The following is a 108,199-nucleotide window of genomic DNA, read 5'->3' as shown; positions in this document are numbered from 1 at the left end:
CCCAGGCCAAGAAATTCTACGAAGTCCACGCCGAGCGTCCGTTCTACGGCGAGCTGGTCGGCCAGATGATCGCCGAGCCGGTCGTTGTCCAGGTTCTGGAAGCCGAAGGCGCCGTCGCCAAATACCGCGACGTCATGGGCGCCACCAACCCGAAGGACGCTGCCGAGGGCACGATCCGCAAGCTGTTCGCCCTGTCGATCGGCGAGAACTCGGTCCACGGTTCGGATAGCGAAGAGAACGCCGCGATCGAGATCGCCCAGTTCTTCACGGACGCCGACATCGTCGGCTAAACGCTTGAAATAAAAGCTCGCTCAAGCAGCAAGCGACCGCGAGCCTGTCCTGCGGCCGATCGGAGATCGGACCGGGGGACGAGCGATAGCGAGCCTTCAGGAAAGCCCCGCGTCCGGAACCGGACGCGGGGCTTTTCGTTTGGTCTCCACGGCATCCCCCCGGGCCGACACAGGAGATTTCACCATGAAGACGATCATCAAGATGGCCCCGCTGGTCGGCGCCATGGCCCTGCTGGCCGCCTGCGGCACGACGATGGAACAGCGCGCCGCGACGGGCGCGATCGGCGGCGCGCTCGCCGGCCAGGCCATCGGCGGCGACACCGGCTCGACCGTGGCCGGCGCCGCGATCGGCGGCGTGGCCGGCGCAGCGACCACGCCGCGTCGTCCGCGCTAAGCGCGACGCACCACGAACGGGCTCAAGCCGCGCGCGACCGCGTCGCGAGCGATCGCCCACTAAAAAGAAGAAAGGCCCCGGATCGCTCCGGGGCCTTTTCACAACTACCAGATCCGGGCCCGGGCTTCGGGGGCCAGATACTGTTCGTCGCCGGGCTCCACGCCGAAGGCGGCGTACCAGGCGTCGATGTTCCGGGGCGGGACGGCCGCGCGGTACATGGCGGGGGCGTGGGGGTCGGTCGTGACCTGCTGGCGCAGATAGGCGTCGCGGCTGTTGGTCCGCCACACCTGGGCCCAGCCCAGGAAGACGCGCTGATCGCCGGTCAGGCCGTTGATCACCGGGGCCGGCTGGCCGTTCAGCGACATGCGGTAGGCGTCCAGCGCCATCAGCAGACCGCCCAGGTCGGCGATGTTCTCGCCCATGGTCAGGTCGCCGTTGACGGTGGCGCCTTCCACAGGCGACAGGGCCGAGTATTGCGCGCCCAGGACCGCGGCCCGCTCCTCGAACTTCCTCGCGTCCTCGGCGGTCCACCAGTCACGCAGCACGCCGTCGCCGTCGGTCTTGCGCCCCTGGTCGTCGAAGCCGTGGGTGATCTCGTGGCCGATGACGGCGCCGATACCGCCGTAGTTGACCGCCGGATCGGCGCGCGGATCGAAGAAGGGCGCCTGCAGGATGGCGGCCGGGAAGACGATCTCGTTGCGCGGCGGGTTGTAGTAGGCGTTCACGGTCTGGGGGGTCATGCCCCATTCCAGCGGGTTCACGGGGCGATCCAGCTTGGAGAGGGCGAACTCCCACTCGAAGGCCGACGAGCGTTCGACGTTGCCGTACAGATCGCCGGCCACGAGGTTCAGCCCGTCATAGGAGCGCCATTCGTCCGGATAGCCGATCTTCACCCCGAAGCGGCTCATCTTGTAGAGGGCCTGTTCCTTGGTCTCCGGGCTCATCCAGTCGAGGTTCTGGATGCGGACGGTCATGGCGGCCCGCAGGTTGGCGACCAGCTCCTCCATCTGGGCCTTGGACTCGGCCGGGAAGTGGCGGGCGACGTATTCGCGGCCCAGGGATTCACCCAGCGAACCCTCGACCAGGGTCACGCCGCGCTTCCAGCGGGGCTGGATCTCCTGCTGACCGCTGAGGGTCTTGCCGAAGAACTCGAACCGGGCCTGGACGAACGGGTCGGACAGATAGGGGGCGGCCTGGTCGATGACGTGGAAGGCTTCCCACGACTGCAGGGTCGAGATCGGGGTCTCGGCGAAGACGCGGGCCATGCCGGGGAAGGCGGTGTTGTTGGCGGCGATCAGGGTGCGGTCGGCGCCGAGGCCCGCGGCGGTCGCCCATGCGGCCCAGTCGAAGCCGGGAGCGGCCGTGTTCAGTTCGGCCACGGTCATCGGGTTGTAGAGCTTGTCGATCTGGCGGTTCTCGACCTGGGTCCAGTGTTCCCGGGCGATCGCGGTCTCGAAGGCCAGGATGGCGTCGGCGGCGGCGGCCGGCTCGGGCCAGCCGGCCAGGGTCAGGGCCTGTTCGATGTAGACGCGATAGGCGGCCTTCTGGGTCGCGAACCGGTCTTCCAGATAGTAGTCGCGGTCAGGCATGCCGATGCCGCCCTGAACGACATAGGCCGAGGTGCGATCCGGGGTGCGCAGGTCCTCGAAGGCCTGAACGCCGAAGATGCTGGCGCCGAAGCCATACTGGGTGCGGCCCATCAGGGTCGCCAGCTTCTCGCGGGTGTCGGCGGCGCGGACCTCGGCCAGATCGGCCTGGAGCGGCGAGGCGCCGAGGGCGTTGACGGCGGCTTCGTCCAGGAAGGCGGAATACATGGAGCCGATGCGGGTCGCGTCTGCGCTGGCGCCCGGGTTGGCGGCGCTTTCGTCGATGATGGTGCGCAGATTGGCGTCCGAACGGTCCCGCAGAACCGTGAACATGCCGTAGGAGGCCTTGTCGGCCGGGATCGGCGTGTTGGCCAGATAGGTTCCGCTGGCGTAGCGGTTGAAGTCTTCACCGGGCCGGATCGAGGTGTCCATGCCGTTCAGGTCGAAGCCGAAGACGCCGATCTCGGCCTGATCCTCGGACGGGATCTCGACGGGCAGGGGCGCGGTCTGGGCCAGAACCGGCGAGGCGAACATGAGGGCGGCGCCGGCGGCGCACGCCATGAGGCGGAGTCTGGACATGAAGGATCCCTGTCTGAATTTCGCGGACACTGACTCCGGCGCGGCCGGTTGTCGCGGGCAAAGCGCGATGATTACGAAGTTATAATCCGGGCCCGGCAGAAGTCGGCCAGCGCGCGCGGGTAGAGGGCGTGCTCGGCCTGCAGGACGCGCTGGGCCAAGGTCGCGGGCGTGTCGTCGGCGACGACCGGCACGGCCTGTTGGGCGATGACAGGGCCTTCATCCACCCCCTCGGTGACCAGATGGACCGTGCAGCCGGCCTCGGCGTCGCCGGCCGCCAGGGCGCGGGCGTGGGTGTCGAGACCGGGATATTTCGGCAGCAGACTGGGGTGGATGTTCAGCATCCGGCCGTCCCAGGCGCCCACGAGGAAGGGCGTGAGCAGGCGCATATAGCCGGCCAGGGCGATGACATCGGCGCCTACAGTCTTCAGTTCCGCCTGAATCGCGGCCTCGTGGGCGGCCCGGTCCTTGCCGAAAGGCCTGTGATCCACGGCGGCGGTGGCGACGCCCTTGGAACGCGCGACCGCGAGGCCGCCCGCCGCCGGGTCGTTGGACAAGACCAGAACCACCTCATAAGGCGCACCGGCCGCCTGACCCGCGTCGATCAGGGCCGCCATGTTGGATCCGGCGCCGGAGATCAGCACGGCCACCCGGACGCGGGCCCCGGTCTGGCTCATCGGGCGGGAGGCGGCGGCGGGTCGCCGACCGACACGAAGGCGCCGGCCGGGCCGGGATAGACGACCGGGCTCTCGAACCCGTCGTCGGAAATCGCCGAGACGCCGAAGAAATAGTCGTCGATCGGGATGCCGGCGAGCACGAGCGACGTCGCCGTTCCGGCCGAGCGGTTGAAGGTCCACTGGGGCGCCGTCGTCGATCGCCACCAGACGCGATAGCCCGCCGCGCCCGGAACCGCCGACCAGCGCAGGGTGGTGTCCGGCTTGACCGCGCCTTCGATGGTGACGTCAGCAGGGACCATGGGGGCGGAGGCGAGCGCCGCCATGGTGGCGATGTTCAGCCGCGCGACCTGGGCCAGGTAGTCGAAGTCCACGCCCTCGATCGTGTCACCGTATTCGACGCCGTTCTCGGTGCGCAGGTCCTGGTGCTGGCGGTCGTAGTTCTCGGCGCCCTCGGAGATGCGCACGGCGGGGAAGCCGGCGCGCAGCATCTCGACCTGATCTCCGCCGCGTCCGAAGCGATCGGTGCGATAGATCATGTCGACGTCGAAGTTCGCCAGATAGCGATCGGCGATGCCGTCGACGTAGCGGGCCAGATTGCGCGAGGATGAGTCGACCTCGCCGCCGTTGTAGCGACGGCGATCCGCTTGCAGCGCCGTCTCCACCGTCTTGGTGCCCTCGGAGAAGACGCGGACGCGGGTGGTGTCGCGGACGCCCGACTGGCCTTCCGAGTTGCCGACGATGTCGTTGTTCAGATTGGCCTCGACGACCCAGCCCTGGGCCTTGGCATAATCCGCCAGGATCTTGCCGCCCAGCAGACCCTGCTCCTCGCCCGAAAGGACGGCATAGACCAGGGTGGCGTCGAACGTGTGTTTGGACAGGACGCGCGCGGCCTCCAGCACGGCCGCAACGCCCGAGGCGTCGTCATTGGCGCCCGGCGCGTCGGCGGTGAAGTTCATCACGTCGGTGACGCGGCTGTCGATGTGGCCGGAGATGATGATGACCCGGTTGGGGTCGCCCGTCCCACGCTGGATGGCGACCACATTGACCACCTCGGTCGGGGTCGGGACGCGGGCGCCGGTCACGGTGTCAGCCGGCAGGGCGATTTCGAGGCAGGTCCCGCACTCGGCAGAGATGCGGCGGAACTCGCGCTCGGTCCAGCGACGGGCGGCGCCGATTCCGCGCGTCTCGGATCGGGTTTCGGACATGGTGTGGCGGGTGCCGAAGCTGACAAGCGCTGTGATGTCGGCATGCATCCGGTCGGCCTCCACCCGGGAGACGACGGTGTGCAGCAGCGGCTGTTCGATGGCGGCGGGTGTCTGGGCCTGGGCCGTGAAGGGGACGGCTGCCAGCAGGGCGGCGAGGGCGATCAAGCGCATGCGGAACTCCAGATTCGAGGCAAACTAACCGCATCCCTCTCCCGCCGGGAGAAAGAAGTTAGACCAGTTGCCCGCAGACGAACGCCGCTTCACCGGCTTCCAGCAATCCCGCCAGCACGTCTTCGGCATTCTCCGGCGCGACGATCAGGATGAAGCCGATGCCGCAGTTGAAGGTCCGGCGCATCTCGTGGTCCGAGATGCCGCCCGTCTCGGCCAGCCACTGGAACACAGGCGGCAGAGGCCAGGCGTTCCAGTCGAACTCGGCCGACAGGCCCTCGGCGATGCAGCGGGGCGGGTTCTCGATCAGACCGCCGCCGGTGATGTGCGCCCCCCCCTTGACCAGGCCAGCCTTCATCAGCGGCAGGACCGACTTCACATAGATGCGGGTCGGTTCCATCAGCGCCTGGGCCAGCGAGCGGTCCTTCGCGAACGGCGCGTCGTCCGACCAGGCCAGGCCCGAACGGTCCACGACCTTGCGGATCAGCGAATAGCCGTTGGAGTGCGGGCCCGACGACGCCAGGCCGATGATCAGGTCGCCGGTGTTCTGCAGATCCAGCCGGGGCAGGGCGTGGCCGCGCTCGACGGCGCCCAGCGAGAAGCCGGCCAGGTCGTAGTCGCCGCCCGAGTACATGCCCGGCATCTCGGCCGTCTCGCCGCCGACAAGAGCCGCGCCCGCCTGACGGCAGCCCTCAGCGATTCCCGACACCACCCGACGCGCCGCGTCGATCTCCAGCTTTCCGGTGGCGTAATAGTCGAGGAACAGCAGGGGCTCGGCGCCCTGGGCGAGCAGGTCGTTCACGCACATGGCGACCAGGTCGATGCCGACGCCGTCATGACGGCCCGTCTCGATGGCGATCTTCAGCTTGGTGCCGACGCCGTCGGTCGTGGAGACGATCAGCGGATCCACGAACCCCGCCGCCTTCAGGTCGAACAGGGCGCCGAATCCGCCCAGAGAGGGCTCGGAACCGGGGCGCGCGGTCGACTTCGCGAGGGGCTTGATATGCTCGATCAGCATGTCGCCGGCATCGATGTCCACGCCTGCATCGGCATAGGTCAGGCCGTTCGGCAGCGGATTATTCGTGTCGCTCATCGCTCACAGGCCTGGAATCGGTGCTGAAATATGGTCGCGGCTCTTGCCACGACGGCGTCGGGCGGGGCTATAGCATTTCAATGACGCCGATCACCACCAATGACGCACTGGTTCAGTTCTGTGCCGCCGTCGCCGAAGCTCCGTTTATCGCTGTGGACACCGAGTTCATGCGCGAGACGACCTACTGGCCCAAGCTGTGCCTTATCCAGGCCGCCACGCCGGAGCACGAGGCCATCATCGATCCGCAGGCTGAGGGCCTGGATCTGGAGCCCTTCCTGGACATCCTGCGCGATCCGAAGATCGTGAAGGTCTTCCACGCCGCGCGTCAGGACACGGAAATCTTCGTCAAGCTGGGCGCCATGCCCAAGCCGATGTTCGACACCCAGGTCGCGGCCATGGCCGCCGGGTTCGGCGATCAGGTCGCCTATGACGGTCTGGTTCGCCAGATGCTGCGTATCGATCTCGACAAGGGAAGCCGGTTCACCGACTGGTCGCGCCGTCCGCTGTCGGACGCCCAACTGACCTATGCCATCGGCGACGTGACCCATCTGGCGGCGCTGTATCCGAAGCTGCGCGACCGGCTGAACAAGGACGGCCGCCTCGACTGGGTGACGCAGGAGATGGAGGATCTGGTCGATCCGGCCCTCTACGACACCGATCCTGAAAAGGCGTGGAAGCGGCTGAAGCCCAAGAAGTACAACGCGAAATACCTCGCCGCCTTCAAGGCGACGGCGGTTTGGCGCGAGCGAGCGGCCCAGGACCGCGACCAGCCGCGCGGCCGCATCCTGAAAGACGAGGCGATTGACGAGATCGCGACCCAGGCCCCGATGGATGTCGAGGCCTTCAACCGCCTGCGTTCCGTGCCCAAGGGATTTGGCGGTTCGCGTCTCGGCCTTGAGCTGACCGAGGAACTGAAGCGCGTCATGGCGGACCCGGAGGCGCACGCGCCCAAGCTGGATCGTCCGGCCCACAACCAGCCCGCGCCGCCGTCGGTGGTCGAACTGCTGAAGGTGCTGCTGAAGGCCAAGAGCGACAATGCGGGCGTGGCGTCCAAGCTGATCGCCAACGTCGCCGACCTCGAACGCATCGCCATTGACGACAACGCCCCGGTCGAGGCGCTTATCGGATGGCGGCGTCAGCTGTTCGGCGAGGACGCCCTGAAGCTCAAGCGCGGCGAGATCGCCCTGGTCCTTAACGGCGCCCGCGTCGAGGTCGTCGAGATCGAGTAGTCGTTACGGCTGGGCCGCCGGCTGCCACAGCTCGATGGGGTTGCCCTCGGGGTCGTGGATGCGGGCGAACTGGCCGACTTCCGGCATTGCGTCCCACTCCGGCTTGGTGATCACTTCGATCCCGGCGGCGGCGAGACTGGCCTTCAACCCGTCCAGATCGTCGACCCGCAGGTTCATCATCCATGACTTGTCGGCCGCGAAATAGTCGGTGTCGGCCTTGAACGGCGAGAAGACGGTCGGCCCCGCCTGCTGGGGCCAGACGAACACACCCTCTGGCGCGCCGACGCCGAGGTGTTCCAGATACCAGGCCGCCAGGGCCTTTGGGTCTCTGGAGCGGAAAAAGAACCCGCCGATGCCGGTGACAGCCATGATCGCCTCCCTGTTCGGACGCACGATGGGCCGGGCCGCGTCAGATTTCCAGCTTGAGCCCCATCGCCTCGGCCAGAGCCTTGGCGCGGCGCCGCGTCTGCTCGCCCAGCAGGACGTCGGCATAGCCTGAGGACGCGGCAAGTTTCAGCACGCCGTTCTTCACGGTGACCGAGGCGTTGGCCAGCAACTGGGGCGAACGTCCGGACAGGTCGCAGCCCAGTCGCATGGCCAGGCCCAGAGCCCGGGCGCTGGCGCGGGCGTCGTCGCTCAGAAGCCGGTCGACGACGGCGGGGGCGGGGGTGGAGGCTCCACCGCCGTAGCGGCCGTTCAGGGCGCAGGCCAGCCAGACCCGCTCGGGATGGGTCTGGCCCGGGATCGGCGCGCGCAGGACCTGGTCGAACACCAGCTCGAGCCGGTGATCGGGGTGCAATCGGGCGCCCAGATCGGCCAAGCGGCAGGCGGCGGCGGCGAGCACGGCGTCGCGCTCCGGGCTGAACGCCTGGGGCAGGGCCGCGATGACATCGCCGAGCCAGGCGTTGAGCGCGGCGGGCATGGCCGGCGAGATGCCCTGACGTGCGCCCAGTGCGGCGGTCCCGGCGATCAGCGGGTCGGCGGGCGCCTCGTCCTGATCGAGAGTCTCGTACAGCAGGCCCTCGCGCAGGCCCCAGGCCGAGAAGGTGATGGTCTTCAGCCCCAGGGTGTCGATCAGCCCCTCCAGCACCAGGGCGGCATAGGGCAGGGTTTCGGCGCGCCTTTTGGACACGCCGGGCAGCCGGTCCAGCGACGCCTTCGACTGCTGCGCCACCAGCCGCGCGACGCCGCGCGCATCCTCGGCGCTCATCGCATACTGGTGGACGATACGGAGCGGATAGTCGCTCATCTCCATGTGCAACTGGGCCAACGACCGCCAGCCGCCGCCTACGGCGTGGAGTTCACTGGCGGAGAACCGCTTCGCCGCCGGTTTCAGCCGTTCCGCGATTGTGGCGCGCAGCCGTCCGGCGTCGAACCCTCCGGGATCCGCCAGGCTGAACGGCCCGAGCGGCAGGGTGACGCCTGACGACGCCGTTCCATCCCCGACCCTGATGAGTTCCAGGCTCGACCCGCCCATGTCGGCGGCGACGCCGGTCGAACGGGGCTCCCCGGCCAGAACGCCCAGCGCGGCATATTTGGCCTCTTCCTCGCCGGTCAGGACACGGACGCGCAGGCCGGTCGTGGCGGCGACGCGGTCGCAGAAGTCCGGACCGTCACGGGCTTCGCGCACGGCGGCGGTGGCGGCGACAAAGGTATAGGCCGGTCGCACGCCCTCCAGTACGGCCGCGAACCGGCGAAGGGCGATCATCGCCATCTCGACGCCCGCAGGCGACAGCTTGCCGGTTTCGGGCAGATCGCGGCCCAGCCCGGCCAGGACCTTTTCGTTGAACACGGTCCAGATGGCTCGGCCTTCCAGCCGGTACAGCACCATGCGGACGGAGTTCGAGCCGATGTCGATGACCGCCGCCTCGCGCGGCGTCGCATAGAATTCGCTCACTTACCGGGCCGATCGTAACGCAGCGCTTCCGGCCGGGTCTTCACCTTGCGGCCCCGGCCCGACAGGCTGGGGTTGGTCATGAAATATTTGTGCGCCGAGAAGGGGCGCGCCGGATCGGCCGGCGTGACCCGGGTGTAGCCGCCTTCGGCGCCCAGCACCCAGCTCTGGGCGTCGTCCTTCAGGTTGGCGACCATGATCTGGTCCAGCACCTGGTCGTGGACGGTGACGTTGGTGATCGGGGTCATGATCTCGACCCGGCGGTCGAGGTTGCGGGTCATCCAGTCGGCCGAGGAGATGAAGACCTTCGCCTTGTCGTGCGGCAACTCCTTGCCGTTGGCGAAGCAGATGATCCGGCTGTGCTCCAGGAAGCGGCCGACGATTGACTTGACCCGGATATTCTCCGACAGGCCCGGCACGCCGGGCCGCAGGCAACAGATGCCGCGCACGACCAGTTCGATTCGCACGCCCCACTGGCTGGCCCGGTACAGGGCGTCGATGATCTCCGGATCGACCAGGGCGTTCAGCTTGACCCAGATGGCCGCCGGCTTGCCCTTGGCCGCCGCCGACATCTCCTTGCCGATCAGCTCGATCAGGGTCGACTTCATGTTCAGGGGTGAGACGACCAGCGCCTCCAGATCTTCGGGCTGGGCGTAGCCGGTGATGTAGTTGAACACCCGCGAGGCATCGCGCGCCAGGACCGGGTCCGAGCTGAAGAGGCTGAGGTCGGTGTAAATCCTGGCCGTGATCGGGTGATAGTTGCCCGTGCCGAAGTGGCAGTAGGTTTTCAGTCCGTCGCCCTCGCGGCGCACGACGACACTGAGTTTGGCGTGGGTCTTGTACTCGACGAAGCCGAAGACGACGTGGACGCCGGCGCGCTCCATGGCGCGGGCCCAGCGCAGGTTGGCCTCCTCGTCGAACCGGGCCTTGATTTCGACCAGGGCGACGACGTTCTTGCCGTTTTCGGCCGCCTCGATCAGGGCCGCGACGATCGGGCTGTCCTTGGAGGTGCGGTAGAGGGTCTGTTTGATGGCGATGACGTTGGGATCGCGCGCCGCCTGACGCAGGAACTGCACCACCACGTCGAAGCTCTCGAACGGGTGGTGGATCAGGATGTCCTTCTCGCGCACCGAGGCGAAGACATCGCCGCCCTGATCGCGAACCCGCTCCGGGTAGCGGGGTTCGTAGCCGGGGAATTTCAGGTCGGGATGGCCCGAGGGGATCAGTTCGCCCAGCTGGGCCAGGCCCAGCATGCCGTCGACCAGAACCACATCCTGGGGCGAGGCCTCCAGTTCGCCGACGATGAACTCGCGCAGATCGTCGGGCATGGACGCCTCGATCTTGACCCGCACCACCGATCCCAGGCGACGCTGTTTCAGGGCCTCCTCGAACTCGAGGACCAGGTCCTCGGCCTCTTCCTCGATCTCGATGTCCGAATCGCGGATCAGACGCAGCACGCCCTTCTCCAGAACCTCGTGGCCCGGGAACAGGTGCTCGATGAAGAGCAGCAGCACGGTTTCCAGGGTGACGAACCGTCGCCGCCCCTTCACCGAGCGTCCGTCGCCCGGCAGCTCCCAGAAGCGCCGCACCTGGGTTGGGACCGGCACCAGCGCATAGAGGGTCTTGTTGTCCCGCTCGCGCCGCAGCTTCAGGGCCAGGGAGAAGCCCAGGTTCGGCAGGAAGGGAAAGGGATGCGCCGGGTCGATGGCCAGGGGCGTCAGAACGGCGAACAGCTGGCTGAGGAACTCGGGCTCCAGCCTGTCCTTGTCGGTCCTGGTGATCCTGGTCGACTTGACGACCTCGATGCCCGCCGTGGTCAGCTCATTGCGCAACTGCCGCCAGCGCTTCTGCTGTTCGGCCATCAGCTCGCCGGCGGCGACGTTGACCTTCTCCAGCTGTTCGGCCGCGGTCAGGCCATCTGCGGACAGCACCCGCACCCGCTCGCGAACCTGACCCTTCAGCCCCGCAACCCGGGTCATGAAGAACTCGTCGAGGTTATTGGCCGAGATCGACAGGAACCGCAGCCGTTCCAGCAAGGGGTGGCTGGGGTTGGCGGCTTCTTCCAGCACACGGGCGTTGAACGCCAGCCAGCTGATCTCGCGGTTGAAGAACCGTGCAGGCGAGGCCATCAGGTCCTCGTCCAGATGCAACTGGGGCGCACGGGAGGAGGGGACTTCCTCTCCCCGGGTGGCGTCGGCGATGGCGGCGTCGGACATGGGCCGGTTGTGGGGCGCGATTGTTACGGCTGCAACCCTGATCCGCCGTCATCTTCGGGCGCGTCGTCGAACAGATCGTTGCTGGCCCCCAGAACCTGCCGGGCGAGGGCCCGATTGACAGGCCGATGCTCGGCGTCGAGGCGTTCAACGACGGTGGCGGCGGCGGCGGCCGAACGATCGATACGGCGAACCAGATAGTCGATCACCCCGTCGCCCGGCGCGATGCTGCGCTCGGCGAACCGGGCGGCGAGAATGGCGGACAGGACCGTGTCGTCGGGCGCCTCCATTGCGATCACCCGCACCGCGTCGAGCCGCGAGCGCAGGTCAGGCACGGCGACCTGCCAGCGCCGTGGCGACGGACGCGACACCAGCAGAAGGGCGCCGCCATCCTGCTGGGCCAGGTTGATCAGGTGGAACAGGGTCTCGTCATCGGCCTCCTGGGCGATGTCGAGCAGGACGGGCCGACCTTCCAGCTCCAGCGGATCGGCCAGGGCGGCCTCGGCCCCGTTCAGGGGAATGGCGCCGACCCGTTCGGCCCAGACCGCGGCCAGATGGCTCTTGCCGCATCCGGCGGGGCCGCAGATGGCCATGACCTGGCCCGCGCTGTCCGGCCAGGCGGCCAGGGCGTCGACAGCATAGGCGTTGGAGGCCGAGCGCACGAAGGATGCCGCGCCCTGCGGCCCTTCCCGGGTCAGGGGCAGCCTGAGCTGTTCGCGAAGGGGACGGCGCGCCGACATGGGGTCACCATAGCAGATCGGCCGGATTGTCCTGATACGGGATTATGATGCGACGTGGACAGACGATGCGGCCCTGTGGACCGCTGCGACCGCGTTTGACGTCGCACAACTAAAGTCATGTGACGCGGAAATGGCCGTCAGGTCCCGCCGGGCGGCCTTCCTGGATCGCGACCGCGCCTTGGCGTCGTGTCGGGCTAGACTACCGGAGCGTCCGGCGAAGAGGCGTTCGCGCCTGACGATCCGGACTCGCCGGACTCGGCGGACTGTGTTTTCGAGTCCGCCGCCACGGCCCGATCCGGCCGCCGACCTTGACTTTCCGGGGCGCGGATGCGCCTTACGCCGCTTCCAATTCCTGCCGTTTCCCGGCCGATTCAGACGATTTTCCCCCCGATGTCCGACATGCACGCCTATCGCTCCCACACCTGCGGCGCCCTCCGGTCGTCTGACGCGGGCTCCAAAGTGCGTCTGTCCGGCTGGGTTCACCGCAAGCGCGACCACGGCGGCCTGCTGTTCATCGACCTGCGCGACCACTACGGCCTGACCCAGCTGGTCTTCCACCCGGAGACCCCGGGCTTCGAGGCCGTCGAGCGCCTGCGCGCCGAGAGCGTCATCCGCGTGGACGGCGACGTCATCGCCCGCGATGCCTCGGTCGTGAACGCGACCCTGCCGACCGGCGAGATCGAATTGCGCGTCTCGGGCGTCGAGGTCCTGTCCGAAGCCGCCGAACTGCCGCTGCCGGTCTTCGGCGAGCCCGAATACCCCGAGGAAATCCGCCTCAAGCACCGCTATCTCGATCTGCGCCGCGAGACCCTGCACAAGAACATCGTGCTGCGCAGCCGCGTGATCTCCTCGATCCGCCAGCGCATGGTCGGTCAGGGCTTCCTCGAGTACCAGACGCCGATTCTGACGGCCTCCAGCCCCGAAGGCGCGCGCGACTTCCTCGTGCCGTCGCGGCTGCACCCGGGCAAGTTCTACGCCCTGCCGCAGGCCCCGCAGCAGTTCAAGCAGCTGCTCATGGTCTCGGGCTTTGACCGTTACTTCCAGATCGCGCCCTGCTTCCGCGACGAGGACCTGCGCGCCGACCGGTCGCTGGAGTTCTACCAGCTCGACGTCGAGATGAGCTTCGTCACGCAAGAGGATGTTTTCGCCGCCATCGAGCCGGTCATGCACGGCGTGTTCGAGGAGTTCGCCGACGGCAAGCCCGTTTCACCGATCTCCGGGACGCACACCTTCACCAACGACTTCGGCCAGACGCTGGAACACGCCGGCTTCGAGCGCCTGACCTACGAACAGTCGATGAGGTGGTACGGCACCGACAAGCCGGACACCCGCAACCCGATCAAGATGCAGGACGTCTCGGAGCATTTCCGCGACGGCGGCTTCGGCCTGTTCAACAAGATCCTCGGCGCTGACGCCAAGAATGCGGTGTGGGCCATCCCGGCCCCGACCGGAGGCTCCCGCGCCTTCTGCGACCGCATGAACGCCTGGGCCCAGGGCGAGGGCCAGCCGGGTCTCGGCTACATCTTCTGGTCCGACGATAACAACGCCTGGGGCGGCCCGATCGCCAAGAACCTGGGCGAGGCCACCGACGCGCTGATGACTTCGCTGGGTCTCGGCAAGGGCGACGCCGCCTTCTTCGCCGCGGGTCTGCCGTCGGTCTTCGCCAAGTTCGCGGGGCTCGCCCGCACCCGCGTCGCTACCGAGCTGAAGCTGGTCGAGGAGGAGCAGTTCAAGTTCTGCTGGATCGTCGACTTCCCGATGTTCGAATGGTCCGAGGAAGAGAAGAAGGTCGACTTCTCGCACAACCCCTTCTCGATGCCGCAGGGCGGGCTGGAGGCTCTGGAAACCCAGGACCCGCTGACCATTCGCGCCTATCAGTACGACATCGTCTGCAACGGCTATGAGCTGTGCTCGGGCGCGATCCGGAACCACAAGGCCGAGATCATGCTCAAGGCCTTCGAGATCGCCGGCTACGACGCCTCGGTGGTCGAGGAGCAGTTCGGAGGCATGCTCAACGCCTTCCGCTACGGCGCGCCGCCGCACGGCGGTCTGGCTCCGGGCATCGACCGTATCGTCATGCTGCTGGCCAACCAGGTCGCGATCCGCGAGGTCATCGCCTTCCCGCTGAACCAGCAAGGACAGGATCTGCTGATGAGTGCGCCGGCCGATGCGCTGGATCGTCAGTACAAGGAGCTGCACATCCGCCAGGCGCTTCCGCTGAAGTAGCGGCGGGAAGGCCGGCCGTCGCGATCAGTGGCGGTCGGCGCTGGCGAAGTCGCGGCGCGGTGACGGCGGGGCCGGCGGCGCGGGAGGGGCCGGGGGCGAAGGCATCCGGATCATGACCCGCGAACTGCAGGTGCGGACGCTCAGGCCGCGCGGCAGACGGGTCGAGGAATCGCCGCAGGCCTGAGAGATCTGGGTCTGGGCCAAGCCCCTGGCGCCCGACAGGTCCGCGCCCCGGATATCCGTCCGGCGTAGCGAGGCGCCGGTGAAAACGGCGCGCCCGAAAGCGGCGCGCGACAGGTAGGCTCCGTCCAGCTGGGCGTTGGTGAAGTTGGCCCCCGCGAAATCGCCGCCGGCCATATTGGCCGCGTTCAATTCGGCGTTGGCGAAGGAGGCGCCGCCCGCGCTGACGTTGGCCAGGGTCGTGCCGAACAGCTCGGCGTTCGACAGATTGGCGCCCGCAAGGACCGCGCCGTTCATATTGGCGCCCAACAGTTCCGCGCCTGAAAGGTTGGCCCGGCTGAGGTCGGCCCGGCTGAAGACAGCGCCCTGGGCCTCGACCCCGTTCATGTTCACGTCGCGAAACGCCGCGCCGGTGAAGTTCGATCCCACGATTTCGGCGCCGGTCATGTTGGCGCGGGTGAAATCGCTGCCCGAGAAGTTGGAGCCGACCAGCTCGGCGCCCCGCAGGTCCGCGCCGACCAGGGTCGCGCTGAGGAAGCTGGCGCCTGTGAAGGTCGCGCCGGCCAGGTTGCGGCCTGACAGTTCGCAGCGGTTGCAAGACCCGCCCAGCGAGATCATCCGCGTCACGTCGCGATCCTGGATCGACAGGCTGACCTCGGCCGCGGCCGGAGCCGCGAGCGCCGAGAGGCCGGCGAACAGCGCGAGCGCGGGCAGGGCGACGGACAGGCGGCGGGAAAGAGTCATGGTCTGCTTCACGCCCCCTAGATGATACCTGATCACCGCAAACCCTACTTAAATCGCGGTAAGGATGGAGGTCTTCAGCAGGCGGGAATGCGCAGGCTTCCGGGCAAGGTCGTCGCGGCGTCGCCACAGGCCCGGTTGAGCTGGCTCTGGGTCAGGCCCGTCGCGCGCGCCAGCTGGGCTCCGGAGAAGTTGGTCCCGGTCAGGGTCGCGCCCGAAAAGCTGGAGCCTTCCAGATAGGCGCCGACGAAGCTGGCGTTGGTCAGGTCGGCGCGGTTGAAGTTCGAACTGGAGAAGACGCCGCCGTAGGCCTCGACGTCGCGCAGGTCGGCGCTCGAAAACCGCGTGCGGTTCATGGTCGCCAGGCTGAGATCGGCCTGGCGCAGCCGCGAGCCGCTGAGGTTCAGGCCGCGCGCATCGAGCCCCGAGAAGTCGCCCTGGAACAGGTTGCAGCCCGAACAGCTGGCGCCGCTTCGAACGCGGGCGATCTGGCCGGCGTTCTGGGCCAGTGCAGGTGCGGCGACAAGCGCGAGGGCGGTGGCGGCGAGGATCAGGCGTTTCAAGGCGGTCGTGCTCCGAAGCCGGCGAGCCGGCGGCAGTCGGTCCCTGGTTAGCTCACAGGTGCTTACGATCTGCTGAACCGCGATCAGTCGGTTGTGACGACCCGGGCAAGCATGGCGCGATAGCCCTCAGACAGGGGTTCGGACCTGCCTTCCAGCGCGCGCACGTAGGTCAGCGAGACCTCCGTCAGAAGTTCGCCGTCGCGCAGGATGTCGACGCGAAGCTCATAGCTGGAGCGTCCGATCCGGGGCACAGACACCTGGATGTGCAGGAGGTCGTCGAACCGGGCCGAAGCGCGAAAGCTGGCGCGCGCATCGACCACGTAACTCTGGCCCATGTCCGGGTAGTCGCCGGTCATTACCCCGGCGGCGCGGAAGAACTCGGTTGCGGCCACGTCGGCATAGACGAAATAGTTGGGGTTGAAGACGACGCCCTGGGCATCGACCTCGCCCCAGCGAACGCGGAGAGGGCAACTGAAGCTCGCCACCAGGCGCTACCCGCGCATCTGGGGCGCGATCCCGCAGGTGTCGCAGATCCAGGCCCCTCCGCGTTGCTGAAGCGTGAAGTCGCCGCAGGCGGGGCAGGTTTCGGCCTCCCTCGGGTCGCCGCTGACGGCGGGCGCTTCCGCCTTCTTGCCGAACGGCAGGACCACGAGGTTGTCGGGCGCGTGGCCCCGGGCGAATCCCTTGGAGATGAAGCGGGCGGCGGGGACCAGCTCGTCAGCCTTGCCTGAACCCAGGCCGTCGGCGTCCAGCGGCTCGGCATCGGCATTGGCCAGTTCGTGACGGTCCAGATAGGACACGCCCAGCTCGCGGAAGATGTAGTCCAGGATCGAGGTCGCCGAGCCGATGGAATCGTTGCCGGTGACCCGCCCCGCCGGCTCGAACCGGGTCAGCAGGAAGGCATCCACGAACTCGTCCAGCGGCACGCCGTATTGCAGGCCGATGGAGATCGCGATGGCGAAGTTGTTCATCAGGCTGCGGAAGGCGGCGCCTTCCTTGTGCATGTCGATGAAGATTTCGCCGAGTTCGCCGTCCTCGTACTCGCCGGTGTGGATATAGACCTTGTGGCCCCCGACGGCGGCCTTCTGGATATAGCCCTTGCGGCGATCCGGCAGCTTGCGGCGGGTACGCACACGCTCGATGACGCGTTCGACGACGCGCTCGGTCGTCGCGGGCCGGGGCTGGGGCGCGGGCTCCGGCGCGCGCCGGGCGGGCTCGAAGTCCGGAAGGTGAAGCAGGGGCTGGTTTGAGGCCTGACGGCGCGACAGGCGGATGGCACGACGACCTTCCGACGCGGCCTGGGTCAGCATCGCCATGGCTGAGCCGATCCCCGCCCGGCTGGGCAGTTCGACCGAGGTCATGTCCGCAACGTCGCTGAACGGTTCGGCGGCGCGCGTCAGGGCGGCCGAGGCAAGGTCAAGGCCGGCGAGAATGGTCTTCAGCCGCAACGGCGCGCTCGGCCAGGCGGACAGATCCCGGTGGCCGAACACATGTTCCGTCGCGGCGGCGATCTGTTCCGGGGTGGCCAGCAGGGCCATCAGACCGCTGTGGTCCACGGTCTCCTGATCGAAACCGAGGACGTCGCGTATGAACCCGGCTTCCAGGACTGGCGGGGCGAAGGCCTCATCCAGCCGTTCGACATGGGCCAGAGCCGTCTCGACCTGGTCAAGCTCCACCTCGGTAAAGCCCTTCGCCGCGAGGTCGGCATGGCCGAGGGCGGGCGAGTCGATCAGCGTGCGGCGGCCCAGCAGCCAGCGTTCGGCGCCTTCGACATCGCCGCCCTGGGCGGTGATCGCTGCGGCCAGCGTCGGGTGCAGACGGCGCACCATGTCGCCGTCCCGGGTCTGGAAGACTTCGATACCGGACAGCGCAGCGACGCCCAGGCGCAGATCCCGCTCCGCGTCCGTCGCCAGGGTCGCGATCAGGCACTGTCGGCGACCGGAAGCGCTCGCTGCGGCGTGCGCCTGGGCGGTTCGCAGTGCGGCAGCCCGCCCGAGCTCGCTCGTCAGGTCGGCGAGGCGGGCCTCGCGCGCCGCCAGGGCGGTCAGAACGGCTTCGGCTGCGACGGGCCAGTCGGCTGCCGGACGCAGCGTCGCGGCCAGTTCGCTCGACGCGAGGGAAGCCGCCGCGGCGAACAGGCCGGATGCGGCGGCGAATTCGGTCTCATTGATCCCCCCGTCGGCCTCGGCGACCAGCCAGTCGAGCCCGCTTTCCAGCGTCAGAACGACGGGACGCACCGCATGACGCCGGCGCGCCAGACGTCCGTCCGGTGCGAAGCCGCAGGCGACCTCGATCTCCAGCGCGGTCGTCCAAAGCCGGGCGAGGGCGTCGAGGGCCTCGATCATATCGGGCAGGGTGGCGGCCACGGCCGGGAGGGCGATGGCGCAGCCCGGGGCGATGGCCAGATCCGCGGCGGCCTCTGCATCCCGCACGGAGAAGGCCACGACCAGGTCGTCGGCCAGGCAGCCATCGGCGGCGGCCCGGAGCGGGGCGTCCATCGGCGAGGCGGGATCAGCGACGGCGACGACCCGCGTCTGCTTCAAGGGCTCCGGTTCCGGGGAGGAGAACACCCGCCCGGCGATGGCATCCAGGATTGCCGTGTCGTCAGCGCCGGCCCGGCGAGCGGCGAGGGCGGCGCGGCCGAGAGCGGGGTTGGCGGCGGGGTCGGCGCACACCGCGGTCGGGCCGTCGCAGCGCCGGACCGCGTCAGTCACCGCGCGCAGGGTCCGGGTAACGCCGGACAGGGCATGGGCGGTCACACGCGCCGTGCGTCGCCGCGCCGTGTCGCTTTCGAATCGGGCGCGAACTCCTGCGTCGCCGAGGTCGAAGACGGTCGCATTGCGGGTGGGGCCGGGCTGGTCTTCGGCCGCGGGCGGCGTCCGGGCGCCTTCCAGCAGGACCGAAGACGGCGCGGCGAGACCCAGAAGAACGCTGGCGACCAGTTCCGAGGCGAAGGTCTCGGCGTCCGACGCGGACGGGAACACTCCGGTCGAACGGCCCCAGGCCGCGAGGCGCGCGGACCAGCGATCCAGAGCTCCGTCGAGAACGGGCGGTCCGGCGGATGAGGTGCGGGACGGCGCGCCCTCCAGGCGAGGCCAGTCGTCGGGCGACTGGTCATGCCAGTCCAGCCAGGCCTCGACCCGCGCGTCGCTCCAGCCGGCGGGGGCCATGACCCGGATGACGCGGTCGGCCCGCTCGATCTCGCGCGCTTCGCACACGACGGAGGCCGCAAGGTCGGTCAGGAAGGGGGTGAAGCGCATTCGCAGGCCCGGACAGGATCGTTTCGTCAGCCTAGGGCGCTCCGCGCCATCGCCGCAATAGATGTAGCGGTCTGAAGGCGGGTTACCCCCAAGATGTTGCTGGAGACGATTTGGGCTGGACGCTGGACGCGGAGGCGGCCGGTTTCTATGATCGGGTGAGTGGATCGGGCCTCCTGCCGATCCGAATCTGGACTGGAATCGCCTCGTGCTCGGCAGAATCTTCGGTTGGACGTCCGGCGCGACGATCGGCACCCTCTTCACCATCGCCAAGCGCGGCGAACTGATCGGGACCGACGAGAACGGCAACCGCTATTACCAGTCGCGCGACAACGTCAGCTATGACGGCCGCAAGCGGCGCTGGGTCGTCTATGAGGGCTATGCTGAGGCGTCGAAGGTGACGCCGGACTGGCACGGCTGGCTGCACTACACCTTCGATGAACCGCCGACCGAGGCGCCGCTGCCGCGCCGTCGCTGGGAACTGGATCACCGCCCGAATATGACGGGCACGCCGCTGGCCTGGCATCCGCAGGGCTCGCTGCTGGAGGAGGGGGTTCGACCCGCCGCAACAGGCGACTACGAGGCCTGGAAGCCCGAATGAACCGCACACGCATCCTGCTGATCGGCACGGCGGTCGTCGGACTGGCCGTGTCAGGCGGCGTGGTCGCCGGCGGCTGGCAGAACGCTCCGGCACAGGACGCGACCCCTGCTGCCGATCCCATCGGCGACGTTCTGAGGGCCGATCCGACGCAGGAAGCGGCTCCGGCTGCCGATCCGGCGCCTGCCGTGCCCATCGCCATCACGCCTCCGCCCCCGGTCGAGATCGCCACGGCCGCCCTCGAAGAGGACAAGGCGGGCGATCCGGCCGATGACGAGAATGCGGAAGACAAGGACGACGAGGATGAGGGCGAGTCCGAGGAGGACAAGGCCAAGCGTCTCGCCGCCGACACGCCGGTCCCGCGCCAGCGTCGCCGGGTCGCCATCATTGAGGCGATCGACAAGATCACCGCAGAAAGCATGCGGTTCGAGGTCGAGGTGGGCGGACGCCCGGTGCGCTTCAATCAGTCGCTGATCTTCACCGCCCGCGCGTGCGAGGTCTCGGCCGAGAACGAACTGGTCGAGGACGCCATCGCCTATATCGACGTGACGCTTCAGCCCAAGGCGGTGGGCGCTGCCCCGCGCCAGATCTTCCGGGGCTGGATGTTCTCGTCAACCCCGGCGCTCAGCGGGCTGCAGCACCCGATCTATGACGCTTGGGTCGTGGCCTGCAAGGCGTAGGTCACAGCCTCCGCGCCTGACAACGGGCGGGCGAGGGCTGTCGGATCGGGTATCACCGGCAACGCTGCAGCCAGGCGCTTCAGATAGGCGCGCTGGGGAATTTCCAGCAGGCCGAACTGGTCCAGATGGGCCGTGCGGAACTGGGCGTCCAGCAACCGCCACCCCCCGAGCCTTAGTCGCGCGACGAGGTGCACGAGCGCGACCTTGGACGCGTCCGTCTCCCGGCTGAACATGCTTTCCCCGAAGAAGGCGCCGCCCAGGGTGACGCCATAGAGGCCGCCGACCAGCACCTCATCGCGCCAGCATTCGATGCTGTGGGCATGGCCGCGCAGGTGCAGGTCGAAGTAGAGCCCCATGATCGGGTCGTTGATCCAGGTCTCCTCGCGTCCCGGTCCGGACGCGGCGCAGGCGTGCAGGACGGCGTCGAAGGCCGTATCCACACGCACGATGAAGGGCTCGTTGCGGACCGTGCGCCGCAGGCGGGACGGGATGTGGAAGGCGTCGAGCGGAATGACGCCCCGTTGCTCGGGCTCGACCAGATAGACGCGCGGATCGTCGCGGCCCTCGCCCATCGGAAAGACGCCGTGGGCGTAGCATTGCAACAGGGCGTGGGCGTCGAAAGGCTCCGGCGGCGAGAAGGCGCTGGCCGCCGGATCTGTCACGTCAGGCGTCGGTCTTTTGACGCTTGGCCCAGTTTTCCAGCCAGTGGATGTCGTAGTCGCCCGACAGGATGTCCGGCTCCTGCAGCAGCTTCTGGAAGAGGGGAATGGTCGTGTCGATGCCGCCGATGACCATCTCGTTCAGACTGCGCTTCAGGCGGGCGACGCACTCGGCGCGGTCACGGCCGTGCACGATCAGCTTGCCGATCAGGCTGTCGTAGTAGGGCGGGATCGAATAGCCGGCGTAGATGGCGCTATCCAGACGCACGCCCAGGCCGCCGGGCGCGTGGAAGTCGGTGACCGTGCCGGGCGACGGCGCGAAGGTTTCCGAGTTCTCGGCATTGATCCGGACCTCGATGGCGTGACCCTCGAAATGGATGTCGTCCTGGGTGAACGACAGCGGCAGGCCGGCGGCGATGCGGATCTGTTCGCGGACCAGGTCGACGCCGGTGATGGCTTCGGTCACCGGGTGTTCGACCTGAAGGCGGGTGTTCATCTCGATGAAGAAGAACTCGCCGTCCTCCCACAGGAACTCGATGGTGCCGACACCCAGATAGCCGATCTTGCCGATGGCCTTGTTGACCGTCTCGCCGATGGCGACGCGTTCGGCGGCCGACAGGGCGGGCGAGGGGGCCTCTTCCAGCACCTTCTGGTGACGACGCTGCAGCGAGCAGTCGCGTTCGCCCAGGTGGACGACGTTGCCGTGGCTGTCGGCCACGACCTGGATCTCGATGTGGCGCGGCTTCTGGAGATAGCGCTCCATGTAGACGGCGCCGTTGCCGAAGGCGGCCTTGGCCTCGGTCTGGGCGGTCTGGACGGCCTCCACGAGGTCGTCGGCGGTCAGGGCGACCTTCATGCCGCGCCCGCCGCCGCCCGCCGCCGCCTTGACGATCAGCGGGAAGCCGATGGCTTTGGAGGCTTCGATGGCCGCCTCGATCGTCTCGACCTCGCCGGCGGAGCCCGGAACGCAGGGAATACCGGCTTCAAGCACCGTCTGCTTGGCGCTGATCTTGTCGCCCATGATCCGGATGTGCTCGGGCTTGGGACCGATGAAGGTCATGCCGTGGGCTTCGACGATCTCGGCGAACCGGGCGTTCTCGGACAGGAAGCCGTAGCCGGGGTGGATCGCCTGGGCGCCGGTGATCTCGGCCGCCGCGATGATCGAGGGGATGTTCAGGTAAGACTTCGCGGCCGGCGCCGGGCCGATACAGACGCTTTCGTCAGCCAGCCGCACCCACATGGCGCCGCGGTCGGCCTCGGAGTGTACGGCGACCGTGGAGATGCCCATCTCCTTGCACGCACGGTGAATTCGCAGCGCGATCTCGCCGCGGTTGGCGATGAGGACTTTGGTGAACACTGGGCTCAGGCCTCGAGAACGACGAGGGGTTCGCCGAACTCGACGGGCTGGGCGTCGCCGACCAGGATCTCCTGGACCACGCCGTCTCGCGGCGACTGGATCGGGTTCATCGTCTTCATGGCCTCGACGATCAGCAGGGTCTGGCCCTTCTTGACCTTGTCGCCGGCCTTGGCGAACGGCGGGGCCTCTGGCGAGGCTTGCAGATAGACGGTGCCGACCATCGGCGACTTCACCGTCTCGCCCGACCTGGCGACGATGGTTGCCGGGTCCGACGGCATGGAGAGCGGCGCGGCCGGGGCAGCGGGAGTGGGAGCGGCCTGCGGGGCATAGGCCGGAGCGGACGCGTACTGCATGACCGGCGCGGCGGTGATTTCGCGGGCGACGCGGACGCGCAGTTCGCCGCGCTCGACCTCGATCTCGGTCAGCGAGGTGTCGTTGAGGATATCGGCCAGCTGGCGGACCAGCGTGGTGTCGATCTCCACCGAGGGCTCGTTATCCAGTTTCTTGTCGGTCGCCATGAGAGCTATGCCTTGTGGTCTGAGTTCAACGGGCAGGCGATGCGGAGCGTTCCCGCGCCAGCCGAAGGGCGGCCTTGACGGCCAGTTCGTAGGATTGGGCGCCGAAGCCCGAGACGATGCCCGTAGCCGCGAGGGAGACGTAGGAGTGACGTCGGAATTCCTCGCGCGCGGCCGGGTTGGACAGATGGCACTCGACGACCGGGATCGTCAGGGCCTTGAGCGCGTCCAGCAGGGCGACGGAGGTGTGGCTGTAGGCGGCCGGGTTGATGACGATCGCAGCAGCCTTGGTGCGAGCTTCGTGAATCCACTCGACCAGTTCGCCTTCGTGATTCGATTGGCGGAACACGACCGTCGCACCTTCGGCCGCCGTCTCGCACAGCGCCTGGATGTCGGCCAGGGTCTCGCGCCCATAGATGTGCGGCTCCCGCACCCCCAGGAGGTTGAGGTTGGGACCGTTCAGGACGTAGAGGACGGGGGTTTCGGGCATTCGCTCCGGGCGGGCTGGCGAAGGGCTGGGACCGCTTCGGTGGGGCGGCCTTTTAGCGGAACGGCGTCGCTCGTCAAAGCCGAGGTTGCGCCGCACAGGTCAGGTTGACGTAACGACATGCGCATTCAAGTCAACGGAGATACGCGGGAAGTCGCCGCGCAGACGGTCCTGGCCCTGGTCGAGGAGCTGGGATTCGACGTCCGCAAGGTCGCCGTGGAGCGCAACCTGGCGATCGTTCCAAGGTCGCTGCATGCGGAGACGGTGCTGGAAGACGGCGACCGGATCGAGCTGGTTCAGTTCGTCGGCGGGGGTTGAGCGGGTTCCGTTCGACGCCGTTGAAGCCTAGATGAGGGCCATGAACGCTCCCGTCGTCCCGCCCGCCGAAACCGCTGCCGATACCTGGACCGTCGCCGGTCGCAGCTTCAACTCGCGTCTGATCGTCGGAACGGGGAAATACGCCGACTACGCCCAGAACGCGGCCGCGGCCGAGGCTGCGGGCGCCGACATCGTCACCGTGGCGCTGCGCCGGGTGAACCTCAGCGATCCGTCCCAGCCGATGCTGGTCGACTATCTGAAGCCCGACCGGTTCACCTTCCTGCCAAACACGGCCGGCTGTTTCACGGGCGAGGACGCGGTGCGCACCCTGCGGCTGGCGCGCGAGGCGGGCGGCTGGGATCTGGTCAAGCTGGAGGTGCTGTCGAACTCGGCGCACCTGTATCCCGACATGATCGAGACGCTCCGGGCGCTGGATCTGCTGGTCGCCGACGGGTTCGACGTCATGGTCTACTGCACCGACGACGTGGTCATGGCCAAACGGCTCGAGGACGCGGGCGCGGCGGCGATCATGCCTGCGGCCTCGCCCATCGGGTCGGGGCTGGGGATCCAGAACCGGGTCAATATCCGGCTGATCGTCGAGCAGGCCAGGGTGCCGGTGCTGGTCGATGCGGGCGTGGGCACGGCCTCGGATGCGACCATCGCCATGGAGCTGGGCTGCGACGCCGTGATCGCGAACACGGCCATCGCCGGGGCGCGCGATCCGATCCGGATGGGGCGGGCGATGAAGCATGCCGTCATCGCCGGGCGCGAGGCCTATCTGGCCGGGCGGATGGCCAGGAAGATGTACGCCGACCCGTCGTCCCCGCTGGGCGGGCTGATCTGATCCGCCGGCTGCACCTCTGAGGCGATCGAGGCGCTTGGAAGCGCCGTCGGGCTGGTGCAGGATCGCGGCCTCGGTTCGGGGGAAGACGATGCGACTGACACTGCTGACCTTCACCGCTGTCGCCCTGTGCCTCGCGGGCCCTGCAGCTGTCGCCGATGCGACCTCGGCCACGGCGGATGCGGAGGCGAGCGCGTCGCTGCTGCAGAACCCGCGTGGCTGCGGCCGGGTCGGGTCGGTGCTCGATGCGGCGCCGGAAGCCTCCATGATCCTGGTGCCTGGCTTCGGCGAGGTGGCGAGCTGGCCCGTCGATACAAACAATCCGGAGGCCCAGGCCTGGTTCGACCACGGGGTGCGGCTGCGCTGGGCGTTCGAGCACAAGGAATCGGTCCGGGCCTTCCGCCGGGCCCGCGCCATCGATCCCGACTGCGGCATGTGCGCCTGGGGCGAGGCCTGGGCGACGGGGCCCAACCTCAATGGCGGCGGCACGGATGACGACTCGGTGAGGGCGGGACTGCGGCTGGCCCAGCTGGCCCGGCGCGAGGCGCGGGGGGCGACCGCCCTCCAGCGCCAGATGATCGACGCCCTGATCCAGCGCTATTCGGGGGCCAAATCCAGCCGGGACGTCCGCTTCGCCCGGGCCATGGACCGGATCGCTCGCCGCAATCCCGACAGCCCCCTGATCGCCGCCATGGCCGCCGACGCCTGGATGCTGCAGGCCGATGAGTGGTTCGACGACGAGGGCGCGCCCAAGGACCGGGGCATCACCCGGGCCATGGAGATCCTGGAGAGCTCGCTGGCCAAGGCGCCCGACGATCCCGGCACCATCCACCTCTACATCCACCTGACCGAGTGGTCGGACGACCCGCACAAGGCCATTCCCTATGGCGAGAAGCTGGCCCGGCTGGCGCCGTCCGCCAGCCATCTGGTGCATATGCCGTCGCACACCTTCTATCGGGTGGGCCGCTACCGGGACGCCATGAGGTCCAACGTCGAGGCCGTGGCGCTGGACAAGCGCTACGATGAGTTGGCCGCGCCTCCCGGCGGGATCACGGGGATGCCGCTGCATGCCCACAACATCCATTTCGGCATGGGCGGGGCCCTGATGGCCGGCGGGGCGGAGGAGGGGCTCAAGCTGGCCGAGGGCTTCCTGGCCACCTATCCCGACATCCCGGCCGAGAACCTGTGGCGCCAGCTGATGGCCAATGACGCCTATGCGATCTACGGCCGCTTCGGCACAGCCGCCCAGGTCGCGGCCCTGGCGGAACCGCCGGAAGACAAGCCGGTGCAGCGCGCCAACTGGCGCTACGGCCGCGGCGAGGCTGCGGCCCGGGCCGGCGACGCGGGCGCCGTCCGCGCCGAGGCCGAGGCCATCCGGGCGATCCGCGAAGGCGACGCCATCACCGGCGCCCAGGCCGCCGACATGAAGGATTTCATCGAGGTCTCGCAACGCGTGCTGGAAGGCCGCGCGGCGATGATCGAAGGCAATGCGGCCGCCGCCGTGGCCGCTTTCACCCGGGCCGCCGAGATCCAGGGCCAGGAGGAGGAGGGCGGCGACCCGCCGATCATCTGGTTCCCGACCCGCCGCAGCCTGGCCGCAGCGATGCTGGCCAACGGCGACGCAGCCGGCGCCAAGGCCAAGATCGAGGAACTGCTGACCGACTGGCCGATGGACCCCTACAGCTATTTCGTCCTCGCCGAGGCCGAACAGGCCCTGGGCAACACCGCTGCCGCCGAGGCGGCCCGGGCGAAGGCGCGGGTCGAATGGATCGGCGGCGAGATGATGCTGAAGCTGGCCTAGGCTCCGGCGTCTGTCCGGTTTCGTCCGTCGGTCCGGACGAAAAACACCCTGACGAAACGGACGAAACGGACGAAGCGGACGAAATCCCGGGGGGTCAGGTCGCCGGGTCGGGCGCGGCCTCTTCGGTCTTTTCAGCGACCGCGGCCTCGCGGCCGGCGGCGAACTCCTCGTTCAGTCGGTGCAGATAGGAGGCGCGGACCCGGTCAATGTCCCGGAAGGCGGAGGAGTCCATCTCCAGGCGCGCGCCGCAGCGCTCGGTCAGATGGACGAGCCGCATCCAGGACAGGGCCTGTTCCGGACGGTCGACGGCGGCGTTCTCGGCCGCCTGACGGAAGGCGTAGCGGCGCACGCTCCGCGGATCGGGATTGAACAGCAGGCCGAAACGCGCGGTCGAGGCCTCCGCCGCCACCTCCTCCAGCGCCGGATCGATCTCCATCTCCTCCTCCCGGGTGCGCGGCCCGGCCATCCAGGGCGGCGGCGGGGCGAGGCGGGACGGCAGGAAGTCGGGCCGCCGCCAGCCCTCGATCGCTGCGCGACGACGGATGCTTCGATCGGTCGTGCCATAGCGTTCGGCGATGACGGCGCAGCTGATGCCGGCGATGAAGTCCTCACGGGCATGAGCCCAGGCTTCGGCGGAGAGGCGGGGCGGTCGGTGTTTGCTCTCGGTCATGCCGACAGTGTCCGCCCGTTTCATATGAAGGCGCGGATAAAGGCTTTCGTTAGAGCCGGGCGTTGAATTCAAAGGGCTTCGGGGAGGGTGTGCGGATCACATCGCGGTTGTCGGATACATTGGCGGGCCCAAACCCGACAGTTGCCAGAAGCTCGCAGGGCATTGCGCAGGTTATTGCGCAATGCTCTGCGCATCGGTATGACGCAGGAATGATCCATCGAGAATTCTACGATAACGCCATCGTGCGGAAGGCCTACACAGCCAAGAAGCTGCTGGACCTCGCCTTCCTGATTCAGAGCCAGGTGACGAAGGTCTATGCCCGCAACGGGATGGTCTTCCCCGTCTCCTGCTCGTCCACATTGTTGCACCTCAGCAAGAGCGGGCCAGCTTCAGTGACGGAGGTCGCACGCGCCCTGCAGCATCCTCATCAGACGGTCGCGCAGCATCTCGCCACACTCAGCAAACTCAATGTCATCGAAAAGCGGACCGACCCCACGGACCGCCGACGCACCGAGTATTTTCTGACCGGTTTCGGCACGGCCCAGGCCAGCCTGCTGCATCAGTACAACGTTGAAGCCGCCGCGGTTTTCGAGGGTCTGGACGCCGACATCGGCACCGATCTCGGCGATCTGCTGGACAACGCCATGGCGGCCCTCGACGCCCGGCCAATGGACGATCGCTTCTCACCTTCGCCATTCGCCGGAGATCAATCGTGAAAAAGACACTCATCGTCCTGGGCTCCATTGCGGCGGCCCTGCTGTTCTATTGGCTGGCATCGCCCAAACAGGTGATGCGGTCCGAAGGCGCGCAGGACTTTGACAGCTTCGTCCCCGCGCTGATGGAGGAAGAGGCGATCCCGGGCCTCGCCATCGCGGTGGTGAGGGACCACCAGGTCGTGCACATGCAGGGCTACGGGTTCGCGGATGTGGAAGCGCGCAAGCCGATGACCGCCGACACACCCATGAATATTGCGTCCATCAGCAAGCCGATCCTGGGGATCGTCCTGCTGCAGCTTCATGACAAGGGCCTTCTGGACCTGGATGCTGACATCAACGCCATGCTGCCTTTCCGGGTGAGCAATCCCAATGCAGATGGCCAGGCGATATCAGTTCGCCAACTGGCGACCCATACATCCAGCATCGGAGACTTCTACGATGTCGCGGACTACCAGGAAGGGAGCGACTCTCAGACGCCGTTGGTGGATCACGTTCGCGGCCTCCTGACGCCGGACGGCGCACGCTATGACGGCGGCGCCCACTATCTCACGACGTCGCCAGGAGCCGCGCGCGAATACAGCAATCTCGGCGCCGGTGTCGCCGGCGCCGTAGCCGAGGCCGTGGGGGACGCGTCGCTAGCGACATTGGCCAAGACGAACGTGTTCGAGCCTCTGGGGATGACGAACTCGTCCTGGCTGCTGGCGGACTATCGCGCGGGCGAACTGGCGACCCGATACGACGTGGTTCAGTGCCTTCCCCTCACCGGTCTTTGCGCGAGCACGGAACAGCCGAAGCGGAACTTCCTCATCCGCAAGGTCTTCCGGCCCGCCGGCGGCGACCGCCGTTTCGATGCCTATCCGCAGTTCGGAAATCCCAACTACCCGGATGGCGGCGTGAACTCCTCAGCGCGGGATCTGGCCCTTCTGGCGCAGAGCATTCTGGCGCGGGGAGAGACGAGCAGCGGCCAGCTACTGTCCGCCGCATCGTTCGATGAGATGCTGAAACTACAACTGCCGCCCAGCATCGATGACCGGCAGCGCTTCTTCTGGCGGGATCGCAACGGGCTGACCGGCCACGCCGGTTCTGACCTGGGCGTCTACACCAGCCTCTATTTCGATCCGGCGAAGGGGAGCGCCATCGTCATCCTGATGAACCGCACGCCCGATCTGCAGACCGAGGAAGCGATGGCCCGTCTCTTCGATCGCATCAGCCGGGATTTGCTGCGCCCGTGAATCCGATAGGCGTACTTGGCCGAGGGCTACCCTGAGTCAGTTGCGACGGTTCGGGCCTGGCAACACTCATCAGCACGCCGAAGACCACGACTCCCAGCTCGATCAGACGTTGGCGGCTCACAGGCAGGCTGAAACGCGGCTTCGGACGCGGGTCTGGTAAAGGCTCTGACATGTAGACGTTCCCCGAACGTCACCTTATGCGGGTGGAGGCCCGGGGCAATAGCGCGAAGCGAACGACCTGGAATGGTGGTGGGCTCAACTGATCGCTGCTACGCCAGTGCCTGACCCACGGGACCCACCTGTCCCTCCACAGCCAGGCCGGGTTCGGCGCCATCGTCCGTAAAACCCGTCAGGCCCCGGGGAAGACCTGCGCGATCGAGCTCTGCTCGGGCAGTATGTAGACGATCCCCACTGTGCCGCTGAAGGCCGGTGCGATGATGTCCTCGAAGAAGGCAGGCGGGACGTTCACGCACCCGTAGGAGATCCGGTTGTCCTCGGAGGTCGGCGTGGTCAGGCGCTGCAGACGACGATCGGCCGGCCGTGCCGTTACGACGGGATGCAGCGAGAGCGCCCCGGCATAGTCTATCCAGAGTATGCTTTTCCCGCTCAGGTTCTCGCCGATCGAGGCGACAAACCGCCCCGACGGCGTGATGCGTTCTTCCGGCGCAATGGCGGACAGGGGGCGATCGCCGATCCCGGGCGGTGCGATGTCTCCCCGCGCCAGACCCAGAAGGACGGGCGTGGCCCCCAGCAGCAGCCCGTCGCGGTTGAATGCGAAGACCTGGGCGTTGACCTTGTCGATGAGGACAAAGGGCAGGCCCTGATTGTCGCCGGTCTCAAGAACCCATGACTTCAGCTGTTGCACAGCGGGAGAGGCCCCCTGTTCGACGGCGTCCACATGGCCCGACGCCGGGTGCTGTCGCGCGGCCGCCGTGGAGGAAGCGGCGAAGAAGAGCCCCAGAGCCAGTCCAGCGGCGCCGACCCCTTGCCGGAGCCTGCGGCTCCATGCGGGGGGCCTACCCGTCGGCTCTGTTGTCCAGACGTGGGCCTCGGCCGTCAAAGTCAGTTGCGATCCTGTTTGGGAGGATAGACCGGAACGCGCGGCGGAGAGGGGGGCTGCATGCTTGACGAAGGCGCAACGGGTTCGAGCACCGGCGGCGGAGTGGGTGACGGCGCCCTCGACGAAAGCACAACGGATTCGCCCACCGGCGAAGGAGTTCTCTCGTGGGCCGGCATGCCCCCGCCACTGCCGCCGTCGACAGGCGTGCAGACCGTGCCATCGGCGCAGTCCGAGAAATGAACCTGCGGCGGCTCGACCATGATTTCCGACGGACGGACATGGACCTCTGGACGCTGGACGTAGATCTGGGCCGGGGCGATGCGGATCGGCGGAGCGTCCACATAGACCGGAGGTCCGTCGATGTAGATGGTCGGGCCGGCGACGTTGATCGGGCGTCCGATCACGCGAACGCCAGGCGACGAGACGCGGATGGGAGGTCCCGGATTGTTGATCGGCGGGCCCCAGCCCCCCGGTCCCGGCCAACCGGCGCCGCCGCCGGTCCACGGGCCGTAGAAGTCGACGACGCGTGTGCACGCGCAGGGCGCATCGCCGTAGTGGGGCGTCTCGGCACAGCCATGGCCGTCCGCCGGCGCTGCGGCGCCGGAGATCAGCATGGAGGCCACGATTGAAGTGATCGGATCCATATCAGTCAGCTACCATCCCAAGTCCCCGCGAGACTTCACTTTTCCCCTGAAAGGCGAACCCTGGAGGGAGGTCAGCGACCCGCCTGATCACGGTTATATTAACCATTTTCGACTGTCTACCGCCCGAACCCAAGCTTGCGCCCAAATATCCCGGGAACCCCAGGCGGCTGATTACCTTGCCGGAGCGCGAGGCTGCGGTGAGTTGGCAGCATGGAAGCGAGCGGTCGATGGCATTCTGGCGCTCGTCTGCTCGAACGTCCTCCACGGCTCGTGAGCGGTCATAGCCTGCCAGGCGGAAGGCGGACATCGAGGTCGGCAGGGCAGGGTGGCTGTGCGGCGCCGGGGCCGGCCATTCGCATCCGGACGTCGAGCAGACCTGCAGAACATCGCCCCCAAGCCGGTTCGCGCCTGGCTGCCGTTCCGTGAATCGGCGCCCTCAGGCTGCGACCGCCGCCTTCGCCCGCCGACGGCGCCAGTCGTCGAAGCGGACCTTGCCCAGCCAGAACAGCATGACCGGCAGCGGCGCCAGGGCCAGGACGGGCAGCAGAACCGAGTCCTGTATGGCCTCCGGAAACACCTGCATCTGCCCAAGGAAGAACGACCCTGAGGCGATGAACAGCGAAAAGCACATCCGCCACAGGTGCCGGGCGATCCGCGAGACGTTGGACAGCTGTTTGCGCAGGAGCATATTCAGCTCACCGGCCGCTGCGAAGATCCCGGCGATGGTGAAGAGCACGAAGGCCGGCGGCGGCGAACCGTCTACCGTGCCGCTGGGGCTGGCCGCGCCCATCCGCATGAAGATCACGCCCGCAGCGGTGATGGAGAGGGCGACGATCAGCCCGATGACCTCCGGGACGCCGGCCTTCGCGTCCCGCCGTCGAGCCGCCATGGCGCCGCTGACCAGAAGGTAGAGCGCCATGATCCCGGCGACGAAATTGGGCCGCTGCCCGGTCTCAAGGAAGGGCGCGACGCCCGCGCCGATGGCGTAGGCCGCGAACATCGCCACAAAGAAGACCGATCCCGCCGCGCGGTGGACCCGCTGGCCCTTGCGCGATGCCAGGGCGACGACGCCGGTGACCATCCCGATCGCCCCGCCCGCGATGTGCGCCCACAGCAGGGCGTTGGCGCCAAGATGCATCCAGGCCGGATCGCCGGGCCTGGCCTGCAGAGTGTCCGCCAGGGCGATCGAAGGCAGCAGCGCGGCGGCCACGGCGGCGGCGAACAGGACGGGCAAGACGGGAATTCGCAGTGTCATGGGCGCTTTCTTGTCGATAAGCTTGGCCGGAGCCATGATCGTGCGTTCCGTGCGCATGATCGTTCGTAACACCGGGGGCCGCGTGGATGTCGAACCTGACGACGTCAGCAGGCGTAGCTGCCGGCCTGATCGCGTTCGCTGTCCAGCGGGGCGCTGATCGCGCGGCGCTCATGGCCCGGGCGGGCCTGCGTCCCGATGACCTTGAGGACCCCGACGCCCGCCTGGCGTTCGACACCTATGTGGCCCTGATGCGCGCGGCCCAGGACCTTTGCGGCGACCCGGCCCTGGCGCTTCATTTCGGCGAGGCCGTCGACCTTGCGGAGGTGTCGATCGTCGGGCTGATCATGAACGCCTCGGCCACCATGGGCGAAGCGTTCGCCCAGATGCAGCGCTTCGGCCGGCTGACGCTGGAGACCGAGGGCCTCAGCGACGGGCCCCGTTTCGTACTCTCCGCGCGCGACGGCCAACTGTGGATGGTCGACACGCGCGCGGATCCCGACGCCTTCCCCGAACTGAGCGAAGGGGCCTTCGCGCGGCTGGTCTGCGGCCCTCGCCGCTTCCTGCCAGAGCAGCATGTGCTGGAGGTGCAGTTTTCCCACGCGGCGCCGGCCTGGAGCGCCGAATACGACCGCATCTTCCAGTGCCCGGTGACCTTCTCCAGCGGCTGGAACGCCATGCGGCTCGACCCGCGCATCGCGACCTGGCCTGTCGCGCTTCAGCCGCGCTATGTGTTCGGTGTCCTGACCCGGCGCGCCGACGGCCTGCTGCAGGAGCTCGAGGACCAGAAGACCGTCCGCGGCCGCGTCGAGGCCGTTCTGCTTCCGCTGCTGCACACCGGCGAGGTCGGCGCCGAGGCGGTCGCCCGGACCCTGGGCTTCAGCCGCCAGACCCTGTTCCGCAAGCTCAGGGCCGAGGACGCCACCTATGAACAGGTGCTCGACGCCCTGCGTTACCGGATGGCGCTGCGCTACCTCACCGGCGCCAGGGCCTCGGTCAACGAGACCGCCTACCTCGTGGGCTTCTCCGAAGCCGCCGCCTTCTCCCGCGCCTTCAAACGCTGGACAGGCAAGAGCCCGCGCGAGGTCCAGCCGGCAATAGTGGCCGCTCCCGGCGATCTTCTGCCCTCCGGATAGACGTCGGCAACCGCCCCCCCCGCGTCGGGCGCAGATCTTGCCGCCAGCAGCGGACGCCGGTTGGTCTACCCCGCCTTCGCCGCCTCACTGGCTTCCCAGGCGGACTGGTAAGCCTTGCTTTGAGATTGCTCTTGACTCGTATTTTGATGATTAGCTAAACATCAACTCATGAACGCGGTTTTTAAAGCTCTGTCCGATCCGACCCGGCGCAAGGTGCTTGAGTTGTTGCGCGAGCGGCCGATGACGGCGGGTGAGTTGAGCGCACAGTTTCCCGTTTCGCGGCCCACCATGTCCGCCCATTTCAACGTCCTGAAGGAAGCGGATCTGATTGACGCCGAACGGCGCGGGACGACCCTTATCTACCGTCTCAAACTGACAGTGCTTGAAGACGCGCTTCTGGGCTTTGCCCAAGTGTTTGGCTTCAAGGCGCCGTCGTCGAAGGAGGTTCAGAAATGATGTTCAAACGCACCGTCGCGGCTGTTGTCGGAGCCGTTCTCCTGATCGGCGTCGCAGCTGCCGCCAGGCTTGCGGCGCACATGGAGGTGATCGACGCCGACATGATGTCCCGCCTGGTTCAGATAGCGATCGGCCTGTCACTGGTCGTCCTGGCCAACGGAGCGCCCAAGCAGATCGGCCGACCGCGGGCCTCGCTTGCAGCCGAAGGCAGGGCCCAGGCGGCTCGCCGGGCGGCGGGGTGGTCGCTTACGCTCGCCGGGCTGATCTATGCGGGGGTCTGGATCTTTGCGCCGATCGCCCTGGCTGCCCCGGTCTCGATTGCGGTGGTTGCCATCGGTCTGACTCTCGCGGTTCTCTGCACGGTCAACGCCTGCCGATCTCGAAGCGCCGATCTCGCAGGTTGACCGACATTTGAGTCGGACAGTCGACGTCCACCGGCACAGTTGAACCACACCACCAAAACTCCCTGTCCGTCCGGCGCCTCGCCGTGACTACGCCTCGCCATGCCTTCTCAGGAGCCCCTCATGTCTATCGCCTCTATCCGCCAGAACCTGCGCAAGGCGCTTCTTCCCGTCATCGGCGGATTGGCCCTGGTCATGGGCGGAGCGGCGGTCGCTGAACCTGCGATCTGGGCTGTGCGAGATCACGATTCTACTCTCTATCTGTTCGGCACGATCCACGTGATGAAGCCTGAAACCGAATGGCGCTCGCCTCGCTTCGAGGCCGCTTTCGACGGCGCGAGCCAGTTGATCCTTGAGGTCGAGAACCCGGGAGATCAGGCGGCTGTTCTGCCCTTGATACGTGAGCACGGCCTCTCGCCGGACCGGCCGCTCTCCAGTCTTCTGTCCGACAAGGATGTGACCCGCCTGGACGCCGCAGCCCGGTCCGTGGGGCTCAGCGCGGCCCAACTGGATCCTATGCGGCCGTGGCTGGCGTCGCTCTCCCTGGCCGCAGCGCCGCTGCGTCGCGGTGGTTTCGATCCGGCCTCGGGCATCGATCCCGTCCTCAGGTCGCGAGCCTTGGAGGCTGGGATGACGATCGGCGGGCTGGAAACTCTGGATCAGCAGGTCCGGCTGCTCGCCGGCTTTCCCGAAGAAGGTCAGCTTGCCTATCTGATGCGATCCCTGGACGATTTTGACGACGGCGCGGCCCAGCTTCAGTTGTTGGTCGCTGCGTGGCTTGACGGTGATGTCGTCGCGATTGAACGGATTGGCGTTGCGCCCATGCGTGAGGTGGGCGAGCGGGTCTATCAAGCCTTGCTGGTCGAGCGGAACCGCGCCTGGGCCGATCGCATCACATTGATGCTCGATGGGGCGGGCACCGCCTTCATCGCCGTCGGCGCTCTACATCTTGCGGGAGAGGATAGTATTCAGCGAATGCTGGAAGCTCGGGGGCTGACCGTCGAGCGCGTCCAATAGCGCTCACGTAGCGAGGGCTGGGTGACTGTGTGCCTGGTCGCAAGGACTGTTGGTTGATGGCGCGCCGCGGATATCGCCTCGCGACCCGGCCCCCTGCCGCCCGAAGCTGACTCTGACCCCCGGTTCTCGCGTCCCCGCTATCCCGCCTTCGCCGCCTCGATCGCCGCGGCCACCTCCTGCGGGTTGATGGTCGCCGTGGTCTTGCCGTTGATCAGGAAGGTCGGGGTGCCGACGAGGCCGAGGGTGGCGCCGGTGGTGTGGATGTCGGCCAGAAGGCGGTCGGTTCCGGTGTCGGTGATGACGGCGGCGGCCTGTCCCAGGTCGACGCCATTGGCGGCGAGGATGCGGTCGACGCCTTCGCGCGTCAGGCCGTTCTCGGCCATCAGGGCCTGGTGGACGGCGAGGTATTTGCCCTGGCGATGGGCGGCGAGGGCGGCGCGGGCGGCGTAGTTGGAGGTGGTGTCGTCGCCCCGGTCGAGGATGGGCCATTCCTTGAAGACGAAGCGGACGTCGGGGTTGGCGCGGATCAGGGCCAGAAAGTCCTCGGACACGGCCTTGCAGCCCGGGCAGCGGTAATCGAAGAACTCCACCACGGTGACCTTCGCATCGGCGGGGCCGAAGGCGGGGTCGCGCGGGTCGGGCGCCATCAGGGCGGCGTTGGCGGCCACGGCGGCGTTGATGGTGTCGACCCGCGCATTCTCCGCCTGCGATTCGAACGCGGCCTGGACCTCGGTCATGACCTGGGGATTGGCGAGCAGATAGGCGCGGACCTTGCCGCCGAAATCACCGCCGGTGACGTAGGGCGCTGCGGACAGGCCCAGGGCGATGACCGAGACGGCGACGGCGATGGCTCCGCCCCGGCCGCCGGCGAACCAGGCGAAGGGATCGCGTGCAGTCGGCTTTTCGTCCGTGGCGGGGACGGGGGCTTCGTCGGTCATGAGGCTCTCGGGAAAGGGGTCAGGCGCCGGGGGGGATGACGGTCTGCTGGCGTTCGCGACGACGCTCGTTGCGTCGATCGACGTCGGCGATGTCGTCCATCGTGGCGCCGGAAGCCAGGACGATGTCCATGGCGCGGCGCCATTCGTTCGAGCCGGGCGGCAGCATGTCGCGGGCGCGCAGGGCGAACTGGGTCGACTGTTCCTCAGCCCCGGCGGCGAAATAGTATTCCGCCGAGGCCAGACGCGCCTCGCCCTCCTTGCCCTGGGAGGCATAGGCCTGACCCAGAAGGCGCCAGGCCAGGGTGTTGTCATCCTCGCGGGCCACGGCGCGTTTCAGCTGGTCGACGGCCTCCTCGAGGTTGGCGCTGTCGTTGGTCTCGATCAGGGCGTGGGCCAGGTTGATGCGCAGCAGGGGGGCGTCGGGCATCAGCCGGATCGACTCGCGGTGGGCGTCGATGGCCTCGCGCGGGCGGCCCTCCTCGAACAGGATCTGGCCCTTGAGCTCCCACAGGTAGGGATTTTCGGCGTCCGCGGCGATCAGGACGTCGGTGGCGTCGAGGGCGCGCTGGGTCTGGCCGTCGCGATACCAGGCGATGGCGCGGGCGTAGCGGGCCGGCAGGGAGGTGTCGCTGTCCAGATAGGTGCGCAGGGTCAGGGTCGGCGGGTCGGTGAAGGCGCGGATCTTGGCCTGGATCAGCTGCAGCTGGGCCATGCGCTCGGGGCTGTCGACGACATTGTAGTGGGATGCAGCCTCGACCGGGCGGCGCAGGGCCTCGATCCGTTGGCCGGAGAGGGGGTGGCTGCGGAAATAAGGGTAGCGACGGGCGTCGGAGAAGACCTCCTGGGCCCGCATGTTCTCGAAGAACTCCACCAGTCCGCGCCCGGACTGGCCGGCGGCCTCCATGGCGCGAGCGGCGGTCAGGTCGGCCTCGCCCTCCTGGCTCTGCATGTAGCGCAGGGCGCCGAGGGTGCCGAAATACTGGCCGGATCCGACCAGGGCCATGCCCGCGCCGGGTTCGCCCGCCGCGATGGCCAGGGCGCCGAGCGCCATCGACATGAGGAAGGGCTGCATGCCGGCGGCCTGGGCCCCGTCGCGCAGGGTGTGGCGGTTCTTGATGTGACCGCCTTCGTGGGCGATCACGCCCAGAAGCTCGCCCGGAGACTCCGCGCGAAGGATGGTGCCGGTGTTGATGCCCATGATCCGCCCGCGCGTGGCGAAGGCGTTCAGCTCGGGATCGTTGATCAGGAGGACCTCGACCTCGGACGGCTCCAGACCCATGGCCGTGAAGACCGGGTCCGACCATTCGCGGATGATGCCCTCGACCTCGGTGTCGCGGATCGTCGACTGGGCGGAGGCGGGGCCGGCCGCCGCCATCACGAGGACGGCGGCGGACGCGGCGACCCACCCGAGGAGGGAGGACGCGACGCGGGTCGGCCGGATCATGGCGAACTCCTTCGACTGGCGCCCCCGCCTCATGGACCTAACCTAGGCGCGGTTCGTCACAGACGCCACCATCCGCGTTTCGGCTTGGCGGGCGGCGCGGTGATCTGGTTCGGATCGTTGGCGATAATCGCGCTGAGATCGGCCTCCGGCGCGGGAGGCGCGACGTCTTCGGCGGCGACCAGGGTCTCCGGCGCGACGGGCACGGGTTCGACTTCCGGCTCGGGCTCGGGCGCGGGCTCAGGTGCGGCCTCGACGAAGGCGATCTCGGGCTCCAGCGGCGGGGCGACAGCCTCGACGGCTTCCGCAGCGACGACTTCGGTCTCCACGGCCGCCGTTCCCGTCTTGCGACGGACGCGGCGGCGCTGGGGCTCGGCGGCGATGACAGGAGCCGGCTCGTCCGAGGCGGCTTCCGGCAGGATGACCGCCATCGGAGTCTCGGGATCGCCGTCGGCGGGCATGCCTTCGTTCGTGGCGCGACCCTCGACCTTCAGATCGTGCGGGGTGGCGCGTTCGCCGCGACCCCGACCGCGACGGCGACGACGCGAGCGACCGCCTTCGCGATCTCCGGCCAGTTCGCCCTCGGGGCGTTCGCCGATGATTTCCTCGACGTCGTGGGCGGCCTCGGCCGTGTCACGCGCGGGTGCGGCCGGACGTTCGGCGCGCGGGGCGGGATTGATCGGGTCGAACCAGACATAGGGATCGTCCAGCGAGGGCGTGCGGCCCCGGACCCAGAAGAAGGACCCCGTACCGGCGCCGGCGCCTGCGGCATCGCCGTCCTCGCGGATGCGACGACCGCCGCGACGGCCGCGACGACGGCGACGACCGGCCTCGCTGTCGTCGTCATCGGCGGCCAGACCCTCGACCTCGACGTCGGCGGCCACGGGAGCGGCCTCCTCGTCGCGACGACCGCCACGACGGCGGCGGCCACGACCCCGGCCGCGATCCCCGTCGGAGCGCTCTGCGCGTTCGGCCCGCTCGCGCGGCTCGTCGTCGTCGGCGTCTTCGCGATCCAGAGCGTCCTCGTCGTCGCCGGCGATGAACTCGTCTTCGTCGTCGTTGTCGTCTTCGTCCTGCCAGGCGCTGTCGTCGAAGTCGTCTTCGAGATCGGCCAGGGTGACGACGGCCTCGGGCGCGACGAAGTCCTCATTGGTCTCGGTGCGCTCGATGGCGCTCTCGCCCTGACCCATGCGGTCGTCGATCTGGATGATGACGGCCAGGCCGCGACGCTCCAGCAGGCGCTGCAGGTAATCACGCTTGTGGTTCAGGATGTAGAGGGCGACGGCCGAGGAGACCTTCAGGTTGATCGAGCCCGCGCCGTTCTTGCCGGCCTCGATGTCGACGGCGCGCAGCACCATCAACGCTGCGCTTTCGGCGGAACGCACACGCCCGGCGCCCTGGCAATGCGGGCAAACCTCGGTGGCGCCTTCCAGCACGCCGAGGCGGCGACGCTGGCGGCTGATCTCCATCAGGCCGAAGCCGGAGATGCGGCCCATCTGGATGCGGGCGCGGTCGTGGCTCAGCTCATCCTTGAGGATGCGTTCGACGGTCCGGTTGTTCTTGGACTCGTCCATATCGATGAAGTCGATGACCACCAGGCCGGCGAGGTCGCGCAGGCGCAGCTGGCGGGCGGCCTCGACGGCGGCTTCACAGTTGGTCTTGAAGGCCGTGGCCTCGACGTTGCGTTCCTTGGTCGCGCGCCCCGAGTTGACGTCGATGGCGACCAGGGCCTCGGTCTGGTTGATGACCAGATAGCCGCCGGACTTCAGCGGCACGATCGGCTGGTGGATCTGCGTCAGCAGCTCCTCGATGCCGTTGGCGGCGAACAGGGGCCTGGAGCCCTGGTACAGGTGAACCTTCTTTGCCTGCGAGGGCATCAGCACCCGCATGAAGTCGCGCGCTTCCTTGAAGCCCTCGACGCCCTCGACCTGGATGCCGTCGAAATCCTTGTCGAACATGTCGCGCACGGCGCGGCGGACAAGGTTTTCTTCCTCGTAGATCAGCGACGGAGCGTGGGAGGCGAGGGTGGTCTCGCGGATCGTCTCCCACAGGCGCAGCAGGTATTCGTAGTCACGCTTGATCTCGGCCTTGGTGCGCTTGGCGCCGGCCGTACGGATGATCAGGCCCATGCCGCGCGGGACGTCCAGGGCGGCCGCAGCGGCCTTCAGGCGCCTGCGGTCGCTGGCCTGGGTGATCTTGCGCGAAATCCCGCCGCCCTTGCCGGTGTTGGGCATCAGGACGCAGTAGCGGCCGGCCAGCGACAGCCAGGTGGTCAGGGCCGCGCCCTTGCCGCCGCGCTCGTCCTTGACGACCTGGATCAGCAGAATCTGGCGGCGCTTGATGACGTCCTGGATCTTGTAGCGGCGCATCAGGCGACGCTTCAGACGTTCCTCTTCGGCCATCCCGCCTTCGGAATCGCCGTCGTCGGAGTCACGGGCGTGCTCGTCGTCGTGATCGTCCTCGGCCGAATGGGCCTCGGCCATGATCGCGTCGCGGTCGGCGGCCGGGATCTGGTAGTAGTCGGGGTGGATCTCGTTGAAGGCCAGGAAGCCGTGGCGGTTGCCGCCGTACTCGACGAAGGCGGCCTGCAGGCTGGGTTCTACGCGGGTGACCTTGGCGAGATAGATATTGCCGCGAAGCTGGCGTTTGGTTTTCGACTCGAAGTCGAATTCCTCAACCTGGCGGCCGTCCACGATCGCGACGCGGGTTTCTTCCGCGTGCGCTGCATCGATAAGCATCGTCTTTGACATTGAAGGTATCTCTCTGGCGCGCTCGGCCGTTGCCGGGGGAGGCAACGGCGGCTCGCCGAACGGGGTAAGAGGCGGACGCATGCGTCATCCCGTCGTCGCGGCGATGGCCGAAGACGACTGCGACCGGCCCGAAGGGGGCTGTCGGTTCACGGGAGAGGCAGGCGGGAATGCCCATGGGTTATGGTCGGTCCTGGACCCGCGCCGACAGGCGTCGCAAGGTCCGGTTCTGAACAGGCCCGGCTTGTTCGATCGATGGGCCAGTCAGTCAGTGACCACGGTCAGAGACAGGGGGCGACACGATCCGCGAAGGCGGGAAGTCGGCGCCGCGCCGGGGCCTCGCCGAACCGACAAAGCGGCGGCGCGATCGTTCGCGGACGGATACAAGCATAAGCATCAAGTCACGGAATGGAAAGGCAGCGCTCCGCTTTAGACAGCAAATGCGCGGAAAGCGCCGTCGCTTAACCCAATCCCAACCGAGCCCTGCCACCATGGGGCCAACGATAAAGGTGGGTCCGCCGTCAGAATGACCGGTCGCAAGTATTTCAACCTGTCCGGCTGGGGCCCACGAGAGTGGGCCATGACGGCGCTTGCCGTACTGGTGCTGGGCGCGGTTCTGCTGATTTCCACACGCGGACTGGCCGCCGGCGCGGCCGGCGACGTGCGCGGCGTGCGCTTCGGCGGCGATGTGCAGCGGACACGGATCGTCATTGATCTGGACCGCTCGGCGCGCGGGGAAGTGATCGAGAGCGGGGATCGCGGCTCGGTGGTCCTGACGCTGGCCGGCGTGGGCGCCGGTCGCGGCGTGGACGGCGCGGGCTCGGGTCTGGTGCGGGACTGGCGGGTCAGCGCGTCCGGCACGGCGTCGCGGGTGCAACTGGGTCTGGCCCGGACGGCGCGGATCGAACGCCGCTTCCTGCTGCCGCCCGGCGACGGCGTGGCCCACTATCGCTATGTCATCGACATCGCCGCGACAGGCTCGGCGCCCCTTCCTGCGACGCAGCGCCAGGCGCCGCGTCCCGAACAGCGCCGCACCGAGCGCCCGCTGATCGTTATCGACGCCGGGCACGGCGGTCGCGATCCGGGGGCCCAGGGCGCGCAGCGCAGCGAGAGCGAAGTCACCCTGGCCGCCGCCATCGCCCTTCGCGACGAACTGAACCGGACAGGCCGTTATCGCGTCATGCTGACGCGCGAGACCGACGCCTATGTCGACCTGTACCGCCGCGTGCGCATCGCGCGTCAGGCGGATGCGGACCTGTTCATCTCGCTGCATGCAGACGCGGGCGCGGATCCGGCCACGCGCGGTGCGTCCGTCTATACCCTGTCCGAACAGGGCGCGACGCGGGCGGTCCGCGAGGTCACCCGCAGCGACGACTGGCATCGCGACCTGCATCTGCCCGGACGCGATCCGTCGGTGGACCGCATCCTGCTCGACATGACCCAGCGCGCGACCCAGAACCGCTCGGCCCAGTTCGCCCGCGTCCTGCTGACCCATCTGGAGGCGGCCGACCATCCGCTGCTCCGCCGCAGCCATCGCGACGCGGGTCTGGCCGTGCTGCTGGCCCCCGACGTGCCTGCGGTGCTGCTCGAGATGGGGTTCATCACCAATCCCGACGACGAAAGGGCCCTGGGCGACACGGCGCAGCGACGCCGGCTGGTCCGGGCCGTGGCCGAGGGGATCGACCGGTATTTCCGTGAGCCCGCGGCCGGAACCCAGATCGCCGGCACGCCGAGCGCGGGCGGCTGATCACGGACGTTTCCGGCCTTCCCGCCGGACCCGGCGCGGGCTAAACCCGCCTCTGGGCGCGTAGTCGGAGAGTCTTGGTGAAGGTTGCCGAACGGTGGTTCGTGATGGCGGGCATCGGCCTATTGGGCGCGATCGCGCTCGCAGGGCTGATCGTGGCGGTCTACGCCGCCTGGCTGTTCCATGACCTTCCCGATGCGTCCGAGCTGGCCGACTATCGGCCGCCGACCGCGACGCGCGTCTATGCCGGCGACGGCACCCTGATCGGCGAGTTTTCGGACGAGCGGCGCATCTATGTGCCCTTCGAGCAGATCCCGACGCCCGTCGTGCAGGCCTTCCTGGCCGCAGAGGACCGCAACTTCTTCCAGCACGGCGGCATCGACGTTTCGGGCCTGGGCCGGGCGATGTTCAAGAACGTCTTCAACTTCGCCACCGGGCGCAGGCTGGAGGGCGGTTCGACGATCACCCAGCAGGTCGCCAAGAACGTGCTGCTGACCAATGAATCGACCATCGGCCGCAAGCTGAAGGAAGCGATCCTGTCCAGCCGGCTGGAGGCGACGCTGTCCAAGGAGCAGATCCTCGAACTGTATCTGAACGAGATCTTCCTGGGCTACCGCTCCTACGGCGTGGCCTCGGCCGCCTACAACTATTTCGGCAAGTCGCTGGCGCAGCTGACGCCGGATGAGGCGGCCTTCCTGGCGGCCCTGCCCAAGGGGCCGAACAACTACCATCCGAAACGCCACCCCGAGGCGGCCAAGGGTCGCCGCGACTGGGTGCTGGGCGAGATGGCGCAGAACCAGTTCATCACCCAGGCCCAGTATCAGGAGGCGATCGCGCGTCCCCTGACCACGCGCGCCGCGCCGCGCCGCGCTGAATACCAGGACGCCGACTTCTTCGTCGAGGAGGCGCGCCGTCAGGCCGCCGCCAACCCCGAGTTCGGCGCCCAGCTGAACGCCGGCGGCTTCTATATGCGCACCACCCTGGATCCGTCGCTGCAGACGGCGGCGCGGGACGCCCTGATGCGCGGGCTCGAGAACTACGACCGTCGCCACGGTTGGCGCGGGGCGTGGGGCACGACCGATTTCGCGCCGGGCTGGCAGGCCGTGGCCCTGCGCCAGACGGCGCCGCCGGAACGCCGCGAGTGGCGCGCCGCCGCCGTCGAGAGCGTCTCGGGCAACACCGTGCAGATCCGCACGGCCCGCGACGACACGACGGGGACCCTGATCGCCAGTGACGCCGCCTGGGCCAACGCCAACCGGCCTCTGAAGCGCGGCGACCTCATCTTCGTCGAACCGCGCAACGGCCAGTTCGCCCTGAAACAGGTCCCGGCCGTCAACGGGGCCATGGTCGCCATAGAACCCCAGTCGGGTCGCGTCCTGGCGATGGTCGGCGGCTATTCCTACGCCCTGTCGAGCTTCAACCGTGCGACCCAGGCGCAGCGTCAGCCGGGCTCGTCGTTCAAGCCGTTTGTCTACGCCGCCGCGCTGGAAGGCGACTTCACCCCGGCCTCGATCGTGGTCGACGGACCGATCAGCTTCGCCGGCGGGGCCAACGGGCAACGTTGGACGCCCGAGAACTACAGCCGTCGCTACTACGGCCCCTCGACCCTGCGTCGCGGGCTGGAGCTGTCGCGGAACGTCATGACCGTCCGGCTGGCCAATACGATCGGCATGGACCGGGTGGTCGAGCTGTCAGAGCGGATGGGCGTCGCTGACAACCTGCAGCCCAATCTGTCGGTGTCGCTGGGGGCAGGGGAGGTCACGGCCTATCACCTGACCGCCGCCTATGCCGCCTTCGTCAACGGCGGACGCCGGGTTGACCCGTATCTGATCGAATACGTCCAGGACCGGGACGGCGAGACCATCTATCGCGCCGACCAGCGCCGCTGCCGCGACTGCGGACGCGCCTTCTCCGGCCAGGCCTCGCCCTATCTGGATCCGCGCGGGACCCAGGTGATCGACCCGATCACGGCCTATCAGATCTCCTCGATGCTCGAAGGCGTGATCCAGCGCGGCACGGCCGCCAGCGCGCGCGGCCTGGGCCGGTGGGTCGGCGGCAAGACCGGCACGACCAACGAATATCGCTCGGCCTGGTTCGTGGGCTTCACCACCGACATCGTCGTCGGGGTCTATATCGGCTTCGACGACAACCGTTCGCTGGGTTCCGGGGAAGCCGGCGCCTCCGCGGCCGTGCCGATCTTCGTCGACTTCATGGAGGACGCCCTGCGCGAGCGCCCGGCGCGTCCGTTCGTGCGGCCGCGCGGCGCCATCTTCCGCACCGTGAACGGGTTCGAGGAAGCCTTCCGCCCCGGCACCGAGCGTCGTCGCGAGGAAGAGCGCCGCGAGACGGTGGCTGTGCCTGAGGGACCGCAGAACTACAACGAAGTCGTTCGTCGCGAGCAGGAAGCGGCCGCCGGGATCACGTCCGGACCGTCCGCGCCCCCGCCGACCGCGCCGCCTGCGCCCAAGCAGGAACCGGCGGCGGATCTGGATGGGCTGTTCTAGGCGAGGGCCTGGAGAGAAGGGCCTGGGGCCTGGCGAGGTCGAGATACGGCCAAGCCCCAGGTCCCAGGCCCTGTTCGCCCCTTTCCCTTCCGCCCGGCGCACTCTATCTCCGCCCCTTCGCACCGTAAGGATTTGCATATGAGACCGGATGTCGAGGCCATGAAGGCCGACATCGAGCAGAGCGTCGCTCTGCTCAGGAGGCGTCTTTGACTGGGATGTCGCCAACCGAAAGCTCGATGAGCTGAACGCCCGAGTCGAGGACCCGACACTTTGGGACAAGCCCGACGAGGCCCAGGCGGTCAGCCGCGAACGCTCGCAGCTGGAAGCCAGGATCAACACCGTCAAGGCCATGGAGCGCGAGCTCGAGGACGGCGTCATGCTGTCCGAAATGGCCGAGGAAGAGGGCGACGAGGCGACGCTCGACGAAGCGCGCGCCCAGCTGAAGGCCATCAAGGAGCGGGCCGCCCGCGCCGAGCTTGAAGCCCTGCTGTCCGGCGAGGCCGACGGCAATGACGCCTATCTGGAAGTGAACTCCGGCGCCGGCGGCACCGAGAGCTGCGACTGGGCCGGGATGCTGCTGCGCATGTATTCGCGCTGGGCCAAGGCGCACGGCTACGAGGTCGAGATCGAGGCGATGGAAGACGGCGACCAGGCCGGCATCAAGTCTGCGACCATCCTTGTCACGGGTCCGAACGCCTATGGCTGGCTGAAGTCGGAATCGGGCGTGCACCGGCTGGTGCGCATCAGCCCCTATGACGCGGCGGCCAAACGGCACACCTCGTTCGCCTCGATCGGGGTCTCGCCGGTCGTGGACGACACGATCGAGATCGACATCAACCCGTCCGACGTGCGCACCGACACCTATCGCGCGTCGGGTTCGGGCGGTCAGCACATCAACAAGACCGATTCCGCGGTCCGCCTGACCCACATCCCGACCAACACCGTGGTGGCTTGTCAGGCCGGGCGATCCCAGCACCAGAACCGCGAACAGGCGTGGAAGATGCTGCGCGGACGCCTGTATGAGCTGGAGCTGCAAAGGCGCGAGGCGGCGGCGCAGGCGATGGCGGACGCCAAGACCGACATCGGCTGGGGTCACCAGATCCGCAGCTACGTCCTGCAGCCGTATCAGATGGTCAAGGATCTGCGGACCGAGGTCGAAACGTCGGACACCCAGGGCGTCCTGGATGGCGATCTCGACGCGTTCATGGGCGCGGCCCTGGCCCAGCGGGTCGGCGAGACGCGCGGATCCACCGTCGACTAGAAACAGAAAGGGCGGCTCGTGATCGAGCCGCCCTTTGCATTTCAACACTGCAGCCGGATCAAACCGATTTGAGGTCGATGATCTGCGGCTTGTCCTCGACCGGAGGCGCGGCCATGACCGGGGCGGCGGGGGCCTCGAACTCGGCGGCCGGGGCCGGAGCGGCCGGACGCGGAGCCGGGGCGACGGGCGCCGGAGCTTCGCGGCGGCTTTGCAGGACGCGGCCCTGGAAATAGGCGCCGATGTCGATCGACAGCTGCTCTGCGGTGATGTCGCCGTCGACATAGGCGGTCGAGACCAGCTTGACCTGCTTGCCGGTGACGGCGCCGACGATGCGGCCGCGAACCTCAAGATAATCAGCGGTGACGTTGCCTTCGATGGCGCCGGTCTCGCCGACGATCAGGCGACCGACACGGACGTCGCCCTTGACCGAGCCGTCGACCTGAAGGTCGCCGGCGCCCGAGACGTTGCCTTCGAACTGCAGGTCCGACGACAGGGTCGACAGGCCGCGCGACGAGGCGATGGGCGAGGGGGTCGGGGCCGGTGCGGCGCGGTTCATGCCGGGCGACGGCATATCCGGCAGGGGCGGAATCGGCGGAGCGTTCGACGAACGGTCCGGTGCGGCGGGTGCGGGGGATTTGGTTTTATTGAACAATCTGGTCTCCTGCTCGGAAGAAGCGGGCGGGGTTCTGGGGTCGGCCATCCATCCACACTTCATAGTGCAGGTGAACGCCGGTGGAGCGTCCTGTGGTGCCCATGGCGCCGATCCGCTGGCCCAGCGCGATGCGCTGGCCGGGCTGGACGGCCATGGCGTTCAAATGGGCGAAGCGGGTCTTGAAACCGCGACCATGGTCTATCTCAACGGTGTTGCCATACCCTGAACGAACGCCGGCGAACGACACGATTCCGGGAGCGGTGGCGTAGATCGGCGTGTTCAGGGGGGCGGCGAAGTCCTGTCCCTGATGAACCGCCGGGCGGCCGTTGAACGGGTCGAAGCGGACGCCGAAGCCCGAGGTGGTGCGCGCCTGGGTCGGCCGGTCGAACGGCAGGTGCTCGGCGGCGTCCGACAGGTTGCGCATCTCCGAGAGGTTGTCGGCGGCGTGGCGGATGCGGACGGCGAACGGTTCGTCCACGTCGAGGATGGTGGCGAGCGCCTTCGGATCGCGCGCCTCGACAAGCGGTCCGCCGAGGGCGGATCCGGAGGCGGCGCCATAGGCGGCGGGGTTCAGGCCTGCGAGACGGAAGGCGAGACGCAGGCGTTCGGCGCGGGTCTGGGCGAAGTCACCGGCGCGCTCGATCAGCCGTTCCTGGTCCATACGGACCGCGACGATGCGCTGGACCGGACGGGCTTCAGTCGCACTGAGGGCAGGAGCAGGGGCGAGGGCGGCCTCGGCGCCGTCGACGCCGCGGAACATCCCCATGACGTTGGTCAGTGCCGCGTGGCGGCGCTCGACCATCTGGGCCATGTCGTCGAGGCCTCCGGTCGTGGCCGACATGCGGACGACGGCGGTCTCGAGGCGGGCTTGCAGATCGGCGTTGAGGCGTTCGGAGGCGGCGCGCGCCTTGACGACCTCGGAATCCGCCTGGCTGCGAGCGACCATGTCGAAGATGAAGCCGCCCGAGGCCACCAGGGTCCAGGCGGCGGCGGCGATGGCGACGCTCGCCATCATCATCTGCTTGCCGCTGGTCAGCACATAGCCGCGGATGTCGTCTCCGTTCGAGCGCAGAAAGACGTGCCGCTCGGGAAACCATCGCTCGACCAAAGAGCGCCTGACCACTCCCTGTTCTTCATGCATTTGAACACGCCCCCACGTACCGGAAAGCGTTATCCGTGAAGTGTTGCCTCACGGCAATACCGTTCACGCAATGTTAACCACGTTGCCCGTCTCAGGCGCTCAAAACGAATCTACTCAGGTCTAGATTCGCGTGCGGGGCGTATTCCGATAGACTGTCGAACGGGGCGGCTAGTCTTAACAGACCGATCCGATGTCGGATCAAACCTCTTTCGCGGCGTCGAGGACCGCCTCGGCGTGTCCCTTGACCCGGACCTGACGCCAGACCTTGCGGGCCACGCCCGCGCCGTCGATCAGGAAGGTCGCCCGCTCGATGCCCATATACTGGCGGCCGTAGAGGGTCTTCTCGACCCAGACGCCATACGCCTCGGTGACGGCCTCGGCCTCGTCGGAGCCCAGGACGACCTTGAGGTCGTGTTTGGCCTTGAACCGGTCGAGCTTCTTCACCGGATCGCGCGAGATGCCGATGACCTGGAAGCCCGCGGCCTTGAAGGCGTCGATCTGGGCCGAGAAGTCGATGGCCTCGTTGGTGCAGCCGGGGGTGTCGGCCTTCGGATAGAAGAAGATGACCGTCGGGCCGGACAGGGTCGCCCGGCCGCCGTCGGCGGCGGGGATATCGAACGCGGGGGCTTTGGAGCCTTCGGTGAGCTCGGTCATCGGCATCAGACCGGACGCACGAGCATGATTTTTTTCTTGCCCGCCGCCAGCTTGATGACGCCATCCGCGTTGACGTCGGAGGCCTCGATCAGGCGCGCGCCGTCGGCGATCGCCTCGTCGTTCAGACGCAGGCCGCCGCCCTGGGCCAGGCGACGCGCCTCGCCGTTGGAGGCGGTCAGACCCGCGCGGGTGGCGACGGCGGCCAGCATGGCGCCGATGACTTCGGCCGAGGGCAGTTCGACCGTCGGCAGATCCGCCGATAGCGTACCCTGTTCGAACGCGCCTTCCGCCGCCGCGCGAGCCGAGGCCGCAGCGTCGGCTCCATGCAGCAGGGTCGTGGCGGCGTCGGCCAGCGCCTTCTTGGCGTCGTTGATCGCTGCGCCTTCCAGCGCCTCGAACCGGGCGACCTCGTCCAGCGACATGTCGGTGAACAGACGCATGAAGCGGCCGACGTCCGCGTCCTCGGCGTTCCGCCAGAACTGCCAGTAGTCGTAGGGGCTGAGCTGTTCGGCATTAAGCCAGACCGCGCCCTGCGCGGTCTTGCCCATCTTGCCGCCGGACGCCGTCGTCAGCAGGGGCGTGGTCAGGCCGAAGGCGGCCTTCTGGTCCACGCGGCGCACGAGGTCGACGCCGGAGACGATATTGCCCCACTGGTCCGAGCCGCCCATCTGCAGCGTCACGTTCCGGCGGCGGTTGAGCTCCAGGAAGTCCACCGACTGCATCAGCATGTAGTTGAACTCGAGGAAGGTCATCGGCTGCTCACGCTCCAGCCGCAGCTTGACCGAGTCGAACGCCAGCATGCGGTTGACCGTGAAATGGGTCCCGTAGTCGCGCAGGAACTCGACGTAGCCGTATTTCGACAGCCACTCGTCGTTGTCGATCATGATCGCGTCGGTCGGACCGTCGCCGAAGGTCAGGAATCTCTCGAACACCGTCTTGATGGAGGCGATGTTCGACTGGATCGTCTCATCGGTGAGCTGGGGACGAGAGGCGTCCTTGCCGGTCGGATCGCCGACCTTGGTGGTGCCGCCGCCCATGATGACGACGGGTCTGCCGCCCGCCTGCTGGAGGCGGCGCAGCATCATGATCTGGATCAGGCTGCCGACGTGCAGGCTGGGCGCGGTGGCGTCGAAGCCGATGTACCCGGCGACGATGCCGGCCTTCGCTGCCGCATCCAGCTCGGCCGGATGGGTGATCTGGTGAATGTATCCGCGCGCCTGAAGCGTCTGCAGGAAGTCGGACTGGAAGTTTGGGTCGGTCATGGTCGGCTCCGTTAGCAGGGAGGCCGGCGCTCTGTCTCGGATGTCGCGCCGGCAAAATGCGGCGCAGGGGTTCGCGGCCGCTCGCTAGATCAGCGGGCGGTAATACAGGCCGGGCAGGGCGCGGGTGGCGAACATGGGGGTGTCGTAGCGCCGGGCGTTGACCGGCGTCAACCAGCCGCTATCGGTTCAGGATGCGCGCCACGCTGATCCCCTATCCCAATGAGACGCAGGTCTACCCCGAGGCGATCTCGGTCGAGTTCGAGCGCGAGGGTGGTCTGCTGTGGCTGAGGTTCATCGTCGACGACAATCCGGACTTCATCGCCTGGCCCGGGCCGGCGCCGGTCGGACGCGCCGACGAGCTGTGGAAACACACCTGTTTCGAGGCCTTCGTGACGACTGACGACGGCTATCGCGAGTTCAACCTGTCTCCGTCAGGCCAGTGGGCCAGCTACCGGTTCGACGGCTATCGCGAGGGCATGAGGCCGGCCGACGAGGTCTGCGTCGTCGAGGGGCTGGACAGCGGTCGGGACTATGTCGCCCTGGAAGGTCGGGTCGAGCTGCCGGTCGAGGCGCGCAAGCTGGCCCTGTCAGTGGTGATCGAGACCATCGACGGGGCAAAGACATATTGGGCGCTGGCCCATCCGTCCGATAAGCCTGACTTCCATCATCCCGATTCCTTCGTTCTGGACCTGCCATGAAATTCGGCATCGACCGCCTGCTCTCCGAGCCCGAGCTTCAGGCCGCTCTGAAGGGGCGGCGTGTGGCCCTGGTGGCGCATCCGGCCTCGGTGACCGCGGACCTGACCCATTCGATCGACGCCCTGATTGGGGCCGGGGTGAACATCAGCGCCGCATTCGGACCGCAGCACGGGATGAAGGGCGACCTGCAGGACAATATGATGGAGAGCCCGGACGAGACCGACCCGGTCCACGGCTTCCCCGTCTTCAGCCTGTACGGCGAGGTGCGTCGGCCTACAGCCCAGATGATGGGCGCCTTCGACGTGGTGCTGATCGACCTCCAGGACCTGGGCTGCCGCATCTACACCTTCATCACGACCCTGCTTTACGTGCTGGAGGCGGCCGCCGAGCACGGCAAGGAGGTCTGGGTGCTGGACCGTCCGAACCCCGCCGGGCGTCCGGTCGAGGGCACGACCCTGGTCGCGGGCTGGGAAAGCTTCGTCGGGGCCGGACCGATGCCGATGCGGCACGGCATGACCCTGGGCGAACTCGGCCACTGGTTCATCGACCACTTCAGGCTGAAGGTCGCCTATCGCGTCATCGAGATGCGGGGCTATGACCCTGCTGCGGGGCCGGGCTTCGGCTGGCCGCTGGGGGAACGCGCCTGGATCAACCCCAGCCCCAATGCCCCGAACCTGTCGATGGCGCGCGCCTATCCGGGCACGGTGATGGTCGAGGGCGCGACCCTGTCCGAGGGCAGGGGCACGACCCGGCCGCTGGAACTTTTCGGCGCCCCAGACATCGACGCCCGCGCCGTCATCGCCGAAATGAAGGCCTTCGCGCCTGAGTGGGTGACGGGCTGCGTGCTGCGCGACATGTGGTTCGAGCCGACCTTCCACAAACACGTCGGCCAGTTGTGCAGCGGGGTGCAGATCCACGTCGAAGGCCCCCATTACGACCACGGCGCCTTCCGGCCGTGGCGCGTGCAGGCGCTGGGCTTCAAGGCGATCCGGCGGCTGTATCCGGACTACGACCTGTGGCGGGACTTCCCCTATGAATACGCCTTCGGGAAGCTGCCCATTGATGTGATCAACGGCGGGCCGGCCCTGCGGGAATGGGTCGATGATCCGACGACAACCGCGGCCGATCTGGACGCGATCGCGGGGCCTGACGAGGCGGCGTGGGTCGAGACGCGCAAGCCGTTCCTGATCTACTGACCTAGAACCGCCGCGCCAGACCCACGCCGAACTCCACGTCCGGGCTGTCGTCATTGAGGCCGAAGTTGAGGCCGAAGTCGATCTGGCTGTCGGGCAGGAAGGCGGGCGTCCAGATGGCGATGAGGTCCGCGCTGGCCTGGGTCGTTTCGCCGAGAGGATCGTCGTCGCGGCTGACCCAGACCTCGGCCCCGAGGATCCAGTCGCCGAGATCGCGATCCACGTCGACCGCGAACGAATAGGCGGCGTGCGATCCTTCGCCGTCTTCGTCGCGGACGATGTCGAGGTAGGGCGACAGGCCGAGGCCCCACTCATTGCCCAGGTCGATCGACACGGGGACGACGACGCCGGCCTCGATGCCGCTGGCGCGAACCTCGTCGCCGCCGGTCGGCAGGGTGGCGTATCCCATCAGGGCGACCGAGAAGCCCTCGCCATCCGGCCGGATCAGCCCTTGGCGGACGGCCAGGAACAGGTCGCCCGTGCCCTCGGCGACGTCCTCGACGCCCGTAACGCGGTCGGTCGTGGTCTCGCGCTCGAAGGCTGAGACGCCGATCTGGAATTCCGTGGCGGGCCCCACGCCGAAGCGGGCGGTGATGCTGCCGGCGGACCAGCTGTCGACCTCGGTCGCAGCATCCTGCTGGCGTGCGCCGTCAAAGGCGCCGACCTCGATCTGGACGTGGCCCTGATCCAGCACGCAGCTCGCCGCGCCCTTGCCCGGCCGGTCGGCGCAGAACGGGCGCAGATCGTTCGTCTGGGCCGAGGCGGATACGGGCGCGAGCCAGACGCAAGCCAACGCAAACGCGCCCAAGGTGAAGTTGCGGATCATGTCAGCTCCCCGAATCCCGAGCTGAACCATAGGGGCATGCGCAGCAGCGAAGAAGCGGCCGTCAGACGATATCAGGCCGGCTTTTCTTCCAGCCTCTTGTCCAGATACAGGCCCACGCGGCGGTCGACGGCGTCGATATGGTCCTGCCAGAAGTGGCTCGCGCCTTCTTCCAGCTCATAGTCGATGATGATGCCCTTCTGGGTGCGCAGCTTGTTGACCACGCGCTCGACCTCGACCGGCGGCACGATGGTGTCGGCGGTGCCGTGCAGGAACAGACCCGAGGCCGGGCAGGGGGCGAGGAAGCTGAAGTCGTACATGTTCGACGGCGGCGAAACGGAGATGAAGCCGTCGGTCTCCGGGCGACGCATCAGAAGCTGCATGCCGATATAGGCGCCGAACTGATAGCCGCCGACCCAGGTCTGGGTGGCCGCAGGGTTGTTCGACTGCAGCCAGTCGAGGGCCGTAGCCGCGTCGGCCAGCTCGCCGATGCCCGAGTCGAATTCGCCCTGGGACTTGCCGACGCCGCGCGAGTTGTAGCGCAGGGTCGCGAAGCCGCGTTTCTGGAACAGCTGGTAGAGGGTGACGGTCACCGGATTGTTCATATGCCCGCCGGCCTTGGGGTGCGGGTGCAGGATCAGGGCGATGGGCGCGTTGGCGCGCTTGCCGGGGGAATAGCGGCCTTCGATGCGACCGGAGGCGCCGGGCAGGATGACTTCAGGCATGGGGCTCTGGAATCCGTTCAATTCTGTCGTTTCGGGCCCGCCGAATACTTGACCACAGGGGTAGGACTTTCTAAGTCCCGTCTGCGTTCGGCCGCCTCGCGAAGCGGCGGGTCATAGCACAAGACCCCTGAAAAGCGCGCGATTTTTGAGGATGGGCGATGCGACTGTCGACCAAGGGACGATACGCCGTGATGGCGATGGCCGATCTGGCCCGGCATGGCCGGTCGGACGCCGGCGAGGGCCGCGCTGTGTCCCTGGCTGAAATCGCGACACGGCAAGAGATTTCATTGAGTTATCTGGAGCAGTTGTTCGCCCGCCTGAGAAAAAGCGGGCTGGTGCGCAGCGTGCGCGGTCCGGGCGGCGGCTATCGTCTGGCCAAGACAGCCGGCGAAACCGTGGTGTCCGAAATCGTCCTGGCGGTCGATGAGCCGATCCGGGCGGTGCGGTGCGCGGCCCACGGCACGCCGCGCGGCTGCATGCTGGGCGGCGAACGCTGCATCACCCACAATCTGTGGGAGGACCTCGGCGACGAGATCCATCGTTATCTGTCCAGCGTGTCTCTGGAGGACGTGATCCTGAACCGCACCAGCAGGCGGCCGGCCCTCAGCGAAGTCGGGGTGGCGGCATGAGCGGCGTCTATCTGGACTACAACGCCTCGGCCCTCGTTCGTCCCGAGGTGCTGGAGATCATGACCGAGGCCCTGGCCGACAACGGCAATCCGTCGGCGGTCCATGCGGCGGGTCGGCGCGCACGCGCCCGCGTCGAGACGGCGCGGGCGAAGGTCGCCGAACTGGTCGGCGGCGATCCGACGGCGGTCATCTTCACCTCCGGCGGCACCGAGGCCAACGCCCAAGCCCTGCAGAGCGCACTGGCGGCCGGGTGCGAGCGGCTGATCGTGTGCACGACCGAACATCCCTGCGTCGTCGAGGCGGCCATGGCGTCGGGCAAGTCGGTCAAGCCGCTGCCGGTGGACGACCGCGGCGTCATCGATCTGGTCAAGCTGGGGCAACTACTGAACCAGACCGGCGGCCGGCCCGTCGTCGCCATTCACCACGCCAACAACGAGAGCGGCGTCATCCAGCCGATCGCCGAGGCGGCCCGTCTGGTGCGGGCGGCCAGGGGCTGGCTGCATGTCGACGCCATCCAGTCGGCGGGCAAGGTTCCGGTCGACATGCGGGCGCTGGGCGCCGGCAGCCTGACCCTGTCCGCGCACAAGCTGGGCGGACCGCAGGGCGTGGGCGCGCTTGTGCTGGGCGAAGGCGCGTCGGCGGTGCGCATCCTGCACGGAGCCGGACAGGAACGCGGCCTGCGCGCCGGGACCGAGAATGTGCCGGGCATTGCCGGCTTCGGCGTCGCGGCCGACTGCGCCGTGCGCGACCTGCCCAGGGCCGAGGCCCACCGTCCGTGGCGCGATGCGGCCGAGGCGGCGGTGGAGGCGGCGGGCGCGACCATCCTGGGCAAGGGCGCGCCGCGTCTGCCCAACACACTGTTCCTGTCGGTCGCCGGCTGGGACAGCCCGCAGCAGCTGATCGTGCTGGATCTGGACGGCGTCATGGTCTCTGCCGGCAGCGCCTGTTCGTCGGGCAAGACCAAGCCCAGCCGCGCCATCGTGGCCATGGGGCGGATGGATCTGGCGACCGGCGGCGTGCGCGTTTCCGGCGGCTGGGGCACGACCGAAGACGACTGGAAGAAATTCGCCGACGCCTGGGTCAAGGCGTGGTCGCGTCAGCGCGAGCGCGCCGCCGAGCGCGCAAAGGAAGTTGCGTAAGAGACATGGCCGCCGTTCAGGAAACCATCGACGCCGTCGCCGCCCTCGAGAAATACGAGCACGGCTTCACGAGCGACATCGAGACGGAGTACGCCCCGCGCGGGCTGAACGCCGACATCGTGCGCTTCATCTCCGAGAAGAAGGGCGAGCCGGAGTGGATGCTGGAATGGCGTCTGGCCGCCTATGAACGCTGGCTGGCGATGGAGGAGCCGACCTGGGCGTCGGTGAAATACACGCCAGTCGATTACCAGTCGCTGTTCTACTATGCGGCGCCGAAGAAGAAGGACGGACCCAAGTCGCTGGACGAGGTCGATCCGGAAATCCTCGAAATCTACAAGAAGCTGGGCATCCCGCTGAGCGAGCAGGCGGTGCTGGCCGGGGTCGAGGGCGCGCCGCGCTATGCCGTGGACGCCGTGTTTGACAGCGTCAGCGTGGTCACCACCTTCAAGGCCGAACTGGCCAAGGTTGGCGTCATTTTCATGCCCATTTCCGAGGCCTTGCGCGAATATCCTGATCTGGTGCGGCAGTATCTGGGATCGGTCGTGCCGGTCTCGGACAACTATTTCGCGGCGCTGAATTCGGCGGTCTTTTCCGACGGGTCGTTCGTCTACATCCCGCCGGGCGTAAAATGCCCGATGGAGCTGTCGACCTATTTCCGCATCAATGCGAGCCAGACGGGCCAGTTCGAACGCACCCTGATCATCGCCGACAAGGGCAGCTACTGCTCCTATCTGGAGGGTTGCACTGCGCCGATGCGCGACGAGAACCAGCTGCACGCGGCGGTGGTCGAGCTGGTCGCGCTGGACGACGCCGAGATCAAATATTCGACGGTCCAGAACTGGTACCCCGGCGACGCCGAGGGCAAGGGCGGCATCTACAACTTCGTCACCAAGCGCGCCGACTGCCGCGGCGACCGGTCCAAGGTCAGCTGGACCCAGGTCGAGACCGGCTCGGCCGTCACCTGGAAATACCCCTCCTGCATCCTCAAGGGCGAGGAGAGCTCGGGCGAGTTCTATTCGATCGCCATCACCAACGGACATCAGCAGGCCGACACCGGCACCAAGATGATCCACCTGGGCAAGAATTCGAAGAGCCGGATCATCGCCAAGGCGGTCTCGGCCGGAAAGTCGGACTCGACCTATCGCGGTCTGGTCTCGGTGCATCCGAAGGCGACGGGGGTGCGCAACTTCACCCAGTGCGACAGCCTGCTGATCGGCGGCGACTGCGGCTCCCACACCGTGCCCTACATCGAGGCCCGCAACGGCTCGGCCCAGCTGGAGCACGAGGCGACGACGACCCGCCTGTCGGACGACCAGCTCTTCTACGCCCAGCAGCGCGGCCTGTCGCAGGAGGAGGCGGTGGCCCTTCTGGTCAACGGCTTCGTCCGCGACGTGATGCAGAAACTGCCGATGGAGTTCGCCGTCGAGGCGCAGAAGCTGGTGGCGATCTCGCTTGAGGGGAGCGTCGGATGAGCGAAACCATGGAAACCATCTCCGTCCAGTTCGAGGCGGATGCTGCGGATCGCCTCAAACGCGCCGCCGCCGAGATCGGCATGCCGCTGGAGGACTTCATCGCCTCGGCCGCCGAGCAGTTCGTCACGGATGTCGAGATGTCGGCCACTACCCTGTCGACCGACCAGGCCGCCTCCATCGAGCGGGGACTGGCGGATGCGGCGGCTGGGCGAACTTTCAACCACGACGAGGTCTTCTCCGAGCTCAAGGCTCGCTTCAAGCGGTGAGGCTGGTTCGATGGTCGAAGGAAGCACGCGACGCACAGCGGGATTGGCTGGATCACCTCGAGCGAATGGATCCACGCCTGACCGACCGCGCACTGGCGGAAAGCGAGGCGCTGTCTTTGAAAACCGGCGCCGGTCCCTATCGCTTTCGCCCCTCGCGCTGGGAGGGCCTGCGAGAGGCCAGTCTCATCCGCTGGCACAAGATCATCGTGTTCCAGGTTCTCGCTGACGAGGTCCTGATCATTTCATTCTATGACGCCCGTCAGGATCTGACCCGCGTTCAACCCGGTCCCGAGTCCAACTGAATGCTCTCCATCTCCAACCTCCACGTCTCCGTTGGCGACAAGCCGATCCTCAAGGGGCTGACGCTCGACGTCCCCGCAGGCGAGGTGCACGCCATCATGGGGCCGAACGGCGCGGGCAAGTCGACGCTGGGCTACGCCCTGTCTGGGCGGCCGGGCTATGAGGCGACCGAAGGCTCGGTCGAATGGGCCGGGCAGGACCTGCTGGCGCTGGAGCCCGCCGAACGCGCGGCCAAGGGCGTCTTCCTGTCCTTCCAGTATCCGATCGAAATTCCCGGCGTCCCGGCCCTGACCTTCGTCCGCACGGCGCTGAACGCCCAGAAACGCGCGCGGGGCGAGGAGGAGGTCTCGGTGCCGGCGTTTCTGAAGATGGTCCGTGAAGCGTCCAAGGCGCTGAAGATGGATTTCGACATGCTGAAGCGGCCGCTGAACGTCGGCTTCTCCGGCGGCGAGAAGAAGCGGATGGAGATCCTGCAGATGGCGTTGCTGGAGCCGTCGCTGCTGATCCTCGACGAGACCGATTCCGGGCTCGACATCGACGCCCTGCGGATCGTGTCGGAGGGGGTGAACGCCTTGCGTTCGCCCGACCGCGCCATGCTGGTCATCACCCACTATCAGCGGCTGCTCGACTACATCAAACCCGACCGGGTCCATGTGCTGGCCGCCGGCCGCATCGTCGCCTCGGGCGGGCCGGAGCTGGCGCTACAGCTGGAGGCGGAAGGGTACGACAAATACCTCCCGCAGGCGGCATGACCGCCGTCGACCTTCGCGATCCCTCGACCTTCCCGTCGCGGCGGGTCGAAGCGTGGAAGTACACCGACCTGCGCCGGGTGCTGCGCGAGACGCCGTCGCCGTCGCCTGCGGTCGAGATCGTCTCCGGCGGGCCGTTCGCTGAGCTCGGCGGCGAGGAGATCGCGTTTGCCAACGGCCGGGCGGTCGGGGCCGACGCCTTTGTGGCCTCGGGCGAACAAACGCTTCGGCTGCGGTTCGTCTCGGACGCGACGGGCACGGGGCACAGCGCCGCGGTGCGCATTGCGGTCAAGCCCGGTGCGCGGCTGACCCTGCTGGAAAGCCATGAAGGCGTCGGCGCAGGATATGTCGCCAACTATCGGATCGAGCTGGATGTTCCGGCCGGGGCCGAGGTCACCCGGGTCGTGCTGGTCGACGAACCGGCCGACGCGATCTCGATCGCCGTGGCCCATGTGAAGACGGCGCCCGGCGCGGTCTATCGCCAGACGACTATCGCCAGCGGCGCCAGGCTGCAGCGGCAGGAAACCCATCTGGCCCACGGCGGGGAGGCGACGGCGGTGACGCTCGACGGTCTCTATGCGCTGTCCGGCGAGCGGCACACCGACCTGACGAGCGTGGTGCGTCACAACGGCCTGAACGGGGTCACCTCGCAGCTGACCAAGGGCGTCGTGCGCGACACGGCGCGCGGCGTTTTCCAGGGCAAGATCGTCGTTGAGCGCGGCGCCGACGGCACCGATGCCCGCATGGGCCACCACGCCCTGATCCTGGGCGAACGGGCCGAGATCGACGCCAAGCCGGAGCTGGAGATCTATGCCGACGACGTGCAGTGCGCACACGGCAACACGATCGGCAATCTGGACGAAAGCGCCCTGTTCTACATGCAGCAGCGCGGCATCCCGGCGGACGAGGCGAGGGCGCTTCTGACCCAGGCCTTCCTGTTCGAGGTCGTCGACCGCATCGCGCACGAAGGCGCGAGAGAGGTGGTGAGGTCATGGCTGACGGCACGACTTTGATCACCCGCTTCGACCCCTACGCCGCGCGGGCCCAGTTCCCGATCCTGTCGCGGACGGTGAACGGCAAGCCGCTGGTCTATCTCGACTCTGCCGCCTCGGCGCAGAAGCCGCGGGCGGTGATCGACGCCCTGACGGCGGCGATGGAGGGGAGCTATTCCAACGTCCATCGCGGCCTGCACACCCTGGCCAACGAGACGACGGAAGCCTTCGAACAGGCGCGCGAAACGGTCGCCCGCTTCCTGAACGCCGAGAGCCCCGACCAGATCGTCTGGACCAAGGGCGGCACTGAGGCCTTCAACCTGGTCGCCGCAGGGCTGGCGCAGACGCTGCAGCCCGGCGACGAGATCATCACGACCCAGATGGAGCACCACGCCAACATCGTGCCCTGGTCGATGCTGCGCGACCGGCTGGGCGTCGTCCTGAAATGGGCCCCGGTGGCGGATGACGGGTCGCTCGACATGGCCGGTCTCGCCGCACTGATCGGGCCGAGGACGAAGCTGGTCGCCGTGACCCATATGTCGAACGTGCTGGGGACCGTGAACGACGTCCGCGCCGTCGCCGATCTGGCCCATGCGGCGGGCGCGCTCGTGCTCGTCGACGGCTGCCAGGGGGCGGTGCATTGCAGTCCCGACGTCCAGGCGCTGGATTGCGACTTCTACGTCTTCACCGGACACAAGCTGTACGGCCCGACCGGCATCGGCGGGATGTACGGCAAGCGCGCCGCGCTTGAGGCCCTGCCGCCGTATCAGGGCGGCGGCGAGATGATCGCGACCGTGACCGAGGACGCGGTCACCTATGCCGGCATCCCGCACCGGTTCGAGGCGGGAACGCCGCCGATCCTTGAGGTCATCGGACTGGGGGCTGCGCTGGAGTGGTTCATGGCCTTCGACCGCACGGCGATCGCGGCGCACGAGACCGCCCTGTATGACCATGTCGTGGCGCGGCTGTCCGGTCTGAACTGGCTGCGGGTCATCGGCGAGGCAGAAGGCAAGGGCGCGATCCTGACCTTCGTGGTCGAGGGCGCCCACGCCCATGACGTGGCCCAGATCCTGGACCGGTACGGCGTCGCCGTGCGGGCGGGCCTGCATTGCGCGGAGCCCCTGTCGAAGCGATTTGGCGTCACGTCGAGCGCGCGGGCCAGCTTCGCCCTATATAACACCACCGAGGATGCAGATGCCTTTGTGGACGCGCTGATCAAGGCGCGGGAGTTCTTTGTGTGAGCGAGATGGACGGAAAGATCAGCAGCAGCGAGACCTTCGCCGACACCTGGGCGGAGCCGCAGACGGCCGCCCTGCCGCAGGCCGAACTCGACAGGCTCACCGATGAGTTGATCGCGGCGTTGAAGACCGTCTACGACCCGGAAATCCCGGTCGACATCTATGAGCTGGGCCTGATCTACAAGGTGGACCTGTCGGACGACAAAGATGTCCTGATCGACATGACCCTCACGGCGCCCGGTTGCCCCGTGGCCGGCGAAATGCCGGGGTGGATTGAGGACGCGGTGATGAAGGTCGAGGGCATCAAGTCGGCGCGCGCCAACCTCGTGTTCGACCCGCCGTGGGATTCCTCCAAGATGAGCGACGAGGCGAAGCTCGCCTTGAACATGTTCTGAGGTGACGTGATGACCGACTTCGAGACATCGTCATCCTCCGGCCTGACCGGGGGGCGTCCCCGTCGCCCTCGCCCCAAGGTCGTGTCCCTGACCGATGCGGCAGCCGAGCGCGTGCGCGAGATCATGGCCAATGCGGAAAAGGCCTACGTCGGCCTGCGCGTCGGGGTGAAGAACGGCGGCTGCGCCGGGCAGGAATACACCTTCGCCTATGCCGATCAGATCAACCCCCTTGAGGAGGTGGTCGAGGACAAGGGCGTCACCATACTGATCGAGCCCAAGGCGATCCTGTTCCTGATCGGGTCGGAGATCGACTACGAGACGACCAGGCTGGCGTCCAAATTCGTGTTCCGCAATCCGAACCAGACCGACGCCTGCGGCTGTGGCGAGAGCGTCACCATCATCCCGGCCGCGGCGCTCGAGACCGACTGACATGATCCGGCTGGAAGGGGTCACCAAGCGCTATCGCAGCGCGGCGGGCGAACGCGTGGCGCTGGACGCCGTCGATCTGCATGTGGCGAAGGGACAGGTGTTCGGGGTGGTCGGCCGCTCCGGCGCCGGCAAGTCGACCCTGATCCGCACCATCAACCGGCTGGAGACACCGGACGCCGGGCGGGTCTTCGTCGGTGATCGGGAGATCACGGCGATGAAGCCCGCCGAGCTGCGCGCCGCGCGGCGTCGGATCGGCATGATCTTCCAGCATTTCAACCTGCTGAACGCGAAGACCATCGCCGAAAACGTCGCCTTCCCCTTGCAGCTCGAAGGGCGGCCGCCAACGGAGATCGCGCGGCGGACGGCGGAGCTGCTGGATCAACTCGGCCTGGCGGAACACGCAAGGAAGCATCCGGCCCAGTTGTCGGGCGGCCAGAAGCAGCGCGTCGGCATCGCCCGCGCCCTGGCCTGCGGACCCGACGTGCTCCTGTGCGACGAGGCGACCAGCGCGCTCGACCCCGAGACGACCGACGAGATTCTCGGGCTGCTGGACGGGCTCAACCGCGACCTCGGCCTGACCATCGTCCTTATAACCCACCAGATGGAGGTGGTGCGCCGCGTCTGCGACCGCGTCGCGGTGCTCAAGGACGGGCGGCTGGTGGAGGAGGGGGCGACGGCCGACGTCTTCCTGCATCCCAAATCGCCGGTGACCCGCGCCATGCTGGCCGAGGGCGAGGGCGGCGAAACCCATGACGCCTCGGTCGTCCCGGCGGGCGGTCGGCTGGCGAAACTGACCTTCCGCGGCGGCTCGACCTACGAGCCGGAACTCAGCCGCGTGGCGCGCACGACCGGCGTCGACTATTCGATCCTGTCCGGCCGGATCAGCCGTATCCGGGGCGAACCCTATGGCCAGATGGTCGTGGCCTTCACCGGCGGGGACGCCGAGGCGGCGGTGGCGCAACTGACTGCGCGCGGCGTGGTCGTGGAGCCCCTGTGATGGACTTCTTCGTCAACATCGACTGGCCCGAAATCCTGCGGGCGACGCGCGACACCCTGCTGATGCTGGGCGGCGCCATGGCGCTGACGGTCGTGTTCGGTATCCCGCTGGGCGTGCTGCTCTACCTGTCGGGCAAGGGGCGGCTGGCGGCCAATCCGGTGCTGAACGGGGTGCTGTCGCTGGTGGTGAATATCCTCCGGTCCGTGCCCTTCATCATCCTGCTGATCGTCATGCTGCCGGTGACGGTGCTGCTCGTAGGGACCTCGCTGGGGGTCGCCGGCGCCATCCCGCCGCTGGTCGTCGGGGCCGCGCCCTTCTATGCGCGCCTGGTCGAGACGGCGCTGCGCGAGGTGGACAAGGGCGTGGTCGAGGCGACCCAGGCCATGGGCGGCTCGACCTTCCAGATCGTCACCCGCGCCCTGTTGCCCGAGGCCATGCCCGGCATCATCGCCGGCGCCACGGTCACGGCCATCGCGCTCGTCAGTTATACGGCCATGGCGGGCGTGGTCGGCGCCGGCGGGCTCGGCGACCTGGCGATCCGGTTCGGCTATCAGCGGTTCCAGACCGACGTCATGGTGGTGACCGTAGTTCTGCTGCTGGTGCTCGTACAAATTCTGCAGATGATCGGCGACCGTCTGGTCGCTAGGGTCTCGCACCGCTGACATTCGACTTTGAGAGACTTCCTATGCTTCGACGCACCCTGATCCTCGCCGCCGCCGCGCTGGCGCTCGCTGCCTGCGGCCAGGGGACGGAGAAGGCCGCCGACGGATCGGCTCCGCTGATCGTGGGCGCGACGGCCGTCCCGCACGCCGAGATCCTGGAGTTCATCAAGCCGACGCTGGCGGCCGAAGGGTTCCCGATCGAGATCAAGGTCTTCAACGACTACGTTCAGCCGAACACCCAGCTGGCCGAACGCCGGATCGACGCCAACTACTTCCAGACCAAACCCTATCTCGATGAGTTCAACGTCGCCCGGAACGCTGATCTGATCACCGTCGCCGGCGTCCACGTCGAGCCTCTGGGCGCCTATTCCCGCAAGCACGAGACGCTGGCCGCCGTACCCAACGGCGCCGACGTCGCCCTGCCGAACGATGCCTCAAACACGGGACGTTCGCTGCTGCTGCTGCAGTCGGCGGGCCTGATCACCCTGCGCGATCCGGCCAATCCGCTTCAGACTGTGCGTGATATCGTCGGCAATCCGAAGAACCTGACCTTCCGGGAGATCGAGGCGGCGACCCTGCCGCGCGTGCTGGATCAGGTCGATCTGGCGGTGATCAACACCAACTATGCGCTAGACGCCGGTCTGAAGCCGAAGACCGACGCCCTGGCGCTGGAGGGCGGCGACAGCCCCTATGTGAACTATCTCGTCGCCCGGCCGGACAATCAGAACGACCCGCGCATTCAGGCCCTGGCGCGGGCCCTGCGCAGCCAGGCGGTGAAGGACTTCATCGCGCAGAAGTACGACGGGGCGGTTGTGCCGGCTGCTTGACGAGCCCTTTGAGTTGAGGTCATCATCACCTGATGAGACAGCATGCTCAAGGCTAGGCATCGCACCCCTCCCTCGGCGCTCGAGCGCTGCGGGCTGTCGTGACCGGGATTCTCATCGCCGGCCTGGTCGCCCTGTTTCACTGGATCAGGAAAGACGGTGAGACCTCCGCCCTGACCTTCGCCGCGAGCGCGCTGGCCGCCTCCATGGTGACCTTCGTCCTGGACTTCCTTCCGCGTGTTCGCGCGAGGCGGCGGTCGGTGGCAGGCATGAGCCTGGCGACAGCGGTCCTCGGTGCGCTCGCGTTCACCGCTAACGGTTTGTTCGGCGGTGGCGATTGGACGCCGATTCAATGGCTATCGGCTGTCGCAGTGGGCGCGGCCTGCGGGGCGGTCATTGGAGCCCTGCTCGCCGGGATCAACAACTTCGGCCGTCGGCGAGACTCGGTCGCGGCCTGACGCATGGCCTATGATCCCGACTTCGGCGAGTGGGTGCGGGAGCATTTCGCGGCCCTGGGTCCGCTGGAGATCAAGCGGATGTTCGGCGCAGGGGCGGTCTATGCCCACGGCCTGATCTTCGCCCTGCTGGAAGACGGGACGGTCTGGCTCAAGGCCGACGAGGTGAACCAGCCTTTGCTTGAGGCGGCCGGGTCGCGTCAGTTCACCTATCCGACCAAGGACGGTGAGACGATGACCATGGCCTACTGGTCCTTGCCGGAGGCAGCGCTCGACGATCCGGACGAAGCCGTCGACTGGGCGCGCCACGCGATCGATGCTGCGCTGCGCAAGGCGGCGGCGAAGAAGCCGCGCAAGCCCAGGGTCAAGCCGTAGCGGGCGCCTTGGCCCGGGCCGCTTCGTCCGGCGCGAGCACGCGGACGTTCGGAAAGACCGGGCCGCCCCGTGCCTGGGCGATCAGTTCGGCGGTGCGGTCCTCGACGACGGCTTCGAGCCGGGCGAGGAATTCCTCCTTGCCGAGGCCTGTCGGTATCGGATCGAGGAACTCCAGCGTCGCCGTGCCCGGGTGTTTCTCATAGGCTTCCTGCGGCCAGAACAGGCCGAGGTTGGAGGCCAGCGGCACGACCGGCATGTCGAAGTCGCGATACATGTGCCAGACGCCGGAGCGGTATCTGAACTTCTCGCCGACCTTCGCCAGATTGCCCTCCGGATAGATCAGGATCTTGCGGCCCTCGGCATGGGCCGTCGCGCCGCTCTGTTTCAGCGAATCGCGGGCTTCGCGGCCGCCGCAGTTGTTGACGACGATGGCGCCGAGCTTGCGCAGCACTGTGCCCAGCAGCGGGAATTTCTCGAGGTGATCGCCGGTGACGAAGGCCAGGTCGTCGAACTGGTCGTAGGTGGCGAAGCCGTCGCCCCAGCTCTGGTGTTTCGACGCGATGATGAAGGCGCCGGTCGGCAGACGCTCCTTGCCGCGCACCTCGATCCGGATGCCGGCGAAGATTCGCATGGCCTGCACCATGCGCTTCACATAGCGCCGGATGACCCAGGCGGTGGCGTTCCGGCCGGGCGCGAGGGCGGCGAAGGCGGCGGTCAGCCCGTAGGCGATCGACAGAAACCAGTAGGCGACATTGAACGCAAAACTTCGCATGGCTTGTCTTAGCGCGCTACCGGCCGTTGGCCTACTTGAGCGCGGATCAGGCCGCTTCTTCGAGCCGTTCGCCGTTGGTGACCTTGTTCCGGCCGGTGCGCTTTGAGGCGTAGAGGGCCTCGTCGGCGCGGTCCAGAAGGGAAGAGCCGCTCTCGCCGGGACGACGCTGGGCGACGCCCGCCGAAACAGTCACGGCGCCGAGTTCGTCGTTGGTCGAGCGACGACGCAGGGCGCGGGTGCCGATTTCCACGCGCATGGTGTTCAGCGCAGCCTCGACGACGGCAGCGCTTTCCGACGGGAAGATGATGGCGAACTCCTCGCCCCCGTAGCGGGCGGCGACGCGGGGGGCCTTGGAGACGCGGCCGATGACGCTGGCGACGTAGCGCAGGACCTGGTCGCCGGTCTGGTGGCCCCAGGTGTCGTTGAACCGCTTGAAGTGATCGATGTCGAGGACGGCGAGGCTGAGCGTCTGGCGCTTCTTCTCGGCCTCGTCGCAGGCCCGCAGCAGTTCCTCGTCGAAGGCCTTGCGGTTCGCCAGGTTCGTAAGGGCGTCCGTCATGGCGTCGCGGCGGACCTGTTCCAGATGCTCGCGCAGACGGGCAACTTCCTTGGTGGAGGTCTCCAGACGCTTCTCGAGGGTGGCGTTCTCGGCCTGGACCAGGGTCGTGGCCTTGGTCAGCTTGGAGACGACGCCGAGCAGGTCGCTCGGCTCGGAGGCGCCCTCCAGGTGGGCCGAGGCGCCGGCCAGGGTCTCGCCATAGGCCGCCTGCGAACGCTGGGCCTTGGCGATGGCTTCCGAGACGGTCGACAGTTCGCGGTTCAGCACGGCGCCGGCGTCGCGGATTTCCTCGGAGAGGCGGCCGCGGGGCAGGTATTCGGCGGCCAGCATCTCGGCCGTGCCCTCGGTGAAGGCGTCGCCGACGGCCAGCAGCCGCATCATTTCCTGACCGAGGGCGCCGTCGGGGTCGCCCAGATAGTGGATCCAGAGCTCGAAGTTGAGCGGGGTCGGCCACACGCCGGCACGCTCCATCTCCTCGACCGCCTTGCGGGCGAGGCCGAAGGCTTCCGGCCCCCGCAGCGTGGTCTGGACCTGTGTGGACATTCTGTTTTCCCGACCGGCGTTCTTTAGGAAACGCTCTACAGGCCGAAGCCTAGCCCGGTGTTCCGTAACGCCGGGTTAAGCGGTGCCGTGAAATCGGGAGAACAGACTCCGAATTCAACCTTTGCGCGTGCTCGGGCGCCGCAGGAACGCAGGGATGTCTCCCCCGAAGCCGGCGCCTTCGCGGGCGGGCGGCGCATCGCGTTCGGTCCGGCCGCCGGGTCGGCGATCGGCCTGGCGCAGGCGGGGTTCTGCGGCGGCGACCGGCTGTGGGCTGTCTTGCGGCACAGCGGGCGCCGGGGCCGGAGCGACCTCAGCAGGCGCGGCCTCGACCTGAACGGCCTCGGTCGCCTTGCTGGGGCGACGGCTGCGGGTGCGACGGGCGGGAGGTGCGGCCTGCGCGTCGGGAGCCTCCACGGCGACGGGAGCGGGCGCCGCGTCCGCGACCTCGGCGACCGGTTCGGGCGTCGGGCGTTCGCCACGGCTGCGGCCACGGGCGGGTCGGCCCTCGCCGCGCGCTTCAGGCTTGCTGTCCGAACGGCGGGCGCCGCCCAGGTTCGACCAGTCGATGTCGAGCACCAGCTCTTCCGGCTGCATCTTGATCAGCTTCATCACCTTGTCGAGCGACTTGTCGTCGGCCGGGGTCACGATCATGAAGGCCTGACCCGTCTTGCCCGCGCGACCGGTGCGGCCGATGCGGTGGACGTAGTCGTCGGCGTGGTGCGAGACGTCGTAGTTGAAGACGTGGCTGACGTCCGGGATGTCCAGACCACGCGCGGCGACATCGGAGGCCACCAGGATCTTCAGCGCGCCCGAGCGGAAGTCGGCGAGCGTCTTCGTGCGCAGGGACTGGTCGAGATCGCCATGGATCGGGGCTGCGTCGAAGCCGTGCTGCTTCAGCGACTTGGCGACGACGTCGACTTCCGACTTCCTGTTGCAGAAGACGATGCCGTTCCTGACGTCGGCCCGCTCCATCAGGGCGCGCAGGGCGGCGCGCTTGGCCTTGGGATCGGAGGAAGGGATGCGGACCAGATACTGGGTGATGGTCTCGGCCGTCATGGCGGGGCGCGAGGCCTCGATCCGGGTCGGGTCCTTGAGGAAGGCCTGGGTCAGACGGGTGATCTCGGGCGGCATGGTGGCCGAGAAGAACAGGGTCTGGCGCTTGGGCGGGGTCAGTTTGAAGATGCGCTCGATGTCGGGAATGAAACCCATGTCGAGCATGCGGTCGGCTTCGTCGACGACCATCAGCTCCACGCCCGTCAGCAGCATCTTGCCGCGTTCGAACAGGTCCAGCAGACGGCCGGGCGTGGCGATCAGGACATCGACGCCCTTGTTCAGCGCCGCGACCTGGTCGCCCATGGAGACGCCGCCGATCAACAGCACCCAGCTCAGCTTGGTGCCCTTGGCGTATTTCTCGAAGCTCATCGCGACCTGGTCGGCCAGTTCACGGGTCGGGGCGAGGACCAGGGCGCGGGGCATGCGGGCCCGGGCGCGGCCCTTGGACAGGCGTTCGATGAGCGGAAGGGTGAAGGCGGCGGTCTTGCCGGTGCCCGTCTGGGCGATGCCGAGCACATCGCGACCGGCGAGGGCCACGGGAATGGCCTGGGCCTGAATCGGAGTGGCGGTCGTGTAACCGGTGTCGATGACGGCTTGAAGAGTCGTGGGCGAGAGGCCCAGTTGGGAGAATTCGGTCATGCGTCCTTAGGACAAAGGCCCGGTCGCCAGGGGCGCCGGGTTGGGACTGTTCGACCGATGCGAGACGGATCGGTCGGGGAGGCCGCGCCATCGTGGCGTGGCGGGGGATACGCGGAACCACCCTGTCTCTGGGCGAGCGGGTGGCGCGGTAAGCCAGTCCTGTCCCGAACGTGGCCCGGATATAGAAGCCCCCTCGCCAGAGTCAAGTATTCGCAAGGCACGGCAGCGCTTGGCAATTCGTGAACGAACGTTAATATTGGTCCTGGGGATTGGGATGCCGCGTGAGGTCAGGGCATGAGGAAATGGATCGGCGCGTTGGCGCTGGCGGCCGCCGTAGCGGCCCCGATGACGGCCTCGGCTGAAATCGACGAGACCTTCGGAAACACCGTTGTGTCGCGCTATCCGGACGGCGGCTGGGTCAAGCACTGGTTCGATCAGGACGGCTCTTATTCCGCTGAATTCTCCGATGGGCGACGGCTGGCGGCGCGCTGGCGGGTCGAGGGCGAACGGGTTTGCCTGAACGGCATTCGCCCGGCCTTCATGATGATCTCGCGCTTCTGCTCCCCGATGATTCAGGCCGGCGTCGGCGAAACCTGGGTGTCACGCGATCCGCTGGGACGCCGGGTGACCAACGTCTTGCAGCGCGGGCGGTAGATATATTGCCCGGGCAATATTGACGCGCAAATAACACCCGGATAAATCCATCCCGCAAAACTGCGATCGACCGCAGTTCGGGGAGGACGCGATGCAACAGGATCTGACTCAGGGATCGATCACCGGGAAACTGGTGGGGATGGCCGGGTTCATCGGCATCGGCCTCGTGTTCCAGACCCTCTATTTCATCGTCGACCTGTACTTCGTCGCGGGCCTCGGCGCTGCGGCGATCGCGGGCGTGGGGCTGGCGGGGAACGCCTTCTTCCTCAGCCTGGCATTGGCGCAGATGGTCGGAGTCGGGGCCCTGTCGCTGATCGCGCGATCGATCGGGGCGAAGGATTTCGGCGCTGCTGAGGGCGTTTATCGCCAGTCGATGATCCTGTCGCTGGGCCTGGGCGCGGCGACCCTCGTCGTCGGCTATCTGGCGACCGAACCGGCTCTGGCGTCGATCGCGGCGGACGCGGAGACCACGGCCATGGGCAAGGCCTATCTGTTCGGCTTCCTGCCGGCGCTGGCCCTGAGCTTCCCGACCAACGCCATGGGGTCGGCGTTGCGCGCGGCAGGCGTGGCGCGGCCGACCATGTTGTTGCAGTCGGGCACGGTCGTCCTCAACGCCATCCTGGCGCCCGTGCTGATCGCGGGCTGGGGCACTGGTATCCCGCTCGGCGTCTTCGGCGCGGGGCTGGCCAGTTCGATCGCGGCGGGGGTCGGTTTCCTGGGGATGCTGTTCGTGTTCGGCCGGTCCCAGACCCTGATCGCCCATCCGCTGAAATTGCCGAAACCCGACTGGAGCGTGTGCCGCCGGATCGTGGGGATCGGCCTGCCGACCGCGGGCGAGTTCCTGCTGATGTTCGTCATCACCGCCGTCGTCTACGGTGTCATCCGCCAGTTCGGCAGCGAGGCCCAGGCCGGATACGGCGTCGGCGCGCGGGTCATGCAGTCCATCTTCCTGCCGGCCATGGCGGTGTCCTTCGCGGTCGCCCCGGTGGCGGGCCAGAACTTCGGCGCGGGCCGTGCCGATCGCGTGCTACGCACGGTAAGGGATGCGGCGGTGCTGTCGTCGGGACTGATGCTGGTGCTGACCCTGGTCTGCCAGGTCTGGCCGCACGCCATGATCGCCGTCTTCGCCCATGATCCGGCGGTGATCGACGTGGGGGCGATGTTCCTGCGCATCGCCTCGCTCAACTTCCTGGCCACCGGGCTGATCTTCACAGCCTCGGGGACCTTCCAGGCGCTGGGCGACACCCGGCCGGCGCTGTGGGGCAGTTTCAGCCGGCTGATTACCTTCGCAGTCCCGGCGATCTGGCTGTCGGCCCAGCCCTGGGCGCGGCTGGAGTACATCTGGTGGCTGTCAGCGACCTCAGTGGCGATCCACTGCCTGGTGGCGCTGTGGTTCCTGCGGGCCCAACTGAAGCTCAAGCTGGCCGGGTTGGCGCCACGCGAGGCGGTCGCCGCCTAGACGTCCAGATCGGCTTGCGCGAACTGCGCATTGTCCTGGATGAAGCGGAAGCGGGCGTCGGCCTTCTTGCCCATCAGCCGTTCGACCAGGTCCTCGATCTCGTCTTCGCTCTCGGGGACGGTGACGCGGGCCAGGGTGCGCTTCTTCGGGTCCATGGTGGTCTCCTTGAGCTGGGAGGCCATCATCTCGCCGAGACCCTTGAACCGGCCGATCTCGGTCTTCTTGCCCTTGAAGACCGTGGCGATCAGCTCGTCGCGGTGAGCGTCGTCGCGGGCATATTCCGACAACGGCCCGGCGCTGATCCGGTAGAGCGGGGGCAGGGCCATGAACAGCCGGCCCTGGCGGATCACCTCGGGCATCGAGCGATAGAAGAAGGTGATCAGCAGGGCCGCGATATGGGCCCCGTCGACGTCGGCGTCGGTCATGATCACCACGCGCTCGTAGCGCAGCGCATCGATGTCGAAGCGCGGCCCGGGGGTGACGCCGAGAGCGAGGGTGAGGTCCGACAGCTCGATGTTCTGGCGCAGCTTGTCGGCCGTGGCCGAGGCGACGTTCAGGATCTTGCCGCGCAGGGGCAGGATGGCCTGGGTCTGACGGTCGCGCGCCTGTTTGGCGGAGCCGCCGGCCGAGTCGCCCTCGACGATGAACAGTTCGGTGCCGTTGGCCGACTGGCGCGAGCAGTCCGAGAGCTTGCCGGGCAGACGCAGCTTGCGGGTGGCCTGGGCGCGCTGGACTTCCTTGTCCTTGCGGCGACGCAGACGGTCCTCGGCGCGCTCGATGATGAAGCCGAGCAGGGTGTTGGCCTGACGCGGGTTCTCGGTCAGCCAGTGATCCAGCGGATCGCGCAGCAGGGCCTCGACCAGACGCTGGCCGTCGGCGGACGACAGGCGGTCCTTGGTCTGACCCTGGAACTCGGGATTGCGAATGAAGACGCTGATCAGGGCGCCGGCGTTGGCGATGACGTCCTCTGCCGTGATCTGGGTCGCGCGCTTCTCGTTGGTCAGTTCGCCATAGGACTTCAGGCCACGCACCAGGGCGGCGCGGAAGCCGGCCTCATGGGTGCCGCCGTCGGGCGTCGAGACGGTGTTGCAATAGGACTGGACGAAGCCGTCGGCCTCTCCGAAGCCGATGGGCGACCAGGTCACGGCCCATTCGACGGCGCCGGTCTCGCCCTTGCGTTCGACGCGGCCCGAGAAGGTCGGTGTGACGGTCTCCAGTTCACCGATCCGCTCGGACAGGGCGTCGGCCAGGCCGTTGGGGAAGTGGAAGGTGGCGGTCTCGGGCGTGGCGTCGGTGATCCGTTCCGGCGCGCAGGTCCATTTGATCTCCACGCCGCGGAACAGATAGGCCTTGGACCGGGCCATGCGGAACAGGCGGGCGGGCTTGAAGGCCGCGCCGACGCCGAAGATCTCCGCATCCGGATGGAAGCGGATCAGGGTGCCCTTCTTCTTCGAGGGCTGGAGTTGCTGGATGGGGCCGAGCGGAATCCCGCGCGAGAAGGACTGTTTCCACTCGAACCCGTCACGCCAGACGGTGACGTCCAGAACGTCCGACAGGGCGTTGACGACAGAGACACCGACGCCGTGCAAACCGCCCGAAGTTTCATAGGCTTTGCCGGAAAACTTGCCGCCCGAGTGGAGGACGGTCATGACCACCTCCAGCGCCGACTTGCCCGGATGTTTGGGGTGGGGATCGACCGGAATGCCGCGGCCGTCGTCGCGGACCGACAGGACGCCGTCGGCGTCGAGGTCGACGGTGATCAGCTTCGCATGCTTGGCGACGGCCTCGTCCATCGCGTTGTCGAGGACTTCGGCGAACAGGTGGTGCAGGGCGCGTTCGTCGGTGCCGCCGATATACATGCCGGGGCGTTTGCGGACGGGCTCCAGCCCTTCCAGCACCTCGATCGAGGAGGCGGAATAGCTGCCGGGGACGTGCGGTGCGACGGGCTGTGCGGGCGCGGCGGCTTGCGGCTTCAGCGCAGGTTCCTGGGCCGGTTCGGGCGCGGGCGCGGGCTTGGGTTCCGCAGCCGCCGGCTTCGGCGCTTCGGGCATGTCATCGAACAGGGACGGGACGGTGGACGCGGGCATGGGCGGAGTGTGCGGCGATTCGGGGAGCCGTCTGGTAGGCCCGTGACCGCCCTGTAGCAAGCGGCGCACGGACGGCATCGGGCTCGAACGCCAGGGCGCGCGCCAGGATGGCCAGCAGCAGGGTCCAGGGCAGGTTGGCGTGGCTCAGCAGCACGCTCTCCGACAGGCTGAGCAGCAGGAAGACCAGCAGATAGCCGATGGCGAAATAGCCTTCGCGCGCCCCCGAGCTCGGAATGCGGAAGACGGAGACGACAGTGGCCACGGCGACCGTGATGCCCACCGTGATCGCGCCGGGCCAGCCCAGCTGGATCAGCAGATCGATCCAGCCGTTATGCGCCGAAGGCACCGGCCACTGGGTCTCGGCGCGGATGAAGGCGGCGGGCACGGATTCGCGACCCCAGAAGGCCTGGTAGCCGAAGCCCGTCCATGGTCGTTCGGCGACCTCGCGCATCAGGGCCGCCCAGATGTCGGTCCGGCCGGTCAGGGAGGGGTCCTTGCCCAAGGCCGTCAGCACCATGGCCGGGTCGGTGATGAAGACATAGGCCGCGCCCGCCGTCAGCACGACGCCGAACCAGAGGGCGACGATGGAGAAGGCCGCGCCGCCGCGCTTCATCGCCCACAGTCCCCCGACCGCCCCGACGCCGAGCATGAGGCAGAGGAGGGAGGTCTTGGACTGGGTGGCGAGCACCAGCACGGCGCAGACGGCCAGGGTGATGGCGGGCAGCCGTCGTCGCTGATCACCGGAGGCGAGACAGGCGGCGGCGGCCACGGCCCCGGCCGACATGACCAGACCCATCTGGTTCTTCTCGTACCAGAGACCACGCCACAGGCCGGCGTTCTCCAGCTGGTGGACGCCGATGGTCGGGTTGACGAAGACCATGACCAGACTGCCCAGCCCCATGATCAGCGAGGCCAGCATCAGCATGCGCGGCAGGTGGCGTCCCTGGAAGGCCACGCCCAGATAGATGGCGAAGGCGCTTGAGATGGCCATGGCGATGACCCGCCTCTGGGTCACGCCCGGATCGATCGACCACCATTTCGAGGCGAAGGCCTGAAGCACCAGCACCGCCAGGATCAGCCAGGCCGGCCAGGCGCGGACCAGAACCGCTGGACGCAGGGCGATCAGGCCGGCGATCACGGCATAGACCGGCAACCAGACGAGCCGCAGGATCGGCGTCTCTTCCTGGCTGGGCGCAAAGACCGGGCCGATGAAGGCCTGGGTCAGCATCATGATCACGACGATGGCCGCCGCCTGTTCCCACAGGGGCGGACCGGGGTCGATCAGGTCAGGGGATTCGCCGGACGGTCGCACGACCCGCAGGGTCTGCGACGTCGGCTAACGAACCGTTAGGAACCGGCTCAGTCGAGCGGTTCGAGCGCAGCATCCAGACGCGGCGCGAGGGCCGGGTTGGCGTCCCGGAGCGCCCGACCCTCGGTGAACAGCGTGTCACAGCTGGCGGCCTCCATGGCTGCCTCGGTTTCGGCGCTGATCGCTCCGGCGGCTTCGGCGGCGTCCATCAGGCGAAGACAGATCGCCGCCCGCGCCTCAAGGGCGACGATGGGTTCAACGGTCGGGGCCGCTGGCGCCGCGGCGGCCACCGCAGCCGTCTCGGCGGATGCGGCGGCTGCGGCCGTCGCCGGGGCGGCGGGCTCTGCCGCCGGCTGGCAGGCGGCGAGGACGGCGGATGCGAGGCCGATCGCGATCACACGAGACATGGCGGACTTTCCCTCTGCGAACTGAACGACCAGCGTGACGCGAAATCTCGACTGTGGAAAGACAGACAGGAGCGACCCCCGTCCGGTCCGTCGCGGACGGGGCCTCAGTGCGTTCCGTCAGTCTCAATAGCGCGAGAGAAGCGCGTCGAGGCGAGCGACCACGGCAGGGTCGCCGCTCCGGGCGTCGCGCAACACGCGGACCTCGGCTAGCAGTTCGTCGCCGCACCTGAGTTCGTCCATCCTGGCATTGATGGCGCGATCCTGTTCGGAGTTGTCGCCGCCGAACTCGCTGCCGAGGAAGTCACAGCGGACGCCGCGCCACATCACGGCTTCGAGCGGGTCGGAGGGCTGGACGTTGACCGCCAGATAGCGGTCCTGCTCGGCCGTCCAGGCGTCTACGCCGGCCGTCGGCGCCGCCGGGGCGGGGGCAGCCGGAGGGGCCGGTTCGGAAACGGGTTTGCAGGCCGCGATAAGGAGGACCGTCAGGCTGATGGCGAGACTGCGGAACATCGAACTATGCTCCGTCGTGACGGGAAATGTAGGCGTCGAGGCGGGCGACCGCCGCGGTGTCTGTCATGCGCGTGGCGCGCAAGGCCTGGGCGTCCTCGAGTTGCCGGAAGCAGCCGATCTCCTCGATGCGGGCGTTGACGGCCTTGTCCTGTTCGGGATCGCCGCCGATCTCTCCGCCCAGGAAGTTGCAGTGGACCTCGCGCCACTCGAGTTCCTCGATCGGATCGGTCGGGACAGTCTCCATGCCGAGGTAGCGCTCCTCGAGCGCGGCCCAGACAGCGTCCTGGGCGGCCTGATCCGTCGCAGCGGCAGCAGTGGCGGTGGCGGTGGTCCCGGGCGGGGCAACGGCCGCTGCCGGTTCAGGTGCAGGCTGACAGGCGGACAGAACGACGGCCGTCAGGCCGATGGCGATGATCCGGAACATGGCTAGCCCTCCCCAGGCTCTTGAAAATGCACTGTGATTGGAAAGCCGGGTCGGGGGAAGGGCGTGCTGGACGAAAACCGGCCGGCTCGGCAGGTTCGAGGGAAACGTCGGGATGCCGAACGACGAGCCTGCTGCGTAGGCGCGCCCAGGGAACTCAGAGCGACTTGATCCAGAACTGCAGGGGTTTCATCGTGTCGGTCGCGTCGCCGAGATCCCTCCACGAGAATTTGGCCACTACGCCGTCGAGCGGCTCGTACCCGCGGGCGCGCCAGAAGGCGTCCAGCGTCCGCCAGGCTTGAGGGCGTGCCGGATGGTCGGCGGGGCGCCGCACGCCGCAGAAGGCGGCGTAACGACGGCCCAGATCGCGCGCATGCGCTTCGCGGGCGTCGAAGAAGGCGTGGCCGAGGCCCCGGCCCCGATACGCCGGCAACAGCACGGATTCGGCGCAGTAGAAGACGTCCGAAAGGGCGAGGCCGATCTCTGCGAAGGGCGCCGCGAACTCCGTCGCGTGATCCTCCATAGGCGTCCCGGTGGCGGCCCCGATCAGGGTGCCGCCGTCGAAGGCTCCGACTACGATCGCGTCCTGTGAGATGCGATAGCGCTCCAGATAGCGCCGCTCGTAATCCGGATCCCCGTCATAAAGGTAGGGCCAGTCGCGAAAGACAGCGATGCGGAGCCGCGCCACGTCGTCAAGCACGCCGGCGAGTTCAGCCCCTTGCAGGACACGCGTGGCAATCATCTGGCTCCGGCCGGATTCAGCCTCATTCCGCCTTCTCCACGAAGGTGTCGATGACCTTCTTCTCGCCGGCCTTTTCGAACTCCACCGTCAGCTTGTTGCCCTCGATCACCCGCACCGAGCCGTAGCCGAATTTCTGGTGGAAGACGCGCTGGCCCTTGGTGAAGCCCGAGCCGGATTTGGGATCGGCGGTGGCGACGAGGCGGCCTTCGCCTTCAATGACGGTGTTGCGGGCGAGGCGGGCGCCGGGCGCGCGCGACGCGGTGACGGCCTGGGCGCGCTGCCAGCCGGGGGAGGTGTAGCCGGCTCCGAAGGAGGGCGCGTCGTCCCAGCGGGACTTCGCCTCCTTCATGCCGGCCGAGGCGCCGTAGTAGCCGGTGTCGCTCTCGGCCTCGACGTGGGCGATGGGCAGTTCATCGACGAAGCGGCTGGGCAGCTGCGAGGTCCAGCGCCCGTAGACGAGCCGGTTGGCGGCGAACGAGATCCGCGCGTCCGATTTGGCGCGGGTCACGCCGACGTAGGCGAGGCGGCGTTCCTCCTCGAGCCCCTTCTCGCCCTTTTCGTCGATGCTGCGCTGGGACGGGAAGACGCCTTCCTCCCAGCCCGGCAGGAAGACCAGCGGAAACTCGAGCCCCTTTGCCCCGTGCAGGGTCATGATCTGCACCGCGTCCGACGACGGGCCGCGATCCAGGTCCATGACCAGGGAGACGTGTTCGAGATAGGCCCCCAGGGTCTCGAACGACTGCATCGCCTGGGTCAGTTCCTTGAGGTTGTCCAGGCGGGTCGGGCCGGTAACGCGGTCGGCCTTCTGCATGTCGGTATAGCCGCTCTCCTCCAGCACGGTTTCGGTCAGCAGCCAGTGGCGGGTGTCGGCGGCCAGTGCGCGCCAGCGGTCGAGGTCGCGCACGAAGGTCGAGAGGGCGGTGCGGGTGCGGGCCTGAAGTTCGTCGGAGGTGATGAGGTCGCGCACAGCCGTCATGGCCGAGACGCCGTTGTGGCGGGCGATCTGGAGGATCTTCTGCACGCTGGTCTCGCCGATGCCCCTCTTGGGCACGTTGACGATCCGCTCGAAGGCCAGGTCGTCGTCTTCGGACTGGATCAGGCGCAGATAGGCGTGGGCGTCGCGGATCTCGGCGCGCTCGAAGAAGCGCGGGCCGCCGATGACCGTATAGGGGATGGCCAGCAGGACGAACCGCTCCTCGAACGCGCGCATCTGAAACGACGCACGAACAAGGACGGCCATGTCCTTGTATTTGATGCCCTCTCGCTTTTCCGTCTCGATCTCGTCGGCAATCAGCCGGCTCTCGGCGTCGCCGTCCCAGACGCCGCGCACCCGCACCTTGTCGCCGGTCTGGTCCTCGGTCCACAGGGTCTTGCCGAGGCGGTCGCGGTTGGCGGCGATCAGGCCGGAGGCGGCGCCGAGGATATGGCTGGTCGAACGATAGTTGCGCTCCAGCTTGACGATCTTCGCGCCCGGAAAGTCCTTCTCGAAGCGCAGGATGTTGTCCACCTCGGCGCCGCGCCAGCCATAGATCGACTGATCGTCGTCGCCGACGCAGCAGACATTGCCGGTCGAGGAGGTCAGCAGCCTCAGCCACAGGTACTGGGCGACGTTGGTGTCCTGGTATTCGTCGACCAGGATGTAGCGGAAGCGCTTGCGATATTCCTCAGCGATGTCCGCGTGTTTCGACAGGATCGTAAGGTTGTGCAGCAACAGGTCGCCGAAATCGCAGGCGTTCAGCGTCGCCAGCCGGGACTGGTAGGCGGCGTAGAGGGTGTGGCCCTTGCCGTTGGCGAAGTCCTCGCCGGGCGGCAGTTTCTCGGGCGTCCAGCCGCGGTTCTTCCAGTGGTCGATGAGCCCGGCCAGCGACTTGGGCGTCCAGCGTTTGGTGTCGATGTTGGCGGCCTCAAGCAGCTGTTTCAGCAGCCGCTCCTGGTCGTCGGTGTCGAGGATGGTGAAGGTCGACTTCAGCCCGACCAGTTCGGCGTGGCGACGCAGGATCTGGGCCGCGACCGAGTGGAAGGTGCCGAGCCAACGCAGCCCCTCGGCCGAGGGACCGATCAGATGGGTGATCCGCTCGCGCATCTCGCGCGCGGCCTTGTTGGTGAAGGTGACGACCAGCAGCTCCCACGGCCGGGCGCGACCGGTGGCGAGGATGTGGGCGAGGCGGGTGGTCAGGACGCGTGTCTTGCCCGTGCCGGCGCCGGCGAGGACCAGCACCGGGCCCTCGGTCGTCTCGACGGCCTCGCGCTGTTCGGGGTTCAGGCCGCCCAGATAGTCGGGCGTCTCATGTGCGACGCCGCCTGGACCGCGCGAACGGGCAAGGTCGGAGATACGCGGTGCGGGCACAGAGTCGGTCAAGCGGGCGGTCTCGAAGGCGGGCGGGATTCGGAGAACATAATGAGCACATGAGCCAAAGTCAGGCCCTCCGTCTCGTCGTCTTCCGGAACCGGCAAGCGTGGCTGGAGTTTGGTCGGCTCAGGGGAAGCTTCTGAGAGGGAAAACCAATGGCTGAGAATACAAACAGCGGCGGCGGCAACACGGGCCTCGCCTTCATCGTCGGCGCCGTCGTGGTCGTTCTGGCGATCGTGGCGTATTTCGTCTTCGCGCGCGGCGGCATGGGCGGTGACACCAAGGACGTGAACGTCGACGTCAACCTGCCGTCGGTTGAAGCGCCGGCCGTTCCGAAGGCGGGCTGATCGCATGACCGATCCGAACATGCCCCCCGAACGCGTCGTGGTCGTCGAGCCCCCGCGTCAGACGACCGTGAACGTGCAGCCGGAACGGCGCGGCGGAGGCGGCGCCATGGCCTTCATCGTCGGCGGCCTGCTGGTCGTCGTCGCGGTCATCGCCTTCTTCGTCTGGAACGGCGGCGGCCTCTCCACGCCCGAGGCGGCGGACACCAACGTCGATGTCGACGTGAACCTGCCGTCCTTGCCCGAAGCGCCGAAGATGCCCGATCTTCCGAATGTGGAGCCGCCAACGCTCCCGGCTCCGGGGCCCGCTCCTTCGAACTGACATGAAAACGCCCGCCGGGATCACCGGCGGGCGTTCTTCTTTTCGCGGCGTCCTAGCGCAGCTGGTAGGTCACCGTGGCCACGACGCGGACGCGTTTGTCCAGCGAGGTGGATTCAGAATCGACGTCCTCGCGGGCGAGGATCTCGAACGAGCCCTGGGTCGCCTGCTTGATCGGACCCAGCGGCGCGCCGGAATCCTTGGCGAACTGTTCGGCGCCCGAGCGGGCCGAGGCGGTGGCCTCCGCGATCATCTCCGGCCGCACGTCGTTCAGCTTGGTGAAGACATAGGTCGGGGCGGTGAAGTCCAGCAGGACGCCCTGACGCACCAGATCGTTCAGGGCGCGCTCGGTCTGGGCGACGCGGGCGACGTCCGTGGTCCGCACCGTCACGCTCTGGGCCACGATATAGTGGGGCGTGCCGTCCGAGGGGGCATAGCTCTGCGACTGGGTGTCGGTGACCTCGAGGCGACCGATGGTGATGATGTCGTCGCCATAGCCCTGCTGGCGCAGGAAGGTGCGGACCTTGGTCAGGTCGCCGTCGATCTGGGCCTGGACGCCCGGCAGTTCCTCGCCGGCCACGGTGAAGCGCAGCGACAGGATGGCCAGGTCGGCGGTGACGTTGCGCTCGGCGACGCCGCGGACGGTGACCTGACGGTTGCCGGTATTGGCGTTGACCACGCCCCCGCCGACGGCGATCCCGGCCCCGATCAGGCCCAGGGCGATGAGGCCGCCGATGATGGCGGGTGGAATGAGACTGCGGTCGATCTGCACGGCGGTTACCCCTTGTTGAGGCGGCCACCCTGCGCCTGAATATCAGGGTTCGACAATGACCGTTTCTGACGCCGCGAACTCAAGAGCGAAAAGCCGGCAGGCCGAGGCGAGGGGGCGACGGCCGCGCGTCTCGTCGACCCAGGTCAGAAAGCCGGCGTGGCTCAGCCCGCGCGCGTTCGCCATCCGGTCGAGCACAACCCAGAACTCGGGTTCCAGCGCCACGGAGGTGGCGTGGCCGGCGAGGACGACGGAGCGTTTCTTGAGCACGGGATCTCCGGCGGAACGGCTTTGAGAGGACGGTGGGTTGCGATAGGATACGCGAGTTCGAGCAGGATGTTTTCGATGACGATGGACGCCGCCGTCTACCCCGACGATTTCGAGGTGCTGAAGCCGCAGCGCATGCGGCCGATGAGGGCGTTTCGCGCCTTCCGCAAGCTGATCCGCGACAAGGAGGACACCGCCCAGGTGTTCGAAATCATGCGGGCTCTGACCGGACAGTCGGGCGCGAAGGGCTACAACCGGCTGCTGAAGACGGTCGAGGGCGGACGACAGGCCTTCCTGCGCGACGAGCTGGCGCTGAAACTGGACGATCCGGTCTGGCTGGCGCGGTTCGGGCCGGGGACGGTCGGAGCTGAATACAAGGCATTCCGCGAGGCGAGGGGCTTTACCGCGGACGGTCTGGCCGAGACCGCGCGGGAGGTAGCCCCCGAGATCGACGCGTTGCATCCGGTCGTCTGGTACTCGCGCCGGCTCCGGGACGTGCACGACATCTGGCATGTGCTGACCGGCTACGGCACTGATGCGCTGGGCGAGGCCTGCGTGGTCAGCTTCTCCTATGCCCAGACCCACAATCTCGGCTTTGGCTTCATCGGATACGGGGCGGCGCGCGAGATCCAGCGCGAGAAGCGGTCCATCCCGGCGCGGCGGGCCGTCCTGCAGGCCTGGGCGAACGGACGCCGGGCCCGGTGGCTGCCGGGCCTGGACTATGAGGCCCTGTTCTCCGAGCCGCTGGAGACCGCCAGAGCGCGGCTGGGCATCCGTCCGGCCACCGTCTACGCCGCCGTGCCCGAGGCCGACCGGGCGGCGCTGAAGCTTCGCGCCTGACATAAGCCGGACTTGTCAGCAGTCTTCGGGATCGGTGTTGCACCGGTCCCGTCGGGAGCGCATGTCGGGCAATCCTCTCCCTGCCTTTCCGTGAGCCCGCCTTGACCCTTTCCGAGCTGCGTCGGCCATCCGCCGGCGTTCTGGCCGTCGCCGGCGTAGTGCTCTGCGCGGTCATCTGGGGCACGACCTGGTACGCCATCACCTGGCAGCTGGGCACGGTCGATGCGGTGGCGTCCCTGACCTGGCGGTTCGGCCTGGCGGCCCTGATCATTCTCGTCGGCTGCGCGCTCACCGGCCGGTCGCTGACGCTCACCAGGGGTCAGCATCTGGCGGCGCTGGGGCAGGGGGCCTTCGTCTTCGCCATCTCCTACACCTTCACCTATGCGGCGGAGGGGCATGTCACCTCGGCCATCGTCGCCGTGGTCTTCGCCTCGCTGGCCTTCCTCAACCTTGTGCTGTTCCGCGTCGTGGTGCGCCAGACCGCGTCGCGGGAGGCCTGGATCGGGGCGACGCTCGGCATCGTCGGGGTCGCGGTGCTGTCCGGCGGAGAGGCGATGCGAGCCGGCTTCGACGCCCGCGCCCTGACGGGTATCGGTCTTGCGGTGCTCGCGGTCATGAGCTCCGCCGTCGGCAACTACTATTCGTGGAAGGGTCAGCAGCTCGGGACGGCCATCCTGCCCCAGACCGGCTGGGCCATGGCCTATGGGACGGCGATGCTGGTGATCCATGGGTTGGTCACCGGCGCGCAGTTCACCATCGACCTGTCGCCTGGCTATCTGATCTCACTGGCGCACCTGTCGATCCTCGGATCGGTCGTGGCCTTCCTGGTCTATTTCGCGGTGGCCCGGGCGCGGGGGTATGCCCTGGCCAGCTATATCTCCGCCCTGACGCCGCCGATCGCCATGCTGGTGTCGGTTCTGTTCGAGGATGCGCGTTTCGGCTGGACGGCGCTGATTGGCCTGTTGCTGGTGCTGGCCGGGCAGGCGCTGCTGATCCGGGCGCCGAAGGTCAGCTAGCGGAACCAGCCGCGTTTCTTCGGCTTCGATTCGGCCGTCGCCGCTGTCTTCGCCTCGCGATCGGCCTTTTCCTGTTCGCGGCGTTCGCGCATGGCCTTCGCCTGACGAATGGCAATCACGGCGATGAGGCCGTGTCGGGTGCGGGACGATGTGCCCGGTGTGTAGGTCGCGCCCATGTGTCAGTCCTCGCGCTTCGTTTGATCGAGAAGCCGCGACAACCGCTCGCGTTCCGCCTTGGCCGTCTCGCGCTGGACTCTCGTCAGGCCGTGGGTGACGCGGTTGGCCGCGGCCTCGGCCTTTGCTGCCGCCTTGTCGCGGACCTTGCGGGCGCGGTTCAGATTGACGATCTCGGCCATCGGTCCTCGCAACCGGCTCAGGCAAGCGGCGTTTCCAAGTCTCACCATTCGACAGGAGACACCCGATGGTAGACCTCACACTCATCAAGGAACACCTCGAAGTCGTCGGCTCCGACGGCGGCCACGTCGGCCGCGTCGATCATGTTCTCGGCGACCAGATCGAACTGGCCAAGCTGGACCTCGCCGGCGGCTTCAAACATCACATGATCCCGGTCAGCTGGGTCGACTACGTCGATGACGACAAGGTCCGTCTGACCCTGACCCAAGACGAGGCCAAGGCGCAGTGGACCGAGAAGAAGGCCCACTAGATTTCGCCACACGGCTTAATGCGAATTCACGGAGGCCCTGCTGAACAAGCGGGGCCTTTCGCCTATCTAGTATCCGTCGGCGAATCCGCCGGCGGGGAGAGACGCGCGTGATCCGACTGATCCTGAACATCCTGTGGTTCATCCTCGGCGGCTGGATTTCAGGTCTGCTGTGGCTGTTGGGCGGTGCGGTGCTGGCCCTGACGGTCGTCGGCCTGCCGTGGAGCTTCGCGGCCTGGCGGATCGCCAGCTATTCCTTCTGGCCGTTCGGGCGCGAAGTCGTCTGGGGCGGCGAGGTCGAAGGCAAGGACATCGGCTGCTTCGGCGTCGGGCTGAACATCATCTGGTTCCTCTTCGCCGGCTGGTATATCGCCCTGTCGCACCTGCTGATCGCCTTCGCCGAAGCGATCACCATCATCGGCATCCCCTTCGCGTTGAAGGACCTGGAACTGGCCAAGCTGGCCCTGGCGCCGGTCGGCGCGACGATCCGGAACAAGCCCTGATCAGAAGCCGGTGAAGAGCCGGTCGAGCGCACGGCGGATATCGTCTTCGTGGGCGCGAAGAGAGCCGATCTTCGTCTTCAGGGATCGTCCCTGAACGCCGGCCAGTTCCGTCAGAACGATGACGAGTGACTCGTCCGCGATCCTTACCGGTATCTCGAAGTCAGCGACGATCGCTTTGCTGTCATTGACCAGAGGGGCAACGACCGCGTCATCGAACCCCGGGATCAAGTGGGACGAGATCACGACGACGAAGGGAGCGAAGCGACGAGCATCCGCTGAAGGATTTTCGTAGACGTCGAACTGACGCACTCACCAGGTCCGCAGGTAGTCCGACAGGACACCCCGCTCGGCGATACGCCGGTTGTGATCCTTGATCGCCTCGGCGTTCTCTTCGGCCCAGCGCTTCGCTCTGGCCTCAGCGCCGGCGGGATCAACCTTCTGCAGGTGCAGGCGCAGGGCGCGCTCGTCCATGCCGGCGATGGAAATGCCGAGCCGTGCGGCCTGTTCGATCAGTTCAGGATCGATGCCGATATTCAATTCGACCTTGCCCATGGACAAAGGGTAACCCCGAACACCGGCGCCGCCAAACTCAACCCGGCGAGATCATCTTCTCGGGCCGCACCGCCTCGTCGAACTCGGCGTCGGTCAGGTAGCCGCCGCCGACCGCTTCCTGGCGCAGGGTGGTCCCGTTCTTGTGGGCCGTCTTGGCGATCTTGGCGCAGATGTCATAGCCCAGCTTGCCGTTCAGGGCGGTGACCAGCATCAGCGAGTTGTTCAGGCCGCGCTCGATGTTGTCCTCGCGCGCCTCGATGCCGACGACGCAATTGTCGGTGAAGCTGATCGCTGCGTCGGCGACCAGACGCACCGACTGCAGGAAGTTGTAGGCCATCACCGGGTTGTAGACGTTCAGCTCGAAATGGCCCTGCGATCCCGCGAAGGTCAGCGCGGCGTTGTTGCCGAACACCTGGACGCAGACCTGCGTCAGAGCCTCGCACTGGGTTGGGTTGACCTTGCCCGGCATGATGGAGGAGCCCGGCTCGTTCTCCGGCAGGGCCAGTTCGCCGAGGCCCGACCGCGGGCCGGATCCCAGGAAGCGGATGTCGTTTGCGATCTTGAACAGGCTCGCGGCCACCGTGTTGATGGCGCCGTGCGAGAAGACCATGGCGTCATGCGCGGCCAGGGCCTCGAACTTGTTCGGGGCGGTGGTGAAGGGCAGGCCGGTGATGCCGGCGATCTGCTCCGCGACCTTCTCGGCGAAGCCGACGGGGGCGTTCAGGCCGGTGCCGACCGCGGTTCCGCCCTGGGCCAGTTCCATCAGGGCCGGCAGGGTCTGTTCGATGCGGACGATGCCGTTGGCGACCTGCTGCGTATAGCCGCCGAATTCCTGGCCCAAGGTCAGGGGGGTCGCGTCCTGGGTGTGCGTCCGGCCGATCTTGATGATGTGGGCCCAGGCTTCCGACTTGGCCTTCAGCGCCGCATGCAGGTGCTTCAGCGCCGGCAGCAGGTCGTTGACCACCTGTTCGGCGCAGGCGACGTGCATGGCCGTCGGATAGGTGTCGTTCGACGACTGGCTCATGTTGACGTGGTCGTTAGGGTGGACCGGCGTCTTGGTCCCCATCTCGCCGCCCAGCATCTCGATGGCGCGGTTCGAGATCACCTCATTGGCGTTCATGTTGGACTGGGTGCCCGAACCCGTCTGCCAGACGACCAGGGGGAAGTGGTCGTTCAGCTTGCCGTCGATGACTTCGTTGGCGGCGGCGATGATGGCGTTGGCGATGGTCGGGTCGAGCTTGCCGAGCGCCATATTGGTCTCGGCGGCGGCGCGCTTGACGATGCCGAGGGCGCGGACGACCGGCAGGGGCTGTTTTTCCCAGCCGATCTTGAAGTTGCCGAGCGAACGCTGCGCCTGGGCCCCCCAGTATTTCGAGTTGTCGACTTCGATGGGGCCGAAGGTGTCGGTCTCGGTGCGGTAGGCGGTCATCGGCTGCGGCTCTTCAGGGCGTGGCGGGAGAATGCGCGGCGGTGTAGCACGGAGGAACGACCGGGCAAGCGGCCGGGACGACGGAGACTGTGAGCGTGATCAGGAAACCCGCGGCCGCCCTGGCGGCGATGATGCTCGCCACCGCCGGTGCGGCGTCCGCCCAAACCGACCAGCCCCTCGTCACCCTGCACACGGCACAGGGCGATGTGATCCTTCGTCTCGACGCCGAACATGCGCCGATCACCACCTGCAACTTTCTGCGTTACGTGCAGCAGGGTCGCTACGCCGGGGGCAGCTTCTTCCGCACCGTGGTGTCCGAAACCAACGACAATCCCAACCCCATCGATGTGGTCCAGGCGGCGACGACCGCCGGCAGCGACGATCCCGGCCTCGGTCCCATTCCGCTGGAGCGGACCGTCGACACGGGTCTGCGTCATTCGGCGGGGGCGATCTCGATGGCACGGGATGGACCCGATACGGCGACCTCCAGCTTCTTCATCGTGACCCGGGACACGCCGGCGCTCGACTTCGGCGGCGGGCGCAATCCGGACGGTCAGGGCTTCGCGGCCTTCGGGTCTGTGCTCTCCGGCATGGAGATCATTCAGGCGATCCATTCGGCTCCGGCAACAGACGAACAACTGACCAGCCCGGCGCTCATCGGTGCGGCGACCCTGGCGAGCGAACTGCCGACGGTGTGCGGCTCGTGACCAACGACTGGACCGTCTCCGGCAAGGTCCGGGCGCGCGAGGAGGGCGACGCAGTGGTCATCATGATCGACGGCCTGACCACCCAGGCGAAATACTACAAGCCGCTGGTCTACGAGTTCTTCCGCAAGGAGTGGCGCGGGTCACGGCCGGCCTATGGGGACTTCGTCGTCGAGATCGTGATGGAGCACATCGGCGATCCACCGTGGATGGACCTGGACAACCTGGCCAAGGCCCTGCTCGACGCCATCAAGGGCTATCTGTTCCACGACGACGCCCAGGTGGCGCGGCTCCTGGTCGAGCGGCGCGAAGGAGACCGCGAGCGGATCACGATCCGGGCGTTTCCGCGGAAATCCTAGCCGCCCGGCGCATGGGCAAACCGCAGGGTCGGCAGCAGGAGTTGCATGTTGGCGCCAATCGAGACCTGTGGCTCCGAGGCGGGTGAAAGCCCCTCGGCCTCCTCGCGCGCCTTCACGCAGGCCCGGGTCGCATTGGCCAGGGCGATGAAGTCGCTCGCGGTCGGCAGGGTCGAGATCACGCAGGCGTCGAAATAGGGGTAGGTCGCGTCCTCCGAGCAGCCGAAGGACGACCGGTCGCGGCGGGCTGCGGTCATGATCATCCGGTTGGGCGCGGCCAGACCATCGACGAAGATGCCGGAGAAACAGGCGGAGACCACGATCACGGTCGGTCTGGCCTGACACCAGTCGCGGACCAGTGTCGCCATACTTGTCGGGCTCAGGATCCGGTCGGGACCGAACACCATGCCCTCGCGTCCGCCGTGGGAGGTGAAATAGAGCAGGCAGCCGCGCGGGGCGCCTGCGGTCGCCGCCGCGATTCCCTGAACGGCTTCAGCGGCGGTGACGACCGGGGTCACGTCGGGGCGCAGGGTGGCGTCGTACATTTCCGCCCGCGAGAAGCCCGCCGCGAGGAATCCGGCGGTCAGATCGCGGCGCGCATTGTCGAAGGCCTGGATCGGATCGCCCTGACTGGTGCGCCAGTCGGCGGCGACGATAGCCGAGGCCCAGCCGTCGAAACGGCTCGACGTCTGGGCGTGGGCGACGCTCGCGCCAAGCCACAGCAGGATGACGATGACGGCGGATCTCGGCACGCGGCCCCTCCCGGATTGAGGGAAGCTTAGCGCGGCGTTGCGGCCTGAAAAGCCTACTTCTTCCGGAACTGGTCCAGGGACACGACCTTGGGCCCGTCGTCGCCGGACGGCGTCGGGTCGGTCCGGGTCGGGGCGGGCAGTTCGGCGACGGGTTCGGCCACGGGCTCCGGGGCCTCGAACTGCAGCAGGAACTGGACGCTGGGGTCGTAGAAACGGGTCACGGCCGTATAGGGCACGGTCAGGACCTTGGGCATTCCGCCGAACTTCAGCATGACCGAGAACAGGTCGTGCTCGACGGCGAGGTCCCAGTACTGGTGCTGGAGGACGACCGTCATCTCGTCGGGGTATTTGGCGATCACGTCCGGCGGGACGGAGACGCCCGGGCCGCGCGTCTTGAACGTGATGTAGAAATGGTGCGCGCCGGGGATGCCCGACGGACTGGCCGCGCGTTCGAGGGCGGAACGGATCACCCCGCGCAGGGCGTCCTGCGCGAGCTTCTCGTACTGCATCTCGTCGATCGGCGGCGCTTCTTCAGCCATGGAAACCCTCACTGCGCGGCGACTGATAGCGGCACAGCACAGGATGCGGAAGATGGTTTGAAGGTAAAGCGCCGTGGATTCTGTTGGCAGGCTCCCCGCCCCCCTTTTTGGAAAGAGGAGGGCGCCTCTGATGAGGCGAAGTGGAGGGCTTCTGTTGGCAGGCGCCCTCCGGGCCCCGCCTAAGGATCTGAACCCCTAGGACTTAAGATTCGAAATCAACCGAACCGCATTACGCGGCGAGGCGGACTTCTCCAGCGAAGTTATCGTTCGCAGTTAGAAAATGGCCCGATACGGTGGGCTAGGACGGGCAAAAGCAGTCTTCTTTACACGTCCGTCGATGCTAGTCGGCCCCATGCTGTCCCGCCGATAACGCGGAGGAAGAGATGGTGGAGCCGCCGGGAATCGCACCCGGGTCCGGTCCGCTTATTACAAGCGCGTTTATCGCCATATCCGGAGCAAGCCCCGGCAAGACCAATATAGGGGTCGCACGGAGGAATGCCAAGTTCACGACGCCCCTTCCGTGCACCCCGGCGAAGGCCGGGGTCCAGGAGGCGCGTAGAGTCACCAGCCGCACGACTTAATCCCAACCCCCTTCTGGACCCCGGCCTTCGCCGGGGTGCACGGTGGGATCGAGGGGGATCGACCATGGATGCGGACGGCAGGCTGGAGATCGCGGCGGGGTTCGCCACGGCGCTCGGGCCGCGCAAGGACAATCAGGATTTCGGCGCCGTCCACCTCGGCACGCCCTCGGAACAGGCCCTGCACGGCATGCTGGCCATCGTCGCGGACGGGGTCAGCGGTTCCAAAGCGGGCCGGGTGGCTTCGGAACTGGCCGGCCGGACCTTTATCGACGGCTATCTGGACCAGAGCCCGCTGAAGGGTGTGGCGGCGGCCGGCGTGGCGGCCCTGTCGGGCTATAACCGCTGGCTCCACGCCAAGGGGCGGTCGGACCCGGAGATGGAGGGCGCCGCGACCACCTTCACCGCCCTGGTCCTGCGCGGACGCGAGGCGACGGCGCTCCACGTCGGCGACAGCCGCGCCTGGCATTTTCGCGACGGCGTCCTGACCCGTCTGACCGAGGACCATGTCCTGGCCCAGCCGGGTCTGAGCCACGTCCTCTACCGCGCCATCGGCATCGAGCCGGACCTGAGGCTGGACGTGCGGGCGGTGACGCTGAAGGCCCACGACCGTCTGATGCTGACCACCGACGGCGTGCACGGCGTCGTGTCCGAGGACGGTTTGACCCGACTGCTCGCCCGCCGCGCCTCGCCCGAGGCCGACGCCCAGGCCATCGTCGACAAGGCCGGTGAGGAGGAGACGTGCGACAACGCCACCGCCATCGTCATCGACGTCATCCGCATCGGGGCCGTGGATCAGGACGCCCTCGGCGCCGAGGCGGCCGGTCTGGCGATCGAGGCGGCGCCGAACGTCGGGGACAATGTCGACCGCTTCCGGCTGGAGCGGCTGCTGTCAGACGGCAAATACACCCGGGTCTTTATGGCGAAGGACGAGGAGGGCGGGGGCTCTGTGGTGCTGAAGTTCCCCAAGCCTGCCCTGGTGTCCGAGAGCGGTGCGCGCGGCGCCTTCCTGCGCGAGAGCTTCATCGGCCGACGGATCGACAGCCCCTTCGTCGGCAAGACCCTGACGCTCGACGCCGGCCGCCAGAGCCGGCTCTATATCGCCCAGCCCCTCTATGTGGGGCGCACACTGCACGCGAGGATCGCGGAGCAACCGTTTGATATCCCGGAAGGCGTCAACGTCGCTATCCGCCTCTCGCGCGGCGTGGCGGCCCTGCATCGGCTGGGCATCACCCACCGCGACATCAAGCCCGACAACGTCATCCTCGAAACCAATGGCGGGCTGAAGCTGATCGACCTGGGCGTCGCACGCCTGCCCCGGATCGAGGAGTTCGCCGAGGCCGAGGCGCCCGGCACCCTCGGCTACAAGGCGCCGGAGATGTTCGCCGGCCACAAGGGTGACGCCCTGACCGACCAGTATGCCCTCGGCGTCACCCTCTACCGCATCTTCACCGGCGACTATCCGAGCGGCCAGGAAGAAGACTTCAACCGGATGAAGTTCGAAAAGCCGACCCGGCCCTCGAAGCACCGGCCCGACATGCCCGCCTGGCTCGAGGCCGCCATCCTGCGCGCGCTCGCCGTCGAGCCCGGCGACCGCTTCGCCGACGTCGAGGAGCTGATCCACGTGCTGGAGAGCGGCAGCGCCGTCGCAGTGCCTCCGCGCCGCGAACTGTCGCTGATGGAGCGCGAGCCGGTGCGGTTCTGGCAGGGGGTCAGCGCGCTGCTTCTGGTGCTGCTGCTGGCGTCGTTGATGGCGGGGTAGGGGCAGGGGGCCCGGAGGACGCCCGCCTCTTCCCGCGGCGGGAACGCCATCGCGCCACTTCTCAGCCAGAAAACCTAGGCGGCAGGGGTGATCGAAACCAGCTCGATGTTCACGTCGTCCACATACCGCAGGGTGACGGTCCGGCCGTTGGCGCCGGCCATCCCCGGTTCGATGAAGGTCTCGAAGTTGACCGCCGTGCCGTCGCTGGCTGTCACCGTCAGCATCGACGGCAGGTCGCCGCTCTCGCCTTCGGCGCCGCTCAGAACGCCCTCGATCGTCCGGCTCCCGGCCGCCGGTCCCGGCCCGCCCTCGACAGGCAGGAGCACCGAGGCCCCGTTGACCAGGATGTCGGTCATCTGAGTCGAGGCCGTGACCGAATAGCGGACCGTGACGGCCTGGCCGACCAGGGGCCGGATCGTAGCCGGATCCACCGGTCCACCCGCGTCCGTGTCGAGCGTGAGCAGCTGCAGATTGGCCTCACCGCCGGCCGCCCCTCCAGCCGCACCGACCTCCAGGGCGAACATCGGATAGCCGGCGTCCTCGAAGCCATACAGCACGCCAGTCACCGTATGGGTTCCCACGGTCCGGGGTGCGGAGAACCCGGACGTGGCCGGCGCCTCGGCGGGCGCCGTCTGGGCTTCCCCGGCCGGCGCCTGACAGGCCGTCAGAACAAGGGCCGTCAGCCCCATGATGAAAAGTCTGTCCCGCATGCCCGTCCCGTCCCTGATATCCCGCTTGCGGTGAAGCTAGTCGAGCATTGTTACGGCGGCAATCGCCGCGACGCGGTGTCGCCATACAGCCGGATCAGCCAGGACGGCATCGGACAGTCGCGTCGTTGGCGGGAGACGGAAGAGCGACGGTTGACGCGTGGGAGCGACAATTGTAGCGTCTGCACTACAGATGCGGAGCCGACATGTCGCCGACCGAAACACCGACCCCCACGGACGCCGAACTGGAAGTCCTGAAATGCTTCTGGCGCGACGGAGATCTGTCGTCGCGTGAGGTCCATGACCGGATCGCGGTCCAGATGGACTGGACGCCGTCGACGACGCGCACGGTTCTGGAGCGGATGCGAACCAAGGCTCTGGTGTCGCGCCGCGATGTGCATGGCGTGGCCGTCTATTCCCAGACCCGGCCGAAGGTTGAGGTTCTGACCGGACTGATGCGGCGGTTCTCGGCCCTGCTCGACATGGACGAGGCGCTGCCGGCGGCCGCCTTCACCGGCAGCCAGCTTCTGAACGACGCAGACATCGCCGAACTGGAGGCGATGCTGAACGCGCCGAAACAGGAGGCGGGCGATGGGAACGCCTGAACTGCTCGCCCTGTCGCTGGGTCTGTCGCTGGGTCTGGCTGCTGTGGCCTGCTGGTCGGTGTGGCTGTTCGAGAAAAGCACGCCGGACCCGGTGCTCCGCGAGAAGGCCTGGGCGACGGCGCTCTACCTTCCGGCCCTGCCGATCATCCTCGTCGGGGCCGCGCTGCTCCTGCCGCCGCCGACCGTCGCGACCGCCGTCGGGCACGAAGGTCCGGCAGCCGTACCCGCGGAGATCGAGATCATCGTCCAGCAGGGCGCCTCCGTGGGCTCCATCGACGAACCGCTGGCGTTCGGCGTCCTCGCCCTGGCCGGGTTGCTTGCGGGCATCAGGGTCATCTGGCTGGCGAGGCGCACGGCGCGCCTGCATCGCCTGATCTGCGCCTCGGACGAGGCCTCGCCCGCCGTCCGACAGATCGTTGAAGACACCGCCCGCCGTGTCGGCGCGCCCACGCCCGCTGTCCGCGTGCGGACCGGGGGAAGCGAGGCCCTGATCGCCGGACTGCTCAGGCCCGTTCTCGTCCTGCCCGCCAGCCTTCTCGAAGCGACCGACCCACAGGCCCTGCGCGCCGTCTGCGCCCACGAACTGGCGCACCTGAAGCGCGGCGATCATCGCGCATTGTGGATCGAGGAGGCGGTCCTCACGGTCCTGGCCTTCAATCCGGTCCTCGGGATCATTCGCGACCATCGCTCCGCCGCGCGCGAGGAGGCCTGCGACGCCGCGGCTCTCGTTCACGCCGGTGAGGACGCCCGCAGACTCTACGCCCGCTCCCTTCTCGACGCGCTTCGCGCCTCGCCCAGGGGCGATGACGCGCCCGCACTCACGTTCACCAGCAGCAGAAGGATACTCGTCATGCGTCGCCTGAAAGCCATCCTGTCCCCGGTCCCGACCTCGGGCGTTCGCCAACGTCTCGCCGTCCTCTGCCTGGGCGTCGCCGTCGCGGCCGTCGCCGGTACGGGTTCATTCGCCCTCGCGGCCCAGCGGGAGGCCGTGGACGTCCCGCAGCCTGCTGCGGTCATGACCGCCAGCCGGGCGGCTCCGGCGTCTCGGGTGGTAGTCGCCTCCACGCGAGCCACGCCGTCCGTCGCTCCGGCAGCGATCGTCGCGCCCAGGACCGTGCTCGTGCCTGCGCCGAAGGCGGAACCGACCCCGCTCCCCGAGCCGGCTCCTGCTGCGGCGCCTCAGGCCCAGGTGATCACCAATCCGGGCTGGACCCGTCACCCGATGCCCATGTCCTACCCGGCGGCGGCGCTTGAGCAGGGCTCGTACAGCGGAAGCGCCGACCTGTCCTGCTCTGTGCAGGCCGACGGCAGCGTTTCAGGCTGCACGATCCTCGACGAGACGCCTGTCGGCCTGGGATACGGCGCCGCTGCCGTGGCGGCCGCCGCAGACGCTCGCCTGTCGCCCCGGAGCCTCGAGGGCGTCGCTGTCGGTGGCACGGTCCGGTTCACCATCCGCTTCACACGCCAGGCCGAATAGACGGAGCAGGGCCTGGCGGCGCTCGCTGTCAGGCCCTTGCCCAGTCCCGGCACTGGTTCCTGAACCAGGTCAGCTGGCGTTTGGCGTAGTTGCGGGTGGCCTGCTGCAGGGCGGCTACCGCGTCGGCGCGGGTCGTCTCGCCCGCCAGCCAGGCGGCGAGCTCGCGCACGCCCACGGCCTTCATGGCGGGCAGGGCCGGATCCAGGTTTCGGGCCATCAGCGCGCGGACCTCCTCGACGGCGCCCTCCTGCATCATGACCAGCACACGGGCGTCGCAATTGGCGTAGAGGGCCTCGCGATCCGGCTCGAGAACCAGCCGGTCAAAGGTTCCGGGCTTCAGCAGGGGCGTGGTGCCGGCCTGCCAGTCGGACAACGACCGACCCGTCGAGCGGGCGACGGCGAAGGCGCGGGTCAGGCGCTGGCGGTCGCCGCTCTCGATGGCGGCTTCGGCCGGCGGATCGAAGGTCGTCAATCTCAGGCGGAAGGCGGCCTCGCCCTCGGTGTCATACAGGGCCATGGCCTCGTCGCGGGCTTCGGTCGGCACATCGGGAATGTCCGCCAACCCCTTGGTCAGGGCAGTGAAATACAGGCCCGTACCGCCGACGATCAGGACGGGGTGACCCTGGCTTCGCAGCTCGTCGATCAGCGGCGTGACCGCGCGGGTCCAGCGACCCACGGACCAGGCCTCGGCCGCGTCCACGGTTCCGTAGAGATGGTGCGGGGCCAGACGTTCCTCGTCCCGTGAGGGTCGGGCGGTCAGGACACGCAGATCGGCGTAGAGCTGCTGGCTGTCGGCGTTGACGATGGCCGCGCCGTCCGCCCTGGCGCGCTCCAGCGCCAGACGCGACTTTCCCGAGGCGGTCGGGCCGGCGAGCAATGTGATGGACGGTCGGGACACGGGACGCTCGCGCAGGCAGGGGGATGGCGATAGAACGCGCCTCCGCCCCCTGCAACCGGGACACAAGACCTTGATCGATCGCGCCTCTGTCGAAGCCGTGCTGAACGCCATCCTCGACCCGGAGACGGGCAGGGGCCTGATCGACGCCGGAGTGCCCAAAGGCCTGATGGTCGCCGAGGATCGCGCCGGCTTCGTGATCGAGGTTCCGGCCAACCGGACCGCCGCTTACGCCCCCGTGCGCGACGCCGCCGAGGCGGCGCTGAAAGCCATGCCGGGGATGGCGCGGGTCTCCGTGGTGCTGACGTCAGAGACCGCGCCCGCGGGACGCAAGGCTTCCCTGTCGCCCGCCGCCGTCGAACAGACGCGGGCCAGGGCGCCGGTTCCGACCGATCGTCCGGCCCATGTGCGCCGCGTTCTGGCGGTGGCCAGCGGCAAGGGCGGGGTTGGCAAGTCCACCGTGGCGGTCAATCTGGCGGCGGCGCTGGCGCGGCGGGGGCTCAGCGTCGGCATCCTCGACGCCGACGTCTACGGCCCGTCCCTGCCGACCATGTTGGGGCTGTCGGGCCAGCCGGCCTATGTGGACGGCGCGATGGTTCCGCATGTCGCCCATGGGCTGAAGGCCATGTCGGTCGGCCTCCTGACCAAGGCCGACGACGCCATGATCTGGCGCGGGCCGATGGCGTCCCAGGCCATCACCCAGATGCTGACCCAGACCCGCTGGGGCACGGAGGCCGCGCCGCTGGACGTGCTGGTCGTCGACCTGCCGCCGGGCACGGGCGACGTGCAGTTGACCCTGATCCAGAAGACGCCTCTGGACGGGGCCGTCATAGTCTCGACGCCGCAGGAGGTGGCCCTCGCCGACGCCCGCCGCGCCCACACCCTGTTCCAGCGGGTCAAGGTCCCGACGCTGGGTCTGATCGAGAACATGAGCGGCGACGTCTTCGGACGCGGCGGGGCGGAGGCCGAGGCCGCACGGCTGGGCGTCGATTTCCTCGGCGACCTGCCGCTGGATGCGAGCCTGCGTCAGGCGGGCGATGCGGGCGCGCCGCTGGCCGAGGGTGAGATCGCGGGCCGGTTCGACGCGGTGGCGGCCAGGGTCGCGGAAAAACTGGGCGTCTGAGGGTTTTCAAAGGCAACGGAAACGGCCACCCTGTCGGTTCCAGTCCTTCCCCTGCGAGACCCCGATGAGCGTCGACACCCTGTTCCGGCCCTTCACGATCAAGGGCCTGACCCTGCCGAATCGCATCGTCATGGCCCCCATGACCCGCTCCTTCTCGCCGAACGGGATCCCCACCTCCGACGTCGCCGCCTACTACCGCCGCCGCGCCGAGGGGCAGGTGGGGCTGATCGTCACCGAGGGCACGGTCGTCGAACGACCCGCGGCGCGCAACGATGCGAAGGTGCCGGTCTTCCACGGCGAGGCCCTGCCCGAATGGAAGAAGGTGGTGGACGAGGTCCACGCGGCCGGCGGTCTGATCGCGCCGCAGATCTGGCATGTCGGCGCCGCGCGCGGACGGGGCGAGGACTGGAGTCCCCTGGGCCAGGTCGACAGTCCCTCCGGCCTCGTTGCGCCCGGCAAGCAAAAGTACGAGCCGATGACCGAGGAGGACATCGCCGACACCATCGCGGCCTTCGGGCGGTCGGCACGGGCGTCGCGCGAGCTCGGCTTCGACGCGGCCGAGATTCATTCGGCCCACGGCTATCTGATCGACCAGTTCTACTGGTCCGGCCTGAACGCGCGCGGCGACCGTTGGGGCGGCCCGACGATCGCGGAGCGCGCCCGCTTCGGGGTCGAGGTGGTCAAGGCCGTGCGCGAGGGCCTCGGCCCCGACATCCCCCTGATCATCCGCCTGTCGCAGTGGAAGCTGCAGGACTATGACGCGAAGATCGCCGCCAATCCGGACGAGATGGCCGAGTGGCTGCTGCCCCTGTCGGACGCGGGCGTGGACGTCTTCCATTGCTCCCAACGCCGGTTCTGGGAGCCGGAGTTCGAGGGCTCGGACCTCAACTTCGCCGGCTGGGCCAAGGTGATCACGAAGAAGCCGACGATCAGCGTCGGCTCCGTCGGCCTGGACGGCGAGTTCATCGCGGCCTTCGGCGGGGCCGGTTCGCGGCCGGCGTCGCTGGACGGGCTGATCGGACGGATGGAGCGGGACGAGTTCGACATGATCGCCGTCGGCCGCGCCCTCCTGGCCGATCCGAACTGGGTGCTCAAGGTCCGCGACGGCCGCCAGGACGAACTGACCGACTTCGAGCGCGGCCATATGGCGGTGCTGCACTAGCCACGCCGACAGACTAGGGTGCCGGCATGGTCGCCGCCGTCCTGATCACCACCCTTTGGCTGAGCCTGATCATCGGCGCGCGCTACCTGCTGGTCGCGGGCGGCGTCTGGTGGCTGACCTGGGGCAGGGCGAATGGCATCGGCCGCCAACTGAACCGCGAGCGTCCGTCGCGCAGGCTGATGCTGCACGAGATCAAATATTCCCTGTTGTCGACGCCGATCTACGCCTTCCCGGCGGCCATCGCGCTGGAGGCGTGGAAGGCCGGGGGGACGAGACTGTATCTCGATCCGGACGCGTATCCGCTGTGGTGGCTGCCGGCCAGTTTCCTGCTTCTGTTGGTCGTGCAGGATGCGCACTACTACTGGACGCACCGGCTGCTGCATGACCGCCGCATGTTCGCCTGGGCCCATGCGGCGCATCACCGTGCACGAGACCCCAGCCCCTTCGCCAGCTTCGCCTTCGATCCGGCCGAGGCCGTGCTGACGGCCTGGCTGCTGCCGGCGCTGGCCTTTGTGGTCCCGTTGAACATCTGGATGCTGGCGGTGATGCTGACGGTGATGACGGCGACGGCCGTGATGAACCACTGCGGCCGGGAGATGTGGCCCGACCGCTGGGTGCGGGGACGGATCGGCTCGCAGCTGATCACTGCGACCCACCACAGCCGGCATCACACCCACATGAAGACGAACTTCGGGCTCTATTTCCGGGTCTGGGACCGCTGGTGCGGGACGGACGCGATGCCGCCCGCGAAGGATCAGGCCGGCTCGACGACGACTGCGGTGCCGTAAGCCAGCACTTCGGTCACGCCCGGCATGATCTCGGTGGCGTCGTAGCGCATGGCCAGGATGGCGTTCGCCCCGGCGGCGCGGGCGTGTTCGACCAGATGCTCGAAGGCCTCCTGACGGCCGACCTCGGCCAGTTTCACATAGGCGCCGACCCGGCCGCCCAGCATCGACTGGACCCCGCCGATGGCGTCGGAGACGACGTTGCGCGAGCGCACGGTGATGCCGCGCACGACGCCGATATGGCGCACGACCTTGTGGCCGAAGATCTCGTTGGTGGTGGAGGTCATCATGGCGTGCGGCTCCTGTTTCAGATGCGCTCGAGGATGCGGAAGGCGAAGGCGTGGTCGTCCTTCTCACCCGCATCATGCCGCTCGATCGAGACTTCGCGGAAGAGGGATTCGTCGAAGGCCGGGAAGACCGCGTCGCCCTCGGGCTCCGCGTCCACCTCGGTGATGTAGAGCCGTTTGGCGCGCGGCAGGGCGGCTTCGAACAGGGCCGTGCCGCCGATGACGCAGACCTCGTCGATGTCGTCGTCCTCGGCCGTCTCACGGGCGATGTCGATGGCGTCGGCGAAGCTGGAGACGACCACGGCGCCCTTCGCCTTGCCGGATTCCTCATAGGAGAGGTCGCGCGACAGGATCAGGTTCAGCCGGCCGGGCAGGGGACGCAGAGGCAGACTCTCCCACGTGGCGCGGCCCATGATGCAGGGCTTGCCGGTGGTGATCGCCTTGAACCGCTGCAGGTCGCTGCGCAGCGTCCAGGGCAGGTCGCCGTCCTTGCCGATGACGCCGTTCCTGGCTCGGGCGACGACAAGGGCGATGTGGGGGATGGGCATGGGCGGCTCCGTCTGGACGCAGCCGCCCTTCACCCGATCAGGCGTCCGGGTCCAGCACTTTCAGGCGGAACAGCAGGGCGCCCAGCACCGCGCCCACGGCCGGGGCGACGATGAACAGCCACAGCTGGCTGATCGCCGTACCGCCCGCGAGGACTGCCGGACCGAAGCTGCGCGCCGGATTGACGGAGACGCCGGTCACCTGGATGCCGACGATGTGGATGACCGCCAGGGTGATGCCGATGGCGACGCCCGCGAACGGCCCGTGCCCCTTGTCGCCGCTGACGCCGAGAATCACGACGACGAAGATGGCCGTCATGACCACCTCGAAGATCAAGGCCGCATGCATCCCGTACTCACCCAGATAGCCGGGACCCCAGCCGTTCTGGCCGAGGTTGGCCGCGCCAGTCTTGGCGATCAGCGACAGCAGGAAGGCGCCGATCAGGGCGCCGATGAACTGGGCGACCCAGTAGACCAGCATGTCCTTCGCCGTCATCCGCCCGGCGACGAAGGCGGCGAGACTGACCGCCGGATTGACGTGACAGCCCGAGACCGGCCCGATGCCATAGGCCATGGCCACGATGGCGAATCCGAACGCCAGCGACACCGCCAGCTGGTCGAACGGCGCCGGCCCCAACACCGCCGCCCCGCACCCGAACAGCACCAGAACCATCGTCCCGACCAGCTCGGCCGAAAAACGCTTCACCATGGCGAACCCTCCCGTTTGCCCCGTCCGCCGATGCGCGGATCGAGTCGGAAGGCTGCGCCGAGTCTTATGGTGACGCTAGGCTGGTTGAACGTCGGTCTTCGGGTCGAGCCAGTGCAGCCATTTGCGCTGCATCGCCTGTTCGATGTCGATGCCCGCGCGGTCGCAGTAGATCAACAGCATGCCGAGGACGTCGGCCGCCTCGTCCCCCAGCGCCTGTTCGCTGGGCTCGCCGCGCGCGCGACCGCTGAGGCGCAGATGCTCGGCGGTCAACTCGCCGAGTTCCTCCTGCAGCTTGAGGATGGCCCAGTCGCCGGACCGGTCGATGCCGTGTTCGGCGGCGTAGATGTCGGAGATGCGGGCGACCTTCTCCGACAGTTCGGAGAGGATCATCTGCGGATAACGCTTTGCTCGATCAATCGCAAAATTCGATCAATAAAGCCGCAGATACTCAGAGCATCTTCTCGGCTGAAACTATCAACTAGGGTATGATGAGTTTCGTTACGTAGAGCCTGCATAAGACCACGAATTATGTTTGCGTAGCCCTCCTGCTCTGATCGGATATCAGAAAAGACGATCAGGGATTCGGCAGGGTCAGCCTTAATGGCTGCGTTGACTAAGCTAGATCCTACAAGTGTCCTTTCGAGGCCAGCTCGGTTTCGAACCCGATCCTCCAATACCAAGGTGGCTTGGTTGATCACCCGATCAAACGGACCTGTTCCGATGATCAGGTCTCCGCATCGTTCTCGCAGTTCATCATCATGGATTGATTTGAAAAGCGAGCCGATCTCAAGGACTTTCTGTTCGACGTTGTAGCCGTATTCCAGAAAGCCTAGTAGCTGAGAAGCTTTTGATTTCAGCTCAGCGCCTTCACACCAAAAAGAACCATTTGTGCCCCACTGTCTTACGAAAGCAGAAGAAAATTCAGCTAGTTGGCGCTCAAGAATGTTTACCAAGCTTGAGTGTATGCGTTCATAGTCATTGAGATAGCTGGTGTTTACGGTTCGATCTGCAGGAACGGTGTCGGCGAAGGATTTCAGCCATCCGTAGGTGGATCGAAGTTCTTGAATCTTGTCCATTAAATCGCCACGGCCGCCTTAATGTGCGGGTGGGCTTGGTAATCTGACAGCACGAAGTCCGACGGTTCAAATCCGAACAGGTCGCGCTTCGGGGCGATCGTCATGGTCGGCAGGGCGAACGGCTGGCGCGTCAACTGCAGCTCCGCCTGTTCGAGGTGGTTCGAATACAGGTGGGCGTCGCCGAAGGTGTGGACGAAGTCGCCGGGCTCCAGCCCCGTGACCTGGGCCACCATCATGGTCAGCAAGGCATAGGACGCGATGTTGAACGGCACGCCGAGGAAGACGTCGGCCGAGCGCTGGTACAGCTGGCAGCTCAGTTTTCCGCTCCCTTTTCCGTCCGGGGCGACGAAGAACTGGAACAGGCAGTGGCAGGGCGGCAGGGCCATGTCCTCGATGTCGGCCGGGTTCCAGGCCGAGACGATGTGACGGCGGCTGTTCGGGTTGGTCTTCAGCCCCTCGATCAGACGGGCGATCTGGTCGATCGACTCACCGTTCGGCGCGGCCCAGGACCGCCACTGCTTGCCGTAGACGGGGCCGAGCTCCCCGCTCTCATCGGCCCATTCGTCCCAGATCGAACAGCCGTTCTCCTTGAGCCACCGCGTGTTGGTCTCGCCGCGCAGAAACCAAAGCAGCTCCACGATGATCGAGCGCAGGTGCAACTTCTTGGTGGTCAGAAGGGGGAAGCCCTTCGACAGGTCGAACCGCATCTGGCGGCCGAAGACGCCGAGAGTGCCCGTACCCGTGCGATCGTCACGCCGCACCCCGTTGTCGAGGATGTCGCGCAGCAGGTTCAGGTACTGGAACTCGGGATGGTCCGCGGGCGCGGCGCCGCTTCGGGTTTCCAGATCTGCGATCATGACATGGGCGTTCATCCCGCCAGTTTGCCGATGATTCGCGAGGGGTGACACGGCGCTGATTCGGTTGCGCACAGGATCCTTGCCGCGCTCCGTCCGAATCTGGCGTAGCGACGGTTCATGATCGCCTGATGAACGATATGCCGCTCACCTTCTCGCCGGATGCCTCCGACAGCTACGGCGTCCATCCGCAACCTGTCTGGGATCAGGCCCGCAGCGACTATCTCGATGGTCAAAGCTCGACGGACATCTGTCACCGCTACGGTCTGTCCCGCTCGACGTTTCACGCCCGGGCCGCCCGCGAGGGTTGGCGAAGGCGCGACCAGCCGCAGCGCACCGTCACCCCCTATATCGCCGTTACCGGCGACATCGACGAGGCCAGCTTCTTCGACCTGTCGGAGATGGCCGCCCTGCGTCTCCGACAGGCCATCCTGTCGGGGCGTCCCACGGAGGCTACAGGCTGGCTGGGGCTGGTCCGGGAACTCCGCCACGAATCCGAATACCACGATCCCGGTCCCGAGTGGTTTCAGCACGGCGCTGACCTGGACTCCCTGGACAAGCTGGACTCCCCGGACTCGAGTCCAGATCAGCCGGCAAACCCGCCTTGATCGAGGAAGGCCTGTTCTTCTGCCGTAGTTTCCCGGCCCAAGGCCCTGTTTCGATGCGGAAACCGGCCGAAGCGAACGATGATGTCGCGGTGGATGACGGCGTATTTCGCCACCTCGGGCATGTCCATGACCAGCGGGACCAACGCGTCGTGGTCGGCAAGGTCCTCGGAGTGCTCGAAGGGCGTCATGAAGAACTGCCGCAGGTCAGGCTCGAACGCGAGGTGATGGCCCGCCGCGATGGCCTGTCTGGCGAAGGCGAGACCCAGGCTGTCGGTGGCGAACTGATGCCCCGTGCCGCGGTAGGCGTTGCGCGGGTACTGGTCGAGCAGGACCATCAAGGCCAGGGCGCCCTCGGCCGTCGCCATCCAGTCGTCCAGTTCCCGCCGGGCCGCAGCCCAGTGCAGGGCGCGCCCGGCGTCGCGGAACGTGCGGTCGAAGGCGTCGTCCTTGGCGTACCACATCTTCGGACCCGCCTCTTTCCAGAAGGCGACGACGGAGGAAGGCGTTATGAGGACGGTCATGACCCAGACCCTATCTAATCCGCTCCCCGTCTTCCACGACCGCGACTGCGACCTGTCGATCATCCGCAGCAAGCGGGTGGCGATCATCGGCTACGGCAGCCAGGGTCGGACGCACGCGCTGAACCTGCGCGACTCGGGTGTGGCCGACATCGTCGTCGGGCTGAAGGCGGGCTCGGCGACGCGGGTGAAGGCCGAGACCGACGGCTTCCGGGTCATGACGGCGGGCGAGGCGACTTCGGGCGCCGACGTCGTCGCCGTCATGGTCTCGGACGAGGCTCACCGCGACCTCTATCGCGACGAGATCGAGCCCAGCATCCGCACCGGAGCCGCTCTGATCTTCGCCCACGGCCTGTCGGTGCGGTTCGGGCTGGTGACGCCGCGCGCCGACCTCGACGTCATTCTCGATTCGCCCAAGGGCATCGGGCCCCGCATCCGCGATCTCTACGAAGCCGGGGAGGGGGTCTTCTGCCTGTTCGGCGTGCATCAGGACGCCACCGGCCACGCCCATGCGCTCGGCCTGTCCTATGCGGCGGCCCTGGGCTGCGGCCGCAAGGGCATTCTGGAGACGACCTTCGCCGCCGAATGCGAGAGCGATCTTTTCGGCGAACAGGTGGTGCTGTGCGGCGGCGTCGGCGAGCTGATCGACGCGGCCTTCATGAAGCTGGTCAACGCCGGCTATCCGCCCGAGGTCGCCTGGTTCGAATGCTTCTATGAGGTCAAGCTGGTCACCGACCTGATGTACGAGCGCGGCATCGCCGGGGCCTTCGCCAAGATCTCGAACACGGCCGAATACGGCGCCTATCTGACCGGGCCGCGCGTGATCGGGGAGGCGTCACGGACGGCGATGGACGGGGTCCTTGCGGACGTGCGCGACGGATCGTTCGTGAAGCGGCTGATGGCCGACTACGACGCGGGTTCCCCCGAACTGCTGGCGCGAAGGAAGGCGCTCGGCGAGCGGATGATCGAGGCCGTGGGCGGACATCTGAACGGGGTGGCGGCCGGGGCGGAGGGCTGAAACGAAAAGAGCGCTCCGGATGGAGCGCTCTTTCGATCGTATACGGGGTTCGGAAGCCCCTGAATAAATGGTCGGAGTGAGAGGATTCGAACCTCCGACCCCTGCCTCCCGAAGGCAGTGCTCTACCAGACTGAGCCACACTCCGACTTGGAGGCGGGCTTATAGCGAGGGGTTTCCGGGCCTGCAAGCGCCCTTCCGGGCCTTTGCGAAATAGTCCGGAAACCGGGTGTTGCATCCCCCGCGGCCTTGGCGTATTCGACCGCCTCCCTCGGGTCCAGGCCCGTCGGACGCCGGTCCTGCTGGGGAATGGTGTAATGGTAACACTCCGGTTTTTGGTACCGTCATTCTAGGTTCGAGTCCTAGTTCCCCAGCCACCGCCTTCAAGCAGACAGCAGCGATCACGACCGCCAGGCGGGGCCTGACGGCGCGGTCCGTCCGTCCAGGAAACTCAGTGGGTTGTGTCTGGCCTGATGGGCAGGCGCACGCGGACGCCGACGCCGGAATCAACCGCTGATTCGATGACCATCGCGCCGCCGAGATGGGCGATCAGCCCCTCCACCAGGGACAGGCCGTCGCCCTTGATCAGCTCATCTGCGCCGACGCCGGAATCCCGCACCACCAGGCTGACGCCGTCTGACGCTCGCGAACAGGCGATGGCGATCGACCCGCGCCGGTCGTCCGGGAAGGCATGGCGCACGGCGTTGGACATCAGTTCGTGCACGATGATGGCCAGGGGAACCGCATGGCTCTCCGGCAACTCGGTCGTGTCGGCCCGAAGGTCGATGCGCACGCCGCGTCCGTCGCAGTTCCGACGCCAGAAGCCTGCCGTGTCGTCCAGATAGGCGGCGAAATCGACCGAGCCGCTCTCCACGATCCGCCGATTCATCAGGCCCATCGCGGCGACGACGTCGCTGAGCCAGGTCAGGTGCCGCCGGCTCTCGGGATCCTGAACGCTGCGCAGGCGGATGCCGACCAGTGCCTGAAGCAGTTGGTAGCCGCCGACCGTGCGTCGTTCGATTTCGGCGATCCTGACGTCCGCGCCTGCGGTCATTCGCCCCCCAAAAAGGCCTGAAAGCTGAGCATTTCGATAGCCTGCCGCGAACCAATTCGCCAAGCGTGCGTTTCGATTGTCCGGTATCCGACACAGTAACATTACGACCGTCGGCGAACCGCTGGGGACCGGATTGCAACAGACGTCCGACCTGCGGGTCATGATCGTGGAAGACCAGGCCATCCTCGCGATGGAGCTGGAACTCGTCCTCGGTGAGGCCGGGTGCGAGGTTGTTGGCTGCGCCATGGACCAGGCCAGCGCCTTCGCCATCGCCGAACGGGAACGGCCCATGCTGGCCCTGGTCGACGTGAACCTGCTGGACGGGGTGACGGGGCCGCAGATCGCGCACCGGCTGGTCACGGACTACGGCACGGCAGTGGTCTTTCTCACGGCCAATCCGGAGCAAATTCCCGATGGATTCGCCGGCGCGCTGGGCGCTGTGTCCAAGCCGTTCGACGACCAGACGATCCGGGCCGTTGTCGCCTTCGCACAGCGTTTCATCCTGACCCGGACCGTCGGCGATCCGCCGAGACGATTCCGCCTGGCGCCGTGGCTGACCACGCCGCCGGCGGACATCGCCCCGCACTGACCGGCGTCAGTCGATCTTCAGCCGCACGAAGACCATGCCGCCGTCGGGATCGCCGCCGTAGGACGGCTCCAGCCCCGAGGGCACGCGATTGATCGCGTAGAGGGCGCCGAGGCCGAAACGAACGCGCGGCGCGATCGTCCAGTCATGGACGGCGCCGACCGAGGCCTTGGCGACGGTGAACAGCGCGCCATGGCCGCCTCCGGGACCGGGCAGGAGTTCGTCGGTCTCGATCCGCTCGGCACGGGCGAAGACGGTCCAGCGGTCGTTCGGGCTGAAGGCGGATTCCAGCAGCCAGGCGTCCTTCGACTCGTCGTGGTCATTGGTCTTGCGACCCCAGGCCAGTGTCGAGGACCACCAGCCGTCGGGGCCGAGTCGACGCGTGTGGATCGCGCTGGCGGACAGCTTGGTCTCGTCCTCGCCTGGCTCAAGCTGCTCGGGCGCCGTCACGTCGGCGTATGAGGCCTGCAGCGCCCACTGCGCCGACGGATTCCACGATGCGCGCACGGACCAGCTGTCAAACTCGGGGCTCTCGATATCGTAGCGATCCTGATCCGGTTCTCGACCCCGGAAGGACGAGGCTTCGATCTTCATCGCGTCGTGGACCCAGCCGAGCGTCGCTACGCCGAAGACGATGTGGGTGGAGTCGAGCCAGTGGTGGGTGATAGGCGCCTCGGGCGAATCCATCGCGCTCATGCGGTGCATGAAGGCAGGCGGACCGAAGGCGGGTTCGCCGGGCAGGCCGATGTAGGCGAAGACGCTGTCCGTATCGGTCAGGCGGCGCGCGTAGCTGGCGGAGAGCTCCATAACCAGTTCGTGCGGGTGCTGGCGGTCGACCAGCGGGTTGACGCCGTCCGCGGTCTCTCCGGCGGCGAGCAGGAGCGGATAGCCGTGCTTGCCCATCAGCGGGTCGGGGCTGAGCATGGCGCGCAGGTTCAGGGTCGAACCGTCCAAAAAGTCCCGCCGCGCCGAGGTCATCAGCATGCCGGAGACAAAGGTCTTGTCGTCGCCGCGCGGGCCGGACTGGCTGTCCCAGGTCAGGTTGATCAGGGCGTGGGTCATGATCGACCAGCCGCCCTGCTGGACGTGGATGCCACCGTGCTCGGAGGCGTCCGGCTGCCAGCTGGTGCCGGAAGCGTCGCGGGACATGGGCCAGGCCCCGAGAGCGCTGGTCATGGTGTGATCCGTGCCGTGGTCCATGCCGGGCATGGCCGACATGTCGTGGCCGGAGTGGTCCATGGGCGGGGTCGCGGGCGCCTGTTGCGGCATGGCCTCTCCGGCGTGCGGGTCTGCCGCCGGGGCCGGGGTCGGAGCAGGATGCGCGGCGTGGCCGGAATGGTCCTGTGCCTGGGCGACCGAGGAGAGGACGAGGAGGGAGGCGCAGGCGCTGAGCGCGGCGAGGTATCGGGCAGCCATCATGGCTCCTTGCAAAGAGAGGTCGGCGTGGCGGTCCGTGCGGGCCGCCGGCTGGGTCTTTGGAAGGTCAGGCCTTGGGCGGGCCGGTATCCGGGCTGGGGCGACGGCCGGTCGGCAGAACCCGGAGGGTCGGCTGGGGCATGGTGGCGCGGCTTGCGACGCCGGCGCGGACCGGCGGCGTGATGGCGGGCGCAGCGATGCAGGCGACGCAGCAGGCCATGCTCTTCATCGGCTTGTCAGGCGTGGACGCGGGGGCGTCGGACGTCATGCCGGCCATCTCGTGGCAGGGGGGCGGCTCGTTAGAGGCGATTGCCGGGGCGACCGCGCCGAGCAGCAGGACGCCGAGGGCGCCGAGCAAGAGCAACAGGGTCCGGGCGAGCGCCATGACCTATCCCTAGGCCAGACCGCCCGTCAGGTCGATGCCCGGCGCGGTCGGCGGAGCGCCGGTCGGGTCGAGGTCGAGTTGCATCAGATGGACGTCGATCCAGCGATCGAACTTCCAGCCGACCTGATGGTAGGTCCCCGCACGGCGAAAGCCGAGGCGCTCGTGCAAGGCGATCGAGGCCTGGCTGGTCGCGCTGTCGCTGATGGCGCCGATGACATGGCGCAGGCCCAAGGTCCGGGCCCGGTCGATCAGGGCCGACAGCAGCGCACGGCCGACGCCGTGACCGCGCGCGGTCTCCTCGACATAGATCGAACCCTCGACGCCATAGCGATAGGCCGGGCGCGGGCGGAACGGCGAGGCGTAGGCATAGCCGGCGAATACGTCGTCGATCTCGGCGACGAACCAGGGCAGGCCCTTGGCGCGGACGGTCTCGAAGCGGCCGGTCATCTCCGCCAGCGACGGCGGATCCAGTTCGAACGTCGCCGTGCCGATCAGGACCTCACGGCCGTAGAGGGCCGCGATGGCCGGGAGATCGGCGGCTGTCGCCTCCCGGATCACGCCGTCTCCCAACCCCGCTGGATCGCCCAGACCGCGAAGGCGTAGTCGTGGGCAACCTCCTTCAGGTAGTCGAACCGGCCCGAGGCGCCGCCGTGGCCGGCTTCCATGTTGATCTTCAACAGCACCGGCTTGCCCGAGGTGGTCGCGGGCCGCAGCTTGGCCACCCACTTCTCCGGCTCCCAGTAGGTGACGCGAGGGTCCGACAGGCCGCCGGTCGCCAGGATGGCGGGATAGGCCCTGGCCTCGACGTTGTCGTAGGGGCTGTAGCTGGCGATGTAGTCGTAGGCCTCGACATCCTCGATCGGATTTCCCCACTCGGGCCACTCGGGCGGCGTCAGGGGCAGGGAGACGTCGGACATGGTGTTGATGACGTCGACGAACGGCACCTGGCCGATGACCCCGGCCCACAGTTCAGGCCGCATATTGGCGACGGCACCCATCAACAGGCCGCCGGCGGAGCCGCCCTGGGCCACGATGGCGCCGGCGCGGGCATAGTCGCGGGAGATCAGGTGATCGGCGGCGGCGGTGAAGTCGGTGAAGGTGTTCTTCTTCTTGAATTTGCGCCCGTCGAGGAACCAGCCCCAGCCCTTGTCCGAACCGCCGCGAATGTGGGCGATGGCGTAGATCCAGCCGCGATCGACCAGCGACAGCCGGCCCGTCGAGAAGCTGGCCGACATCGGGATGCCGTAGGAGCCGTAACCGTAAAGTAGGAGGGGCGCGGAGCCGTCCACCGGCGTCGAGCGGCGGCGCAGGACCGTAACCGGCACCATCTTGCCGTCGGTCGCGCGGGCGTTCAGCCGCTCGACGACATAGTCGGCCGGGTCATGACCTGACGGGACCTCCTGCACCTTCCGCAAGATCCGCTCACGGGTCAGGACGTCGTAGTCGTAGGTCGAGGTGGGCGTCGACGGCGAGTTGTAGCCGTAGCGCATGGTCGTGGTCTCGAACTCCGACGCCCCGGCCAGCGACAGGGCGTAGGCGGGCTCGTCGACGGCGATCTCATGCTCGTCGCCAGAGCGGCTACGGATGACGATCTTCGTATTCGCGTCTGCCCGCTCCTGGCGGGCGATGAAGCTCTTCACCAGGGCGACGCCCTCGATGAAGCGGCCAGGCGTGTGGGGGACCAGGTCCTCCCAGCTGGCGCGGCCGGGCCTTTCGGTCGGCGTCTGGACGATCTTGAAGTCGATGGCGTCGTCGGCGTTGGTGCGGACGACCCACCGATCCAGCCAGTGATCGACATCGTAGCGAACGCCGACCTCGCGCGCGGCCATGACCAGGGGCAGATTCATCGGACGCATGCCGGGAATGTAGCGGGCCTCGGACGTTTCCTGGTTCTGGATCGAGATGATGAGGAAGGCGTCGTCGGAGGTGCGTTCGACGCCCATGAACATGCCGTCGTCGCCCTCCTCATAGACCAGGGTGATCTCGCCTCCGCGCGCCGGGCGACGGAAGATCTTGTCCGGCCGACCGTTGTCGTCGCGGTTGGTCCAGAAGATCCAGCACGAGCAGGCCGAGAAGGTGAAGTTGCCGGTCGCCGACTGGATGACGTCGGGCAGGATTTCGCCGGTGGCCAGATCCTTGACGTAGATGCGGTGGACTTCCGAGCCTTGCGCATCCTCAGCATAGGCGAACAGGCTGTGGTCGGGGCTGTGCTCGACGGCCGAGACCTCCGAATAGGCCTTGCCCTCGGCCAGGACGTTGCAGTCCAGCAGGAGCTGGGGAGTCGGGGCGACGATGAAGTTCTTCGTCACCTGGCGGCCGTCTTCGATCCAGGTCCCCTGACGCTCGACGCGCATGTAGCGGGGGTGCTGGTCGCCGGTCCGGTACTCGGTGAAATATTCCCACGGGCCATCGGGCGAGGGGACGGACGAATCGTCCTCCTTGATCCGGCCCTTCATCTCTTCGAACATCTGCGTCTGGAGCGGCATCGTCGACGCCAGCATGGCCTCCCGATAGGCGTTCTCGGCCTCCAGGTGTTCCTTGACGTCGGCCTTGATCAGGCTCGGATCGCGCAGGACGGCCTGCCAGTTGTCGTCCTTCATCCACTGATAGTCGTCCGTGCGGGTCCGCCCCAGCTGTTCGATGACGACGGGAATTTTCTTCGCCACGGGGGGGGCGACGGGAGGGGTGGTCGACATCTGGGCTCCGGACGGGCGGGCGAGGGAGGGGGAGGCCGCGGCGGCGACGGCTGAGGCGGCAGTCGTGGCGACGAATTCGCGGCGGTTCATCGTATCGTTCCCCTGTAAGTCACCAACGCAGCTTGTGCGACCGGCATAGGCCCCGTCAAATGACGCAATCGTCCACGAAAGTCCGCCCATGCTCGAGGCCCCGCCCGCCCAGGACTCCGCGCCGCCGCCGATCGTCGCCCATGCCTGGGATCTGACGGTCGGTTTGATCGAGGCGACGGTGCAACTCGATCAGCCGTCGGGGCCGAACACGCGGACAGTTGGCACGGGATTCCTGATCCAGGCGCCGAGGCCGGACGGCACGCCACGCATCGTTCTGGTCACCGCCGCCCACGTGCTGGAACGGATGCCGGATCCTGACGCGAGGATCGGCTGGCGTACCGCTCTCGGCGACGGGACCTGGAGATTCGACCCCGAGCCCCTGACCATTCGCAACGGCGAGGGCGAGCCCCTGTGGACCCAGCATCCCGACCACGACGTGGCGGTGATGGAGGTACAGGCGCCTGAAGCCTTCGCCCGCGCGGCGATCCCGCTGGGCTGGCTTGCGGATGAAAATGCGTTCGGCGCCTGGCAGGTCGGACCGGGCGACGAACTGCTGTCGCTGGGCTTCCCGCGCGGGCTGTCGGCCAACCGGGCCGGGTTTCCGATCCTCCGGGTCGGGCGGATCGCGTCGTATCCGCTGGCGCCCGTGACGGCCTTCCCCACCTTCCTGCTGGATTTCACCGTCTTCCCGGGCAACTCGGGCGGGCCGGTGTTCTGGACGCCGAGCGCGCGCAAGCGCCCGGGCACGACAGAACCGGAGAACGCCTTCATCGCCGGGCTGCTGAGCCAGGAGGTGCGGGTCAACGACGAACAATTGGAGATCGGCGTGGTCACCCACGCCGTCTACGTTCGAGAGGCGATCGAGATGCTGGATACCCCCTCCCTCCAGGAGAGGGGGACTAGGCTCCCAGCGCTTCCCGACTGATCCGCGACAGCAGGTCGCCGCCCTGGCCCACGGCCGCGAGCCGGCTGGAAGCGTGGCCCAGGATGTTGGCGGCGTAGACCTCGTAGAGATCGATCTTGCCCTGCAACCAGGCCGGATCGCCGTCCTTGGCGTCGAGGCGGGCCTTCGCGGCCAGGGCTCCCCTGGCCAGCATCCAGCCGCCGATCACGTCGCCCATCAGCTTCAGATA

At 67.7% G+C, this 108,199-nt stretch carries 118 protein-coding genes, 2 tRNA genes and 1 other RNA gene (2 of these 121 running past the window's edge); 56 read left to right on the top strand and 65 right to left on the bottom strand.

Annotated features, from left to right (window positions below; translation table 11 throughout):
* Positions 1-290 carry the 3' portion of a nucleoside-diphosphate kinase gene (gene ndk / locus ACW17Y_RS09180; RefSeq protein ID WP_492035419.1) on the top strand. Its footprint begins 130 nt before the window's first position, so only the last 290 of its 420 coding nucleotides appear in the window; its start codon lies beyond the left edge, outside the window; the stop codon is at positions 288-290.
* A gap of 184 nt (positions 291-474) precedes the next feature.
* Positions 475-684 carry a YMGG-like glycine zipper-containing protein gene (locus ACW17Y_RS09175; protein ID WP_492035418.1) on the top strand — a complete coding sequence of 70 codons (210 nt, stop codon included), beginning with the start codon at positions 475-477 and terminating at the stop codon, positions 682-684.
* Between the two features lie 104 nt (positions 685-788).
* On the opposite strand, the gene ACW17Y_RS09170 is transcribed toward ACW17Y_RS09175, so the two are convergent.
* The 4 genes from ACW17Y_RS09170 to purM all read right to left on the bottom strand — a co-directional run bounded on the left by ACW17Y_RS09170 (position 789) and on the right by purM (position 5,989).
* Entirely contained in the window at positions 789-2,849 is a 2,061-nt protein-coding gene (locus ACW17Y_RS09170) for a M13 family metallopeptidase (protein ID WP_492035417.1), read from the bottom strand.
* Positions 2,850-2,920: 71 nt separating this feature from the next.
* Positions 2,921-3,523: a phosphoribosylglycinamide formyltransferase gene (gene purN / locus ACW17Y_RS09165; RefSeq protein ID WP_492035416.1), complete on the bottom strand. Its 603-nt coding sequence runs from the start codon at positions 3,521-3,523 to the stop codon at positions 2,921-2,923.
* Positions 3,520-4,899, bottom strand: coding sequence for a M28 family peptidase (locus tag ACW17Y_RS09160; RefSeq protein WP_492035415.1), 1,380 nt, complete (start codon positions 4,897-4,899; stop codon positions 3,520-3,522). The genes purN and ACW17Y_RS09160 overlap by 4 nt, the downstream gene beginning before the upstream one ends.
* Positions 4,900-4,957: 58 nt before the next feature.
* The gene (purM, locus tag ACW17Y_RS09155; protein ID WP_492035414.1) at positions 4,958-5,989 is read right to left on the bottom strand and encodes a phosphoribosylformylglycinamidine cyclo-ligase; all 1,032 of its coding nucleotides are present in this window, start codon (positions 5,987-5,989) and stop codon (positions 4,958-4,960) included.
* An 80-nt stretch (positions 5,990-6,069) separates the two neighbouring features.
* On the opposite strand from purM, the gene rnd reads away from it, so the two are divergent.
* A complete protein-coding gene (gene rnd / locus ACW17Y_RS09150) occupies positions 6,070-7,218 on the top strand; it encodes a ribonuclease D (protein WP_492035413.1) in 1,149 nt (382 codons plus the stop codon).
* Between the two features lie 3 nt (positions 7,219-7,221).
* Here rnd and ACW17Y_RS09145 read toward each other — a convergent pair whose 3' ends face one another.
* The 4 genes from ACW17Y_RS09145 to ACW17Y_RS09130 all read right to left on the bottom strand — a co-directional run bounded on the left by ACW17Y_RS09145 (position 7,222) and on the right by ACW17Y_RS09130 (position 12,065).
* Positions 7,222-7,587, bottom strand: a complete 366-nt coding sequence (locus ACW17Y_RS09145; protein WP_492035412.1) for a VOC family protein — start codon at positions 7,585-7,587, stop codon at positions 7,222-7,224.
* 40 nt (positions 7,588-7,627) lie between these two features.
* Entirely contained in the window at positions 7,628-9,049 is a 1,422-nt protein-coding gene (locus ACW17Y_RS09140; RefSeq protein WP_492038273.1) for a Ppx/GppA phosphatase family protein, read from the bottom strand.
* Between the two features lie 62 nt (positions 9,050-9,111).
* Complete coding sequence (locus ACW17Y_RS09135) at positions 9,112-11,328, bottom strand: RNA degradosome polyphosphate kinase (protein WP_492035411.1); 2,217 nt, start codon at positions 11,326-11,328, stop codon at positions 9,112-9,114.
* A 23-nt stretch (positions 11,329-11,351) separates the two neighbouring features.
* Positions 11,352-12,065 (bottom strand): P-loop NTPase family protein, encoded by a 714-nt coding sequence (locus ACW17Y_RS09130; RefSeq protein WP_492035410.1) that lies wholly within the window; start codon positions 12,063-12,065, stop codon positions 11,352-11,354.
* A 390-nt stretch (positions 12,066-12,455) separates the two neighbouring features.
* On the opposite strand from ACW17Y_RS09130, the gene aspS reads away from it, so the two are divergent.
* The gene (gene aspS / locus ACW17Y_RS09125) at positions 12,456-14,291 is read left to right on the top strand and encodes an aspartate--tRNA ligase (RefSeq protein ID WP_492035409.1); all 1,836 of its coding nucleotides are present in this window, start codon (positions 12,456-12,458) and stop codon (positions 14,289-14,291) included.
* Between the two features lie 24 nt (positions 14,292-14,315).
* Here aspS and ACW17Y_RS09120 read toward each other — a convergent pair whose 3' ends face one another.
* The 4 genes from ACW17Y_RS09120 to ACW17Y_RS09105 all read right to left on the bottom strand — a co-directional run bounded on the left by ACW17Y_RS09120 (position 14,316) and on the right by ACW17Y_RS09105 (position 19,035).
* Positions 14,316-15,215: a pentapeptide repeat-containing protein gene (locus tag ACW17Y_RS09120; RefSeq protein WP_492035408.1), complete on the bottom strand. Its 900-nt coding sequence runs from the start codon at positions 15,213-15,215 to the stop codon at positions 14,316-14,318.
* A gap of 74 nt (positions 15,216-15,289) precedes the next feature.
* On the bottom strand, positions 15,290-15,775 hold the full coding sequence (locus ACW17Y_RS09115) for a pentapeptide repeat-containing protein (protein WP_492035407.1): 486 nt from the start codon (positions 15,773-15,775) through the stop codon (positions 15,290-15,292).
* Positions 15,776-15,858: 83 nt separating this feature from the next.
* Complete coding sequence (locus ACW17Y_RS09110; protein WP_492035406.1) at positions 15,859-16,260, bottom strand: acyl-CoA thioesterase; 402 nt, start codon at positions 16,258-16,260, stop codon at positions 15,859-15,861.
* A 6-nt stretch (positions 16,261-16,266) separates the two neighbouring features.
* Positions 16,267-19,035, bottom strand: coding sequence for a TSCPD domain-containing protein (locus tag ACW17Y_RS09105; protein WP_492035405.1), 2,769 nt, complete (start codon positions 19,033-19,035; stop codon positions 16,267-16,269).
* Positions 19,036-19,240: 205 nt separating this feature from the next.
* Between ACW17Y_RS09105 and ACW17Y_RS09100 the strand changes: the two genes are divergently transcribed.
* Positions 19,241-19,633, top strand: a complete 393-nt coding sequence (locus ACW17Y_RS09100) for an NADH:ubiquinone oxidoreductase subunit NDUFA12 (RefSeq protein WP_492035404.1) — start codon at positions 19,241-19,243, stop codon at positions 19,631-19,633.
* Complete coding sequence (locus ACW17Y_RS09095) at positions 19,630-20,310, top strand: DUF2155 domain-containing protein (RefSeq protein WP_492035403.1); 681 nt, start codon at positions 19,630-19,632, stop codon at positions 20,308-20,310. Before ACW17Y_RS09100 ends, ACW17Y_RS09095 begins: the two co-directional genes overlap by 4 nt.
* On the opposite strand, the gene aat is transcribed toward ACW17Y_RS09095, so the two are convergent.
* The 4 genes from aat to aroQ form a co-directional block, all read right to left on the bottom strand.
* Positions 20,277-20,882, bottom strand: a complete 606-nt coding sequence (aat, locus tag ACW17Y_RS09090; protein ID WP_492038272.1) for a leucyl/phenylalanyl-tRNA--protein transferase — start codon at positions 20,880-20,882, stop codon at positions 20,277-20,279. The genes ACW17Y_RS09095 and aat overlap by 34 nt on opposite strands.
* A 91-nt stretch (positions 20,883-20,973) precedes the next feature.
* The gene (accC, locus tag ACW17Y_RS09085; protein WP_492035402.1) at positions 20,974-22,326 is read right to left on the bottom strand and encodes an acetyl-CoA carboxylase biotin carboxylase subunit; all 1,353 of its coding nucleotides are present in this window, start codon (positions 22,324-22,326) and stop codon (positions 20,974-20,976) included.
* A 5-nt stretch (positions 22,327-22,331) separates the two neighbouring features.
* Positions 22,332-22,844 (bottom strand): acetyl-CoA carboxylase biotin carboxyl carrier protein, encoded by a 513-nt coding sequence (gene accB / locus ACW17Y_RS09080; RefSeq protein WP_492035401.1) that lies wholly within the window; start codon positions 22,842-22,844, stop codon positions 22,332-22,334.
* A 25-nt stretch (positions 22,845-22,869) separates the two neighbouring features.
* Positions 22,870-23,331 carry a type II 3-dehydroquinate dehydratase gene (gene aroQ, locus ACW17Y_RS09075; RefSeq protein WP_492035400.1) on the bottom strand — a complete coding sequence of 154 codons (462 nt, stop codon included), beginning with the start codon at positions 23,329-23,331 and terminating at the stop codon, positions 22,870-22,872.
* A 117-nt stretch (positions 23,332-23,448) separates the two neighbouring features.
* Here aroQ and thiS point away from each other — a divergent pair, with 117 nt between their 5' ends.
* From thiS to ACW17Y_RS09060, 3 genes are all read left to right on the top strand, one after another.
* Complete coding sequence (thiS, locus tag ACW17Y_RS09070) at positions 23,449-23,646, top strand: sulfur carrier protein ThiS (RefSeq protein ID WP_492035399.1); 198 nt, start codon at positions 23,449-23,451, stop codon at positions 23,644-23,646.
* A gap of 40 nt (positions 23,647-23,686) precedes the next feature.
* The gene (locus ACW17Y_RS09065) at positions 23,687-24,490 is read left to right on the top strand and encodes a thiazole synthase (protein ID WP_492035398.1); all 804 of its coding nucleotides are present in this window, start codon (positions 23,687-23,689) and stop codon (positions 24,488-24,490) included.
* 88 nt (positions 24,491-24,578) lie between these two features.
* A complete protein-coding gene (locus tag ACW17Y_RS09060; RefSeq protein ID WP_492035397.1) occupies positions 24,579-26,288 on the top strand; it encodes a tetratricopeptide repeat protein in 1,710 nt (569 codons plus the stop codon).
* Positions 26,289-26,382: 94 nt separating this feature from the next.
* Here the strand turns inward: ACW17Y_RS09060 and ACW17Y_RS09055 are convergent, their stop codons facing one another.
* Positions 26,383-26,958 carry a hypothetical protein gene (locus ACW17Y_RS09055; protein ID WP_492035396.1) on the bottom strand — a complete coding sequence of 192 codons (576 nt, stop codon included), beginning with the start codon at positions 26,956-26,958 and terminating at the stop codon, positions 26,383-26,385.
* Positions 26,959-27,167: 209 nt separating this feature from the next.
* Between ACW17Y_RS09055 and ACW17Y_RS09050 the strand changes: the two genes are divergently transcribed.
* On the top strand, positions 27,168-27,674 hold the full coding sequence (locus ACW17Y_RS09050; protein WP_492035395.1) for a MarR family winged helix-turn-helix transcriptional regulator: 507 nt from the start codon (positions 27,168-27,170) through the stop codon (positions 27,672-27,674).
* Positions 27,671-28,906 carry a serine hydrolase domain-containing protein gene (locus ACW17Y_RS09045; RefSeq protein ID WP_492035394.1) on the top strand — a complete coding sequence of 412 codons (1,236 nt, stop codon included), beginning with the start codon at positions 27,671-27,673 and terminating at the stop codon, positions 28,904-28,906. The genes ACW17Y_RS09050 and ACW17Y_RS09045 overlap by 4 nt, the downstream gene beginning before the upstream one ends.
* Before the next feature lie 349 nt (positions 28,907-29,255).
* On the opposite strand, the gene ACW17Y_RS09040 is transcribed toward ACW17Y_RS09045, so the two are convergent.
* From ACW17Y_RS09040 to ACW17Y_RS09030, 3 genes are all read right to left on the bottom strand, one after another.
* A complete protein-coding gene (locus ACW17Y_RS09040) occupies positions 29,256-29,804 on the bottom strand; it encodes a L,D-transpeptidase (RefSeq protein ID WP_492035393.1) in 549 nt (182 codons plus the stop codon).
* A gap of 164 nt (positions 29,805-29,968) precedes the next feature.
* On the bottom strand, positions 29,969-30,610 hold the full coding sequence (locus ACW17Y_RS09035) for a hypothetical protein (protein ID WP_492035392.1): 642 nt from the start codon (positions 30,608-30,610) through the stop codon (positions 29,969-29,971).
* 436 nt (positions 30,611-31,046) lie between these two features.
* The gene (locus tag ACW17Y_RS09030) at positions 31,047-31,865 is read right to left on the bottom strand and encodes a DUF2306 domain-containing protein (protein ID WP_492035391.1); all 819 of its coding nucleotides are present in this window, start codon (positions 31,863-31,865) and stop codon (positions 31,047-31,049) included.
* An 86-nt stretch (positions 31,866-31,951) separates the two neighbouring features.
* On the opposite strand from ACW17Y_RS09030, the gene ACW17Y_RS09025 reads away from it, so the two are divergent.
* From ACW17Y_RS09025 to ACW17Y_RS09010, 4 genes are all read left to right on the top strand, one after another.
* Positions 31,952-32,998, top strand: coding sequence for an AraC family transcriptional regulator (locus tag ACW17Y_RS09025; RefSeq protein WP_492035390.1), 1,047 nt, complete (start codon positions 31,952-31,954; stop codon positions 32,996-32,998).
* A 168-nt stretch (positions 32,999-33,166) separates the two neighbouring features.
* Positions 33,167-33,454: an autorepressor SdpR family transcription factor gene (locus tag ACW17Y_RS09020; protein WP_492035389.1), complete on the top strand. Its 288-nt coding sequence runs from the start codon at positions 33,167-33,169 to the stop codon at positions 33,452-33,454.
* Positions 33,451-33,858: a hypothetical protein gene (locus tag ACW17Y_RS09015; protein ID WP_492035388.1), complete on the top strand. Its 408-nt coding sequence runs from the start codon at positions 33,451-33,453 to the stop codon at positions 33,856-33,858. The genes ACW17Y_RS09020 and ACW17Y_RS09015 overlap by 4 nt, the downstream gene beginning before the upstream one ends.
* Before the next feature lie 279 nt (positions 33,859-34,137).
* Positions 34,138-34,872, top strand: coding sequence for a TraB/GumN family protein (locus tag ACW17Y_RS09010; RefSeq protein WP_492035387.1), 735 nt, complete (start codon positions 34,138-34,140; stop codon positions 34,870-34,872).
* 137 nt (positions 34,873-35,009) lie between these two features.
* Here the strand turns inward: ACW17Y_RS09010 and ACW17Y_RS09005 are convergent, their stop codons facing one another.
* From ACW17Y_RS09005 to ACW17Y_RS08995, 3 genes are read right to left on the bottom strand one after another with little or no spacing between them, the layout of a single operon-like run.
* Complete coding sequence (locus ACW17Y_RS09005; protein WP_492035386.1) at positions 35,010-35,810, bottom strand: DsbA family protein; 801 nt, start codon at positions 35,808-35,810, stop codon at positions 35,010-35,012.
* A gap of 19 nt (positions 35,811-35,829) precedes the next feature.
* Positions 35,830-37,254 carry a M48 family metalloprotease gene (locus ACW17Y_RS09000; RefSeq protein WP_492035385.1) on the bottom strand — a complete coding sequence of 475 codons (1,425 nt, stop codon included), beginning with the start codon at positions 37,252-37,254 and terminating at the stop codon, positions 35,830-35,832.
* A 56-nt stretch (positions 37,255-37,310) separates the two neighbouring features.
* Complete coding sequence (locus ACW17Y_RS08995; RefSeq protein ID WP_492035384.1) at positions 37,311-40,001, bottom strand: Rne/Rng family ribonuclease; 2,691 nt, start codon at positions 39,999-40,001, stop codon at positions 37,311-37,313.
* A 523-nt stretch (positions 40,002-40,524) separates the two neighbouring features.
* Here ACW17Y_RS08995 and ACW17Y_RS08990 point away from each other — a divergent pair.
* The 3 genes from ACW17Y_RS08990 (at position 40,525) to prfB (ending at position 45,507) form a co-directional block, all read left to right on the top strand.
* Positions 40,525-41,745, top strand: a complete 1,221-nt coding sequence (locus tag ACW17Y_RS08990; protein ID WP_492035383.1) for an N-acetylmuramoyl-L-alanine amidase family protein — start codon at positions 40,525-40,527, stop codon at positions 41,743-41,745.
* 77 nt (positions 41,746-41,822) lie between these two features.
* Entirely contained in the window at positions 41,823-44,246 is a 2,424-nt protein-coding gene (locus ACW17Y_RS08985) for a penicillin-binding protein 1A (RefSeq protein WP_492035382.1), read from the top strand.
* Between the two features lie 138 nt (positions 44,247-44,384).
* A protein-coding gene (prfB, locus tag ACW17Y_RS08980) for a peptide chain release factor 2 (protein ID WP_492035381.1) occupies positions 44,385-45,507 on the top strand; the annotation gives its coding sequence in 2 pieces (ribosomal slippage) (positions 44,385-44,453 and positions 44,455-45,507; 1,122 coding nt in all).
* Between the two features lie 58 nt (positions 45,508-45,565).
* On the opposite strand, the gene ACW17Y_RS08975 is transcribed toward prfB, so the two are convergent.
* The 4 genes from ACW17Y_RS08975 to tyrS form a co-directional block, all read right to left on the bottom strand.
* The gene (locus ACW17Y_RS08975; protein WP_492035380.1) at positions 45,566-46,159 is read right to left on the bottom strand and encodes a bactofilin family protein; all 594 of its coding nucleotides are present in this window, start codon (positions 46,157-46,159) and stop codon (positions 45,566-45,568) included.
* Positions 46,149-47,300, bottom strand: a complete 1,152-nt coding sequence (locus tag ACW17Y_RS08970; protein ID WP_492035379.1) for a M23 family metallopeptidase — start codon at positions 47,298-47,300, stop codon at positions 46,149-46,151. Before ACW17Y_RS08970 ends, ACW17Y_RS08975 begins: the two co-directional genes overlap by 11 nt.
* 198 nt (positions 47,301-47,498) lie before the next feature.
* Positions 47,499-47,954, bottom strand: coding sequence for a peroxiredoxin (locus ACW17Y_RS08965; protein ID WP_492035378.1), 456 nt, complete (start codon positions 47,952-47,954; stop codon positions 47,499-47,501).
* Between the two features lie 5 nt (positions 47,955-47,959).
* Positions 47,960-49,216 (bottom strand): tyrosine--tRNA ligase, encoded by a 1,257-nt coding sequence (tyrS, locus tag ACW17Y_RS08960; protein WP_492035377.1) that lies wholly within the window; start codon positions 49,214-49,216, stop codon positions 47,960-47,962.
* 191 nt (positions 49,217-49,407) lie between these two features.
* On the opposite strand from tyrS, the gene ACW17Y_RS08955 reads away from it, so the two are divergent.
* Together ACW17Y_RS08955 and ACW17Y_RS08950 are read left to right on the top strand one after the other, a co-directional pair.
* A complete protein-coding gene (locus ACW17Y_RS08955; protein ID WP_492035376.1) occupies positions 49,408-49,914 on the top strand; it encodes a DOMON-like domain-containing protein in 507 nt (168 codons plus the stop codon).
* A complete protein-coding gene (locus ACW17Y_RS08950; protein ID WP_492035375.1) occupies positions 49,911-51,110 on the top strand; it encodes an exo-beta-N-acetylmuramidase NamZ family protein in 1,200 nt (399 codons plus the stop codon). Before ACW17Y_RS08955 ends, ACW17Y_RS08950 begins: the two co-directional genes overlap by 4 nt.
* A gap of 1 nt (position 51,111) precedes the next feature.
* Here ACW17Y_RS08950 and ACW17Y_RS08945 read toward each other — a convergent pair whose 3' ends face one another.
* Both ACW17Y_RS08945 and ACW17Y_RS08940 read right to left on the bottom strand, forming a co-directional pair.
* Positions 51,112-51,933: a transporter gene (locus ACW17Y_RS08945; RefSeq protein WP_492035374.1), complete on the bottom strand. Its 822-nt coding sequence runs from the start codon at positions 51,931-51,933 to the stop codon at positions 51,112-51,114.
* A gap of 71 nt (positions 51,934-52,004) precedes the next feature.
* Positions 52,005-52,655 (bottom strand): alpha/beta hydrolase, encoded by a 651-nt coding sequence (locus tag ACW17Y_RS08940; RefSeq protein WP_492035373.1) that lies wholly within the window; start codon positions 52,653-52,655, stop codon positions 52,005-52,007.
* Between the two features lie 158 nt (positions 52,656-52,813).
* Here ACW17Y_RS08940 and ACW17Y_RS08935 point away from each other — a divergent pair, with 158 nt between their 5' ends.
* The 15 genes from ACW17Y_RS08935 to ACW17Y_RS08865 all read left to right on the top strand — a co-directional run bounded on the left by ACW17Y_RS08935 (position 52,814) and on the right by ACW17Y_RS08865 (position 63,577).
* Positions 52,814-53,284 (top strand): Rrf2 family transcriptional regulator, encoded by a 471-nt coding sequence (locus ACW17Y_RS08935; RefSeq protein WP_492035372.1) that lies wholly within the window; start codon positions 52,814-52,816, stop codon positions 53,282-53,284.
* Positions 53,281-54,423, top strand: coding sequence for a cysteine desulfurase family protein (locus ACW17Y_RS08930; protein WP_492035371.1), 1,143 nt, complete (start codon positions 53,281-53,283; stop codon positions 54,421-54,423). The genes ACW17Y_RS08935 and ACW17Y_RS08930 overlap by 4 nt, the downstream gene beginning before the upstream one ends.
* Before the next feature lie 5 nt (positions 54,424-54,428).
* Complete coding sequence (gene sufB, locus ACW17Y_RS08925; protein WP_492035370.1) at positions 54,429-55,895, top strand: Fe-S cluster assembly protein SufB; 1,467 nt, start codon at positions 54,429-54,431, stop codon at positions 55,893-55,895.
* Positions 55,892-56,161: a hypothetical protein gene (locus ACW17Y_RS08920; protein WP_492035369.1), complete on the top strand. Its 270-nt coding sequence runs from the start codon at positions 55,892-55,894 to the stop codon at positions 56,159-56,161. The genes sufB and ACW17Y_RS08920 overlap by 4 nt, the downstream gene beginning before the upstream one ends.
* 65 nt (positions 56,162-56,226) lie before the next feature.
* A complete protein-coding gene (locus ACW17Y_RS08915; protein WP_492035368.1) occupies positions 56,227-56,463 on the top strand; it encodes a hypothetical protein in 237 nt (78 codons plus the stop codon).
* Positions 56,464-57,213 carry a Fe-S cluster assembly ATPase SufC gene (gene sufC, locus ACW17Y_RS08910; protein ID WP_492035367.1) on the top strand — a complete coding sequence of 250 codons (750 nt, stop codon included), beginning with the start codon at positions 56,464-56,466 and terminating at the stop codon, positions 57,211-57,213.
* Positions 57,210-58,223, top strand: coding sequence for a Fe-S cluster assembly protein SufD (sufD, locus tag ACW17Y_RS08905; RefSeq protein WP_492035366.1), 1,014 nt, complete (start codon positions 57,210-57,212; stop codon positions 58,221-58,223). The genes sufC and sufD overlap by 4 nt, the downstream gene beginning before the upstream one ends.
* A complete protein-coding gene (locus ACW17Y_RS08900; RefSeq protein WP_492035365.1) occupies positions 58,202-59,443 on the top strand; it encodes an aminotransferase class V-fold PLP-dependent enzyme in 1,242 nt (413 codons plus the stop codon). The genes sufD and ACW17Y_RS08900 overlap by 22 nt, the downstream gene beginning before the upstream one ends.
* 5 nt (positions 59,444-59,448) lie before the next feature.
* Positions 59,449-59,835, top strand: a complete 387-nt coding sequence (locus tag ACW17Y_RS08895; protein WP_492038271.1) for an SUF system Fe-S cluster assembly protein — start codon at positions 59,449-59,451, stop codon at positions 59,833-59,835.
* A gap of 9 nt (positions 59,836-59,844) precedes the next feature.
* Entirely contained in the window at positions 59,845-60,264 is a 420-nt protein-coding gene (locus ACW17Y_RS08890; RefSeq protein ID WP_492035364.1) for a HesB/IscA family protein, read from the top strand.
* A gap of 1 nt (position 60,265) precedes the next feature.
* Positions 60,266-61,261: a methionine ABC transporter ATP-binding protein gene (locus ACW17Y_RS08885; RefSeq protein ID WP_492035363.1), complete on the top strand. Its 996-nt coding sequence runs from the start codon at positions 60,266-60,268 to the stop codon at positions 61,259-61,261.
* Positions 61,261-61,923: a methionine ABC transporter permease gene (locus ACW17Y_RS08880; RefSeq protein WP_492035362.1), complete on the top strand. Its 663-nt coding sequence runs from the start codon at positions 61,261-61,263 to the stop codon at positions 61,921-61,923. The genes ACW17Y_RS08885 and ACW17Y_RS08880 overlap by 1 nt, the downstream gene beginning before the upstream one ends.
* A 23-nt stretch (positions 61,924-61,946) precedes the next feature.
* Positions 61,947-62,750, top strand: coding sequence for a MetQ/NlpA family ABC transporter substrate-binding protein (locus ACW17Y_RS08875; RefSeq protein WP_492035361.1), 804 nt, complete (start codon positions 61,947-61,949; stop codon positions 62,748-62,750).
* Positions 62,751-62,848: 98 nt separating this feature from the next.
* The gene (locus ACW17Y_RS08870; protein WP_492035360.1) at positions 62,849-63,205 is read left to right on the top strand and encodes a hypothetical protein; all 357 of its coding nucleotides are present in this window, start codon (positions 62,849-62,851) and stop codon (positions 63,203-63,205) included.
* Positions 63,206-63,208: 3 nt separating this feature from the next.
* The gene (locus ACW17Y_RS08865; protein ID WP_492035359.1) at positions 63,209-63,577 is read left to right on the top strand and encodes a TfoX/Sxy family protein; all 369 of its coding nucleotides are present in this window, start codon (positions 63,209-63,211) and stop codon (positions 63,575-63,577) included.
* On the opposite strand, the gene ACW17Y_RS08860 is transcribed toward ACW17Y_RS08865, so the two are convergent.
* The 3 genes from ACW17Y_RS08860 to ACW17Y_RS08850 form a co-directional block, all read right to left on the bottom strand.
* Positions 63,567-64,349, bottom strand: coding sequence for a lysophospholipid acyltransferase family protein (locus tag ACW17Y_RS08860; protein ID WP_492035358.1), 783 nt, complete (start codon positions 64,347-64,349; stop codon positions 63,567-63,569). The genes ACW17Y_RS08865 and ACW17Y_RS08860 overlap by 11 nt on opposite strands.
* A gap of 46 nt (positions 64,350-64,395) precedes the next feature.
* The gene (locus tag ACW17Y_RS08855) at positions 64,396-65,451 is read right to left on the bottom strand and encodes a GGDEF domain-containing protein (protein ID WP_492035357.1); all 1,056 of its coding nucleotides are present in this window, start codon (positions 65,449-65,451) and stop codon (positions 64,396-64,398) included.
* A gap of 114 nt (positions 65,452-65,565) precedes the next feature.
* The gene (locus ACW17Y_RS08850) at positions 65,566-67,143 is read right to left on the bottom strand and encodes a DEAD/DEAH box helicase (RefSeq protein WP_492035356.1); all 1,578 of its coding nucleotides are present in this window, start codon (positions 67,141-67,143) and stop codon (positions 65,566-65,568) included.
* A 294-nt stretch (positions 67,144-67,437) separates the two neighbouring features.
* Here ACW17Y_RS08850 and ACW17Y_RS08845 point away from each other — a divergent pair, with 294 nt between their 5' ends.
* Positions 67,438-67,797, top strand: coding sequence for a hypothetical protein (locus ACW17Y_RS08845; RefSeq protein WP_492035355.1), 360 nt, complete (start codon positions 67,438-67,440; stop codon positions 67,795-67,797).
* A 91-nt stretch (positions 67,798-67,888) separates the two neighbouring features.
* Complete coding sequence (locus ACW17Y_RS08840; protein WP_492035354.1) at positions 67,889-69,256, top strand: MATE family efflux transporter; 1,368 nt, start codon at positions 67,889-67,891, stop codon at positions 69,254-69,256.
* Here the strand turns inward: ACW17Y_RS08840 and parE are convergent.
* The 7 genes from parE to ACW17Y_RS08805 form a co-directional block, all read right to left on the bottom strand.
* On the bottom strand, positions 69,253-71,343 hold the full coding sequence (gene parE, locus ACW17Y_RS08835; RefSeq protein ID WP_492035353.1) for a DNA topoisomerase IV subunit B: 2,091 nt from the start codon (positions 71,341-71,343) through the stop codon (positions 69,253-69,255). The two genes, ACW17Y_RS08840 and parE, sit on opposite strands and share 4 nt — an antisense overlap.
* Positions 71,309-72,655 carry an O-antigen ligase family protein gene (locus tag ACW17Y_RS08830; RefSeq protein ID WP_492035352.1) on the bottom strand — a complete coding sequence of 449 codons (1,347 nt, stop codon included), beginning with the start codon at positions 72,653-72,655 and terminating at the stop codon, positions 71,309-71,311. Before ACW17Y_RS08830 ends, parE begins: the two co-directional genes overlap by 35 nt.
* A 47-nt stretch (positions 72,656-72,702) precedes the next feature.
* A complete protein-coding gene (locus tag ACW17Y_RS08825; protein ID WP_492035351.1) occupies positions 72,703-73,059 on the bottom strand; it encodes a hypothetical protein in 357 nt (118 codons plus the stop codon).
* 123 nt (positions 73,060-73,182) lie between these two features.
* A complete protein-coding gene (locus tag ACW17Y_RS08820; protein ID WP_492035350.1) occupies positions 73,183-73,569 on the bottom strand; it encodes a hypothetical protein in 387 nt (128 codons plus the stop codon).
* 4 nt (positions 73,570-73,573) lie between these two features.
* The gene (locus ACW17Y_RS08815; protein WP_492035349.1) at positions 73,574-73,993 is read right to left on the bottom strand and encodes a hypothetical protein; all 420 of its coding nucleotides are present in this window, start codon (positions 73,991-73,993) and stop codon (positions 73,574-73,576) included.
* Between the two features lie 154 nt (positions 73,994-74,147).
* Positions 74,148-74,732, bottom strand: a complete 585-nt coding sequence (locus ACW17Y_RS08810) for a GNAT family N-acetyltransferase (RefSeq protein WP_492035348.1) — start codon at positions 74,730-74,732, stop codon at positions 74,148-74,150.
* Between the two features lie 22 nt (positions 74,733-74,754).
* Positions 74,755-77,118 carry a UvrD-helicase domain-containing protein gene (locus ACW17Y_RS08805; protein WP_492038270.1) on the bottom strand — a complete coding sequence of 788 codons (2,364 nt, stop codon included), beginning with the start codon at positions 77,116-77,118 and terminating at the stop codon, positions 74,755-74,757.
* Between the two features lie 119 nt (positions 77,119-77,237).
* Between ACW17Y_RS08805 and ACW17Y_RS08800 the strand changes: the two genes are divergently transcribed.
* Both ACW17Y_RS08800 and ACW17Y_RS08795 read left to right on the top strand, forming a co-directional pair.
* On the top strand, positions 77,238-77,429 hold the full coding sequence (locus ACW17Y_RS08800) for a hypothetical protein (RefSeq protein ID WP_492035347.1): 192 nt from the start codon (positions 77,238-77,240) through the stop codon (positions 77,427-77,429).
* A gap of 4 nt (positions 77,430-77,433) precedes the next feature.
* Complete coding sequence (locus ACW17Y_RS08795; protein ID WP_492035346.1) at positions 77,434-77,748, top strand: hypothetical protein; 315 nt, start codon at positions 77,434-77,436, stop codon at positions 77,746-77,748.
* A gap of 52 nt (positions 77,749-77,800) precedes the next feature.
* Here ACW17Y_RS08795 and ACW17Y_RS08790 read toward each other — a convergent pair whose 3' ends face one another.
* Both ACW17Y_RS08790 and ACW17Y_RS08785 read right to left on the bottom strand, forming a co-directional pair.
* Positions 77,801-78,517 (bottom strand): SIMPL domain-containing protein, encoded by a 717-nt coding sequence (locus ACW17Y_RS08790; protein ID WP_492035345.1) that lies wholly within the window; start codon positions 78,515-78,517, stop codon positions 77,801-77,803.
* Between the two features lie 42 nt (positions 78,518-78,559).
* Entirely contained in the window at positions 78,560-78,784 is a 225-nt protein-coding gene (locus tag ACW17Y_RS08785) for a ribbon-helix-helix domain-containing protein (RefSeq protein ID WP_492035344.1), read from the bottom strand.
* Between the two features lie 75 nt (positions 78,785-78,859).
* Here ACW17Y_RS08785 and ACW17Y_RS08780 point away from each other — a divergent pair, with 75 nt between their 5' ends.
* Both ACW17Y_RS08780 and ACW17Y_RS08775 read left to right on the top strand, forming a co-directional pair.
* Positions 78,860-79,621 (top strand): Coq4 family protein, encoded by a 762-nt coding sequence (locus ACW17Y_RS08780; protein ID WP_492035343.1) that lies wholly within the window; start codon positions 78,860-78,862, stop codon positions 79,619-79,621.
* Positions 79,622-79,722: 101 nt separating this feature from the next.
* Positions 79,723-80,637 (top strand): DMT family transporter, encoded by a 915-nt coding sequence (locus tag ACW17Y_RS08775; RefSeq protein ID WP_492035342.1) that lies wholly within the window; start codon positions 79,723-79,725, stop codon positions 80,635-80,637.
* Here ACW17Y_RS08775 and ACW17Y_RS08770 read toward each other — a convergent pair.
* Both ACW17Y_RS08770 and ACW17Y_RS08765 read right to left on the bottom strand, forming a co-directional pair.
* A complete protein-coding gene (locus tag ACW17Y_RS08770; RefSeq protein WP_492035341.1) occupies positions 80,634-80,813 on the bottom strand; it encodes a hypothetical protein in 180 nt (59 codons plus the stop codon). The two genes, ACW17Y_RS08775 and ACW17Y_RS08770, sit on opposite strands and share 4 nt — an antisense overlap.
* Before the next feature lie 3 nt (positions 80,814-80,816).
* Positions 80,817-80,993, bottom strand: coding sequence for a DUF4169 family protein (locus ACW17Y_RS08765; RefSeq protein ID WP_492035340.1), 177 nt, complete (start codon positions 80,991-80,993; stop codon positions 80,817-80,819).
* Positions 80,994-81,058: 65 nt separating this feature from the next.
* On the opposite strand from ACW17Y_RS08765, the gene ACW17Y_RS08760 reads away from it, so the two are divergent.
* Positions 81,059-81,301 carry a DUF2171 domain-containing protein gene (locus ACW17Y_RS08760; RefSeq protein ID WP_492035339.1) on the top strand — a complete coding sequence of 81 codons (243 nt, stop codon included), beginning with the start codon at positions 81,059-81,061 and terminating at the stop codon, positions 81,299-81,301.
* 107 nt (positions 81,302-81,408) lie between these two features.
* Positions 81,409-81,801: a YccF domain-containing protein gene (locus ACW17Y_RS08755; protein ID WP_492035338.1), complete on the top strand. Its 393-nt coding sequence runs from the start codon at positions 81,409-81,411 to the stop codon at positions 81,799-81,801.
* Here ACW17Y_RS08755 and ACW17Y_RS08750 read toward each other — a convergent pair whose 3' ends face one another.
* From ACW17Y_RS08750 to fumC, 3 genes are read right to left on the bottom strand one after another with little or no spacing between them, the layout of a single operon-like run.
* Entirely contained in the window at positions 81,802-82,110 is a 309-nt protein-coding gene (locus ACW17Y_RS08750; protein WP_492035337.1) for a CcdB family protein, read from the bottom strand.
* Positions 82,111-82,353 carry a type II toxin-antitoxin system CcdA family antitoxin gene (locus ACW17Y_RS08745; RefSeq protein WP_492035336.1) on the bottom strand — a complete coding sequence of 81 codons (243 nt, stop codon included), beginning with the start codon at positions 82,351-82,353 and terminating at the stop codon, positions 82,111-82,113.
* 37 nt (positions 82,354-82,390) lie between these two features.
* Complete coding sequence (gene fumC / locus ACW17Y_RS08740; RefSeq protein ID WP_492035335.1) at positions 82,391-83,782, bottom strand: class II fumarate hydratase; 1,392 nt, start codon at positions 83,780-83,782, stop codon at positions 82,391-82,393.
* A gap of 95 nt (positions 83,783-83,877) precedes the next feature.
* On the opposite strand from fumC, the gene ACW17Y_RS08735 reads away from it, so the two are divergent.
* Together ACW17Y_RS08735 and ACW17Y_RS08730 are read left to right on the top strand one after the other, a co-directional pair.
* Positions 83,878-84,489 (top strand): peptidylprolyl isomerase, encoded by a 612-nt coding sequence (locus ACW17Y_RS08735; protein WP_492035334.1) that lies wholly within the window; start codon positions 83,878-83,880, stop codon positions 84,487-84,489.
* A gap of 62 nt (positions 84,490-84,551) precedes the next feature.
* Complete coding sequence (locus ACW17Y_RS08730; RefSeq protein ID WP_492038269.1) at positions 84,552-84,845, top strand: RusA family crossover junction endodeoxyribonuclease; 294 nt, start codon at positions 84,552-84,554, stop codon at positions 84,843-84,845.
* Here ACW17Y_RS08730 and ACW17Y_RS08725 read toward each other — a convergent pair.
* The 3 genes from ACW17Y_RS08725 to ssrA form a co-directional block, all read right to left on the bottom strand.
* Positions 84,842-85,594, bottom strand: a complete 753-nt coding sequence (locus tag ACW17Y_RS08725; RefSeq protein WP_492035333.1) for a C13 family peptidase — start codon at positions 85,592-85,594, stop codon at positions 84,842-84,844. The genes ACW17Y_RS08730 and ACW17Y_RS08725 overlap by 4 nt on opposite strands.
* Positions 85,595-85,647: 53 nt before the next feature.
* Positions 85,648-86,133 carry an SspB family protein gene (locus ACW17Y_RS08720; RefSeq protein ID WP_492035332.1) on the bottom strand — a complete coding sequence of 162 codons (486 nt, stop codon included), beginning with the start codon at positions 86,131-86,133 and terminating at the stop codon, positions 85,648-85,650.
* A gap of 139 nt (positions 86,134-86,272) precedes the next feature.
* Positions 86,273-86,639, bottom strand: a transfer-messenger RNA (tmRNA) gene (gene ssrA / locus ACW17Y_RS08715).
* Between the two features lie 139 nt (positions 86,640-86,778).
* On the opposite strand from ssrA, the gene ACW17Y_RS08710 reads away from it, so the two are divergent.
* Entirely contained in the window at positions 86,779-88,473 is a 1,695-nt protein-coding gene (locus ACW17Y_RS08710; protein ID WP_492035331.1) for a bifunctional protein-serine/threonine kinase/phosphatase, read from the top strand.
* Between the two features lie 74 nt (positions 88,474-88,547).
* Here ACW17Y_RS08710 and ACW17Y_RS08705 read toward each other — a convergent pair whose 3' ends face one another.
* A complete protein-coding gene (locus ACW17Y_RS08705) occupies positions 88,548-89,183 on the bottom strand; it encodes a hypothetical protein (protein WP_492035330.1) in 636 nt (211 codons plus the stop codon).
* Positions 89,184-89,386: 203 nt separating this feature from the next.
* Here ACW17Y_RS08705 and ACW17Y_RS08700 point away from each other — a divergent pair, with 203 nt between their 5' ends.
* On the top strand, positions 89,387-89,785 hold the full coding sequence (locus tag ACW17Y_RS08700) for a BlaI/MecI/CopY family transcriptional regulator (RefSeq protein WP_492035329.1): 399 nt from the start codon (positions 89,387-89,389) through the stop codon (positions 89,783-89,785).
* Positions 89,772-91,262 (top strand): M56 family metallopeptidase, encoded by a 1,491-nt coding sequence (locus tag ACW17Y_RS08695; protein ID WP_492035328.1) that lies wholly within the window; start codon positions 89,772-89,774, stop codon positions 91,260-91,262. The genes ACW17Y_RS08700 and ACW17Y_RS08695 overlap by 14 nt, the downstream gene beginning before the upstream one ends.
* A 28-nt stretch (positions 91,263-91,290) precedes the next feature.
* On the opposite strand, the gene miaA is transcribed toward ACW17Y_RS08695, so the two are convergent.
* Positions 91,291-92,160 (bottom strand): tRNA (adenosine(37)-N6)-dimethylallyltransferase MiaA, encoded by an 870-nt coding sequence (miaA, locus tag ACW17Y_RS08690; RefSeq protein ID WP_492035327.1) that lies wholly within the window; start codon positions 92,158-92,160, stop codon positions 91,291-91,293.
* 70 nt (positions 92,161-92,230) lie between these two features.
* Between miaA and ACW17Y_RS08685 the strand changes: the two genes are divergently transcribed.
* The 3 genes from ACW17Y_RS08685 to ACW17Y_RS08675 all read left to right on the top strand — a co-directional run bounded on the left by ACW17Y_RS08685 (position 92,231) and on the right by ACW17Y_RS08675 (position 95,230).
* The gene (locus tag ACW17Y_RS08685; RefSeq protein WP_492035326.1) at positions 92,231-93,280 is read left to right on the top strand and encodes an Mrp/NBP35 family ATP-binding protein; all 1,050 of its coding nucleotides are present in this window, start codon (positions 92,231-92,233) and stop codon (positions 93,278-93,280) included.
* Between the two features lie 64 nt (positions 93,281-93,344).
* Positions 93,345-94,442 (top strand): NADH:flavin oxidoreductase, encoded by a 1,098-nt coding sequence (locus ACW17Y_RS08680; RefSeq protein ID WP_492035325.1) that lies wholly within the window; start codon positions 93,345-93,347, stop codon positions 94,440-94,442.
* Positions 94,443-94,468: 26 nt separating this feature from the next.
* Entirely contained in the window at positions 94,469-95,230 is a 762-nt protein-coding gene (locus tag ACW17Y_RS08675) for a sterol desaturase family protein (RefSeq protein WP_492035324.1), read from the top strand.
* On the opposite strand, the gene ACW17Y_RS08670 is transcribed toward ACW17Y_RS08675, so the two are convergent.
* The 6 genes from ACW17Y_RS08670 to ACW17Y_RS08645 form a co-directional block, all read right to left on the bottom strand.
* The gene (locus ACW17Y_RS08670) at positions 95,197-95,517 is read right to left on the bottom strand and encodes a YbjQ family protein (protein ID WP_492035323.1); all 321 of its coding nucleotides are present in this window, start codon (positions 95,515-95,517) and stop codon (positions 95,197-95,199) included. The genes ACW17Y_RS08675 and ACW17Y_RS08670 overlap by 34 nt on opposite strands.
* Positions 95,518-95,534: 17 nt before the next feature.
* A complete protein-coding gene (locus tag ACW17Y_RS08665) occupies positions 95,535-96,062 on the bottom strand; it encodes a dihydrofolate reductase (protein WP_492035322.1) in 528 nt (175 codons plus the stop codon).
* Between the two features lie 37 nt (positions 96,063-96,099).
* Complete coding sequence (locus ACW17Y_RS08660) at positions 96,100-96,768, bottom strand: aquaporin (protein ID WP_492035321.1); 669 nt, start codon at positions 96,766-96,768, stop codon at positions 96,100-96,102.
* A gap of 75 nt (positions 96,769-96,843) precedes the next feature.
* Positions 96,844-97,158 (bottom strand): phosphoribosyl-ATP pyrophosphohydrolase, encoded by a 315-nt coding sequence (locus tag ACW17Y_RS08655; protein WP_492035320.1) that lies wholly within the window; start codon positions 97,156-97,158, stop codon positions 96,844-96,846.
* Positions 97,155-97,844, bottom strand: coding sequence for a TIGR02391 family protein (locus ACW17Y_RS08650; RefSeq protein ID WP_492035319.1), 690 nt, complete (start codon positions 97,842-97,844; stop codon positions 97,155-97,157). Before ACW17Y_RS08650 ends, ACW17Y_RS08655 begins: the two co-directional genes overlap by 4 nt.
* Positions 97,844-98,701, bottom strand: coding sequence for a thymidylate synthase (locus ACW17Y_RS08645; RefSeq protein WP_492035318.1), 858 nt, complete (start codon positions 98,699-98,701; stop codon positions 97,844-97,846). The genes ACW17Y_RS08650 and ACW17Y_RS08645 overlap by 1 nt, the downstream gene beginning before the upstream one ends.
* A 128-nt stretch (positions 98,702-98,829) precedes the next feature.
* Here ACW17Y_RS08645 and ACW17Y_RS08640 point away from each other — a divergent pair, with 128 nt between their 5' ends.
* The gene (locus tag ACW17Y_RS08640; protein WP_492035317.1) at positions 98,830-99,306 is read left to right on the top strand and encodes a hypothetical protein; all 477 of its coding nucleotides are present in this window, start codon (positions 98,830-98,832) and stop codon (positions 99,304-99,306) included.
* Here the strand turns inward: ACW17Y_RS08640 and ACW17Y_RS08635 are convergent.
* A complete protein-coding gene (locus ACW17Y_RS08635; RefSeq protein ID WP_492035316.1) occupies positions 99,285-99,827 on the bottom strand; it encodes a DUF924 family protein in 543 nt (180 codons plus the stop codon). The two genes, ACW17Y_RS08640 and ACW17Y_RS08635, sit on opposite strands and share 22 nt — an antisense overlap.
* On the opposite strand from ACW17Y_RS08635, the gene ilvC reads away from it, so the two are divergent.
* Entirely contained in the window at positions 99,826-100,842 is a 1,017-nt protein-coding gene (gene ilvC, locus ACW17Y_RS08630) for a ketol-acid reductoisomerase (RefSeq protein WP_492035315.1), read from the top strand. The genes ACW17Y_RS08635 and ilvC overlap by 2 nt on opposite strands.
* A 68-nt stretch (positions 100,843-100,910) precedes the next feature.
* Here the strand turns inward: ilvC and ACW17Y_RS08625 are convergent.
* Positions 100,911-100,987: transfer RNA gene (locus ACW17Y_RS08625), tRNA-Pro, on the bottom strand.
* A 155-nt stretch (positions 100,988-101,142) separates the two neighbouring features.
* Between ACW17Y_RS08625 and ACW17Y_RS08620 the strand changes: the two genes are divergently transcribed.
* Positions 101,143-101,216, top strand: a tRNA-Gln gene (locus ACW17Y_RS08620).
* Between the two features lie 74 nt (positions 101,217-101,290).
* On the opposite strand, the gene ACW17Y_RS08615 is transcribed toward ACW17Y_RS08620, so the two are convergent.
* Complete coding sequence (locus ACW17Y_RS08615) at positions 101,291-101,893, bottom strand: sensor histidine kinase (RefSeq protein WP_492035314.1); 603 nt, start codon at positions 101,891-101,893, stop codon at positions 101,291-101,293.
* A 133-nt stretch (positions 101,894-102,026) separates the two neighbouring features.
* Between ACW17Y_RS08615 and ACW17Y_RS08610 the strand changes: the two genes are divergently transcribed.
* Positions 102,027-102,482, top strand: coding sequence for a response regulator (locus tag ACW17Y_RS08610; RefSeq protein WP_492035313.1), 456 nt, complete (start codon positions 102,027-102,029; stop codon positions 102,480-102,482).
* Between the two features lie 6 nt (positions 102,483-102,488).
* On the opposite strand, the gene ACW17Y_RS08605 is transcribed toward ACW17Y_RS08610, so the two are convergent.
* The 4 genes from ACW17Y_RS08605 to ACW17Y_RS08590 form a co-directional block, all read right to left on the bottom strand.
* Positions 102,489-103,895: a hypothetical protein gene (locus tag ACW17Y_RS08605; protein ID WP_492035312.1), complete on the bottom strand. Its 1,407-nt coding sequence runs from the start codon at positions 103,893-103,895 to the stop codon at positions 102,489-102,491.
* Between the two features lie 67 nt (positions 103,896-103,962).
* Entirely contained in the window at positions 103,963-104,280 is a 318-nt protein-coding gene (locus tag ACW17Y_RS08600; protein ID WP_492035311.1) for a hypothetical protein, read from the bottom strand.
* A gap of 9 nt (positions 104,281-104,289) precedes the next feature.
* The gene (locus tag ACW17Y_RS08595; protein WP_492035310.1) at positions 104,290-104,838 is read right to left on the bottom strand and encodes a GNAT family N-acetyltransferase; all 549 of its coding nucleotides are present in this window, start codon (positions 104,836-104,838) and stop codon (positions 104,290-104,292) included.
* Positions 104,835-107,066 (bottom strand): S9 family peptidase, encoded by a 2,232-nt coding sequence (locus tag ACW17Y_RS08590; RefSeq protein ID WP_492035309.1) that lies wholly within the window; start codon positions 107,064-107,066, stop codon positions 104,835-104,837. Before ACW17Y_RS08590 ends, ACW17Y_RS08595 begins: the two co-directional genes overlap by 4 nt.
* An 88-nt stretch (positions 107,067-107,154) precedes the next feature.
* On the opposite strand from ACW17Y_RS08590, the gene ACW17Y_RS08585 reads away from it, so the two are divergent.
* The gene (locus tag ACW17Y_RS08585; protein WP_492035308.1) at positions 107,155-107,991 is read left to right on the top strand and encodes a trypsin-like serine peptidase; all 837 of its coding nucleotides are present in this window, start codon (positions 107,155-107,157) and stop codon (positions 107,989-107,991) included.
* On the opposite strand, the gene ACW17Y_RS08580 is transcribed toward ACW17Y_RS08585, so the two are convergent.
* Positions 107,966-108,199, bottom strand: the final stretch of a protein-coding gene (locus ACW17Y_RS08580) for an acyl-CoA dehydrogenase (RefSeq protein ID WP_492035307.1). The gene runs 1,551 nt beyond the window's last position; the window shows 234 of its 1,785 coding nt (coding positions 1,552-1,785); its start codon lies off the right edge, out of view; its stop codon occupies positions 107,966-107,968. The genes ACW17Y_RS08585 and ACW17Y_RS08580 overlap by 26 nt on opposite strands.

The sequence above is a fragment of the Brevundimonas sp. AVps7 genome (genome assembly GCF_058681545.1).
The sequence above is the reverse complement of the archived record's forward strand: the minus strand, read 5'-3'. Positions and strand labels throughout refer to the sequence as shown.

Excerpts from the sequence above, each read along its gene's own strand:
- ACW17Y_RS08800 (WP_492035347.1), top strand. The coding sequence starts at position 77,238 with ATGGCTGAGAATACAAACAGCGGCGGCGGCAACACGGGCCTCGCCTTC.
- ACW17Y_RS09175 (WP_492035418.1), top strand. The coding sequence starts at position 475 with ATGAAGACGATCATCAAGATGGCCCCGCTGGTCGGCGCCATGGCCCTG.
- ACW17Y_RS08670 (WP_492035323.1), bottom strand. The coding sequence starts at position 95,517 with ATGATGACCTCCACCACCAACGAGATCTTCGGCCACAAGGTCGTGCGC.
- ilvC (WP_492035315.1), top strand. The coding sequence starts at position 99,826 with ATGACCCAGACCCTATCTAATCCGCTCCCCGTCTTCCACGACCGCGAC.
- ACW17Y_RS09095 (WP_492035403.1), top strand. The coding sequence starts at position 19,630 with ATGAACCGCACACGCATCCTGCTGATCGGCACGGCGGTCGTCGGACTG.
- ACW17Y_RS08600 (WP_492035311.1), bottom strand. The coding sequence starts at position 104,280 with ATGGCGCTCGCCCGGACCCTGTTGCTCTTGCTCGGCGCCCTCGGCGTC.
- ACW17Y_RS09055 (WP_492035396.1), bottom strand. The coding sequence starts at position 26,958 with ATGACCGAGAGCAAACACCGACCGCCCCGCCTCTCCGCCGAAGCCTGG.
- ACW17Y_RS08930 (WP_492035371.1), top strand. The coding sequence starts at position 53,281 with ATGAGCGGCGTCTATCTGGACTACAACGCCTCGGCCCTCGTTCGTCCC.
- ACW17Y_RS08940 (WP_492035373.1), bottom strand. The coding sequence starts at position 52,655 with ATGCCTGAAGTCATCCTGCCCGGCGCCTCCGGTCGCATCGAAGGCCGC.
- parE (WP_492035353.1), bottom strand. The coding sequence starts at position 71,343 with ATGCCCGCGTCCACCGTCCCGTCCCTGTTCGATGACATGCCCGAAGCG.
- ACW17Y_RS08900 (WP_492035365.1), top strand. The coding sequence starts at position 58,202 with ATGGCTGACGGCACGACTTTGATCACCCGCTTCGACCCCTACGCCGCG.
- ACW17Y_RS09140 (WP_492038273.1), bottom strand. The coding sequence starts at position 9,049 with ATGGTGCTGTACCGGCTGGAAGGCCGAGCCATCTGGACCGTGTTCAAC.
- ACW17Y_RS09010 (WP_492035387.1), top strand. The coding sequence starts at position 34,138 with ATGAAGCCTGAAACCGAATGGCGCTCGCCTCGCTTCGAGGCCGCTTTC.
- ACW17Y_RS08705 (WP_492035330.1), bottom strand. The coding sequence starts at position 89,183 with ATGCGGGACAGACTTTTCATCATGGGGCTGACGGCCCTTGTTCTGACG.
- ACW17Y_RS08650 (WP_492035319.1), bottom strand. The coding sequence starts at position 97,844 with ATGGACAAGATTCAAGAACTTCGATCCACCTACGGATGGCTGAAATCC.
- ACW17Y_RS08605 (WP_492035312.1), bottom strand. The coding sequence starts at position 103,895 with ATGGCTGCCCGATACCTCGCCGCGCTCAGCGCCTGCGCCTCCCTCCTC.
- ACW17Y_RS08615 (WP_492035314.1), bottom strand. The coding sequence starts at position 101,893 with ATGACCGCAGGCGCGGACGTCAGGATCGCCGAAATCGAACGACGCACG.
- ACW17Y_RS09005 (WP_492035386.1), bottom strand. The coding sequence starts at position 35,810 with ATGACCGACGAAGCCCCCGTCCCCGCCACGGACGAAAAGCCGACTGCA.
- ACW17Y_RS09135 (WP_492035411.1), bottom strand. The coding sequence starts at position 11,328 with ATGTCCGACGCCGCCATCGCCGACGCCACCCGGGGAGAGGAAGTCCCC.
- accB (WP_492035401.1), bottom strand. The coding sequence starts at position 22,844 with ATGGCGACCGACAAGAAACTGGATAACGAGCCCTCGGTGGAGATCGAC.
- ACW17Y_RS08855 (WP_492035357.1), bottom strand. The coding sequence starts at position 65,451 with ATGTCCACACAGGTCCAGACCACGCTGCGGGGGCCGGAAGCCTTCGGC.
- ACW17Y_RS08820 (WP_492035350.1), bottom strand. The coding sequence starts at position 73,569 with ATGTTCCGCAGTCTCGCCATCAGCCTGACGGTCCTCCTTATCGCGGCC.
- thiS (WP_492035399.1), top strand. The coding sequence starts at position 23,449 with ATGCGCATTCAAGTCAACGGAGATACGCGGGAAGTCGCCGCGCAGACG.
- ACW17Y_RS08675 (WP_492035324.1), top strand. The coding sequence starts at position 94,469 with ATGGTCGCCGCCGTCCTGATCACCACCCTTTGGCTGAGCCTGATCATC.
- ACW17Y_RS08850 (WP_492035356.1), bottom strand. The coding sequence starts at position 67,143 with ATGACCGAATTCTCCCAACTGGGCCTCTCGCCCACGACTCTTCAAGCC.
- ACW17Y_RS08895 (WP_492038271.1), top strand. The coding sequence starts at position 59,449 with ATGGACGGAAAGATCAGCAGCAGCGAGACCTTCGCCGACACCTGGGCG.
- ACW17Y_RS08950 (WP_492035375.1), top strand. The coding sequence starts at position 49,911 with ATGAAATTCGGCATCGACCGCCTGCTCTCCGAGCCCGAGCTTCAGGCC.
- ACW17Y_RS08825 (WP_492035351.1), bottom strand. The coding sequence starts at position 73,059 with ATGTCTCGTGTGATCGCGATCGGCCTCGCATCCGCCGTCCTCGCCGCC.
- ACW17Y_RS08945 (WP_492035374.1), bottom strand. The coding sequence starts at position 51,933 with ATGATCCGCAACTTCACCTTGGGCGCGTTTGCGTTGGCTTGCGTCTGG.
- ACW17Y_RS08700 (WP_492035329.1), top strand. The coding sequence starts at position 89,387 with ATGTCGCCGACCGAAACACCGACCCCCACGGACGCCGAACTGGAAGTC.
- aspS (WP_492035409.1), top strand. The coding sequence starts at position 12,456 with ATGTCCGACATGCACGCCTATCGCTCCCACACCTGCGGCGCCCTCCGG.
- fumC (WP_492035335.1), bottom strand. The coding sequence starts at position 83,782 with ATGACCGCCTACCGCACCGAGACCGACACCTTCGGCCCCATCGAAGTC.
- ACW17Y_RS09035 (WP_492035392.1), bottom strand. The coding sequence starts at position 30,610 with ATGGATCCGATCACTTCAATCGTGGCCTCCATGCTGATCTCCGGCGCC.
- tyrS (WP_492035377.1), bottom strand. The coding sequence starts at position 49,216 with ATGACCGACCCAAACTTCCAGTCCGACTTCCTGCAGACGCTTCAGGCG.
- ACW17Y_RS08875 (WP_492035361.1), top strand. The coding sequence starts at position 61,947 with ATGCTTCGACGCACCCTGATCCTCGCCGCCGCCGCGCTGGCGCTCGCT.
- ACW17Y_RS08990 (WP_492035383.1), top strand. The coding sequence starts at position 40,525 with ATGACCGGTCGCAAGTATTTCAACCTGTCCGGCTGGGGCCCACGAGAG.
- ACW17Y_RS08635 (WP_492035316.1), bottom strand. The coding sequence starts at position 99,827 with ATGACCGTCCTCATAACGCCTTCCTCCGTCGTCGCCTTCTGGAAAGAG.
- ACW17Y_RS08810 (WP_492035348.1), bottom strand. The coding sequence starts at position 74,732 with ATGATTGCCACGCGTGTCCTGCAAGGGGCTGAACTCGCCGGCGTGCTT.
- ACW17Y_RS08880 (WP_492035362.1), top strand. The coding sequence starts at position 61,261 with ATGGACTTCTTCGTCAACATCGACTGGCCCGAAATCCTGCGGGCGACG.
- ACW17Y_RS09050 (WP_492035395.1), top strand. The coding sequence starts at position 27,168 with ATGATCCATCGAGAATTCTACGATAACGCCATCGTGCGGAAGGCCTAC.
- ACW17Y_RS08770 (WP_492035341.1), bottom strand. The coding sequence starts at position 80,813 with ATGGGCGCGACCTACACACCGGGCACATCGTCCCGCACCCGACACGGC.
- ACW17Y_RS09105 (WP_492035405.1), bottom strand. The coding sequence starts at position 19,035 with ATGCGCTTCACCCCCTTCCTGACCGACCTTGCGGCCTCCGTCGTGTGC.
- aat (WP_492038272.1), bottom strand. The coding sequence starts at position 20,882 with ATGGGCGAGGGCCGCGACGATCCGCGCGTCTATCTGGTCGAGCCCGAG.
- ACW17Y_RS08795 (WP_492035346.1), top strand. The coding sequence starts at position 77,434 with ATGACCGATCCGAACATGCCCCCCGAACGCGTCGTGGTCGTCGAGCCC.
- aroQ (WP_492035400.1), bottom strand. The coding sequence starts at position 23,331 with ATGCCCGAAACCCCCGTCCTCTACGTCCTGAACGGTCCCAACCTCAAC.
- ACW17Y_RS08745 (WP_492035336.1), bottom strand. The coding sequence starts at position 82,353 with ATGGGCAAGGTCGAATTGAATATCGGCATCGATCCTGAACTGATCGAA.
- ACW17Y_RS08720 (WP_492035332.1), bottom strand. The coding sequence starts at position 86,133 with ATGGCTGAAGAAGCGCCGCCGATCGACGAGATGCAGTACGAGAAGCTC.
- ACW17Y_RS09060 (WP_492035397.1), top strand. The coding sequence starts at position 24,579 with ATGCGACTGACACTGCTGACCTTCACCGCTGTCGCCCTGTGCCTCGCG.
- ACW17Y_RS08935 (WP_492035372.1), top strand. The coding sequence starts at position 52,814 with ATGCGACTGTCGACCAAGGGACGATACGCCGTGATGGCGATGGCCGAT.
- ACW17Y_RS08640 (WP_492035317.1), top strand. The coding sequence starts at position 98,830 with ATGAACGATATGCCGCTCACCTTCTCGCCGGATGCCTCCGACAGCTAC.
- ACW17Y_RS08585 (WP_492035308.1), top strand. The coding sequence starts at position 107,155 with ATGCTCGAGGCCCCGCCCGCCCAGGACTCCGCGCCGCCGCCGATCGTC.
- ACW17Y_RS08845 (WP_492035355.1), top strand. The coding sequence starts at position 67,438 with ATGAGGAAATGGATCGGCGCGTTGGCGCTGGCGGCCGCCGTAGCGGCC.
- ACW17Y_RS09030 (WP_492035391.1), bottom strand. The coding sequence starts at position 31,865 with ATGACACTGCGAATTCCCGTCTTGCCCGTCCTGTTCGCCGCCGCCGTG.
- ACW17Y_RS09015 (WP_492035388.1), top strand. The coding sequence starts at position 33,451 with ATGATGTTCAAACGCACCGTCGCGGCTGTTGTCGGAGCCGTTCTCCTG.
- ACW17Y_RS09020 (WP_492035389.1), top strand. The coding sequence starts at position 33,167 with ATGAACGCGGTTTTTAAAGCTCTGTCCGATCCGACCCGGCGCAAGGTG.
- ACW17Y_RS08860 (WP_492035358.1), bottom strand. The coding sequence starts at position 64,349 with ATGCGAAGTTTTGCGTTCAATGTCGCCTACTGGTTTCTGTCGATCGCC.
- ACW17Y_RS09145 (WP_492035412.1), bottom strand. The coding sequence starts at position 7,587 with ATGGCTGTCACCGGCATCGGCGGGTTCTTTTTCCGCTCCAGAGACCCA.
- ACW17Y_RS08710 (WP_492035331.1), top strand. The coding sequence starts at position 86,779 with ATGGATGCGGACGGCAGGCTGGAGATCGCGGCGGGGTTCGCCACGGCG.
- ACW17Y_RS08840 (WP_492035354.1), top strand. The coding sequence starts at position 67,889 with ATGCAACAGGATCTGACTCAGGGATCGATCACCGGGAAACTGGTGGGG.
- ACW17Y_RS08865 (WP_492035359.1), top strand. The coding sequence starts at position 63,209 with ATGGCCTATGATCCCGACTTCGGCGAGTGGGTGCGGGAGCATTTCGCG.
- ACW17Y_RS08970 (WP_492035379.1), bottom strand. The coding sequence starts at position 47,300 with ATGCATGAAGAACAGGGAGTGGTCAGGCGCTCTTTGGTCGAGCGATGG.
- ACW17Y_RS09160 (WP_492035415.1), bottom strand. The coding sequence starts at position 4,899 with ATGCGCTTGATCGCCCTCGCCGCCCTGCTGGCAGCCGTCCCCTTCACG.
- ACW17Y_RS08645 (WP_492035318.1), bottom strand. The coding sequence starts at position 98,701 with ATGATCGCAGATCTGGAAACCCGAAGCGGCGCCGCGCCCGCGGACCAT.
- ACW17Y_RS09065 (WP_492035398.1), top strand. The coding sequence starts at position 23,687 with ATGAACGCTCCCGTCGTCCCGCCCGCCGAAACCGCTGCCGATACCTGG.
- ACW17Y_RS08695 (WP_492035328.1), top strand. The coding sequence starts at position 89,772 with ATGGGAACGCCTGAACTGCTCGCCCTGTCGCTGGGTCTGTCGCTGGGT.
- rnd (WP_492035413.1), top strand. The coding sequence starts at position 6,070 with ATGACGCCGATCACCACCAATGACGCACTGGTTCAGTTCTGTGCCGCC.
- ACW17Y_RS08760 (WP_492035339.1), top strand. The coding sequence starts at position 81,059 with ATGGTAGACCTCACACTCATCAAGGAACACCTCGAAGTCGTCGGCTCC.
- ACW17Y_RS08915 (WP_492035368.1), top strand. The coding sequence starts at position 56,227 with ATGGATCCACGCCTGACCGACCGCGCACTGGCGGAAAGCGAGGCGCTG.
- ACW17Y_RS09120 (WP_492035408.1), bottom strand. The coding sequence starts at position 15,215 with ATGACTCTTTCCCGCCGCCTGTCCGTCGCCCTGCCCGCGCTCGCGCTG.
- sufC (WP_492035367.1), top strand. The coding sequence starts at position 56,464 with ATGCTCTCCATCTCCAACCTCCACGTCTCCGTTGGCGACAAGCCGATC.
- purM (WP_492035414.1), bottom strand. The coding sequence starts at position 5,989 with ATGAGCGACACGAATAATCCGCTGCCGAACGGCCTGACCTATGCCGAT.
- ACW17Y_RS08815 (WP_492035349.1), bottom strand. The coding sequence starts at position 73,993 with ATGTTCCGGATCATCGCCATCGGCCTGACGGCCGTCGTTCTGTCCGCC.
- ACW17Y_RS08885 (WP_492035363.1), top strand. The coding sequence starts at position 60,266 with ATGATCCGGCTGGAAGGGGTCACCAAGCGCTATCGCAGCGCGGCGGGC.
- purN (WP_492035416.1), bottom strand. The coding sequence starts at position 3,523 with ATGAGCCAGACCGGGGCCCGCGTCCGGGTGGCCGTGCTGATCTCCGGC.
- ACW17Y_RS08660 (WP_492035321.1), bottom strand. The coding sequence starts at position 96,768 with ATGGTGAAGCGTTTTTCGGCCGAGCTGGTCGGGACGATGGTTCTGGTG.
- ACW17Y_RS09130 (WP_492035410.1), bottom strand. The coding sequence starts at position 12,065 with ATGTCGGCGCGCCGTCCCCTTCGCGAACAGCTCAGGCTGCCCCTGACC.
- ACW17Y_RS08890 (WP_492035364.1), top strand. The coding sequence starts at position 59,845 with ATGACCGACTTCGAGACATCGTCATCCTCCGGCCTGACCGGGGGGCGT.
- ACW17Y_RS08680 (WP_492035325.1), top strand. The coding sequence starts at position 93,345 with ATGAGCGTCGACACCCTGTTCCGGCCCTTCACGATCAAGGGCCTGACC.
- ACW17Y_RS08955 (WP_492035376.1), top strand. The coding sequence starts at position 49,408 with ATGCGCGCCACGCTGATCCCCTATCCCAATGAGACGCAGGTCTACCCC.
- ACW17Y_RS08655 (WP_492035320.1), bottom strand. The coding sequence starts at position 97,158 with ATGATCCTCTCCGAACTGTCGGAGAAGGTCGCCCGCATCTCCGACATC.
- ACW17Y_RS09000 (WP_492035385.1), bottom strand. The coding sequence starts at position 37,254 with ATGATCCGGCCGACCCGCGTCGCGTCCTCCCTCCTCGGGTGGGTCGCC.
- sufB (WP_492035370.1), top strand. The coding sequence starts at position 54,429 with ATGGCCGCCGTTCAGGAAACCATCGACGCCGTCGCCGCCCTCGAGAAA.
- ACW17Y_RS08730 (WP_492038269.1), top strand. The coding sequence starts at position 84,552 with ATGATCGACGGCCTGACCACCCAGGCGAAATACTACAAGCCGCTGGTC.
- ACW17Y_RS08765 (WP_492035340.1), bottom strand. The coding sequence starts at position 80,993 with ATGGCCGAGATCGTCAATCTGAACCGCGCCCGCAAGGTCCGCGACAAG.
- ACW17Y_RS09170 (WP_492035417.1), bottom strand. The coding sequence starts at position 2,849 with ATGTCCAGACTCCGCCTCATGGCGTGCGCCGCCGGCGCCGCCCTCATG.
- ACW17Y_RS08665 (WP_492035322.1), bottom strand. The coding sequence starts at position 96,062 with ATGCCCATCCCCCACATCGCCCTTGTCGTCGCCCGAGCCAGGAACGGC.
- ACW17Y_RS08995 (WP_492035384.1), bottom strand. The coding sequence starts at position 40,001 with ATGTCAAAGACGATGCTTATCGATGCAGCGCACGCGGAAGAAACCCGC.
- ACW17Y_RS08590 (WP_492035309.1), bottom strand. The coding sequence starts at position 107,066 with ATGAACCGCCGCGAATTCGTCGCCACGACTGCCGCCTCAGCCGTCGCC.
- sufD (WP_492035366.1), top strand. The coding sequence starts at position 57,210 with ATGACCGCCGTCGACCTTCGCGATCCCTCGACCTTCCCGTCGCGGCGG.
- ACW17Y_RS08920 (WP_492035369.1), top strand. The coding sequence starts at position 55,892 with ATGAGCGAAACCATGGAAACCATCTCCGTCCAGTTCGAGGCGGATGCT.
- ACW17Y_RS08965 (WP_492035378.1), bottom strand. The coding sequence starts at position 47,954 with ATGACCGAGCTCACCGAAGGCTCCAAAGCCCCCGCGTTCGATATCCCC.
- ACW17Y_RS08780 (WP_492035343.1), top strand. The coding sequence starts at position 78,860 with ATGACGATGGACGCCGCCGTCTACCCCGACGATTTCGAGGTGCTGAAG.
- ACW17Y_RS09025 (WP_492035390.1), top strand. The coding sequence starts at position 31,952 with ATGTCGAACCTGACGACGTCAGCAGGCGTAGCTGCCGGCCTGATCGCG.